The sequence below is a fragment of the Nakamurella lactea DSM 19367 genome, from assembly GCF_000426645.1.
Classification (GTDB): Bacteria; Actinomycetota; Actinomycetes; order Mycobacteriales; family Nakamurellaceae; genus Nakamurella; species Nakamurella lactea.
The window spans coordinates 272672-388014 of record NZ_KE384549.1 but is presented as its reverse complement, the minus strand read 5'-3'; the positions used below and the strand labels follow the sequence as shown (position 1 = coordinate 388014).

Here is a 115343-nt window from a genome sequence, read left to right as displayed (position 1 = left end):
AGACCAGGGTGGTCGCCCTGGTCACCGGGGAGGACGACATCATCGCCGAAGTGATAGCGCCGCGGATCCCCGGCTACCAGGCGCAGACCCTGATCGGTCTGCAATCCATCCCAGGGGTGGAACGGCTGCGCAGCGATCTCACCCTGCACGTCTACAAGATGACGCACGATTGGAGCAGACAGCTGCTCGACGGCGACGACACCGACATCGACGTCTCCGAACCGCCCCGCTGCGACCCGTCCCATCTCGACGAGCAGGATCGCGCGATCCTCAAGGCGATGGCGGATGACGGTCGGACCAGCTTCCGTACCGTGTCGGATGCGTTGGGCATCAACGAAAGTACCGTCCGTCGGCGCTACGACCGGATGCACCAGCTCGGCTGCTTCCGCGTGCTGACCCTGGTCGCGGCGGCTGCTCTCGGGCTGGAGTCGGAGACGATGCTCACCGTCCGGGTCCGGCCGTCCCAGCTGAATTCGGTGGCCGGCGAATTGCGCCGTCACCGGTCGGTGCGTTACATCGCCGCCACCCTCGACGGCAACGCCCTGTTCTGCGAGGTGATCGCCGCCTCGACCGACGACCTGTTCCGCTTCGTCACCGAGACCCTCTCCTCACTCGAGGGCGTCGAGGGCTGGTCGTCGAACGTCGAGCTGCTCACGGTGAAGCGCGGTTTCGTCCAGACCCCGTGGTGGCGCGCCGAGGCCGGTGCCCTCCTCGGCGAGTGACCCCGTTGCCAGGTTGACGGCGTCGACAGCCGTCATCGCAGGCGTTACCCGGCCACCGGCCGGGGCACGCCGGCGAACGCTCCCGGTCGCAGCCAGCCGGGCAACGCCCGGCGGGCCGCCCGGTCGCCGCTGAGCACTACCGCCCGTGCTCCCAACGCCTGCTGCCATTCCAGGTCACCGCGCCAGATCCGCGTCATGGTCCGCAGCGAGGTGGTCACCGTCACGGTCACGTCGAATCCAGGGTCGTAGTCGCAGATATCGGCATTGTCGCCGGCGACCATCAGCCACCACCTGGCCGCCTGGGACGCAACGTCGTCGAAGACGAACGAGATCACCGTTCGCGAACGGGGCATCGCGTCCAGATCGAGGCGCCGGCGCAGGTCCCACAGCAACAGGTGCGGGTCGAGGTCGCCCTCGCCGAGCTCACCGATCCAGCGAACTCCCCAGGCGCCCAACGATTCCACCACCCCGGCCAGCTCGCGACCACATTGGGTCAATTCGTACTGCACCCGGTTGTCGGCATCCCGCCGCCGCACCACACCCGCCCTGACCAGCGAACGCAGACGCTTGGACAGCAACGCCGGTGACATCTTCGGGACACCGCGCCGGAGCTCGTTGAAGTGGCTGCTGCCGGCGAGCAGCTCCCTGACCACCAGCAGGGTCCAGCGTTCGTCCAACACCTCCATCGCCTTGGCGACGGGACAGAACTGGCCGTAGACGGTCATTGCACACCCTTCCGCTACCCCCAGTACACCCGGAAGAGGGACCGGTGACCAGTACAGATTCAGAACCACCGGCGCTACAGAACCGGCACTGGAGCACCGGGTGGGCTGCGACCCAGGCTGGTAGCACCATCCCCGATCCGTAAAGGACCACGAACATGACGACCACCACAGCCGCTCCCAGCATCCCCACCCTGCAGCAGCAGGCGCCGGTGCTGCTCGGCCACGCGGCGGGCCTGGCCTGCTCCCGAACCATCGCGATGGGGCTCCGGCACGGCCTGATCGCCGCCCTCGCCGAGCATCCGCAGGGACGCACCTCGGACGATCTTGCCGAGAGCCTGTCGCTGGACCCGTTCTTCACCCGGGTCTGGGGGCAGGGCGCGGTGGCCGCCGCGATCTGCGACCGGGACGGCGAGACCTACACGCTGGCACCGCAAATGGCCACCCTGCTGCTGGACCGGACGTCGCCGGCCTTCGTCGGTGGCGTCTTCACGCTGATGGAGCAGCCGGAGATGTTCACCCGGTTCGACACCGAACTTCCTACCGGAGAACGACTCTGGTGGGACCAGTGCAGTCCGGACTGGATCACCGGCGTCGCCGGCACCGGCACGCCGTTCTACACCCGACTGATACCCGGTGGCCTGCAGCAGGTTCCGGACCTGGCAGACCGGCTCGCCGCCGGCTGCCGGGTGGTGGACACCGCCTGCGGCTCCGGGGTCGGGTTGCTCGCGCTCGCCCGGAGCTACCCGAACTGCACGGTGATCGGCATCGACGGCGATCGACACAGCCTCAACGACGCCGGCGCGGCGGTCGCCGCCGCCGGGATCGGCGATGCCGTCACGCTGATCGAGAGCCCGCTGGAGCAGATGACGCTGGACCGGCCGGCTGCTGTGGTGCTCAACAACATCTCGATGCACGAGTGCCGGGACATCGACGCCGTCGCCGAGCGGGTGCTGGGCATGCTGGAACCGGGGGGCATCTTCGTGATCTCCGACTTCCCCTTCCCGGAGACGACCGACGGGCTGCGCAGCACACCCGGCCGGATCATGTCCGGCATCCAGTACTTCGAGGCACAGATCGACGATCAGCTGCTTCCCCGGACCGCCTACGACGCGCTGCTGCAGCGGCACGGGTTCGTCGGCATCGGTCACGTCGAGCTCACCCCGATGCATGCGCTGACCTACGGGCGCCGGGCGTCCTGACCGGCCGACACCGGCGACCTACCCTGCCGTTGGAGGGGCGGTCGACGCCGGCGCCGTACGGGCTGCAACGATCGGCTGATGACCCCGTCATCCCCGTCCGAGCCCGTCACGACACCGGCGTCGCCGCCTCGGCCCCCGATCCCGGCCCCGCAGGGCAGCGGCGTCGTGCAGCACACGGCCTGGTTGGAACGCCGGTTCCCGGAGATCGAGGATCTCGGCGGTGGCACCTTCTCCATTCCAGTGCCGTTCCCGGACAACCCGCTGCGCTACACGCTGAGTTACCTGCTCACCGGTGACGGGGCGGCGGTGGTGGTCGATCCCGGCTGGGATTCGGACGAGGGCGCCGACGCGCTGTTCGCCGGGCTCGCCGAGTGCGGGGTCGACCCGGCCGCCGTGACCGGAATCCTGGTGTCGCACGTGCACCCTGATCACCACGGCCTGTCCGGTCGGCTGGCGGCGGCCTCCGGCGCCTGGATCGGCATGCATGCCGACGACGCGGCGCTACTGGCCGCCGCTGGAGACAGAGCGGCCCGCGGATCCGCCGACGTCCCCTGGCTCACCCGCAACGGTGTCCCGAAGTCGGAGATCGCGGGCCTCACCTACGCGGGCAACACCGACGACGTCTTCTCGACGATGGCCCGTCCGACCCGCGCCCCGGCCGATGGCGAGCTGATCGACCTGCCCGGCCGCCGGGTGCGGGTGGTCTGGACCCCAGGCCACACCCCCGGCCACCTCTGCTTCCACGACGAGGACGCCGACCGGCTGCTCACCGGCGATCACCTGCTGCCCCGGATCAGCCCGAACATCGGCACCCATCCCGGCGACGACGACCCGCCGCTGGCCCGCTACCTTGGGTCGCTGCGCCGGCTGCGGGACTACGACAGCGCGGAGGCGCTGCCGGCGCACGAGTGGCGGTTCGAGGGCATCGCGGCCAGGGCCGAGCAGTTGCTGGCGCACCACCAGGAGCGTTGCGACGAGGTGCTGCGGGTGCTCACCGACGCGCCGAAGTCGGCCTGGGGCACCGCGACCGAGCTCACCTGGTCCCGCGGCTGGTCGGGCATCCACGGCCTGATGCGCCGGTCGGCGCTGGCCGAAACGATCTCGCACCTGGTGTATCTGGTCGGCACCGGCGCCCTGGTCGAGGTGCCGGCCGACACCGACGGCGTCGTCCGGTACGCCGTCAGCGCCTGACCTACCCTCCGGGCAGGTAGCGGGATGTCGGGATCAGGCCAGTTTGCCGCGACCCGCCACCGGGATCATTTCGGTGACGACACCCCCGCGATGCCCGACCAGGTTCTCGTGCAGGTACACCATCGCGTCGCTGTAGGCCGGCACCAGACGCACCCGGTCACCCACCCGCAACGGCGACCCCTCGGTGGCCAGGATGCCGTGTTCGGCCGAGAGCGCCTTGACCGCAACGCCTTCCCGATCCAGCACCAGGGCCGGCTGCATGTTCGCCGGTGTGCCGAGGGCCTTGAACCCGGCGTCGATGATCGCCACTGCGCTCTGCTGCACGCTCACCGTGGTGGCGGTCAGGGTCAGCGCGAACGGCAGGTCGATGTGGCAGGTCTCGGCGTAGAAACGGTCCATCAGACAGCCGCCGCCGGCCTGGCTCTCGTTGAGACCGTCGACGCCGAAGGCACTCTCGAAGGTCGCGGTACCGCCGGAGCTGACGAGCCGTACCTGGTGGCCGGCCGCCCGGATCGCGGTGGCGGCGTCGGTCAGGACCGACAACGCCTGTTCGCACTGGGCGACCTTCTCCGCCGCCGGCCAGATCGTCGGCAGATGCCCCTCGTAGCCCATCACGCCGGCCAGCTCGACGCCGGGGGTTGCCGCGATCTGCTCGGCCAGTGCCACCGCGTCGTCGGAGCTGCGGACCCCGACCCGATGCATGCCGACGTCCACCTCGACCAGCAGCGGGATCACCGTGCCGGCCTGCACCGCCGCGGCCGACGCCCAGCGGACATGCTGTTGATCGTCGACGCAGACCGTCACCGTTGCGGTGCTCTGCAGGTCGGCCGCCCGCCGCCATTTCGCCGGCGAGCCGAGCAGGTTGGCCACCAGGATGTCCGCAATACCGCCCGCGGCCATCACTTCGGCCTCGCCGAGTTTGGCGCAGGTGACGCCGATCGCCCCGAGCTCCAGCTGGCGGCGGGCCAGCACCGGGGACTTGTGGGCCTTGCTGTGCGGCCGCCACTGCAGGCCCCCGTCGGCGAGCTTGCGGTGGATCGTGGCGGCGTTGCTGTCGAACACATCGAGATCGAGCAACGCGACCGGGGTATCGAGCTCGTCGATGCTGCGGCCGACCGGCGACTCCCGGTCATTCGGCGTGTCCGTCATCGGCGTTCTGCCTTTCCAGCGTGCGATGCCCGCCGCGAGCGGGTACCCGCGCGTGCGGGTGCGGCGTAGTCTCGGACCCATTCAACACCGAAGCGAAACCTCGTTTCGCATCGGCCGGACCTCATCCCGAAGGACGACACCATGGCCGGATCACCTGTTGCCCATCTGATCGACGGACGCGAGGTGCTCTCCCAGTCCGGCGCGACCTTCGAATCCGTTGAGCCGGCCACCGGCCAGGTGTTGACCGAGGTCGCCCTCGGCGGCGACGAAGACGTCGACCGCGCGGCCACCTCCGCCGCCGCGGCCTTCGACGACGGCCGCTGGCAGCACCTGCCGGCAGCCGAGCGGGCCGCCCGGATGCGGAAGGTCGCCGACCTGCTGCTGGAGCATGCCGACGAACTGGCCGAAACCGAGGCCAGGGACAGCGGCGCCCCGCTGGCCAAGGCGCAGGGCGACGTGGTCGGCGCGGCCGGTGCCTTCACCTACTTCGCCCAGCTCCCCGAGCACGTCTCCGGGCGCACCTACGCCGCCGACCCCGGGTACCTGCTGTACTCCCGCCGGGTCCCGTACGGCGTGGTCGGTGCCATCGCGCCGTGGAACTTCCCGCTGCTGCTGGCCGCCTGGAAGTCCGCACCGGCGTTGGCCGTCGGCAACTCGGTGGTCCTCAAGATGGCCGAGCAGACACCGTTGTCCACCGCGCTTTTCGGCAAGATCTGTCTGGAGGCCGGGATACCGGACGGGGTACTCAACGTGGTGCACGGTGACGGGGCGACCGGCGCCGCACTGGTCCGTCACCCGTTGGTTCCGAAGATCACTTTCACCGGCAGTACCGAGGTCGGGCGGCAGATCCTGCGGGACTCCGCGCAAGAGATCAAGAGCGTGCACCTGGAACTGGGCGGCAAGTCGCCGAACGTGGTATTCGCCGACGCCGATCTGGAGCAGGCGATCGAGGGCTCGCTGTTCACCTCGTTCTTCAACAGCGGTCAGGTGTGCACCAGCAGCTCCCGGATCCTGGTGCAGGACTCCATCGCCGACCAGTTCCGGGCTGCGTACGTGCAGCGGGCGAGGAACCTGGTGGTCGGCGACCCGATGGAAGCCGGCACCCAGCTCGGGCCGCTGGTCTCCAAGACTCAGCAGGACCGGGTCGCCGGTTTCATCGAGTCCGGCAAGGAGCAGGGAGCAACGGTGCTGGTCGATGGCGGCACCGACCCCGCGCGGCCTGGGTACTTCGTCACCCCAACGGTTTTCGGTGACGTCAACCAGCAGATGCGGATCGCCCGCGAAGAGATCTTCGGCCCGGTCGCCACCATCGTCACCTTCGCCGACGAAGCCGAGGCGGTCCGGTTGGCCAACGACACCGAGTACGGCCTGGCCGCGACCGTGTGGACCACCGACCTCGGCCGGGCGATGCGGATGTCCGAGCAACTGCAGGCCGGCATCATCTGGACCAACTGCCCCAACCACGGACAGTGGAACGTCCCGTACGAGGGCCACAAGGTCAGTGGCCTCGGCGAGGACAAGGGTCTGGAGTGCATCGACACCTTCACCCACCTCAAGACCCACCACGTGAACTTCGGCGGCCACCGCTACCACTGGGCCTGACCGGCGTCAGGGGCGGGCGATCGACAGGATGGCGCGGGCGCGGCGCACCACCGCCGCATCGACGAACCGGCCGTCGGGCAGCGCGAGTGCGCCGCGGCCGAGCTGCTCGCCCTGTTCGGCCGCCGCCACCACCTCGCGGGCCGCCGACACCTCGTCGTCGGTCGGCGTGAAGGCCAGCCTGATCACCGGCAATTGCGCCGGGTGAATCGCGGTCCGGCCGAGAAATCCGAGTTCCCGGCCCTGCCGGCAGGACTCTGCCAACCCGGTCAGGTCCCGAAGATTCGGGTAGACCGACATCGACGGTGACGGCAAACCCGCTGCCGCGGCGGCATTCACCACCCGGCCGCGGGCGTAGCCCAGGCCGGCGTCGCCGACCACGGCCAGGTCGGCCCGCAGGTCGGCCTCGCCGAGGCCGATGGAGGCGACAGCGGGGCTGCAGGTCGCCAGGTCGAAGGCCCGTTCGATGCCAAGGGCGGACTCCACCAGCAGATGCAGCTCGCGCCCTGCCGCCCCGTCGGCGGCCACACCGGCCGCGGCGACGCCGACCACACCGGCCGCGGCGACGCACTCGGCCACCGTCGCTGGGTCCTCACACTTCGGGAGCCGCAGTCCGACCGCGGCCGGAAGGGTGCCGAGCATGGCCAGATCCGCTGCATGCCAGGGGGTGTCGACGGCATTCACCCTGATCTGCAGCGGCCGGTCGGCCGCCCGGGCGAATTCGGAGACGGTACGTCGGGCGGCATCCTTGGCCCCCGGGCTGACGGCGTCCTCGAGATCCAGGATCACCACGTCGGCGGCCGAGGCGAGAGCCTTCTCGATGCGCTCCGGCCGGTCGCCGGGCACGTACAGCCATGTCAGCGGGACCGCGGCCCGCGGCTCACTCACCCGAAGCTCCGGCTCCACCGGACACCTCGGCCCCAGCGGGCCTACCGGCCGCACCGGACCCACCGGCCGCACCGGCCGCACCGGCCGCACCGGAACGGTGCAGCTCGGCAATCTCGGCTGCGCTGTAACCGAGTTCGGTCAGCACCGCGTCGGTGTCGGCACCCGGCTCACGCCCGGTATGACGGGTCGGCGCATCACCGTCGGACAGCCGGAACAACGGGCCCTGCATGGCCATCGCGCCGAAATCGGGGTCCTCGACCGTGCGGATGGTGCCCAGCGCCTGGAACTGCGGATCGGCCACGATGTCCTGCGGGGTGTAGATCGGTGCGACCGCTGCCTGCGCCCGCTCGAACTCCGCGATCACCTCGGCCCGGTCGCGGGCGGCGATCCAGCCGCCGACCGCCGCGTCGAGTTCGTCGGTGTGCTCCGCCCGCCCGCGCCCGGTCGCGAACCACGGCTGCCCGGCCAGCTCCGGCCGGCCGACCAGCGTGACGACGCGCTCGGCGATGCTGTGGGAGCTGGTCGACACGGCCAGCCAGTGGCCGTCGCGACTGCGATAGGTGTTGCGCGGCGCGTTGTTGCCCGATCGGTTGCCCAACCGCGGCTGGGCGGTGCCGAGCAATTGCCAGCGGGAGATCTGTGGCCCGAGCATCGCCATGATCGGCTCGACGATGGCCAGATCCACCACCTGTCCACGGCCGGTCAGCTCCCGCTGGTGCAGGGCCGACATCACCGCGAAGGCCGTTGCCAGCGAGGCGATCCCGTCGGCCAGGCCGAACGGCGGCAGCGTCGGCGGCCCGTCCGGCTCCCCGGTGGCAGCGGCGAATCCACTCATCGCCTCGGCCAGCGTGCCGAATCCGGGCCGGCGGCGGTACGGGCCGAGCTGGCCGAACCCGGTGACCCTGGCCAGCACCAGGCCCGGGTTGTCCGCCGACAGCTGCTGGTAGCCGAGTCCCCAGCTCTCCAGGGTGTCCGGCCGGAAATTCTCGATCACCGCGTCGGCGGATCCACACAGCCGCCGGAACGCATCCGCACCGCCGTCGGTGTGCAGGTCGAGGCTGACGGTGCGCTTGTTGCGGCCCAACGTCTTCCACCAGATGTTGTGCCCGTCCTTCTCCGGGCCGTGGCCACGGGCGGGGTCGGGGCGCCGCGGATCCTCGACCTTGATCACCTCGGCTCCGAGATCGCCGAGGTGCATGGCGGCCATCGGCCCGGCAAACAGCGTCGAGGCGTCCACCACCCGCAGATCGGCGAGCGCACCGCCGGCCGGCTCGGTCATCGCCCGTCACCCCTGCCGGACTCGCCGACGTCACCGAAGCCACCGAACCTGGTGTGCTGCACCGCCTCGCGGGTCCCGACCACCCAGGCGACCCGGAATCCGATGCTGGTCGACCGGCCCAGGCCCTGCCCCGGCAGCAGGTACTTCGCGGCGAACTGCGGTTCCTGCGGCCCGCCGTCGAAGTACCACTGGGAACCGGTCGGCAGGTATGCCGACCCACCCTTGAGCATCACGAAACGGGTCCGACCGTCGGTGTGCTCGCTCTCGGTCAGGTTCCACACCAACGGCTCCCGTCGGTCGAAACCGGGCTGGCCGGCCGCCAGTTGCCACTCGTCCTCGGTCGGCAGCCGACCACCGACCCAGGCCGCGAACGCCCGCGCGTCCGGCAGCGACACCTGACTCACCGGCCGCTCCGGGTCCGCATCCTGCGGCAGCCGGGTCACCCAGTCCGGGACGTGCACCCCGCGCACCGCCGGCGTATATCCGGTCGCCTGCACGAACTCCGCGAACCGCCGCTGGCTGACCTCGCGGCAGGCGACCGCCACGTCCCGGTCCAGCCAGACGTGCCGATCAAGCGTGCGCAGGTCGTGCAGCCTGGGGGGCAACGGCTTCCACTCGTCGACGAACGGTGCGCCGTCGTACATCCCGGTCTCCCGGAAGCGGTATCGGACGGTCAGCGTGTACCTGCCGGCATCGACCGGTACGGTCGGCACCGGAGGCACCGCCGCGGTGACCGCCGGTGGCGGGACCCGTTCGGTGAGCCGGTGGCGGAACTCGCTGGTCGCCGGGGTCGGCGGGGTCGGGTCGAGCCAGCTGGTATCGGCGCCGGGAGCCGGCGACCACAGGCCGCCGATGCCGTGCGCCGGGACCAGCACCTGCGCCTGCTGGTCCAGCACCGGGGCCGGCCGGCCGGTCCACAGGTCGTACGAGGGCACCGTCGGGTCGACCGGCAACGCCACGGTGGCATCGGTGTCGCCCCGGTTCACCAGGCACAGCATCGTCTCGCTGTCGCTGCGGAAGCTGGACCCGAACACGCGGGCGTCCAGCGCCTGCTCGCCCAGGTCGATGAGCGGGGTGAAGACGCCGTCACGCAACAGGTGTCCGAGTGCCCGTTGGGTCGGCGCCATCCGACGGAGCATCTGCGCGTCCCGGTCGTTCCAGCCGACCCAGACGCCGAACACCACTTCCCAGACCATCATTCCGATGCCGTTGAACCAGGCCGACTGCATCTCCACCGCGTGGCTGCGGTGCCAGCGGCGCACATGGTGCATCATGTGCCGGCGCTCGAAGTAGTGCGCCCGCACCACCCCCGGCACGGGCGAGTCGGCGAACCACTGGGCCCAGGACAGCGGGTGGTCGACCATCCTGGTCACCGAGACCCGCGATTCGCCTTCGACCGCCACTCCTGCCTTCGCCCACTTCAGGCCGGCCAGCAGTTCGCCACGGCCTTCCCGCAGGGTGTCCAGGAAGACCCCGTCGAACCTCAGGTCGGCCACCATGTCCGAGAGCCGCTCCATGTCCGAGCGCGACTCGCCGTTCGTGCCCACCTCCGCCGCCGGCCGCGGCCCCGCGTTGTGCCGGCGGGTGCTGACGTCCCACGGGTTGTAGTCGACGAACACCCGGATGCCGGCCCGGTGGAACTCATCGACCACCTCCGCCAGCCCATCGACGTCCAGGTAGTAGTCCCACTGGTTGCGGTCGTCGATGCCGATCACCGGGTAGGCGTGCCAGAGCACCACGGCATCGAACCCGCCGAACCGCCGGCGGGCGTCGGCGATCAGCCGGTCCGGGGTGAATTTCCCGGTGGTCCAGTCGAACAGCAGCTCGTCCCACAGCCAAACCTGCGATACCACGAAACACTCGGCCGCCCACTGCATGTCAGGCCGCCGGTAGATGGCGTCGTCGTAGCTGAATCTGGCGGCCGCCTCCCGCCGCCAGCGGGCTATCTGCCGACGCCAGCGACCCCACAGCGCGGGGTCGTCCGGGGCCGCGAGGATCTTCCCGTCATCCAGCACGCTCAGGTCGGCGTCCGGTTCCAGCGGTACCTGTTGCGGACGGTCCAGCGGGCGCGGGATCAACGGGTTGAACGCCTCGTCGATCGAGGAGTACACGCCGACACCGCGCTCGTCGCGGGCACCACCGAGGGTGAATCCGGTAGCGGCAGCCGTCTCCGCCCTGCTCACGCTCATGCTCTCTCCCCGCTCGTCCCTCGCGGGTTGACCTCGTTCTGTGCCGATGGTTCGTTCGCAAGCTCACTCACGATGTCGACTCCCGGATGATGAGTTCCGGTTCGACCTGTTCGGTGCGCGTCGGTGCACCGGGCGCCGCGATCCGGCCGAGCAGCAGCCGCGCGGCCAGCCGGCCGCGCTCCCGTGCCTTCAGCGAGACGCTGGTCAGTGAGGGCGAGAAGATCCGGGCGAACTGGATGTCGTCGATGCCGGCCACTGCCAGACCCGACGGTATCCGCCGGCCGGCGCTCTTGGCCGCCCGCATCACCCCGAGAGCGAGCAGGTCGTTCGCCGCCAGCACGGCATCCGGCCGGCGCCGGCCGGTCAGGCCGGCCAGTTCCAGCCAGGCCTGCTCGCCGGCGGTGACGGTGAACCCCTGCGCCTGCACCACCGGCCCCGCGCAGCCGAACTCGCTGCCCGCCAGGCGGAATGCGTTGAGCCGGGCGGAGCCGGGTGCGGTGTCGGGCGGCCCGCCGACGAAGGCGATCCGGCGGCGTCCGGTGTCGACCAGGTGCTCGTAGGCCTGCCGGACGCCGAGCCCGGAGTCGATCCGGACGGTGTCCAACGGGGCGCCGGCATCCAGCGAGCCGACCACCACCGTGGGCACGGCTGCGTCGACCAAGGCCTGGATCAGCTCCGGTGTGCGACGCAGTGGGCTGATGATCAGGCCGTCGGCGTAGCCACGGGACAACTCATCGATGAGCGCCATCAGATCCGCCGGATTGTGTCCGGTGGAGGCGACCGACAGGCGGCTACCGGATCCGGCCATCCCGTCCTCGACGCCGCTGAGCATCTCGGTGTAGACCGGGTTGCCGACATCGTCGACGGCGAAGGCGATCTGCAACGATCGACCCATCCGCAGGGACCGGCCGGTGGCGTCCGGCACGTATCCCAGCTCGGCCGCAGCGGCCAGCACCCGCTCGGTGCTGGACGGCCGGGCGAGCTTGCCGTTCAGCACCCGGGAGACGGTGGCGATCGAGACGTGCGCCCGCTCGGCGACCTGAACCACCGTGGGGCGGCGGGCGGTCATCGCACCGTCACCACCGGGGATGACGAGACCCGTTCGGCGACGGCCAGCGTTCGCGCCGTCAGCTCCGAGAAGGTCGCTCCGTCGCACCCTGGAATCGAGCTGGACACCCGCCCGCGCAACGGATCCGTCCAGTACGGGTGGATGCCGGCGGCGCCGGTCACCGCTCCCATCACCGCGCCGACGGTGGCCCCGTTCGAGTCGGTGTCCCACCCGCCGGTGACGGTCAGACAGATCGCCTGGTCGAAGCTGCCGCGGCCGGCCGTCAGCGCATAGGCGACCAGGGCCGAGTTGTTCAGCGCGTGCACCCAGTGCAGGCCGGCGAACTCCGCCTCCAACGCGGCGTACGCCTCGGCGGGCGGAATGCCGGCGGCGCCGAGTCGACGGCCGAGGGCGATCGCCGCCGCCATCCGGCTGGCCGGCGGCACGACCGAGGCCCCGACGTCCAACACCCGCTCAACCGCGGCGGCATCGGACCCGTCGACCGCAACCGCCGCAGCAGCCATCGCCCCGACGAACATCGCGCCGTACAGGCCGTTGCGGGTGTGGCTGACGCTGGCGTCCCGCCAGGCCCATTCGGCCGCCCGCAGCGGGTTGCCCGGGTTCACCCAGCCGTAGAGGTCGGTGCGGATCTGGGCCCCGATCCACTCCCGGAACGGGTTGCCGACGGTGGCGGTGCGCGGCGGTTCGATGCCGGACAACAGGTTCCGGTAGGCGATCCGCTCGGCGGTGAAGGCCCGACCGGCCGGCAGGTCCAACAGCCAGCCGGTGGCCACGTCGCCGGCGTCGAAGTCGGCACCGTGGTGTTCCAGGGTCCGCAGCGCCATCAACGTGTAGTTGATGTCGTCATCCTCAGGAGTGCCGTCGATGTTCTCCTCGAGGCTGGTCGGCCTGCTGGCCCGGTTCCACGGCCACCGCTGGGCGACCAGCGGATCCAGCCCGACGGCGGTGAAGTAGCGGCGCAGCGGCCAGCGGCCGGTGGACCGCAAGATCTCCTCGATCCCGGCCCGCGGGACCTTCTCCACCGGCTTGCCCAGTACGCAGCCGACCGCCCGGCCCAGCCACGCGCCCTTGATCCGGTCGGGCTGTATCGTTTGGTTCGGCCGGCCGCGCTCGACTGCGGCCACGAAGGGGACTCCTTCGTCGCCGCCTTCGTGTCCTCGCTTCGCTGTGCCGGGCGAACGGGGCGTAGCGCGGTTGTCCCGGCCGAGCGGTGGCATGGTGGCCAGGATCCCGGGCCAGTCGCTGGGTTCATCGAGCGCGGTCGAATCGGGCAGCCGCGCCAGCTCGTCCAGTAGCCGTCCGGCGAGCGCCCGCTCGGCCGGTCCGGCCGGTTCCGGCGAGACCCCGCCGACCGGTGGATCAACCGAATACCCTGCAGTACTCCAGGTCTGACGAACCGCGGCGACGTCCTTGCCCTCCTGCGTCGACTGCAACAGTTCGTGCCGGAGCAGATCCTCCGGCTGGACCCAGGTCACCCGCTTCACGCCGAGGTCACCTCGGCGGGGCTCGTTCCGGCCGGCTCGGTCGCAGTCGCGGTCAGCGCGGCAAAGGCCTTGGCCCGCCGGGCGAACGCCGCCGCGTCGGCGGCCTGGATCTCGCGGGCCACCGCGGCCATCGTCAGCCCGCCGGCGTGCAGATCCAGCCTCGAGTTGGTGGCCACCGCCTCCGCCCAGTCGGCCGGCACCGCGGCCTCGCCACCGAGCGCGCCGGCGATGGCCCCGCCCATGGTGGCGATCGAGTCCGAGTCGCGGCCGTAGTTGGTGGCCCCGAGAATGCTGCCGCGCACGTCACCGCCGGTCACCGCCAGGAAGCCGAGCGCCACCGGCAGCTCCTCGATGGCCCGCAACCGGCTGGGCCGTCGCGAATCCTGGGCCGGTTCGCGATACAGCTCGCCGACCGAGTCGAACGGCGTGATCGCCTGCCGCAGCACCGGAATGGCGCCCAGCCAGTCGCCGTCGTCAACCCCGTCGGCGGCCGCAAGCACGGCTTCGATCGCATCCCGGGTACCGTCCCGCGCCAGCCCGAGCACGGCGTCGAAGACGCCGTCGAGATCGATGCCGGGCGTCAGCGCGGCGGCGACGGCGGCGGCGAACACCGCCGCCGCCTCCCGCCCGTAGCTGGACTGGTGGGCACCGGCCACGTCGGCCGCCTCGGCGTAGGCACCGGCCGGATCGCCCGCGTTCGCGATCCCGACCGGTGCCATGTACATCGCCGCGCCGCAGTTCACCACGTTGCCGACGCCGGCCTCCCGCGGGTCGACGTGCCCGTAGTGAAGCCTGGTCACCAACCACTTCTCGGCCAGGAACACCCGCAGGATCGGCACCGCCTCCCGCTCCAGCTCGGGGATCCAGGTGAGCTGGTTCATCATCAGCGGCACCAGATCGTCGGCCAGGTCGAACGGCGTCAGATGACGCCGCCGCTTGTCGTAGACCTGGACCAACAGGTTCGTCATCAACGTGTCGTCGGTGACGTGCCCGTCGCCCTTGAAGTACGGCGACATCGGCTTCGCGGTGCGCCAGTCCGTCATGAAGTAGTCGACGATTCCTTCGACCGGACCGTCGTACCGCTCGCGGATCTCCTCGGCGCTGCGGCCTTCCGTCGCCCCGCCGATGGCGTCGCCGACGGCGGCCGCCATCAGGGTGCCGATGGCCTTGTCCTGCAGTGAATTCATGGTGATTCGGTGTCCTTGCGGTGTCGCTGTTGATGTCTGGTCGGCCGGCCGTTCGGGAACGGCTCAGCCGCCGACGGTGGCCCAGCCGTCGCCCAACGCCTTGGCCAACCCGGCTGCGTCCAACTTGCCGGCCAGGAACTGCTGGTACGACGGATTGGCGATCTTCGACTTCCAGTCCGGGAATTTCTCCGCCTTGTTCCACGGCGCGTCGACCAACTGGTCGGCCGAGGCCAGGATCGCCGGCCAGCCGTTCTTGTCGCCCATGTCCTTCTTGACGATCTCGGCGGCCGACTTGGTCACCGGGATCAGCGCGTCGCCCTCGGCGATCTTGGCCAGGTTCTCGGCCTTCATGAAGTAGGCGATGAAGTCGGCGGCCTGCTGCGGGTGCTTGCTCTGCTTGGCGACGCTGAGCGTCTGCGGGTTCGACGCCTGGTGCTGGCTGGTGCCCTTGAGCAGCGGCAGCATCGTCCAGGTGAAGCCGGACGGCGCCTTTCCGTCGATCTGGGTGGCCACATAGTTGCCGGCCATCACCATCGCGTACTTTCCGCCGAAGAAGCCGGGCAGCACATCGCTGCCGGACAGCGAGATCGAATCCTTGCCCATGGATCCGTCCGCCAGCATCGCGGCGATCCGGTTCGGCACCTGCATCTCGTTGTCGCCGACCTTGATCGTCGGATTCTTCTCGTCACCGGAGAAGAAGGTGCCGTCGAACGCCAGCCCGGACGACATGATGCCGGCGGCCGGCGACTTCAGGCCCCAGGCGAAGCCGGTGACGTCGCCGCTGGTCAGCTTCTTGGCGTTGGTCGCCAGGTCGTCCCAGGTCCACGGCGCGTCGGCGGCCGGCACCTCGATGCCGGCGGCCTTCAGCAGATCCGTGTTGGCGAACACGCAGTACACCTGGGCGATCGTCGGCACCCCGGTGATCACGCCGCCGTAGGTCACCGACTTCCAGACCGATTCCGGCACATCGGATTTCAGCTCGGCCGGCAGCAGCGGCCCGAGATCGGCGAGGTAGCCCTGCTGGCTGAAACCGGCGATGTCGGCGGATTCGTCGTGGATGATGTCCGGCGCGGAGTTACCGGCGAACTGGGTCACCAACTTGTCGTGCACCGACTCGGCGTCGACCTTCTGGTACTGCACCTGGATGTCCGGGTTCGCCTTGTTCCAGGAATCGACGATGGCCTGGGTGGCCGCCACCGTCGGGTCCTGGAAGGCATAGCTGGAGAAGGTCAGGTTGATCTTCTCGCCGGCCGCCGGTGAGCCGGCGGCCGATGTGCTGGTGTCACCTCCGCCGCTGTTGCTGACGCAGGCGGTGAGCAGGACGGCACACAGGGCGGTGCCGACGACTGCGATTGAGCGCTTCACGTTTGTTCCTCTCGAGTTCGGGATGACGGGGCTGCGGTGGTGATCGTGCGTTCAGCTGCGGCTGCCGGCCGGGCTCAGCCCTTGACAGAACCGGACATCAGGCCGGCCACCAGCTTTCGTTGGATGATGCCGAAGATCAGCAGGCTCGGCAGGGTGGTGATGAGGGCGGTGGCGGCCAGCGGGCCGAGGTTGACCGAGCCCTCGCTGCCGACGTATCTGGCCAACAGCAACGGCGCCGTCTGTTTCGCCGGATCGGTGATGATCACCAGCGCGAAGAAGAACTCGTTCCAGGCCGAGATGAAGGCGAACATCGAGGTCGCCACGATGCCCGGCATCAATAACGGGAAAACGATCTTGCGCAGGGTGGCGAACCGGGAGGCGCCGTCGGTGGCGGCCGCCTCCTCCAGTTCGCGCGGGATCGCGGTGACGTATCCCTGCAGCATCCACAGGGTGAAGGGCAGCGCCCACACCACGTAGATGAGCACCAGACCGACCAGGGTGTTGAGTAGCCCCAGGTTCCGCAGCACGATGAAAACCGGGATGACGATCAGCACGAACGGGAACACCTGGCTGACCAGGATCCAGCCGATCGACACGGTGCGCACGATGCTGCGCCCCCTGGCCAGGGCGTAGGCGGCCGGCAACGCGATCAAGGTGGTGATGATCGCCGTTGCCACCGCGACCACCAGCGAGTTCTTCAGTGACGACCAGACCTCGGTGTTGTCCAGCGCGGTGCGGAAGCTGTCCAGCGACCAGTGCCGCGGGAACAGCGTCGGGTGCAAGGTGATCAGTTCCTGCTGGGACTTGAACGCGGTGGAGAACAGCCAGAGCAGCGGAAAGCCGAGGAACACCACGTAGCAGGCCAGCGCGACGTACTGGCCGACCCTGGTGAGCGGGCGGGTGCGCATCAGTTCGCCTCCCGCATCTGCCGCCACAGGTACACACCGAGGATGGCCATGATCACCACCACCATCGCGTTGCCCAACGCGGCCGCGTAGCCGAACTCGCCGCTGCCGAAGGCACTCTGGTAGGCGAACAACATCGGCAGCATGGTGCTGCGGCCGGGCCCGCCCTCGGTGAGCACGTAGACCAGGCCGAACGAGTTGAAGTTCCAGACGAAGTCCAGCGAGGTGATCGCGATGATCACCGGTTTGAGGGCCGGCAGGGTGACGGTGCGGAACCGTTGCCAGGCACCGGCTCCGTCCAGCGCGGCCGCCTCGTGCAGGTCCATCGAGGTGTTCTGCAGGCCGGCCAGCAGCGCGATGGTGGTCTGTGGCATGCCGGCCCAGACCCCCACGACGATCACCGCCGGCAGCGCCAGGTTGAAGCTGCCCAGCCAGTTGATGTTGGTGTCGATCAGCCCGATGCCGCGCAGGAAGGCGTTCAGGATGCCGGCGTCCGGCAGGTAGATCAGCTTCCACAGGATCGCCACGATCACCGACGGCATCGCCCACGGGATCAGCGCCAGCGGGCGGATCAGCCACTGGAACCGCAAGCCTGCGTTCAACAGCAGGGCCAGGCCCAGGCTGAGCAGGAACTGCAGGACGGTGACGCTGAAGGCCCAGATCAGCCCGATCTTGAACGAGTCCCAGAAGAACACGTCGTGGAACAGCCGCTGGTAGTTGTCGACCCCGTTGAAGGCGAACGGGACCTGGTACCCGGCGCGCGCATCGGTGAACCCGAGCCAGATGCCGTTCAGCAACGGGTAGACGCTGAACGCGATCACCGGGATCAGGCTGGGCAGCAACAGCCACCACATCGGCCGCTGGTTGCTCGAGGCGCGTTTGGCCTTCGGCCTCGCGGTCGGCGGAGCCGGCGCAGTCGTCACTGCCATCCGTGCTCCCGTTCGCCGTCGAATCGAGTCGGTCCGCCACCGGCGACCGAACTGTAAACGTTTACAGTTTGCCGATCATGCCGCCAGTCCCGGACCGCTGTCAAGACCTTCTCCGGAACTGCCCGGCTCTGCCCCGGAACCGCCCGGCCCCGCCCCGGAACCGCCCGGCCCCGCCCCGGGAACCGCCCGGCTCTGCCCGGGAACCGCCCGGCTCCACACGATCGGTGCGACAATCCCCGGATGAGCAACGGCGCCTACTCCGACGCGTACCGACGCAGCCTGTCCGATCCGGAGGGGTTCTGGCTCGACGCGGCGCTGGACATCGACTGGGTGCGGCCACCGGCGGCGGCGCTGGACGCGAGCAGTCCGCCGTTCTACCGCTGGTTCCCCGATGCCACCCTCAACACCTGCTTCAACGCGCTGGACCGGCACGTTGCCGCCGGCCGCGGCGACCAACCGGCGCTGATCCACGACAGCCCGGTGACCGGGACGGTCACCAGCTACAGCTACCGCGAGCTGCTGGACCTGGTGCGGCGGGCGGCCGGGATGCTCGCCGCCCAGGGCGTCGGCCGCGGCGACCGGGTGGTGATCTACCTACCGATGATTCCGGAGGCAGTCATCACCATGCTGGCCTGTGCCCGGATCGGCGCCGTGCACTCGGTGGTGTTCGGCGGCTTCGCTCCCGCCGAACTCGCCGCCCGGATCGACGATGCACAACCGACCGCGCTGGTGACGACGACCTGCGGCATCGAGCGCGATCGGGTGATCGAGTACAAGCCGATGGTCGACGCGGCGCTCGCGCGCTCCCGGCACCAGCCGTCGTCGGTGATCGTGGTGGCCAGACCGCAGGCGACCGCCATCCTCGGAGACCGCGATATCGACTGGGCCACCGCACTTCCGGCCGAGGGCGAGGGTGTCATCGACTGCGTGCCGGTGGCTGCCACCGACCCGCTCTACATCCTGTACACGTCCGGCACCACCGGACGCCCCAAGGGCATCGTCCGGGACAACGGCGGGCATGCGGTGGCGCTGCGCTGGTCGATGACCAACATCTTCGGCATGCAGCCTGGCGACGTCTGGTTCACCGCCTCCGACGTCGGCTGGGTGGTCGGCCACTCCTACATCGTCTACGCCCCCCTGCTCACCGGCTGCACCACAGTGCTCTACGAGGGCAAACCCATTGGTACGCCGGATGCCTCCGCCTTCTGGCGGGTGGTGGACGAACACCGGGTGGCGGGCATGTTCACCGCGCCGACCGCAATCCGGGCGATCAAACGGGACGACCCGGACGGCGCCCTACTGGCCGGGCGCGACCTGTCCAGCCTGCGGACACTGTTCCTGGCCGGCGAGCGGCTCGACCCGGACACCTGGCAGTGGGCCACCGACCTGCTGGGCGTCCCGGTGATCGACAACTGGTGGCAGACCGAGACCGGCTGGCCGATCGCCGCCAATCCAGTGGGCCTGCAGACCTTCGACATCAAACCCGGATCGGCGACCATGCCCGTCCCCGGCTATGCCGTCCGGGTGCTGGACGAGCGGGGCAACCCGGCGGCGCCGGGCACCGAGGGCGCGGTCTGCATCGAACTTCCGTTGCCGCCTGGCACCCTGCCGACGCTCTGGGGTGACGACGACCGCTACGTCGCGTCCTACCTGTCCGCCTTCCCCGGCTACTACTCCTCCGGTGACGGCGGACATCTGGACGCCGACGGATATCTGTGGATCATGGGCCGCACCGACGATGTGCTCAACGTCGCCGGGCACCGGCTCTCAACGGGCGCGCTGGAGGCCGCCCTGGCCGGGCACCCGTTGGTCGCCGAGTGCGCCGTGATCGGCGTCGCCGACCAGCTCAAGGGGCAGGTGCCGCGCGGCCTGGTGGTCCTCAAGTCCGGGGCTTCCGATCTGGACGAGGCGGCCGTCGAACGGCTGCGCGCGGAACTGGTGCAGCGGGTCCGGGACGAGGTGGGCGCGGTCGCCTCGCTCCGCCGGATCGACATCGTTGCCGGCCTGCCGAAGACCAGATCCGGCAAGATCCTGCGCCGGACCATGCGTCAGATCGCCGACGGCGTCGACGCTCCGGTGCCCGGAACCATCGAGGACACCGCGGTGCTGGACGCCATCTCCCGGATCCTGGTGGACCCCGTGCCCTGACCCCGAGGTAGCGGAAAGTTGGTCAGGTAGCGCAATCCTCACCGCGTGTCGCTGCAACGTTCCGCTACGTCCTCGGGGCACCTCTCGGCAGGTAGCGGAAAGCTGGCTAGGTACCGCGTGTCTCGCGGCGTGTCGCTCCAACTTTGCGCTACCTGCATGGGGGGAGATGCCCGACGTCGACTCAGCCGATGATGTCCTGCGGCCGGACCGGCACCCGGGTCAGATCGTGACCGCAGGCCGCCCGGATCGCCGCCAGCACCGCCGGCCCGGACGAGACGGTCGGCGCCTCTCCGACCCCCCGCAATCCGAAGGGGGCGTGCGGGTCCGGGTTTTCCAGCACCTGGATCGGCATCGGCGGGGTGTCCAGGATGGTCGGGATCAGGTAGTCGGTGAACGACGGGTTGACGATCTTGCCGTCCACCACCTGGATCTCCTCCATCAGCGCCAACCCCATGCCCTGGGTGCTGCCGCCCTGGATCTGCCCGAGCACCGCGTCCGGGTTCATCGCCCGCCCCACGTCCTGCGCGCAGGCCAGCTCGATCACCTTCACCAGACCGAGTTCGACGTCGACGTCCACCACCGCGCGGTGGGCCGAGAAGCTGTACTGCACATGCGCATCGCCCTGCCCGGTCTCCGGATCGATCGGGTAGGTGCGGCGATGCCGCCACTCGTCGGTCCGCTCCACCGCCTGGTCGCCGAGCAGCTCGGCCAGGTCGATCAGTGCCGCGCCGTCGGCGTCGACGACGGCTCCGTCGCGCAACCCCACCGGCGTACCGGGCAGGTCCGGCAGGGCCGCGGTCAGCTCCAGGACCCTCGCCCTGACCAGCGCGCAGACGTGCTGCACCGCACCGCCGGTGACGTAGGTCTGACGGGACGCCGAGGTGGAGCCGGCGGATCCCACCGTCGTATCGGCCGGGTGCACCAGCACCGTGTCCACCCCGAGTTCGGTGCGGCAGATCTGTTGCTGCACGGTGACCAGGCCCTGCCCGACCTCCGCGGCGGCCGTGTGCACCGTGACAATCGGTGTCCCGCCGGCGACCTCCAGGCGCACCCGGGCGGTGGAATGGTCGTCGAAGCCCTCGGAGAACGCGACGTTCTTGTACGCCACCGCATAGCCGACGCCGCGGCGCACCCCCTCGCCGTGCGTGGTGTTGCCGACCCCGCCGGGCAGCTGCCGCAGGTCGACCGGGCCGGCGGTCGGCGGTGCCGGTGGCTGCGGCAGGTCCCGGACCCGGCCGATCAGTTCGGCGACCGGGGCGGCACTGTCCACCAGCTGGCCGGTCGGCACCCTCGAACCTTCCGACATGGCGTTGCGGATCCGCAGCGCCACCGGGTCCATCTGCAGCGCGTCGGCCAGCTTGTCCATCATCGCCTCGTAGGCGAAAGCCGCTTGTACCGCACCGAAACCCCGCATCGCGCCGCACGGCGGGTTGGTCGTGTAGACCCCGTAGCAGTCGACGTGCACGTTCGGGATGTCGTAGGGGCCGAGCCCCATGGTGGCGGCGTTCGCGACCACGGCCCCGGTACTGGAGGCATAGGCACCGCCGTCCAGGCAGATCTCACCGCGGGCGTAGACCAGCGCGCCGGAGGAGTCTGCGCCGTACTCGTACTGCAGCCAGGCGGGGTGGCGGTGGACGTGCCCGAAGAACGATTCCTCCCTGCTGTACACCATTTTGATCGGCTTGCCGGTGTGCAGCGCCAATAGGCAACCATGCACGTGCATCGACAGGTCCTCCCGACCGCCGAACGCGCCACCGACCCCGGCCAGCGTCAGCCGCACCCGGTCGGGCGTCAGCCCGAGCGCGGTGCAGACCTGCTGTTGGTCGACATGCAGCCACTGGGTGGCTACGTGCAGATCGACGCCGCCCTCGCCGTCCGGAATCGCCAGCCCGGATTCCGGGCCGAGAAACGCCTGGTCCTGCATCCCGACCCGGTACTCGCCACGCACCACCACGTCGGCCACCGGCGCCGGGTCACCCTTACGGATCTTCACCCGCCGGACCAGGTTCCCGCCCGGGTGCAGCGGCGCCGCATCCAGCGCGGTCCGCGGATCGCTGACCGGCGAGAGCACCTGATAGTCAACGACAATGCGGCCGGCGGCGCGGCGGGCAATCTCCGGATGATCGGCCGCCACCAGCGCCACCGGCTCACCCTGGTACCGGACCACACTCTCGGCCAGCACCGGCTGGTCGGCGTGCTCAAGGCCCACCAGGTTCCGTCCGGGCACGTCGGCATGGGTCAGCACGGCGTGCACGCCGGGGGTGGCCAGCGCGGCCGAGATATCGATCGAGCCGATCACGGCGTGCGGGTGCGGGCTGCGCAGCGTCACGCCCCAGAGCATGCCGTCCATCCACAGGTCGCTGCCGTAGGCGAACTGTCCGGTCACCTTCAGCACCCCGTCCGGCCGGGCCGGGCTGCTACCGACGCCGCGCGCCGTTCCGGTGCCGACCTGTTCGGTGATCGCCGGGCCGGTCACCGTTGGTCACCCGGCTTCGGCCCGGCAGCGTTTCGCCCATGCCCGCCGGAAGCGTCCGCGGCGAGCCGGCCGGCGGCGAGCCGAACCGCGTCCAGGATCTTCTCGTACCCGGTGCAGCGGCACAGGTTTCCGGCCAACGACTCGCGGACCTGCTCGTCCGTCGGCGCCGGCAGCCGAGCCAGCAGGTCGTGGGTGGCGACCAGCAGACCGGGGGTGCAGAAGCCGCACTGCACCGCGCCGGCGTCCAGGAACGCCTGCTGGATCGGGTGCAGCGCGGCCGGCTCCGTCATCCGATCCGTCAGCCCCTCGACGGTCACCACCTGCCGACCGGCGGCCTGTCCGGCCGCGACCAGGCAGGCACACACGGTGACCCCGTCCAGATAGACGGTGCAGGACCCGCATTCACCTTGCTCGCAGGCATTTTTCGAGCCCGGCAGGCCGAGTCGCTCACGCAGCAGGTACAACAGGCTCTCGCCCTCCCAGACGTCATCGGCCAGCAGCGGTTCGCCGTTGACGGTCAACTCGACACGCATCTCAGCCCACCGATCCGCTGCGATAGTCGGTCCAGGCCCACTGCAGGCAGCGGCGGGCCAGCACGCCGAGCGCGCGCCGACGGTAGTCGGCGGTGCCGCGCACGTCGTCGATCGGCGCGGCGGCAGCCGTCACCCGCCGGGCGAATTCCGTCAGCAGCGATTCTGCGAGCACATCCCTGCTGTGCCACAGGTTCCCGTCCTGCAACGCGGCGTTGACGAAGGTCTCCGCTGCGGCCGCGCGGCGCGGCGTCGGCGCCGCCGAGCCGATGCCGGTGCGCACCTGCGCCGACCCGGGATGCAGTGCCAGGCCGAAGGAACAGACCGCGATCACCATCGCATTGCGGGTACCGACCTTGCTGAACTGCTGTGGCCCGGTCGCCGCACCGATCCACACCGCGGTGATCAGCTCGTCCGGTGCGCCGGCGTGCCGCTTCACGCCGAGGAAGAAGTCGTCGATCGGCACCCGGCGGACGCCTCGGACCGACGTCAGCTCCACCTCGGCCGCGGCGGCCAGCAGCGCCGGGTGTGCATCACCGGCCGGCGACGCCGCACCGAGGTTTCCGCCGATGCTGCCTCGGTTGCGGATCTGCGGCGAACCGACCGTGCGGGAGGCCATCGCCAGCCCCGGCAGGACGCCGGAGAGCTCGGCGATCACCCGGCTGTAGCTGACCGCGGCGCCGAGCCGGATCCGGTCGCCGTCGCGGTCCCATTCGCGAAGTTCGGGAACCCGCCCGAGGTCCAACAGCAGTTCCGGCCGGCGCCGGTCGAAGTTCAACTCCACCATCACGTCGGTGCCGCCCATGATCGGCACCGCGTCGGGATGGGCCGCCTTCGCGGCCACTGCGTCGCCGAGATCGGCGGGAGCGAGAAACTCCATGCTGCACCGTCCCACACTTTCACCGGGCTGAACAGAATTCTGCCGTCGGCGCGGCGGCCGCCCGCGCGGCACCGACGTACCGTTGAGGCGGCGAGAACCGATGACAGCGACCTACGAGTTCGTGCGGAGCGCCGGGCTGCTGCCCGGCGTCTTCAGTACGACCGGGTACGCCGCCGCCGGTGCGATCCAGGGGGTGCACCGTGGGTTGCCCTCCCCGTCGCTGACCTTCATCTTCAGCCTCGACGACCCGATCGTCACCGCCGTCAGCCCGGAGCAGTTACCCACCGGACGGGCCGGCCGGAACCTGATCATCACCGGTGGGCTGCACACCGCACCCGCCTACGTCAGCCAGCCGCCGGCGCAGAGTGGTATCCAGTTGGCCGTGCACCCGCTGGCCGCCCGCGCACTGTTCGGCGTGCCGGCCACCGAGCTCGGGTTCCCGGTGACCGACGGCGAGGACGTGCTCGGCGCAGCCGCCGAACACGTGCGCACCCGACTCGCCGAAACCCCGGACTGGGACGGCAGATTCGCTGTGCTGCAGGCCTATCTGCGACGCCGGGTGGACCGGGCCGGTTGTCGCGCCGCGGTGCGCCCCGAGCTCGGCGAGGCCTGGAACTGGCTGGCGCGGCACCGCGGTAACGGTTCGATCGACGGGCTCGCCCGTCATGTGCTGCTGAGCCCGCGGCAGCTGCGGACGCTGTTCACCCGGGAGATCGGCGTCGGGCCGAAGACGGTGAACCGGCTGCTCCGGTTCCAGCAGGTGATCCGGGCGATCGGCCGTCCGGTGGCGTCCGGCGAGCCGGTCGATCTGGCCCGGATCGCCGCCGACTGTGGCTACTTCGACCAGTCTCACCTGACCCGCGCCTTCCGCCAGTTCACCGGCACCAGCCCGACCGGCTGGCTCGCCGAGGAGCGCCGAAATCTCCAAGCCGGCGGGCATCGCAATGGTCAGGATTGACGTCATGAATCAGCCAGCCAGTGAGCCCGCTACCGAACCCGACCAGCCGACCGAGGACGCCGCGGCGCCGGCGCCGACCGTCTGGGGAACGCTGCAGGCGGACGATGCACCCGCGCTGATCGCCTTCCTGGTCGACACCTTCGGGTTCCGACGAACCGCGGTGTACGCCGATGGCGACACGGTGGCCCACGCCCAGCTGGACTGGCCGGAAGGCGGCGGGATCATGCTGGGCAGCCACGCCCCGGAGCGGGCGTGGTCGCGGCAGCCGGGCACCGCCGGCTTCTATGTGGTGACCGATCGTCCCGACCAGCTGTACGCCCGGGTCCAGGCAGCCGGGGCGACGGTGATCCGACCCCTGGAAGATCAGGACTACGGCAGCCGCGAGTTCGCCGTCGCCGATCCGGAGGGCAACCTGTGGTCGTTCGGCACCTACCGCGGGGAGGCGACAGCGAGCGAGCACCGCAGCCCGGAGTGACGAAGGAGCGCAGGGCGAGGAGCGGAACGAGCGCGGAGCCGACCCATCGGCGGGGAGGCGACAGGCTGACTGATCACATGTCGCAGGAGTCGCAGATTCCGGTCCGGGACAACTCGACATTGCAGGTAGGACACCGCGGGGCCTGCTCCATCGACTTGCGCAACTTGCGTTCCTTGTCGAGCGCCGCCTGCAGGGTCGGCGAGAGCATCGGACGCGCGCTGCTCGGCACGCTGTCGCAGTACCGCTGGTAGCACTCCTGGCGCGACTGCGCGGCAAGTTGGTCGCGGCTGTCGTTGTCGGCGGGTGCCGGCAGGCCCTGGGCGGAGACCACCGCGTCGTAGGCCGCGCCCACCCGTCCGTCGGTTTTGTTCACCACCAGGGAGATGAGCGGTGGATCGCCGGCGTCCTGGCAGCGCGCCGCGACCTCGCCGAGCACCGGGTTGATCCATCTCTGCAATACGGGTCCGGCGGGCACCCCGCTCTGCTGCTGGACCTGGATACCGAGATCCTTGGCGGTGATGACGGCGCCGTAGTCGGCCGCCACCGCCTGCAGTACTGCGTGGGCCGCGTCAGCCCAGATCTCGTTGGCCGACCGTTCGGGGGCGATGCTGCCGGTCATGATTTTCTGCTTTCCCGGAGAGCCGTCGGCGCGATGCGCCTACGGCCCGCCGCCCGTCGCGACCAAGTATGTTCGCGACATTCGGTGGAGCGTGGCCGGGCGGAGGCGGTTCCCAGGCCCGGATGAAGATCAGTGAATCTGCCGGTCGCACAGCGGCCGTTCCCCCAGTCTCCACCCCTGCACGCATCGGGACCTACTCGAGCGGAACGGTGCGGCGCCCGCCGGGCGCCGCCGGCGGCCGCAAATCGTCCCGAAGCGGCCGACCTGGGCAGCGACTGCCGCGAGGATGGTGACAGCGTTCGAACCGCGGCTGACGAGCACCGATGCCCGAACCGGGGGCGTTTCCCGGCCATCGGGCCGAGGGCTTCGCTGCCAGGGCGACAGCTTGCCGGAACGGGACCGATCACGCCTCGACGCAGTGGCCAGCAGGAGCCTCCACCAAGACCCCTGCAAGGCCGCGGGCGACAGGTCCAGAAGGATCGATTGTCTGTCTTCGCCAGGCGCCACCGGGGGTTGATCCGCCGATCCGGGGCGGCTGAAAGATAGGCAATCCTGCCGATATCCATCGCCGAGCGTGGCTCGTACGTTCAAGGTCTGGGACCGATGGGCGACATCGGTGAGGTCGCAACACGAATGGAGCTCAGGTGAAGGGCGATGGTGACGCGATCACCGTGCACGGCATGACAGGCGGGTCGACGGAGTTTCGGTTGGCGCATTTTCTCTACCGGTCCGAGAGATCGGCGATGATCTGGCTGGTGGTCCGATTGTGGGTGGGGTGGCAGTGGTTGCAGGCCGGCTGGGAGAAGGCGACCGGAATCGGAACGGCCAATTGGTTCACTCATCCGGATCAATTGCGGGGATTCATCGGCGGTGCCAACTATGCCTGGGAACACCAGGAGGTGACGCACGGCCATCCGCAGGTTCCGTACAAGTGGGTACTGGATGGGTTCAACGGAATGTCCTCGCACGCGCTGTTCTTCGGTCGGGTGGTGACGATCGCCGAGTTGGCGGTGGGGACCGGCCTGATCCTCGGGTGTTTGACCGGTATCGCGGCGGCGGGCGGAGTCGCGCTGAATTTCCTCTACATCGCCGGCGGCTCGGCCGGCACCAACGGGATCCTGATGGTGTTGGGAATTCTGCTGATTCTGGCGTGGCGGGTCGCGGGGCACTACGGACTCGATCGGTTCCTGTTGACCGCGGACGGCCGGTCGAAGGCCCGCGGAATGTTGACCCGCCGCAGGCCGGCAGCCCCGGCTGACCTTCAACACCGGGTCAAGGACGCCGAACCGATCCGGTGACGGGGACAGCGATCGGCCTGGTTACTACCTACCGCAGGCCGCGCTCGACGGCATAGCGGGTGGCGGCGGATCGGGTGTGCAGCTGAAGTTTTCGGTAGATGGCGCGCAGATGGGCGTGCACCGTGCGCCGGCTGACGGTCAGATTGTCGGCGATCTGCGCGTCGGTGAGGCCTCTGGCCACCAGGGCCAGCACCTGAATCTCGCGCTTGGTCAGGGCGGCGTCGGCGGCGCTTCCCTCGGTCGCCTGGGGCGGCGGTGCGCGCAGGACATCGTTGCGGGCGATCCGGGATCCGCGGGACCAGGCGATGCCGAATCGCTGCGCCCCCAATCGCTGCCGCAACGACGCCAACAGCTGTTCGTACGGGGCGCGCAGTAGTCCGGGTGACTTCAAGCCCCCGTCCTTCGCCTGCGCGGTCGCGGCGGCCAGCAACAGCACGGCCTCGTCGGGCCGCTCCGATTCGTACACGGTGGCCAGCGCGAGTACGCAACCGGCAAGAAACGATCGATCACCGGTCTCCGCGACGATCGCGATCGCCGTCGCCAGCTGGGATTCGGCAACGCGGACGTCGCCGCTGCGCTGAGCGAGTAGTCCAAATCCATAGTGAGCTCGGCCGATCAGCCGCGAACTTCGCAACCGCACCGCCATGTCCAGTCCGGACTGCAGCTCTTCCAGCGCTTCGTCGAGTCTGCTCTGGTACGTGTGGACCAGCCCGAGAGTGGTGAGTGCGGTGGCCAGCTGAACCGGATCGGGACGGGCACGCAGCACCTGCACCGCCGCCTCGGCCCGCTCGGCGGACGCCGGCAGATCGCCGTCCCAGAGCCTGCCATCGGCCGAGAACTCCAGCGTTCGCGCCAGTCGGGCCGTGTCGCCGGCCTGCCGCCGAATGCCAATGCTCTCGGCGAATGCCCGCTCCCCGTCGTCGGGACGGCCCCGGGCGCCGGCGACGAGACCCAGGGCATCGCCCAGGTCCGCGACCGCGATCTGGTCGCCGAGCACCTGCGCGATCGGTAAGCCGATCCCCGCCAGCCGTTCCGCCTCGTCCAGTTCCAACCGCAATGCCAACAGCACCGCCGCGACGCCGTAGGCCCTGGCCCGCCGGCGAGATTGCCGTTGTCCGAGTTCCAGACACTGCCGGAGCCAATCGCAGCCCTCCACCAAATCGCCACGGGCCCACCAGAACTGCTCGAGCCCGTTGGCCATCCGCAACGCCGACTGCTCGCAGCCGTTGCCCAGCAGGTACCGCAGAGCGACGCGAATGTTCGGCAGCTGTCGATCGATCGCATCGAGCCACTCGACCGATCGCGGTGCGCCCGGCTGCGATCCGGCCTGCTCGACCACGCTCAGATAGAACTGCGCATGTGCGCGGCTGGTCGGAGCCTGTTCGAGCGCCGCAATCAACTGCTCTTCGGCATATTCACGCCGCACCTCGCTGAGCGCGAACGCCGGCGGGCTACTGGCCTGCCGTTGCAGCAAGTCCTTCTCGACCACGCCGCCAGGGTGTGGAACGCCGGTCCGATGGTGACCCCCGCGGCGGCCGCCGCCGCGGGAATGCTGAAGCCTCCGGTGAACACCGCGACCCGGCGGAACATCGACTGCTCGGCCGGCGCGAGCAGCTGATAGCTGCGATCGATGCTGGACCGCAGCGACCGCTGATGATCCGGCCCGTCTCGGGCTCCTCCGGTCAGGACGGCGAGCCAATGACCCGCTTGCGCCAGCAGCGCCGGTGGTTCCAGGAACTGGACCAACGCTGCGGCCAGCTCGATCGCCAAGGGCAGCCCGTCCAACCGTCGGCAGATCTCCGCGACTGCTGGGGCGTTGTCCGGCTGCAGGATGAACTCCGGCCGATGGGCTTGCGCCCGTTCCACGTACAACTGGACCGCCGTGTACTCGGACAGCTCGGCGATGGACAGCGTCGCACCCACCGGCGGGAAACTCAGCCCCGGAAGGTGAATGACGCGTTCGGCGGTCATGTGCAGCGGCCACCGGTTCGTCACCAGGATGCTGAGCCCCGGGCAATGGTCCAGCAGAGCAGACACGCTCGGCGCGGCCGCGCCGACCAGGTCGAAACCGTCGAGCACCAACAGCTGGCGCCCGGTGAGTTGACCGGCGGCGCGGCTCAGCACGGTTCCATCGCCGCGCGCCCGGTCGTTGTCGGTGACCGCATCGGCGATGGCCGGAAGTAGCCGGCCGACATCGTCAACGCCGCCCAGGTCCACGAAGTGGATCCCGTCGGGAAACCGATCGCTCAGCGGGCGGATAGCCGCCAGGGCGACCCGAGTCTTGCCGACGCCACCGACCCCGGCAAGAGTCAGCAGGGAACCCGATTCCGCGCGCAGCGTCCGTTGGACCTGATCGACCATCGCCCGGCGGCCGAGCAGCGAAGTGCGTTCCAGCCGGTGCATCGACAAGGACTGCCCAGCGGAGGAGGCCACTTGTTGAGTATCCACCGCCTGTCCAACTTGTCTGGTTCGGTCGTCGACCTCCCCGACCTGGCCGCCTTCTACAGTTGCGGTATGCGAGCTCTGGTGTTGACCGGTCCGGAACGGGCCGACATCCAACAGGTCCCCGATCCGGTCGCCGGCCCCGGCGAGGTGACGATCGACGTCAGCCGGGTCGGCATCTGCGGTACCGACGTCGCGTTCTTCCGCGGCACCATGCCCTATCTGGCCACCGGCCAGGCGCGGTACCCGCTGCGGCCGGGGCACGAATGGGTCGGGGTGGTGTCGGCCGTCGGTGCCGGGGTCGACGATTCCTGGCTGGGCCGGCGGGCCACCGGCGACACCATGCTCGGCTGCCGGGCCTGCGATCGATGCGCCCGCGGGTTGCAGCACGTGTGCGCCAACCGGACCGAGGTCGGCGTGCTGGGCGGCAAGGACGGTGCCCTGGCCGAGCAGTTGGTGGTACCGGTCGTCAGCCTGCAGGCGCTGCCTGATTCGGTGGACGATGCCGCCGGCGCCATGGTCGAGCCGTCCGCGAATGCGTTGCGGGCCGTTCAGGACGGCGGCGTCGCCGGTGGTCAGCGGGTCGCGGTGCTCGGGCCCGGCACCCTCGGCCTGATGGCGGTGGGCTTCGCCGCCGCCCGCGGCGCGACCGTGCATGCCGTCGGGCGATCGGCCTCGGGGCTGGCGTTGGCGGCCGCCATGGGCGCCGCCTCGACGTCCCGGCTCGCCGACGACCCGCTACCAACCGGCGGGTTCCAGGTCGTGATCGACACCTCGAGCGGCCCGCAGATGCCGCAGCTGGCATTGGATCTGGTCGAACCGGGCGGCACCGTCGTCCTGCTGGGCATTGCCGGCACCGCCGGCCCCATCGACACCCGTCAGGCGGTGACGAACGACGTCACGATCATCGGGAACCTCTCCGGTTCGCCGGCGATGGCCGCTACCGTGGATGCGTTCGCTACCGGCGTCGTCGATCCGCATCCGCTGATCGCCGCCACCGTTCCGCTGGAACGTGCCGCCCAGGTGCTCGCGGGGTGGCGGCCGCCGGATGCCGGCACCGGTCCGAAGATGCACTTCGCCGTCCGGGTGTGACGCCGTTGCCTCGCGATCGTCAGCGCCGGACCGCGGCCAGCGGATCGCGGCCGATGAAGCCGAGCAGCCGGGTCTGCACATCGGCCCCGTCCGGGACGGTGACCGCCGGACCGTACTGGCCGCTGGAGCGGATCACCGCCTCCATCTGCTGCATGCCGGCCAGCATCTCCGCACACTTGTCGGCGTCCAACGACTCGTCCTGACCGGTCGCCCTGGCCAGGTCCCAGGTGTGCAGGAAGACGTCCGTGGTGTAGAACCGGTCGATCGCCTCGGCCAACGGCAGGTCGCCGGTGTGCGGGTTGCTGAACATCGCCGTCGCGGTCCGCGGATCGTCCAGTACCGACTGCACACCGTCGGAATGCGTGAACCACGCGCCGGCCGGATCGGCGTCGACCGACGGCCCGTCCGGCAGCTCGATCCCGCTGCCGCCCTTGAGGAATGGCGGGAACCACTCCACCAGGTGGCGGACCACGTCTCGGGCCTGCCACTCGGGAACGGGCGACGGGTTGTCCCAGCCGTCGGATCCGACACCCCTGACCCGCTCACCGAAGCCGGCCGCAACCCGCCGATGCTCGTCCGCAGGCGTCCGCCCGGTCACAGGCTTGCCAGCAAGGCATCGAGCTGTTCGTAGCCCTCATTGACACCGACGTCCATGCCGCTGGACATCATGCCGTCCCTGGCTTCCATGCTGTTGTACAACGACTCGGTCCTGGCCCGGGTGCGGCCGTCACCGAGATCGTCGAACCAGACCGTCTCCAGCGCAACGGCATCGGGATATCCCTCGTACGTGAAGGTCTGCGTCAGCCGGGTCGGGCGTATCTCGTGGAACGAGCCGAAGAAGGCGGCGACCTCCTCGCCGTTGGCGATGGAGGCGTACCGCCAGCTACCGCCGGTCCGGCAGTCCCAGGCGTCGATACGCATCTCAAGGTCCTTCGGGCCCAGCCACTTCGCCACCAGTTCGGGCTCGGTCCAGGCGCGATACAGCTTGTCCGGACTGGCGTCGAACTCACGGACGATGGTGATCACCGGCAGCGTCGGATGCGCACTGATCTCGGTCTGACGCCTCGTGTCGATACTCATGATGCGGCCCCTTGTTCTCGTTGTGCTGCTGCGGGTTCGGCCGACCCCGGTTGCGGTCGGTCCAATTGGTCGAGGACGGCGTCGAGGCGGGTGAACCGCTCCTCCGCCGCCTGTCGGTAGCGTTCGATCCACTTCGTCATCAGGTCGAAGACCCCGGCCTCCAGATGCACCGGGCGGCGCTGCGCGTCTCGACTGCGGGACACCAGGCCGGCGTCTTCCAGCACCTTGATCTGCTTGGACACCGCCTGCACGGTGACGTCGTACGGCGCGGCCAATTGGTTGACGGTTGCGTCGCCGACGGCCAGCCGCGCCACGATGTCCCGGCGGGTGGGATCCGCCAACGCCGAGAACACCAGGGTCAGTCGATCCTGCGGCATCGGCCCCTCCTGCGTCATCGGCTCCTCCTCAACCTGTCGGTTGAATAACCGTAGACCGCGTCGGTGGCCCTCGTCAACCCCTCGGTTGAATAGTCTTGGATGACGCCGCGGCACCGCCAACCGACACCCGCCGCGCGTGCCTGACGGGCCGTCATGGTGTGGACTGGACCGATGCCGATGACCACTCCATTGCCACCCATCACGCTCACCGGGCAGTTGGTCCGGCTGGAGCCGCTGTCCCGCGATCACACGCCGGGGCTGATCGACGCCCTGAACGACGGGCAGATGTGGGACCGCTGGTACACCTCGATTCCCGAGCCGGCCGCCCTGCCCGCCGAGATCGACCGCCGGCTACAGCTGCAGGACAAGGGCGAACTGCTGCCCTTCACCGCGATCCGGGCCGCCGACGACCAGGTGCTCGGGATGACCACCTACTACGACATCGACCCGGCCGTGCCGCGACTGGAGATCGGCTACACCTGGAACCGGCAGTCCGCGCACGGCACCGGCACCAACGCCGAGTCCAAACTGTTGTTGCTGCAGCACGCCTTCGAGGTACTCGACTGCGAATGCGTCGGCCTGCGCACCCAGTGGACCAACTTTCAGTCGCGAGCCGCGATCGAACGGCTGGGCGCCAAGCAGGACGGGGTACTGCGGGCCAACCGCCGGGTACGCAACGGAGTGCTGCTCGATGCGGTGCTCTATTCGATCCTGCGGTCCGAGTGGCCGGCGGTGCAGGCGAACCTCCAGCACCGTCTGCGCAAACGGCGACCCGCTACCGGCTGAGACCGCTCCTGCCGGCCGTTTGCGACGTCTCGGTGGTCTCCGGTCGCGGAAATCGCCGCTGCCCCCGGCGTTTGCGACGTCTCGGTGGTCTCCGGTCGCGGAAACCGCCGCCGCCCCCGGCGTTTGCGACGTCTCGGTGGTCTCCGGACTGCCGAGGTCGGCGATCCCGGCACCCATGGGACATTCCGATGACGTCCGACCGACGCGGCAGCAAGATCCTCCACGGCGTCGTCTTCCACTGCGTCCTATTCGTCCATTCTCGATTCCGCTGATCGGCGCGCCGTCGGGTGCGTCCCGGTGTGCTCGGGCGCCGCTCGGCCCGCCGGCCCGCGCCGGCGCGGCGACGGCCGGCCACCGCCGCGCAACGGGTGCTCGGTACCGATCAGCGGCCCGAGATGTCGCAGCTTGTCGGGGTTGACGACGGATCGCACGGTCTGCACCGCGCCGTCGACGATGTCGATCGTCAACACGTTCAGCAGTCGACCGTCGGCATCGACGACCAGCGCGCCCGGCTGCCCGTTGACCGGGGCCCGCCGCAATCGCAGCCCGTACTCCCCGGCGAACCGGGCCAGCGACGCCAGCAGCTTCAGCACCCGTGCCCGGCCGTTCACCGGCAGCGGCAGCGACGGGCCGTTGCCCCCACCGTCTCCGTAGGCGACGACATCGGCCGCCAACAGGTCGACCAGCGGGTCCAGCTCACCGTCGGACACCGCGGCGAAGAACCTGTCCGCCAATAGTTCTCGCTCACGCTTGTCGGCGTCGAACCGCGGCCTGCCGTCGTCGATGTGTCGCCTGGCCCTGGTCAGCAATTGGCGGCAGTGCGTCTCGGACTTGCCCAGCGTGTCGGCGATCTGCGGATAGTCGAACTCGAACACCTCACGCAGCAGGAACACCGCCCGCTCGGTCGGCGTCAGCGTCTCGAGCAAGACCAGGAAGGCCATCGACAGCGTGTCGGCCAGCTCGATCCGCTCGAACTCCGGCCGCTCGTCGGTGTCCACCAGCGGCTCTGGCAGCCACGGACCGACGTAGGTCTCCCGCCGGACCCGGGCCGAGCGCAGGTGGTCGATACCCAACCGGGTCACCACCGTCGACAGGAAGTTCTTCAGCGAGCCGATCTCGGTGCCGTTGTCCCGTGCCCGCCGCAAGCGGAGATAGGCGTCCGACACGATGTCCTCGGCGTCGGCGACGCTGCCGGTGAGTTGGTATCCGAGCGAGAACAGCAGCGGTCGCAACGCGACGAACTGGGTGTCACTGTCCGTCTCGTTCCCGTTGCTGTCCGTCATCTCTCGCCTTTCCTACCCCGAGCGGCGTGTCTCCCGCCGCTCAACTACCACTGTGCACCCGCAGCGCCGGCGGCGCTCGTGTCGCCCTCCGGGACGAGACAGCCGCCTCGGCTGCGACAGCCGGCGCCGATCCGGTCGGAGGGATCGCGGCGCCCCGGTTCGTGTCGCAGTCGGCGCGACCACGTCGTCCAGAGGGTTAACGCACTACCTGACACGCCAGGTAGTGGCCAGGAAGGAAGAGGACATGACCCATCGAATCGTCGTGATCGGGGCGGGATATGCCGGGCTGCCCGCGGTCAAGCGGCTGGCGCGGCAACTGCGGCACGAGCAGGTGACCGTCACCCTGGTGAGCGCCTTCGCCGACTTCGTCGAGCGGCCGCGGCTGCATCAGCTGGCCGTCGGCCAACCAATCGCGCACACCCCGCTGGTCGACTATCTGGACCGCAGCAACGTTCTGCTGCTCGTGGCGTCCGTCACCGGCATCGATCCGGCCGCCCGACTGCTGCACACCACCGATCCGTCGGGGCGACGGCACACCGTCGGCTACGACACGCTGGTCTATGCACTGGGCAGCAACATCGAACTGAGCACGGTGCCCGGCGTCGCCGAGCACTGCATCGGCCTGACCGGGGTGGCCGCGGCCCTCGACCTGCGGGCGCGGCTGACGCGGCTGGCCCGGCACGGCGGCAGCGTCGCGGTCGCCGGCGGCGGGCTGACCGGAATCGAGACCGTCGCCGAGATCGCCGAGAGCTACCCGGGTGTGCGCACCAAGCTGGTGACCCGCGGGGTCGCGGGCGGCTGGCTGTCCGCGCAGGCGCGCGGCTACCTGGCCGACGTGTTCGCCCGCCTGGACGTGACGGTGGTCGAGCACGCGACCGTCGAGCACGCCGAAGCCGGGCGCTGGGTGCTAGCGGGGCACCGTTCGGTGCCGTTCGACATCGGGGTCTGGGCCGGCGGATTCACCGTGCCGACGCTGGCCCGCGAGTCCGGGCTGACGGTGCACGACGACGGCCGCGCGGTGGTCGACGAGACGTTCGCGTCCGTCTCGCATCCTGACATCTTCGTCATCGGCGACGCCGCCGCCGTCGCTGGGCCGTGGGGCGAGCAGCTGGCGATGGGGTGCCGCACCGGGGGCTTCACCGGCCTGCCGGCCTCCAACGCCATCGTCGCCAAGCTCACCGGCCGACCGCCGAAGCCGTTCCGCTACCGGTACATCCATGAGTGCATCAGCCTCGGCCGACGTCACGGGTTGGTGCAGTTCATGGATGCCAACGGATTCCCTGTCGATCGGATCCTCACCGGACGGAAGGCGATCCTCTACAAGAACGCGACGCTCAACGGAGCGAAGTTGCTGTTCCGTCATCCAGGGCCGGTGATCCCGCGGCGGCGTCGGCCGCTGAGCCATGAGCTGACCGTCAGACCCGTTCTGGCCGCGGTAGATCCACCAGTTCGATGAGCAGCAACCAGCTCTCGAAAGCATCCCGGTTGCCGTTGTAGTCCATCCGCGGCTTGCCGTCCTTGACGAAGTCGGAGCGGTTGCCCGGATCCGGCTCCAACTCGGCGATCTGCCAGCTGAGGTGGGACAGCAGCATCTCACGATGCTGCGCGGCCAGCGCGTGGTCGCCGTTCTTGTCCTTGAGCGCCTCGACGATCTGCTTCACCCAGTCGCGCAGGTAATCCAACGCCAGGACCTGGCCGGCGAACTTCTCGATGCCCGAGGCCGGATACGGATTGGATGGCGCGCTGGACGGGTCCTTCTTCAGGTGGCTCCAGTCCTCCCACTCGCCGTCCGCCGAAGACTTCGACCGCGAAGCCGAGCCGCCGAACTTACCCGACTGCGTGTTCTTCCCGCCGCTCTTCTCGGACTGGTCGAGCAACCCCGGGGTGTCCGAGACGTCCGACTCCGACGTACCGGTCGGCCGAGACTTTGTGGATTTCACCGACATCACCGGATTGACGATCGACTGGGACGGCAGCGCCTCGCCGGACGGCGGCTGCGTCGGATCGATCTTCGGCTCTGACGGTGCATCGGTCGCCTCACCGACCGGCCCGGAGCCGGAGTCACTGCCCGGCTTGGAAGTCTTCTTCTTGCTGGCATTCGCCTTCTGTCGGGCCGCTTTCGCCTTGTCACGGGTCTCCTGATCGGCGAGCGCGAGGTAGATGATGCGCTTCAGCGCCTGCAGGGTCTGCTCAGGGGTCTTCCCGGCCGTGCTTTCGGCAAGCTTGGGCAGCGTGGTCCCGATCAGCTTCGTCACCACTGCCAGCGCCGTGCCCGCCTCGTGGTACATGACCTCGGTCGGCACACCGCCGCTGCCGATGGTGCCACCGGTCGTCATCGGGAGGGCGCTTCCCTTGAAAGCGCTGGTGGACGAACGGAACGGGGAGAACTGGGTGACGGCGAACAATGCCTCCAGGGCCGCCGTCGGGTGCCGGTTGGGCTCGGCGACCAGGCCGGCCAGCATGATCGCTGTGCCGGCGTCGGCGACCACGTCGTCGGAGGCGATGCAGGTGCGGAACAGACCAGCCAACTGGCCGATGGTGGTGTCGGCCGGATACGGGTCGGTGCGTTCCGCGCCGGTGCGATCGTAGTATCCGATGTATTGATCCAGCGTATCCACGACGAAAATGCCGCCGTGCCACCGGAATTCCTCCCAGACGCGCTCCGGCACCTCGTCAGCCAGCTTCGGCTCCTTGTGCAGCTTGGCCGCCATCTTGACGGCGAGCTTGTCGGCCGCGGCCTTCTTCACCAACAGGTCGGCTCGGCGCGCCTTGGCCCTGGCCACCGCATCACGATAGGCGGCCCGGGCCAGGAACAGCTCGCGGACGCACGACCGCGCGTCTGCTCCCAGTTTCGACTGCGTGGCCTGGGCCGCGGCCAGCTTCGCCCCGGTCGGATCGGCCGGCTGCACCGACGCGTCGAGCATCTCGTTCATATCGGCCAGCTCGGCGGCAATGTCCTCCCAGGCCTTGAACAGCAACAATGTCAGCTCATCGACATTCATCGCCGGAACGGTGCCGCCCAACACCGGCACACCCGGACGCGGGGCGATAATGCGGAAGAAGTGTTCGTCCAGATAATGCCGACAGGTCAGGTAGAACACATCGCCGATCGGGTCATAGATCAGGCGTCCGTTCTGCTCTGCCTCCTTCCACCCCATCGCCGTGTACTCACGCAGCGGCCGGTCGATTCCCTTGACGTTCTTCTTTGCCTGTTTGTTCGGCAACGGCTTGTCCGCGTTGGCCAGGAACCGCTCGAAGAACGGCACCCGCAGGTTGTCACCGGCCACCGCGGAGGTGTCGGGAACCTTCCCGCCACTGTCCTGATGCCACGACCGCGCACCGGTTTTGATCTTGTCCCGCAGCCGTTGCTCGGTGGGCAGCGTCCGGTCGGTGGCCAGCGTCGCTTCGAGTTCGGTCAGCAGGCCCTGCACCCGGCCGATGAACGCCTGCATGCCCGACGGCAACCGGGACAGGTCCACCAGATAGACGCCGTCCTGGCTCAACGTCGAGCCCGTTGCCAGGTGCCTCTCGTATTCGACGGAGGTCATCTCCGGGACGGGCTTGCTCTCGACCGTGCTGGTGCTGCCCTCGGCCTTCTCGCCGTCCTTGTTGGTCCCGCCGTCCTTTCCGCTCTCGCCTTCCTTGCCGGTCTTACCGGTGCCCGTCTGGTCGCCCTTGTCGCCCTTCCCGCGCCGGATGAGCAGGCCGGCCGGATGGGCAGGCCGCTCGGGCCGATCCGCTGCCACGTTGGCACTCCCGGCCATCGCCGAACGCCGCAATTGCTTCATCACCCGATCTGCCGACCGGTCGGCCTCCGCCTCGGCCGGGTCGTCGGCCCGGCCGACGGTGACCGACGCGGCACCTGCTGGCCCGCCGCGTGCCTGTACGACGTGCGAGAGTTCGTGCGCCAACAGCCGTTGACCGCGATCGGCCTGCGGCGCATAGGCACCGGCCCGGAAGTAGATGTCCGCGCCGTGGGCGAACGCCGTTGCCTGGACGGCGCGGGTCAGCGAGTCCGCCTCACCGTCGGCGTGAATACGTACCGCGCTCAGGTCTGACGACAATGCCGCGCCGAATCCGGCCGCGATGGTCGGCGACAGCGGCTCGCCGGCGCCGCGCCGTCGGCGCAACGCCTCGGCCACCCCGCTCGGCGCCGGGCCGCCGCCCAGCGGATCGGATTCGGCATCCGCTCGGCGGATCACCGGATCGATCGCGGACTGGCGCGAGGTCCCTCCGGGCGCTGCCGCCCAGCCGTCCTGGACCGGGGCCACCGGACGTTGCCCCGTCGGGGTGGCCGCCACGCCTCCTTCATGCGCTCGCACGTCCCGGCGGGGTTCTGCCGCTGCGTAGTCAGCCATTGGGTGCCGCAATTCTCGAGGTCAGGATCCTGTCGGAACGCTACTGCCGCCGCCGCTCGGATCGCAATCCCCGTCACTCGAACGGCATGTCGCGCAGTTCGCGGTCCGGAACCTCTCCCCACCACTACTACATGTAGGCGGCGTAACCGAGGCTCCATTGCAGGTCGTCGCCAGGCTTGATGCGGCGGCCGCTGAGGTCTGCCGGTTCGATGCGAATCCAGAGCGAGCGGTCGCCGGGCGCCCACGGCGTCACTCCGGTCGCCCGGGTCCGCTCGATCAGTTCGTCGCGGTCCTCGACCGTCAAAGCCTGCGCCCGGCCGCGCATCAGCACGCTCCAGCCGGACCTGTCCGCCGGATCGAACCCGTCGATCTGAAACGAGACTCTTGTCTGGTCGGCCCGGGCCACCACCGTGCCGGGTTCGGTGCGGACGACGACCGTCTCGCCGTCCATCGCGTAGTTCAGCGGGATGATCAGCGGGTATCCGTCGACAACCACACCGATCCGGCCGATCGTGCCGGCCCCCAGAAGTTGGTGGCATTCCGACGGGGACATCACCCCGAACGTCGATTCGTCCTTGTTGCTCATCGAATCCTCCGGCTCCGCCACGTCCGATACGTTTCCGTTGCGGTGGGGATCGGTCGGGCTCTCTGCTCACCCTAGCCGCGGTCGGCCGCCGAGAGGTTGTCAGCGACCGGCAGCGCCGAGTTGCGTCATCTCAGGATCGGCTCGTTACCAGCCACGCGGCACCGGGACAGTTGAAGCGCACCTGGGCGGCACCGGGGATGCCGGCGTCGTCGAGCGGCAGCGACACCACCTGCGAGCTGTCCCAGCCGGCGATGAACAACTGGTCGTCGGCGATCAGAAGGTGTTGCGGCCATTGCACTCCGGAGTCGACCTCGGCCACCAGTCGAGGCCGTTCGCCCAGCGAGAAGACGCCGATGGTGTCGTGGCCACGATTCGCCAGGTAGCCCACCCCACCGCGGACCGTCAGATCGCCGGGATAGTTGCGCGGAGGCCGCGACCTGGCGACGGATGCCAACCTGGTGCTGGCCAGCGGGGCAGCATCGTCCCGGAACGGGAACACCACCGTCTGCGCCAGTTCGCCACTGACGACCACGGTGCCGTCGTCAGCGATCGCGGCGTGCCGAGGCCCGGTTCCCGCGGGGACGGGCCGGGCATCGATCTCGTCACCGATGCTGGTTCCGTCCGTCCGGAACTGACGGATCAGATCGGAACCAAGGTCGGGAACCAAGAGCCGTTCGCGATGCGCCACCACCTGGTGTGGATGCGGGCCCTGCTGCCGGTCCGGATCCGTCCCACTTCCCGACCCGGTCAGTACGGTCAGTTCCGCCTCTCCGATCGGCTCGCCGGCCTCGTCCAGTCGCCAGGTCGCCAGTGATCCGGATGTGTAGTTCGCCACGATCAGCAACCGCCCGGAGGGATGCACACAGACGTGACAGGGCTCCGCGCCACCGCTGGCGACATCAGTGATCAGCACGGCACCATCCCCGGTCAGTCGCCAGGCATGCATCCGCCCGTCAGTGCCGACTCCGGACGTTCCGTACAGCAGCGGCAGCCGTGGATGAGCGGCGAGGCTGGAGAGCTGCCCGATCGCGGTGACCTTGCGTCCGACCCACTCGGGCCCGTCCCGGTGGAACGTGAACAGTCCGCCGGTCGGGTCCGATGTGTCGCCGCGTCCGGCGACGTACATCGTGGTGGCCTGCGTCACGCCGAGGATCCCAGCAACAACAGCTGCGGGCACCGGGCGCTTCCCGAGCGTGCCAGACTGCGCAGCTCGACACTGAAAGTACTTACTGTCGCGGCCTTTCCACCGACAATGCGCTCAGCGGGCCGACACGAGACTGTAACAATCGGCACCTTGACTCGACCCATGACCACAGCCTACCGTCTCGTGAAACGCCATGTCGGTATTTGGAATGTGAAGCGGACCGGGTCCTCCGGCCACCAACCTGCCGGCTTGAAAGGTTCCCAGGAATGCGCCACCTAAGAACTCGTCATGTCACCCTCACGGTCGCCGCGGTGGCCCTGATCGGAGCGCTCGCCGCGTGCTCGTCGGGCATCAACAGTACGCCGACCACCGGCGCCTCCAGCGCCGCCGGCACGGCGACCAGCGGCAGCGCCGGCACCACGCCGGCCTCATCCGCCGCCGGCGGGGCAACCACGGACGAGACGCTCACCATGGCGATCCCCTCCGACATCTCGAACTTCGACCCGGCAACCAATCAGCTCATTCAGTACATCTACGCCATCCGGAACAATGTCTTCAGCACCCTGGTGAAGTACGACACGAATCTGGGTGTCGAGCCGGATCTGGCCACGCCGAGCGTCAACGACGACAGCACCGAATACACCTTCGCCCTGCGGCCCGGCGCCATCTTCCAGGACGGCACCCCGGTTGACGCAGCTGCCGTCATCGCCTCGCTCAAATCCGTTGCCGCCGGCAAGTCGATCTACTCCACGTACCTGTCCGGGGTGTCGAAGATGACGGCGAAGGACGCCACCACAGTGGTTGTCACCCTGAGCGAGCCGAACGCGGCATTCCTGGACGGCCTGGTCAACATCGCCATTGTGGCGCCGGACTCGGCCAAGACCGTCGGCAAGACGCCAGTCGGCTCGGGGCCGTACGCCTTCGATCACGCCACCGCGAACCGGGAGATCGTGCTCAAACGATTCGACGGGTACTACGGCAACAAGCCCGCCTACGCCACCATCGACATGAAGGTCATCACCGATCCCCAAGTTGCGGTGAACAATCTGTACAGCGGAGCGGTGGACGCCGTCAGCGAAGCACCGACGTCGGTGGTCAAGCAGCTCGATACCGGCAAGGGTGCTGTCGTCGCTCCCCAGGAGTCCAACAGCATTGCGATGTTCGAGTTCAACTCCTCCGGCAAGCTGGCCGACCCACGTATCCGTCAGGCCTTGGCATACGCGCTGAACAAGTCCGCCATTCAGAAGATCGCCTACGGCGGCGACGGAACGATCACGGGGAGCGTCATCCCGTCGGGCCCGTTCGCCGCCAAGGTGGACGGCTACCCGTACGACCTGGACAAGGCGAAGGAACTCTTGGCGGCGGCCGGCGCGAGCGACCTCACCCTGAACCTCACCCTGCCATCGGGTCACCCGGAAGCCACACAGGCGGCGCAGATCTGGCAGAGTGCGCTCGGATCCATCGGGGTCAAGCTGTCCGTCGACGCGCAGGAGACGTCCGTGTGGGTGGACAACTACGTGAAGCGGACCTACGACGTGACCTTCAACTTCTTCAACGAGAGCGGCGACCCGAACTCGTTCTTCAACACGATCATGCTGCCGCACCTGAAAGACGACTACAAGAATCCGACCATGTTGTCGGAGATCGCCGAAGCGCTGACGATCACCGACCAGCAGAAGCGAATCGCGGCGTATGCCACGCTCGCCGAGCAGGTCAACGAGGATCTGCCGATCCTGGTGATCCAGACCCGGCCATTGACGGCGATCACCTCATCGCGGGTTACCGGGTTGCAGCTGAACCCGTTGGGCTGGTTGCTCATCGACAACGCCACACCCGCCGGGTGAGCCGGTGCTGACCGCGATCGCCCAGCGTGTCGGCCGTGCCATCCTGCTCATGTGGTTCGTCACCGTCATCACTTTCCTGACCCTACGGCTGACGCCCGGTGATCCCGCTGAGTTGCTACTCGGTCCGGCGGCAGCGGACCCCGACAGCGCCGCGCTGGTCCAGGAACTGCGGCACACACTCGGCCTCGACCGTTCGGTAGTCGTGCAGTACGGGACGTGGATCGGGCGGCTGCTGCGGGGCGATCTGGGGACGTCCAACCAGAGCGGGACAGCGATCCTGCCGACCGTGCTGGCCGCCGCCTCGCCCACCGTGTGGTTGATCGTGCTGTCTCTGGTGGTGGCGGTGCCGATCTCGGTGCTACTCGGACTCGGCGCCGCCCGGGCACGTTCTCGGTGGGTGGACGCCACCGTCCGGCACCTGAGCAGCCTGGCGATGGCGACCCCGGGCTTCTGGATCGGTCTGCTCTTCATCATCTTCTTCGCGGTGAAGCTCGGCGCGCTGCCGTCCACCGGATACACGTCTCCGCAAGTGTCGTTCGGCGGCTTCCTGGAGCACATGATCCTGCCTGTCGCCACGCTGTCGATCTACCTCATCGGCATTCTCGTGCGCTTCGTGCACCTAGAGGCGACCACCGCCCTCCAATCCGATTTCACCCGCACAGCACGGGCCATGGGGATCTCGCGGGGCCGCACCACCTGGGTCTACACACTGCGTAACGCGGTGCTGCCGATGATCACCGTTGTCGGGGTTCAGATGGGTTCACTGATCGGCGGAGCCGTTCTGGTGGAACAGGTATTCGGCTTGGGTGGCCTCGGTCAGTTGATGCTGCAGGGCGTGCTGAATCGCGACTATCCGACCGTGCAAGGCGCCGTCTTGTTCACCACGGCCGCAGTGGTGCTGGCGACCACTCTGGCCGACGTCATCCGTTCCGTCGTCGACCCGAGGATCCGGTGAACAACATGCCCGCACTTCGGTCCCAGGGGCGCCTGCGCCGGTTGATCCCGACCACCCCGATGCAGGTCGTCGGCGCCGCCCTCGTGGTCCTGGTGGTGATCGCCGCGCTCGCCCCTTCCTGGCTGGCGCCGAGCGATCCGACCCAACTGGATCCCGACAACCTGCTGTCCGCCCCCTCATGGAAGCACCTGCTGGGCACGAACGAACTCGGCCAGGATCTGCTCAGCCTGATCATCTACAGCGTCCAGCTGGAACTCATCGTGGCAGCCGGAAGCACGCTGCTGGCAACAGTTATCGGCATCGCCACCGGTACGCTCGCCAGGCTCGCCCGCCGGCCGGTCGATTCGCTGCTGTCGGGTGCGGCCACCGGCGTGCTGTCGTTCCCACTGATCCTGCTCGGCGTGCTGGTGATCGCCAGCTTCGGCGCCTCGGCGACCTCGTTGTTGATCGTGTTGGCGGTGGCGTTCTGGCCGCAGGTACACCTGCTGGTCAGGGACCAGATCCGCACCGTCAACGATCGGGACTTCGTCACCGCCGCCCGGCTGTTGGGGGTCGGCACCGGCAAAATCGTGCTGCAGCACCTGATCCCGAATTCGTTGCGGCCATTGTTGGTACTCTGCCCGCAACTGATGGCGATCGGCATCCTCACCGAGGCGGGACTGAGCTTCCTGGGACTCGGCGTCCAGCCTCCCGAGGTCAGTTGGGGCACCCTGCTGCTGAGTTCCAAGAACTACTACCAGGATTCACCGTGGTACCCCTTGATCATCGGCATCGTGATCACCGCGACCTCCTTCCTGCTGATGCTGTTGGGTGATCGGTGGGCGCGTCGTGGTTCGCCTGACGGCCGGAGCAGGAAGCGGACCAAGCCATCGCCGCGGCACCCGAACCCACTGCCACAGAACGTATCCGGGGAGGCGACATGAGCGAATCGAAAGTCGAGACGACCCCGCCGAAGCCGCCGCCGCTGCTGGCCGTCGACGGGCTGACGGTGGTCTATCCGGGCACCGGTGGAGGACGGAAGAAGGCCGCACCCGCGGTCCGCGACGTCTCCTTCCAGCTGTCGGCGGGCCGAACCCTCGCGCTGGTCGGCGAATCCGGCTCCGGCAAGACCACCACCGGCCGCGCCTGCCTCGGTCTTGTGCCGGCCACCGGCAGCGTACGGATCCGTGGCCGCGAACTCGTCGGCCTGCGTGGCCGTCGGCTTGCCGAGGCCAGGCAGGGTGCCCAGATGATCTTCCAGGATCCGCTCGGCAGCCTCGACCCCCGCTGGTCGGTGCGACGGATCATCGCCGAAGCCGGCGCGCTCCGTCCCGACGAACCCGTTCCACCGGTCGAGGAGTTGCTCGAAGAGGTGGGGCTGCAGCCGGCGTTGGCGGACCGGCGGCCACCGCAGATGAGTGGCGGCCAGCGACAGCGGGTCGCGATCGCCCGAGCACTGGCCGCGCGACCCGACCTGGTCGTCTGCGACGAACCGACCTCGGCCCTGGACGTGAGCGTTGCGGCACGCGTCATCGACCTGTTGCAGGAGCTGCAGGATCGGCTCGACGCCGGCTACCTGTTCATCTCGCACGATCTGTCCCTGGTGCGCAGCCTGGCCGACAAGGTCGTGGTGATGAAGGACGGCGAGATTGTCGAAGCCGGTGCCACCGAAGAGATCTTCGGTGCGCCGACCATGGTGTACACCAGGACGCTGATCGATGCCGCCATGACCTACAGCCTCGACGGGGCCGCCGGGAGCACACCATGACAGCGCCGGCGCTGCTGCACATCGACCGGCTCTCGGTGACCTTCGCCGGCAGCCCCCGACCCGCAGTCGACAACGTGTCCGTGCAGGTCGCCGCCGGCGAGCGGGTCGGCATCGTCGGTGAGTCCGGGAGCGGCAAGTCCACAACGGCACTGGCCGCGTTGCGGCTGCTCAACGAGACACAGGTGGGCTACGGCAGCGAATCGCGGATCGAGGTCGGCGGCCGGGACATCCTGCGCCTGGCCGAGAGCGAGCTCACCGAGCTGCGTGGCTCGACCGCGAGCATGGTCTTCCAGGACCCCAGCTCCAGTCTGAACCCGGTGTTCAAGGCGGGACATCAGGTGCGCGACGTCATCGCAGCCCACCGGCCGGGAAAGCGGGCCGATCACCGGACAGCAGCTCTCGAAGCCCTGACGGCGGCCGGGATCCCCGACGCAGAGCGGGTGTACGGCTGCTACCCGTTCCAGCTGTCGGGCGGCCTGCGTCAGCGCGTCGTCATCGCGATGGCCATCGCCTGCTCTCCGGCCCTGTTGGTCGCCGACGAGCCGACCTCGGCGCTGGACGCGACGGTGCAGGCGGAGGTGCTGGCCACCTTCGATCGGCTGTGCCGGGAGCGAGGCACCAGTCTGTTGCTGATCAGCCACGACATCGGCGTGGTGGCCCGAATGTGCGAGAGGGTCTATGTGATGAGCCAAGGCGTAGTGGTGGAACATGGGTCTACCGACTCGGTGATCAATCGGCCGGAGCACGAGTACACCCGCACTTTGGTCGCGGCGGCCCGGCATCGCGAAGGCCGGACCCGCCAGACCAGGCTGACGAAATGACAGCCGGACTCGCGGTGGCCATCGTCGGCGCCGGCCGGATGGGCCAGGAGCACGCGGCGGCCCTGACCGCCGCCGGCGACCGGGTTCGTTGGGTGATCGACGCCGATCCGCGATCCGCGGCTGCGCTCGCCGGGGCTCACGGAGCCGAGTCGGGCACCGACCTCGACCGGCTGCTCGCGACGACGACGCCGGACGCCGTCGTCATCGCGACCCCGTCGGAACAGCATCTGTCCCAGGCTTTGCGGTGTGCCCACCTACCGACGCTGCTGGAGAAGCCGCCGTGGCTCGGCGATCAGGACCCGACCCCGTTGGTGGCCGCGTCCCGCGTTGCCGGGCGGCTCGTCGCTGTCGGGATGACGACCAGGTTCGACCCGGCGATCTGTTCCGTCCAGAAAGCGGTCAGCGCCGGCCGCATCGGCCAGGTGCTGTCCATCGATGACACCATCAACTTCGTGCTGGGTGATGAGAGTCTGCCGGCCTGGTACCACCAGCCGCACCATCGCGGCGGCGGCATCGTGCAGACCAACGGCGTACACGCCCTCGACCGGGTCAGCTGGATCCTCGGCGAGCTCCCGCGCCTGGTCACTGCCAGAGCCGGCTCGACCGCCCGAACCGATCCCATCGAGGACAGCGCAACGATCGTCCTGACAACCGACACCGCGAGCGTCACCGTCAACGTGCTGTGGAGCCAATACGAGCCACCACCGACCCGCCTCACGGTCGTCGGTACCCTCGGCACCGCAACCGCTTTCGCCGACGGCTCCTGGCAGGTGACGACGATCGACGGCACCGAACAGGGCGCCGCGGCCCCGGACCGCAACAACTACCTCACGCAATGGCACGCGTTCCGCGCTGCGCTGGCCGATCCGCGGGCACCGTCGACCATCCCCACTGTGTACGACTTGGTCGGACCGATGACGCTGCTCAGCCAGACCATAGCCACCCTGGACATTCGCGGCTGAACCAGCCGGGACGCTGTCGCCTTCGTAGCGAGGCCACGCGACCCTGGATGCCTCGGCAGCGCTCATCACCAGGACACAAACCGTCCGCAACTGGTTCGACGCTGGTCCGATGGACACCGTGGAATCGGGCGCCGTCGAGACACGCATCGACGGCTGGGCCGGACTCGAACCCCGGCGCGGCGCCCGGGGCGTCGTCAACTGCCGTCGGCCAACAGGAAGTCGTTCAGCTGCTCGACCAGATCCGACCAGGCGGGCTCGAACCGGGTGACGATGTGGTTGCCGGTATCCAGCAGCCGCAGTTCGCTGCCCGGAATCAGGGCCGCGAGTTCGAGCGCCTGGGCCATCGGCACCCGCCGGTCCCGCCGCGCGTGCAGGATCAGCGTGGGACAGGCGACGTTGCGAGCGATGTCGGAGACGTCGATGCGGGCGAACGCATCAAGGAACCGGGCGATGTTCGCGGTCGACGTGGTCGCCCGCTGCAGCCGGTTGAAGTCGTCCCAGGCCTCCCGCGGCGCTTCCGGCAGGAACTGCGCCGCGAAGACCTGCCGGTAGCCGGGGTCGTCCCGTTCCCAGGCGATGCGGCCGACCCGTAGATCCAGATCGGCCTCCTCCCGCTCGCTCGGGGTGGCCGCCCTGGCCAGCCGGCCGCGGGCGTAGGCACCGGCCAGCACCAGCCGGCTGACCTTCGTCGGGTGCCGGACGGCATAACTGACGGCGACCGCGCCACCCTGGGAGATCCCCAGCAGCGGAAAGCGCTCCAGCCCGACCGCATCGACCACCATCTCAAGGTCCTCCACCCAGGCGTCGAGACTGAACTCCCGGACGTCCCAGTCCGACAGCCCACAGCCGCGTTCGTCGTACCGGATCAACTGATGCGCCGACGACAGCTCCTCGATCCAATGGGCCCAGATCGGGCTGTCCCATTCCAGGTCGACGTGCGTCAGCCAGTTCGCCGCCTTCACCAGTGGCGGTCCGACACCCGAAGTGGCATAAGCGATCCGGACGTCGTCCGGTGATCGGCAGTACCGGATCTGCTGAGCGGTCCGGTGCCGGACCGGCTGCTGGTCCGGAGCCGGAGGACCGGACTCGGTGACGTCGGCGGCGAACCGGTAACCCACCCCGTGCACGGTCGTGATCAGCTGCTGACGACGGCCGTCGTCACCGACCGCCCGACGGGCGACCTTCAACCTGCTGGTCAACGCCGAGTCACTGACGTATCTGCTGCCCCACACCGCCTCCAGCAGTTCCGGCTTCGACACCACTCGATCACGGTTTTGGACCAGGTACAGCAGCACATCGAAGACCTGTGGCTCGACATGCACCTGCAGCCCCTCGCGGCGCAACTCCCGCCGCGACGGGTCCAGCTCGCAACCCTCGAACGAGTACAGGCGTCCACCCTTCCTATCGCCGCCCGGGTCGATTGTCCGGCCGGTGGTGCCCCCGGGTCAACGGCCGGGGTCCTCGCAGGCTCGGCTGCCGGCCGCCCGAGTCTCCTGGCCTTCTCCATGCCATCTCCATATCTCGCGGGAGGGGGCGGTCATCGTCAGTTCAGACCACCGACGACCACTGGGGTGCCGGGGTCGACGGAGGTGCGAGATGTCAGCAAACGGCCAGGCGGTGGTGATCGGGGCCGGTATCGGCGGGCTGTTGGCCGCCAGAGTGCTCGCGGAGCATTTCGACACGGTCACCGTTGTCGACCGGGACGCGCTGCCCGACGGTCCGACACCGCGTCGCGGCGTCCCGCAGGGTTCGCACGTGCACGCCCTGCAGATGGCCGGCACCAGGATCGTCGGCGAGCTGTTCCCCGGGCTGCGTCGTGAGCTGCTCGACGCGGGCGCCCGTGCGGTGGACAACCTGGAGCGGTTGCACTTCCGCACCGCCGGAATGCTGATCTGCGATCAATCACACCCGGTACCTCCGGTGCTGGCGGTCAGTCGGCCCTTCTTGGAATGGACCGTACGACGGCAACTGGTGGCCCTCACCAACATCCGGGTCATCGACCGGTCCCCGGTCACCGGGCTGCGCAGCGAGCCGGATACCCGGTCCGGCCGCCGGATCACCGGCGTCCAGCTGACCGACATCGACGGTGGCTCACCGCGAACGCTCGATGCCGACCTGGTGCTTGACACTTCCGGCAGAGGGAGCCGAACTCCGATCTGGTTGTCGGACAACGGTTTCGTCGCACCGCCGGAGGAGCGAGTGGTGGTGCGGATCGGCTATGCCAGCCAGCAGATCCGGTTGCCCGCCGGTACCCATCCGCGGGACATCGTGATCGAAGGCCGGACGCCGGCCCGGCCGGTCGGGATGGCGGTCTTCGCCGGCGAGAACAACAGCTGGACCTTCTCGGTGATGACCACCGGCACACCGGCGCCCGCCGACCGCGAGGAGCTGCTGACCGCCGGTCGGGCCATCGCCCCCGACTGGTTGGCCGAGGCCATCGACCGTTCCGAGCCGCTCGGTCCGGTGACCCATCACGGGCACCCGTCGAGCCTCTGGCGTCACTACGAGCGGCTGCGTCGATTCCCGTCCGGTCTGCTGGTGTTGGGCGATGCGACCTGCGCACTGAACCCGGTGTACGGACTGGGGATGACGATCGCCGCGCGCCAGGCGCTGCTGTTGCGGGACCTACTGACGGACGAACAACCGGTGCGGCCACAGCGTTTCCTCGCCGCCGCCGCTCGCCCGGTGGCCGATGCCTGGTGGATGTCCAACGTGGCCGATCTGGCCTTCCCGCAGACCCAGGGACGGCGGACGGCCGGCGTCAGGTACGCGGGCCGCTACCTGCGCCGGGTACTCGGTGCTGCGCATCGGGATCCGGCCGCGGCGCTGCGGTTCCTGCGAGTGGCCGGGCAACTCGACCGCCCGGTCGCCCTGCTCTCCCCGGCGATGCTCGCCGCGGCCCGGCGTCGTCCGACCCCTGGGGGTCCCGCCGTCGGGCGGGTGACGGTGCCAGCGGGCGTCGCCGAGCACAACACCGCGACGACGGAGGTGACGTGATGGACCGCCTGCCCGACGATCATCCGGACATCGTCGACTGCCCCGACTGCGTGCTGCCCGCGGAGGTGCTGTGGCGCGCGGATCTGCCGAGCACCGACGGACCGGTCCCGCACGTGAAGATCCGTTGCCTTGCCCGTCATTGGTTCCTGCTGCCGGTCGCCCAACTCCGCGGACCGCGGCCGGGCCCGGCGCGCTATCAGGGTGCCTGATCCAGGGTCAGTCGTGTGCGGTGCGGGCGCCGAGCAGCTCTCGGATCCTGGCGGTTCGCGCACCGAACTCGGCCGATGCCATGGCCTTCGAGTAGTCGTTGCGATCCGGCAGCTCAACCGGCAACACCTCAAGCACCCGGCCAGGGCGCCGGCTCATCACCAGCACCCGCTCGGACAGGTACACGGCCTCGGCCACCGAATGGGTCACCAGCAAGACCGTCGTCCGGGTCTCCTGCCAGATCCGGTGCAGCTCCGAGTTCATCTGCTCGCGGGTCAGCGCGTCGAGTGCGCCGAAGGGCTCGTCCATCAGCAGCACGGGCGGCTGGTGCAGCAGCGCCCGGCACAGCGAGACCCGTTGCTGCATACCACCGGACAGCTCGTGCGGCATCGCGTCCTCGAACCCGGCGAGCCCGGTCATCTCGATCAGCTCGGCGGTCCGCCTGGCGATCTCGGCCTTCGGCATCCGGCGCATCTCACCCTGCAGCGTGATGTTCCGCCGGACGGTCCGCCATTCCAGCAGCGCCGCCTTCTGGAACACGAAACCGATATCGCTGCGCGGCGAGGTCACCGGTTCACCGCGCAGCGTGATCGATCCCGAGGTCGGTCGGACCAATCCGGCCACCAGCTTGAGCAGGGTGGACTTCCCGCAGCCGGACGGTCCGACGATCGAGACGAACTCCCGCTCCCGCACGTCCACCGTCACGTTGTCCAGCGCAGTGACGTCTGCCCGCTTGGTGCGGAACTGGACGCCGACGCCGTCGATGGACACTGCGCTGGACAACGGCGGCTGCTTCTGCATGATCGCTGGCTCCGGTGCAATAGTGGACTTCAAAACCGCGCTCCCGTCAGGCCTTCGGCGCGAAGGACGAATCCCAGAACTGGTCCGGCGTGCCACCGGGCTTGAGCTGCTTCTGGTCGGTGAATACCTTGATCGTCGACTCCCAGTCCTTCTCCGAGTTCGCACCTGGCGGCAGCGACGTGGTATTCGGGGTCGACAGCGAGGTCTGACCCAACTTCCACTGCTCGGCCAACACCGACTCCTCGGGCAGGTTCGGGCTGACCCCGGCCATCGAGGCGATCGCCGCGTCCGGATCCTTGACCGCCGCGGTAAAGGACTCGCTCACCGCTGCCACCATCGCCCGCACCAGTTCGGGGTCGTCGCTGATCGTGTCGGTCGGCGCCACCAGCCCGGTGCCGAGGTACAACACCCCGAAATCGGCGAACCGCAGATAGCTCATCTCCCGCCCGGTCTTCTGGGCGATGGTCGGCCCCTGGTCGTCGATGAAGCCCAGCAAGGCATCTGCCTGGCCGCTGATCACCGAGGAGATCTTTGCGGACGGGTCGACGTTCACCAGCTGCACGTCATCGGTCGTCATCCCATTGGCCGTCAGGAAGGCGCCGAAGGCGACGGTGAACGGATCGCCGGGGGTGATGGCGATCTTCTTCCCCTTCAGGTCCGAGGGCTTGGTGATGTTCTGGTCCTTGAAGAACTGCACGGCGCTCGGGGTGGTCTGGTAGAACACACCGACGCTCTTGATCGGGACCCCCGCCTGGACCGCACTGAGCACCGCCGGGGTGTCCACCCAGCCGAAGGTGGCCTGCTTCTGGCCGATCGCCTTGGCGACGGTGCCCGATCCCTTGCCCGGCACGATCGTCAGATTGATGCCGTGGTCGGTGAAGATGCCCGTCTTCAGCCCGAGGTACAGCGGCGCGTGCTCGCCGTACGGGTACCAGTTCAGCATCAGCGTGACGTCCTTCGCCGGGCCGGCCGGCGCGCTGCTGCCTGCGGTCGCGTCGGTCGTCGATGCCGCCGTCGACTCCGCCGGTGCCGCGCTCGACGTGTCGGGATCGGCACTGCCGCTCGGCTCCTGACTGGTCGGTGCCGCGGTGGTTCCACCCCCGGCGGCCGGGGTCTCGCTGCTGCCGCAGCCGGCGATGAGCATCGCCGCGGTGGCGACGAGTGCCGCCAGAACACCTCGTTGTGTTCGCTTCATCGGTGGTTCTCCCGTTCGGTTGTGTCAGCAGGGTTGATCGGCGGGGCCGATCGCAGGAACTAGGAAGTCGTCGTCACCGACGCTTCGCGAACCGTGGTGTGCCACGGCATCACCAGCCGCTCGATGAGTTCGACGAGCAGGAACAACACCACGCCGAGCGCGGACAGCACGATCAGCGCGGCGAACAGCAGCGCGGTGTTGACGTTGCCGTTCGCCTCCAGGATCACGTTGCCCAGCCCCTTGTTCGACCCGACGAACTCACCGACGACGGCACCGGTGACGGCCAGCGTGACCGCGACCTTGAGCCCGGAGAACAGATGTGGCAATGAGGCGGGGAAGCGGAACCTGAGGAACTTCTGTATCGGTCCGGCACCCATGGTCGAGGCCAGGTCGAGCATTTCCGGGTCGATCGACCGGAGTCCGACATAGCCGGACACCACGACCGGGAAGAACGCGATCAGCAGCGCGATCAGGATCTTCGGGGTGAGGCCGAACCCGAGCCAGACCACGAACAGCGGAGCCAGTGCGATCTTCGGTACCACCTGTGCCAGCACCAACAGCGGATACGCCGTCTTCTCCACCGTTCGCGAGTAGACCATGGCGACCGCGGCGAGCAGGCCGAAGACCACCGAGAGCACGAAGGCCGCCAGGGTCTCGTAGGCGGTGACGACAGTGTTGTCCCACAGGTAGCCGGGGTTCTCGACGATGGTTCGCCAGGTCTCCTGCGGTGACGGCACCAGGTACGGTGGTGCCAGCTCGATCGCGGTGATCAGCCACCAGATGAACAGCAGGAACAACAGGGCCAGCAACGGGCGCCAGCCGTCCGATGCCCAGCGGGCCAGCACGGTACCGATACTGCGGCGCCGACCTCGGACCGCGGTGACGCCGTCCTGGTCGCGCCCTGTCGCCGTCTCTCCATCGGAGATCAGGTGCGTCATTGCAGATCACCTACGATTCGGGAAGCGCTTTCAGGCGTTGGTTCACCGTAGGCAATCGAGCTCACAGGTGTCAAGGGTGTCGAGCTCCCGAACGGTCTTTCCGCAGTTGCCGACGGACTGGTACAGCACACCCGGTGCGGCGTGGTCATAATGATGCCGACGAGTGTCGAGGCGAAGCGGTCCCGGCTGAGGGTCGACCACACCGGTGGGTGCGGGCACGGGTCAGGAGGTGGGCGATGACAGGCGGATCGTATGTCCGGCTGGAGGATGTCGCGCGACACGCGGGCGTCTCGCTGGCGACGGCATCGCGGGTGTTGCAGGGATCCTCCCATCGCGGCCGACCCGAGTACCGCGCCAAGGTGATGGCGTCCGCAGCAGAGCTGGGATACATCCCCAATCCCCATGCCAGGGCGCTGGCCGCCAACACCTCGGACACCATCGGGCTGGTGATCCACGACGTGCGGGATCCGTATTTCGCCCTGATCGCCGGCGGCGCCATTGACGTGGCCACGGCCCGCGGCCAGTTCGTCACCATGGCCTGCACCTACCGCGACCCGGAGCTGGAGGCCAGATACATCGCCAATCTGCGGGCGCAGCGGGTCCGGGCAATCATCCTGGCCGGCAGCGCCTTCGTCGACGCGGCCACCAGCAAGGCAATGACCACGGAGCTCGAGTCCTACTACAACGCCGGCGGGTCGGTCGTGTCGATCACCAGGCACCGCCTCCCCGGAGATTGCCTGGTGGTCGGAAATCGTTCCGGCGCAGCCGATCTGGCCCGTCGACTGGTCGATCTCGGGCACACCTCGTTCGCCCTGCTGGCCGGCACCACCCGGCTGGTCACCATTCGCGACCGGGTCGCCGGGTTCAAGAAAGGGCTGGCCGAATCGGGCATCGAGGTCGACCCAGCATTCGAGGTCAGCGGCACCTTCGACCACGACGGCGGACTGCGGGCGACGCAACAACTGCTGGCCTCCGGCCGGCTGCCCACCTGCATCTTCGCCTCCAACGACGTGATGGCACTGGGAGCGCTTACCGCACTGCGCCGGGCCGGCGTCGACGTTCCGGGCGAGGTATCGGTGGCCGGCTTCGGCGACGTGGTGATGGCCAGGGACTTCGTGCCGACGCTGAGCACCGTGCACCTGCCGCTGGAGGAGATGGGTGCGCACGCGATGGAGCTCGCACTGCGCGACGAGCGCGGGTCATCGCCGCGCAAGGTCACCATCAACGGTGAGGTGGTACTCAGGGAGAGCACCGGCCCGGCCGCGTCCCGGCGCCGGCGCTGACCTGGTCACGAACCCGCGGCACCGGACTCGAAGACCCGGACGAATCGCTGCTTCACCAGCTCCAACACCTGCACCGGATCGGTGGCCCAGACCTGTTCGTTGAAGATCTCCACCTCGATCGGCCCGTCGTAGCCCGCGGCGGAGACGGCCGCCGTGATCGGCGGGAAGTCGATCACCCCGTCGCCGGGAACGCCCCGTCCGTACACCGGGTGCGGTAGCGGCACCAGCCAGTCGCAGACCTGGTAGCTGATCACCCGCTCCCCGGCCGCACCGATCGTCTCCAGGATGCCCGGATCCCACCAGACGTTGAACGAATCCACCGCCACCCCAACGTCTTCGGCCGGGAACTCGGCGGCGATGTCCAGCGCCTGGCGCAGCGTGACCACCACCGAACGCTCTCCGCAGAACAGCGGATGCAGCGGTTCGACGGCCAGCCGCACTCCCGCGGCGTGCGCCCGCGGCGCGAGCTCGGCGATGCCGTCCAGCACGGCGGCGCGAGCACCGGCCAGGTCGCGACTCTCCGGCGGGACGCCGCCGCAGACCAGATAGAGCACGTCCGCGCCGATGGCGGCTGTGAGTTCGATGGACTCGAAGTTTTCCTGCTGCGCCTTCCGGCGGGCGGTCGCCGTCTCGCCGGTGAAGAACCCGGCCCGACACACACTGGATACCTGCATGTCGTTGTCCGCCAACAATTGCCGGGTCCTCGGCACCCCGGTCTCCGCCACCCGGTCGAGCCAGAGCCCGACCCGATGGATACCGGCGGCCGCGCACCCGTTGACCGTCTGCTCCAGATTCCAGGACTTGACGGTGATCTGATTGATGCTCAGTCGGTCCAGCCGGGCGTCGCTCACGTTCGGTCCTCTCTCATGGTTGGCACCGGGTCAGGGTTGGTCGATACCGGCCAGCGTCAGCACCGGCCGCATGCGGGCGACCGCCAAATCCTGGTCCACCAAGAGGCCGGCCTCATCGGCAAGCCGGAACACCTCGGCCAGGTGCAGAATGGACCTGGCGCTCTCCTGGCCCGCGATCATCCGGAAGTGCCGCTGTCGGCCGGTCAGGTAGGCCAGGAACACGATGCCCGTCTTGTAGTGGTAGGTCGGTGCCTCGAACAGCGTGCGGGACAACGTCACCGTCGGGGCCAGCAGCGCATCGAAGCGCTCGCCGTCGCCGCTGTCCAGCGCGGCGAACGCGGCGGCCGCCACCGGCGCGATCGCGTCGAAGATGCCCAACAAGGCGTCGCTGTGGCCGTGCTCGTCCCCCCGGATCAGCTCCGGATAGTGGAAGTCGTCGCCGGTGTACAGCCGGACGCCGGGCGGCAGCCGGCGGCGCAGGGCCAGCTCGGCGTCGACGTCGAGCAACGAGATCTTCACCCCGTCGACCTTCTCCGCGTTGTCCTCGATGATCCGGACCAGCGAGTCCGTCGCGCCCTTGACCGTCGCGCTCCCCCAGTAACCGGCCAGCGCCGGATCGAACGCCGGACCCAACCAGTGCAGGATCGCCGGTCTGTGCAGCCGCTGCAGCACATGCGAGTAGACATCGTGGTAATCGCCGGGTCCGGCCGCCGCAACCGCCAGCTGCCGACTGGCCATCAGCACCACCTGACCGCCGCCGCCCTCGATCAATTCGCACTGCGCGAGGTAGGCGTCGGTGATCTGCCGCAGCGAGATGCCCCCGGTTGCCAGGGCATCGGTGGCAGCGCCGCAGGCGATCGCGGCGCCGCGGTCCGCGGCCGCCGCCAGCGATCGACGGATCAGCTCGGCGACCGCCGCCGGTGGCAGCCCCATCCCGCGCTGCGCCGTGTCCATCGCATCGGCGACACCGAAGCCCAGGTCCCACAGGTGGTGCCGGAAGGCCAACGTCGCGTCCCAGTCGACCGTCAGCCACGGTTCGGTGCTCAGCGGATCGGCCACCACGTGTGCCGCCGCGAAGACCTTCCGGCTCTGCGGCGGTGCGGCGTTGGTGAGCGCCGACGGCGGGTCCGGTCGCAGCGAATAGGTCCGGGTCCCGCGGCCGCCGATCGGCAGGATCAGCTGCGCAGCCATCAGGGTGTCGGCAGGGTGAGTTCGGGGATGTCGACCCAGCGACGTTCCGCCGACGACTGCAGCGCGAGTTCGGCCAGCTGCACGCCCTTGGCACCCTCCAGCAGGGTCCAGCGGAACGGCTCGTCGGCGACGACGTGCCGCAGGAACATCTCCCACTCGACCCGGAACGCGTTCGGGAACTCGGTGTTGTCCGGCACCTGCGACCAGCCGGCCCGGAAGTCGATCGGATTCGGCACGTCCGGATTCCACACCGGCATCGGGGTGTTCGCCCGGCTCTGCACCCGGCAGTCGCGCAGTCCGACGATCGCACTGCCCAACGTGCCGTCCAGCTGCCACTCGCCGATCTCGTCCCGATACGGCCGGGTCGCCCAGGAGGTGGTGAACTGGGCCAGCACCCCGTTGTCGAAGGAGAACATGCCGTAGGCGGCATCCTCACCGGTCGCCCGGTACGGCTCGCCGCGTTCGTCCCAGCGCTGCGGGATGTGCGTCTCGTGATGGCACAGCACGGATTTCACCGGGCCGATGATGTTGTCCAGCAGGTACCGCCAGTGCGGGTACATGTCCAGCACCACGCCCCCGCCGTCCTCGGCGCGATAGTTCCAGGACGGCCGGTTGATCGGCTGCCAGTCGCCTTCGAACACCCAGTAGCCGAAGTTGAGCCGGAAGCTGAGCAGCTCGCCGAAGAACCCCCCGTCGATCAGCCGCTTGAGCTTCACCATCCCGGGCAGGAAGAGCTTGTCCTGCACCACGCCGTTCTTCACCCCGGCGTCGGTGGCCAGCCTGGCCAGCTCCAGCGCGCCGGCCAGGTCGGTGGCCGTCGGCTTCTCACAGTAGATGGCCTTGCCGGCCGCGATCGCCTTGCTGACGTTGCCGACCCGCTGATCGGTCGACGTGGAGTCGAAGAAGACCGTGTCCGCCTCGTTCTCCAGCGCCCGGTCCAGATCCGTTGTCCACCGCTCGACGTGGTACTCGTCGGCCAGCGCCCGCAGCTTGCTCTCGTTGCGGCCGACCAGGATCGGATCGGGCACGATCACCCGACCGTCCCCGAGGTCGATGCCGCCGGAGTCCCGGATGGCCGCGATCGAACGGGCCAGATGTTGCCGGGTGCCCATCCGCCCGGTGATGCCGTTCATGATGATGCCGACCGGGATCTGCTCCATGGCGCGGTACCTTTCGCAGCTGAACTGGAAGCGCTTTCAGTATTCCTATCGCGGCGCCGCGCCCGGTGTCAAGGGTTTGCGGGCCGGAGTCAGTGCCGGACGTCCGCCAGCAGCCGACGGGCAGTACCGCCGACCAGCGCCGCCCGGTCGGCCGCCGCAAGCGCGGGGAGCGCGTCGACAGACGCCAGCGGGTCAGGGCAACCGGTCTCGAACGGATAGTCACTGCCGAGCAGTACCCGGCCGGGGCCGGCGAACTCCAACAACCAGCCAAGACTGCGCGTCGAATGGGTGAGCGAGTCGAAGTACAACCGGTCCAGCCCGGCCGTGACGGTGGCGCCGCGCCCCGGACGGCCGTCGAGTTCGGCCATCGCCGCGAGCCGGCCGGCCAGATACGGCAGCACTCCGCCGCCGTGCACCGCACACAGCCGCAGCTCCGGCAACCGGTCCAGCAAGCCGTCGAGCAGCAACCGGCCGACGGCGACGGCCGTCTCGGCCGGGTTCCCGACGATGTCGCCCAGCCGATCCGATTGGGCGCCGCCGAACGGCCGGAACGGATGCAGCAGCACAACAGCCCGGCGCGCGGACGCGGCCTGCCAGAACGGTTCCAGCGAGGCGTCGTCCAGCCGCAGGCCGGGCAGCGAGGTGGCGATCTCCACGCCGGCCAGGCCAAGGTCGAGGCAGCGGTGCAACTCGGCGACGGCGCCGTCCGGGTCGGTCAGCGGGACCATGCCAAGGCCCTCGAACCGGCCGGCCGAGTCGGCGACCTCCGCCGCCAACGATTCGTTGATGGCGGCGGCGTACCACCGGCCAGCCTGTCCGCTCATCCCGACCGGCGTCAGCTCCATCCACGGCGAGAGCAGCTGGCAGCCGATGCCGGCCCGGTCCATCGCCACCGTCCGCCGGTCGGCGCCTTCGCCGTTGGCCGTCAGCAGCGCCGGCGGGATCGGCGGGCTGACCCGGCCGGCGACCGACACCGCGATGCCGGCATCCATCTGGAGCACCTCGACCTCCCGGCGCCGACCGGCGGCGCGCAGCGCCGCAAGCGCCAGGCCCGGCACCGCATGAGCGTGCACGTCGATCGGTACCGGCCCGGCAGGGATCGGCCGCTCGGCGCCGGACCGTTGGGCATCGGGAGCCGGATTCCTTGCGCTGTGCACCATGGTGTGACACTGTAGCTCTCATTCTGGAAGCGCTTTCTAAAGACGGAGGCTTTCCGTGGTGACCAGCTCTTCAGCCGCCACCCGGGCGACGCACCCGAGCCCGGCCGCGCTGGCCGACCGGGTGGTCCTGGTGACCGGCGCCGGCCGCGGCATCGGCCGTTCGATCGCCGTCGCCGCCGCCCAGGCCGGCGCGCACGTGGCGATCGGCCGCCATCGACAACCCGACGACGTCGACGAGACGGTGGAGACCATCCGGTCGCTCGGTCGCGAGGTGGACGTATTCGTCGCCGACGTCTCGCAGGCCTCCGAGGTTCGCGACCTGGTGGCTCGGGCGCATCGCCGGTTCGGCCGGATCGACGGGCTGGTGAACAACGCCGGGATCATGCCGTCCACGCCGTTCCTGGAGATCTCCGACGAGGAATGGGATCTGGTGATGCGCACCGACCTGTACTCGATGTTCTGGGCCAGCAAGGCGGTGATCCCGCTGATGCTGCCGGCCGGCGGCGGCTCGATCGTCAACATCGCCTCACGCCTCGGTCAGATCGGCTGGGCCGACGTCGCGCACTACGCCTCGGCCAAGGCCGGCGTGATTGCACTGTCCAAGTCGATCTCCCGGGCCTTCGGCCAGCAGGGGATCCGGGCCAACACGGTTGCCCCCGGCGTCACCAACACCGCGATGGGGCGGTCGGTGATGGACGGCGAGGTCGGACGCAAGCGGATGGCCGAGCTGCCGCTGGGCCGGTTCGGCGAGCCCGAAGAGGTTGCCGCAGCGGTGATCTTCCTGCTGTCCGATGCCGCCGCCCTGTTCTTGGGTCAGACCCTGAGCCCGAACAGCGGCGGGCTGATGCCGTGAGGTGGTCGTCATGCAACTACTGGAGGTAGCAGCGGCGGTCCGGTTGCTGCGGAACGCCGACACGGTGTGGTTCGGCGGCTCCGGCGCCGGGCATGCCGTCCCGCAAAGGTTCATCGACGAGCTGGCCGCCGAGTTCGCCGCGCACGGCAGTCCACGCGATCTCACCACGGTGCGGGTGGTGGGGATCGGCGACTTCGGCGACCGCGGATTCTCCCAACTGGCGTTGCCGGGACTGGCCAGACGGACCATCGGCAGCAATATCGGCAACGAGCCAGCGCTGGGGGAGCTGGTGGCGGCCAACAAGATCGAGTCGTACTCGTTCCCGCAGGGGGTGCTCTCGGCGTTGTGCCGGGAGATCGCGGCCGGCCGCCCCGGTCTGCTCACCCACGTGGGTCTGGGTACCTACGTCGATCCACGGCAGACCGGTGGGCGGCAGAACGACATCACCACCGAGGAACTGGTCCAGGTGGTCGAGCTGGCCGGCAGCCAGTGGTTGTTCTTCCCCCGGCTGCCGGTCGACGTCGCGGTGATCCGGGCCAGCACCGCCGACGAGGACGGCAACCTGAGCATGGAGCGCGAAGCGGTGCAGGCCGAATCGTTGGCGATGGCGATGGCCGCGCACAACAGCGGCGGCATCGTCATCGCCCAGGTCGGCCGGCTGGCCGCGTCGGGATCGCTGCGGCCGCAGGACGTCCGCGTCCCGGGAGCGCTGGTCGATTACGTGTTCGTCGACCCGGACCAGCGACAGACCTACGCCACCGAGTACTCGCCGTTCTATGCCGGTGCGCTGCGTGCGCCGGCGGCCGGCGCGGCACCGGTGCCGCTGACGGTGCGCAAGGTGATCGCCCGCCGCTCGCTGTTGGAGTTCCGGCCCGGCGACATCTGCAACCTCGGCTTCGGCATCAGCCAGGAGATCGGCGCGCTGGCCGCCGAGGAAGGCGTGGCGGACCGGCTGACGCTGACCGTCGAGCAGGGGATCTTCGGTGGGGTACCGGCTTCCGGCGGTGATGGTGGCGCCGGCGTCAACTTTCAGGCGATGATCGACCAGCCCTACATGTTCGACTTCTACGACGGTGGCGGACTCGACATCGCCAGCCTGTCGTTCGCCGAAGTGGACGCCAACGGCAACGTGAACGTGCACGCGTTCACCGGGCGGGTCCGCGGACCCGGCGGCTTCCTGAACATCAGTGCCCGGACCGGTCGGATCTGCTTTGTCGGAGCGTTCACCGCCGGAGGGCTGGACATCGGGCTCGACGACGGAACGCTGCAGATCAGGCAGGAGGGCCGAATGCCCAAGTTCGTCCCGCAGGTGCGGGAGATCAGCTTCAACGGACAGCTCGCCCGGCAACGCGGACAGCAGGTGCGGTACGTGACCGAACGGGCGGTCTTCGCCCTCGACGACGGCGGACTGACCCTGATCGAGATCGCCGACGGCGTCGACCTGGAACGCGACGTACTGGCCCACATGGGCTTTCGGCCGCACATCGCCGATGATCTGCGGCCGATGGACCCGCGGATCTTCCGGCCGGGGACGATGGGGCTGGCCGCGGAGTTCGTCCCCGGACCCGAACCGGCCGGTCACCGATCGGCCGACCTCGGCCCCGTCGACGGCGGGGGCCGACGATGAGCACCCTGATCGGTCTGCAGGTCGGCCGGCGCACCGAGATCGAGCTGCGCAACCCGCCGATGAACCTGGTCAGTCGCGAGCTGACCGTGCAGTTGCGCGCCGCCCTCACCGAGATCGCCCGCTCCCCCGACGTACGCGCTGTCATCGTCCACGGCCAGGGCGAGCGCGCCTTCTGCGCGGGGTCGGACGTCAAGGAGTTCGAGCAGCTGCACGGCCGGGTCGCCGAACAGAAGCTGTTGCTGGAGAAGCTGGTTTACCGGCAGCTGGCTCGGCTGCCGGTGCCGACCATCGCGGCGATCGAGGGACATGCCCTCGGCGGCGGACTCGAGCTGGCGCTGTGCTGCGACCTGCGGGTGGCCGGTTCCGGCGCCACCCTCGGCGTGCCCGAGCTCACCCTCGGCGTTACCCCCGGAAGCGGTGGTACCCAACGGCTCCCCCGGGTCGTCGGCCCTGCCAGGGCGAAGGAGCTGATCCTGCTCGGCGAGCTGATCGACGCCACCGCCGCCGAGCGGATCGGGCTGGTGAACCGGGTGGTGCCGGCCGGTGGAGCGTTGGCCGAGGCCAGACGGATGGCCGATCTGATCGCCACCCGCGGGCCGGTCGCGGTCCGCGCCGCGAAGAAGCTGGTCGATCTTGCTGCCGATCACAGCGTTGACGACGGGCTGGCCCTGGAGTTGGACGCCTCGGAAGCGGTGTTCGCCAGTCAGGACATGCTCGAAGGAGCCACCGCGTTCCTGCAGAAGCGGCCGGCGGAGTTCCACGGGCGTTGACAGGTGCCGGATCGTCCGGCTCAGCGAGGAGAACCCCGCATGAACCAGGTATTCCTGTTCGGCAATCCGTTGCGCCGACAGCACTCCGCCGTGATGCACAACGCCGCGTTCGATGCGTTCGACGTCGACGCCAGGTACGCGCTGGCGGAGGTCTCCGAGGACGAACTGCGCGCGTTGGTCCCCTGTGCCCGGAACCGACACTGGCTGGGATTTCAGATCACCGCCCCGTACAAGCAGACGGTGATGACGCTGTTGGACGAGGTGCAGGAGTCGGCTCGGCAGATCGGCGCGGTGAACAGCGTCGAGGTGACCGCCGGTGGACGACTGGTCGGCTTCAACACCGACACCACTGGCTTCGTCACCGCAGTGCGGCGCGAGCTGGGCATCGAGATCGCCGGCCGGCGGGTGGTGGTGGCCGGCACCGGCGGCGCCGCCCGGGCGGTGGTTCACGGGCTGTTGCGGGAGCACGCGGCTGCCGTCACCGTGGTGAGTCGGGACGCACGGAGCGGGATCGCGTTGGCGGCCGACTTCGCTGAGCTCGGGTCGATCGAGCCGATGTCACTTGACGACGAGCGGCTCGTCGACCGGCTCGCCGCCGCCGAGCTGTTCGTCAATGCAACGTCGGTCGGCATGCTCAGCCCCGGCCCGGTGATTCCGGTCGATCGGTTGTCCCCCACCGCCGGTGTGTTCGATCTCGTGTACGTCCCCAGGGAGACCGAACTGGTCAGGCAGGCCCGCGCCGCCGGGCTGACGGTCGCCAACGGAGCCGAGATGCTCATCGCCCAGGCCGCCGAGGCGTTCGTCCGCTGGACCGGCCGGCCGGACCCGAGCCAGGTGATGCGGAAGGCGGTCCGACCACTGCTCGACGACCCGGCGGCGGTGCCCTGACGCTCAGGCGTTCGACCCGGCATTGTCAGCCTCGACGGCCGGCGGGGCCGGCCCGTGTGGGCCGGCCCCGCCGGATCGTGGTGCAGGTTGGGTCAGGACAGGAACAGCGAGTTGAACAACAACTTGTAGGTGCCGTGGGCCTGTGCCCGGTGTTGCACGCTCATGCCGAGCAGAACCACGTCGCCCTTGCCCTGCGGGACACGGACCACGTCGGGTTGTCCGGCGATCAGGTCCTCGCCGAGCAACCAGCCGCTACGCAGCACGTCCGTCTTGGCGTACTTGACCGGAGTCTGGGATCCGGCCGGTGCCGCGTCGGTGAGCTGGAACGCCGGGCTGGTCGACGAGTAGATGTCAGCCTTGGCCGGCATTCCCCAGGTCAGCGGGTTGTTGACGTTGACCGTCGCGGAGACCACTGAACCCGGCGAGTAGTAGGCGCTCGAGGACACCCCGGCGGTCAGGTCCTTGACCGGCAGGCCGAAGGCCTTGATCGGCAGTTCGGCCGCGTCGTTGACGGTGATCAGCTTGCCGCCGTTGTCGACGAACGCCTTGAGATTGGCGACGCCGGCCTCGGTCATCCCGCCGGTGTAGGCGGCCGGGTAGGTGCCGGCCTTGATCCCGTTCAACATCGAGGAGTAGCTGGAGTCCGGCAGCACGATCACGTCGAACTTGCTGTTCAGATCACCGGCCCGCAACTGCTTGTCCTTGAGTGACTTGTACGGGAGCTTGAAATCCTCCAGCACGTAACGGGTCCAGCCCTCATCGGAATTGCCGCGGGCGCTCTGGTAGAGGCCGACCCGGGGCTGCGTGACGGCCACGGACTTCGCAGGGGCGGTGTCCACCCCGGCGACCGTCAGGCCCAGCTTCTTGGCCTGCGCCTTGACCCGGTTCTCGGCGCCCGAGCGGACCTGGACCAGGAAGGTACCGGCCGGCCATTCGCCGGCACTGGTCTCGATCGCGGCCTTGCTGCGGGTCACGGTTTCACCGGCCTTGAGCAGCGCGGTGACGGCGGTGAAGGCATCGTTCTGCCGCGGGTCGATGGCGAATGCGTACCCCGGCGTGCCGGTCGGCATCGTCGAGGTGGGCACCGACGCGACGTCGACCGGCGTCGAGTTCACCAGGAACGCCTGGTTCACCTTGTCCATGGTGACGCCCATCTGCATCGGCAGCGTCCAGCCGGCCATGTCGTACGGGCGCTCCGGCGATCCGTCGGGGTTACGACGGTCCGGGTAGATCTGCGGGTTCAGCAGATCGACCACGTTGGCCCGGTACGGCTGGGCCTCGCGGATGATGAAACTGCCTGCCGGGTAGGTCTTCCCACCGACGCTGAACGCGGACTTGGCCTGCTCGACCTCGACCTGGCCCTGCCGCAGCACGTTGATCATCTTGGTGGCGGTCGCGAAATCAGCCTGATCGGCCGGGATCACGTAAGCGGTGTTCCCGCCGGCCTTGATCGCCGCATCGCCCATCCGCCAGCTGCCGAGCAGCCAGTTCTCACGGTCGACGTCGGCCGTGTGCAGGTACGCCCACGCGGTGCTCTCGATGTAGGCGCAGCTGTCGGACAGGTGCCACCATCCGCCCTGGTACGGGCTCGGGTAGAACGCCGACGGCTCGGAAGTCGAAACTCCTTGGTAGGGGAACGTCTTCGGGAACTTCGTCGGATCCTCGTACTTCGGGGTCGCCGAGGCGTGCGCGGTCTCGGTGAGGATGCCGATCTGGTTGTGGAAGGCCGGCACCGACCGCAGGCCGCCGTTCCACCACTGGTCGTACTGCTGACGGGAGATCGCGCCGACCTTGCCCTCACGGTCCAGCCGCTGGGTCATCTGGTCGCCCACCGCGTTGATCCCGCGGATCACCTCGGCCGGGATGTTCGGGTTACTCGGATCCTTGAACGGCGGGACGAAGATCCGGGCCGGGTAGGCAGCCGTCTGGTGCGTGTTGTACACCAGCTGTGGGTACCAGCTCTTGAACAGCACGTCGCCCTGGTTCTTGGTCTCCTGCAGGTTGAACATGAACCAGTCGCGGTTGTCGTCGTGCCCGGAGTACTTCTGGTACAGACCCGGGTAGCTGGTGTCGGCGAACTTGGTGTTGATGTACTTCATGTACCAGTCGGAGATGTGCTCGGTGCCGTCCGGGTTGACGTTCGGCACGAACAGCGTGATCACGTTCTGCCGGATCGACTTCGCCTCGTCGCTCTCACTGGTCAGCAGGTCGTAGGCCAGCTGCGGGGCGGTCTGGGTCGGGGCCACCTCGGTGGAGTGGATGCCGAAGTCGATCCAGGCGATCGCCTTGCCTCCGGCGGCCAGGTCGGTGGCCTGCTGCTCGGTGAGTCCCTTTGCCTGGGAAAGCCTTTCGGAGATCTGCCGATACTTCTCGAGATTCTCGGGGGTCAGGTTCTCCGGGGCGGAGATCAGCCCCATGTACTGGTCGCGGCCTTCGGAGGTCTTACCGATATTGACCATCTTCATCCGGGACGAGGCATTGTCCAGCTGCTGGAAGTAGTTCGTCAGCTCGGTGTAGTTGGACAGCTTGTAATCCGTGCACGGCTTCCAACCCAGGACCGATTCCGGCGTCGGAACGCCGGCCTCGGGCGGGTCGGGGGTCGGTGCTGCGGCGCCGAGCAGCTCGACGCCAACCGGCGACCTGGCACCGGCCCCGGTGGGCATGGCGGCCAGCAACGCCACTGCCGTAGGAACGGCCACCAGGAGATTTCGTGTTCGTCGTTTCATCATCTTGCTCCAGCAGGTAGTCGGGAACCTTCAGGGGGTAGGGATTCCGCGGTGGACGATGAGGCAATCCATCGATCAGTTACTCGCAGCCAGTGCCTCCTCGGGGGTGAGTCGCGAAGCGGTGGACAGCGCACTCCGCGATCGGGGTTGCCCGGCGCTGTCGGGCAGGACCGGGTCGGCCGGTCTGGTGGTGTGCCAGTCGGTGACGGCCTGGTAGGCGGCCACCACCTCGAGCAGGCGGTCCTCTTCGTAGGGGGCGCCGCCGAGAATGGTGCCAACGGGTGTCCCGACCGGGCCGGTCGTGCCGTCGGAGGCGAACCCGATCGGGAAGCCGATCTCCGGCAGGCCGAGGATGTCGAAGGCGACCGGCCCGGTCTGCAGCACGACATCGGCCTGCGTCAGCATGCCGTCCAGCACCTCACGGAGCAGGTGATTCTTGGCCCGCTGCCCGGTGATCCACTCGTCCCCGGACAGCAGCACCCCCTGCAGCCAGCTCAACAGCGACACACCGAACAGTTGCGGATCGCTCTTCAGGTAGTCGAGGAACGGCTCGGTGCGTTCGCTGAGCCGGATCGCGTTGAAGGTGCCGGTGAGCAGGTCCCAGTCGTCCGGATAGCCGACCTCGACCAGCTCGGCATCGCCGATCGACGACAGTTGGTCGAGGAAGGCGCTGCGGATCGCGAGCGCGGGGCCGGTCACCGACAGGTAGTCCGGCGGCACACCGATCTTCGTCCGCCGCCGCAGCACGGTCCGCCCCTTCCGGCGCACCGGCAAGGCCGAGGTGATCAGCGCCGGGACATCGGGCAGGCCGAGGGTGCGGGGATCGGCGGCGTCCGGGCCGGCCATCACGGTCAGCATGATCGCCGCGTCGAGAGCGTCCCTGGCCAGCGGGCCGGAATGATCCCTGGTGTAGGACAACGGGATCACCCCGTGGACAGAGGTCCGTCCCATGGTCGGCTTGAGTCCGGTGAGATTCTGCTGGTTCGATGGCAGCACGATGCTGCCGCCGGTCTGGGTTCCGATCGATGACGTCGCCATCCGCCCGGCCACCGCCGTCGCCGGCCCGGTCGACGAACCGCCGGGGTCGACCGACGGGTCCGCCGGGGTCCACGCGTTCACCGTGGTGATCTCGCCGTTCGGCTTCGTTGCCCTGGTGGTCGCCAGCGGCCCCATCTGCCCCTTGCCCAGCATGATTCCACCGGCCGCCGCCAGCCGGGCGACCGAGGTGGCGTCGAAGTCAGGGACGAAGTCCTGGAAGATGAACGAGTTCGCGGTGGTGGGCACCCCGGCGGTGAAGTAGTTGTCCTTGATGCACAGGCCCACCCCGGACAGCGCCGGTCGGTGTTCGCGAGGCAGCCGATCGATCGCCCTGGCGCGGGATCGGGCCGCCGCCGCGGTCACCGAGTTGAAGGCCAGGTAGGTGTCGTCGAACCGGGAGATCCGGTCGAGTTGCGCCTCGATCAGCTCGGCGGCCGTCAGCCGGCGATTCCGGATGAGCGTGACCGCCTCCGCAATTGTGGCCTCGGTCGGGTCGTTGCGGGCGGCGTTGCGGACCGACACGTCCGGGATGCGCAGAGGCCGGCGGGACACCGGCTTGGGCGCGTTTGCCGCAGCCGCACCGGCGCCCGGACCAGGCGCTGCCGCGGCGACCGCCGGCTCGCCGAGCAGGCCGAGGGAGGCAGCGGCCGCGCCGGCCAGAAAGATTCGGCGGTTGACTGCGCGGCTCACTTCCGTACCGCCGGCGAAGTCCAGGCCTCGGTGATCGACGGATACTCCAGCGGCGGCGCGAGTTGCTGGGACGCCGCGACCGGATCGATCGCCGCGTCCGCCGATTCCGGGCGCCAACCGTTGATCTGCGGGAGCGTGCGGCGGGCGAACGAACGAAGGGAGGCCAGCGCCTGGACGGCCGTCGGCGACCCGGTCGCCGGATCTCGCTCGAGTGGCAGCAGCGACAGGTCGATACCCGAAAGCGCCAGCCGCGCCGAAATGTACGAATCCAGTTCTGCATCTGTCAGCGTGGGAAGAACCATGCTCGTGCCTCTCCGAAACTGAGCAATACCGAGTCGTTGCCGACAACGACCAGGACCGTTGTTCCGCCAATTCACTCTCCGCTGACGCGGAGATGGAATACCACCTGCGGAAATCTGCGCCTAATTTGAGCTTTCAACACCCGCGTTGAGCTTTCCGACTCTCCGGCAATGCCTACGGACGGTTAGCGCCGGCGCGCAGCGGCGGCGGCCGGAACTCGAACGGCGCAGACCCGCGGCGCGAGTTGGGTGGGGCCGGGTCGGTGCGACAGGTCAGTCGCGGGTGCTGCGGTAGTAGCGCAACGCACCGGGGTGAAGTTCGATCGGCGCCGTGTAGATGGCCCGCCCGATGTCCAGCTTGCCGATCGCCGACACCCTCTGGGCCATCTCGTCACGATGCCGGAACAGACCTTCGGTGAAGCCAAAGACCAGGTCTTCACTCATGTTTCGGGCGACGACCAGGTAGTTCGGCACCGCGATCGTGGTGATCTCCTCGGGAATGCCGTAGGTCCGAGCCGGCACCGTTGCGCTCCGGTAGGACAGTCCCGCGAGGGTCCGCATTCCGGCCGAGAGGCCACCGATGTCGATCAGCCGGATAGGGGTTGTCGCCGCGAGCTCGGTGACGCCGACCGTTGGCAGCCCACCGGACCAGAAGAATGCCTCCAGCCTGCCCTGACTCATCGCCAGGATGCACTCATTGATTCCCAGGTGCAGATTGTCGGCAGGATCGATGGACACAGCGGCGGTCTCCAATATGCGCCCGGCGATCAGTTCCGTCCCTGATCCTGGAGATCCGAGGGAAAGGCGATGCCCGGGAAGATCGGTGACGCTCCGGATTGGAGAATCGGCCGGGACCACCAAATGGATGAAGTCGTCATACAGCCGGGCAACGCCATCGAACGACACGGGTGCCGGGAAGTTTGCCCGGCCGGAAGCGGCATCCAGGGCCGCGTCGGCCGCGACGATCGCCAGATCGGCAGTACCTCGGGCGATTCGCTGCAGGTTGTCGACCGAGCCGGAGGTGGAACGGACTTCGATCGTCACCCCGCCCAGCTCGAACGCGAGGGCATTCGCCACCTCGATTCCGTAGGAGTAATAGACACCTTTGGTGTCGCCGGTCGCCAGGACGATCGGCCTGCTCGACCGCGGGCTGGGTCCGCAACCGGCCAGCAGCAATGCACCGGCACCGGCCAGCAACGTCCGTCTGCTCAAGCCCTCGCCGGGGGTCGACCGTCTCATTCGATCTCATCGTCTCTCGCGGGTAACCGAAGTTCCACCACCAGGCCACCGCCGACCGGCGATGCCATCTCCAGGGTTCCGCCGCAAACCCGGATGAAGGTGCTGGCGATGGCCAACCCCAGCCCGGATCCCGGCTGGTTCTGGTGTTGCGGGCTGCGCCAGAACCGGTCCGTTGCCACCGTCAACTCCCGCTCCGACATCCCCGGTCCATGGTCCCGCACCGACAGGCTCGCGTCATCCGCCTGCCGTGCTGCCGACACGGTGACCGTGCTGCCGGACGGGGCGAACTTCGAGGCGTTGTCCAGGACCGCGTCCAGCGCGAGCTCCACGGCCACGTCATCGGCGTCGGCCCATACCGACTCTGCGCCTGCGACTTCCAGCCGAACGCCCCGCTCGGCGGCCAGCGGCCGGAGCGCCCCGACCCGGTGCAATGCCAATTGAGCGATGTCGACAGGTCCGGTGACGAACTCCGAGTTCTCGCCCCTGGCGAGCATCAGCAGGGCATCGAGCAGCCGGGCCATTCGCAGGCCCTCCTCGCGGGCGGCCTCGTAGTGCGGCCGGGACTCGTCGTCGATCGTCATCCCGAGTTCCTCGACCTGCAGGAGCAGGGCGTTCAACGGGTTACGCAATTCGTGCGATGCGTTGGCGACGAATGCGCGCTGGTTCCTGATCGCCGTCTCCACCCTGGCCGCCATGTCGTTGAAGGCGACCACCAGATGTCGTAGCTCGGGCGGGCCGCTGCCCGGTGGCACCCTGGCCTGGATCTGACCGTCCCCAACCGCGGCGAGGGCCGTCGCCAGCACACCGACCGGGCGGATCGCCCATCGGGCGAGCCGATCCGCAACGATCACGGCGGCCGCGATGGTCAGCGCCACGCCGAGCGCCAGCAGCGACCACCTCCAAACGATCGCGCGACCCAATGCCGTGGTGTCCGACACGGTCACCACCGCCCCGATCACGTCGCTGCGGAAGCTGACCGGGGCGGACACGATCAACGGACGGGCGTCCCAGGGCCAGCGAAATCCGGCGGGCTCGCTGTGCTTGCCGGACAGTGCGGCCGCGACACTGTCGCCGACCCGCGCCTCGTCGAGGGTGATATTGCCGTTGCCCAGCCACATCTGACCGTCCTGCTTCACCACGGCGGCGCCGATCCGGTAGACCTCGCCGTATCGGTCGAGCTCGCTCTGCATGCCGGAAACCTCAGAGGACGCCACTGCCGCCGCGACGTCCGACCGGAAGCGGTTGACGTCGTCGAGCTGCTTCAGATACGCCTGCTGCGCCGTCGAGGCAGCGAAGTTGTGGGCGATCACCGCCCCGAGGGTGAGCAGAATGCAGGCGATGGGAGCGATCAGCAGCGCAACGATGCGGGTGCGCACCGTTACTCGGCCGTCAGCGCGTACCCGATGCCACGCACGGTCTCGATCAGCCCGGCGACGCCGACCTTGTTGCGCAGCGAGGCGATGTGCACCTCGAGACTGCGCCCCATGCCGTGCCAACTGGTCTGCCATACCTCGCTGATCAGCTGCTCCCGACGGAGCGCGATTCCCGGGTGCCTGGCCAGCGCGGCGAACAGGTCGAATTCCTTCCTGGTGAGCATGACGAGTCGCTCATCCACCCACAGCTTGCGCGCCGCGCGGTCCAGCCGGACGGTGCCGATCTGCACATACCGGTCCGACGGCCGGTCGGCGGTGTGGCTGATGTGCCGCCGACCCACCGCCTCGATGCGGGCGATGAGTTCGCGGAGGTCGAACGGCTTGACCAGGTAGTCGTCGGCTCCGAGTCCCAGCAGGTGCACCATCGATCCCATTTCCGAGCGTGCGGTCACGACGATGATCGGCACGTCCATCCGGCGGCGCAGCCGGATGCACACCTCGTTTCCGTCCATGTCCGGAAGGCCGAGGTCGAGCAGCACCATGTCGACGGAGCCGTCGCAGCGATCCAGCGCCTCGGTGCCGTTGTCCGCACCGGTGACCTCGTAGCCGTGTCGGCGCAGGACAGACCTCATGGTGCCGGCCACCCGGAGGTCATCTTCGACCACCATCACATGCATCTGCAGGTCTTCCTTACCTTCGCGGCCATGCCGCATGGCATCGGCAGCGGCCCGCCCGCGCCCTCCGCAAGCGACCGTAACCGCTTGCGGCACACACGTTATCACGAGGGTTCACCCGCTCGGGCGTCACCCGGTCGGGCGGGCAAACGGGTGACGGGACCACACCGGCCGGTCACCCTCCGATGCTGCCGCCGGCCCGCCATGACGTCATTCCTCAGAAGCCGATCAAGGATTGCGCAGGGCGGATGGCGATCCGAGGGACATCTGCCAGGCTCGCACCACTATCAGAGATAGTCGCCGACGTCCGCCATCGACGTCGGCGGCCAGCTCCTGCCGGGAAGGACCAGCAGCCAGTGCTCGCGAAGGATTTCCTGGGCAAGATCCTGACCCACTAGTACGACCACCCGGGCCGGGAGATCCCCGGCCCCGCCATCCGAAAGGAATGACGGACATGAAACTCCGACAGTTGGGCATCACCGTGGCACTCGCCGCGGTCGCCGCGTTGACCCTGGGCGCCTGCGGCAGCGACAAAGCCGCCGACACCAGCACCCCCGCCGCCGGCAGCGAAACGTCAGCCGCCGCCGACACCTCAGCGGCCGACACCTCCGCCGCCGGTGGGGACTCCTCCGCCGCGGACACCTCAGCCGCCGGCGGCGGCGACGCCGCCGCCTCACAGCTGCTGACCAACGCCAAGGCCGGGAAACTGACCATCGGCGTCAAATTCGACCAACCCGGCCTGGGCCAGAAGAACCCCGACGGATCCTTCTCCGGCTTCGACATCGACGTCGCCCGCTACGTCGCCAAAGAACTCGGCGTCGACGAAGCCAAGATCAACTTCGTCGAAACCAAATCCGCCGAACGCGAAGACAAGATCGCCAAGGGCGAAGTCGACTACATCGTCGGCACCTACTCCATCACCGACACCCGCAAAGAAAAAGTCAACTTCGCCGGCCCCTACTTCCTGGCCCACCAAGACCTACTGGTCAAAGCCGACAACACCGACATCACCGGCCCCGAAACGCTGAACGGCAAAATCCTCTGCTCCGTCACCGGCTCCACCTCGGCGCAGAAGGTCAAGGACCAGTTCGCCACCGAAGTCGCCCTGCAAGAATTCGGCACCTACTCCGAATGCGCCGCCCAGGTCAAAGCCGGCGTCGTCGACGCCCTCACCACCGACGACGTCATCCTGGCCGGCTACGCCGCCCAGGACCCCGGCGTGTTCCGCCTCGTCGGCAAGGGCTTCTCCGACGAGAACTACGGCATCGGCCTGAAAAAGGGCGACACCACCGGAGAAGACGCCATCAACACCGCCCTGAAGAAAATGGTCTCCGACGGCTCCTGGAAAGCCTCCCTGGAAAAGAACGTCGGCCCCTCCGGCTACACCATCCCCGACCCCCCGGAAAACCTGACCTCCTGACCAACGCCACGGCCGGGCGGACGTCGACGACGCCCACCCGGCCGTTTCGGCCCTTTCCCTGCGGGAGCAGCCAGTGGATTTCAGCTTCCTGTCCAACCCTGATTACCCGATCCTCAAGGCCTTCTGGGGCAACATCCAGCTGACCTTCTGGTCGGCGATCGGGGCGCTGATCCTTGGCACCGTGTTGGCCGGCATGCGGGTCAGCCCGGTGCCGTTGATGCGCGGGTTCTCCACGGTGTACGTGAACATCGTCCGGAACACCCCGCTGACGCTGATCATCATCATGATGTCGCAGGTGCTGTACACCCAGCTCGGGCTGAAACTTGCCTCCCGCGGGGCCGGCGCGCAGGGCGCCATCGACTTCCTCTACAACCAGAACTTCCGGCTGGCGGTGCTCGGCTTCATCCTCTACACCTCGACGTTCGTCAGCGAGGCGATCCGGTCCGGCATCAACACCGTGCCGGCCGGCCAGGCCGAGGCCGCCCGCGCGATCGGGATGAAGTTCACCCAGGTTCTGGGAATCGTCGTACTGCCGCAAGCCTTCCGGGCGGTGATCGCCCCGCTGGCCAGCGTGCTGATCGCACTGATCAAGAACACCACGGTGGCCGCGGCCATCTTCTCCGCGGAGATCGCCGGTCTGATGGCCACCATGATGGAGAACGAAGCGGACAAGTTCGTCGCCATCTTCATCATCATCGCCGCCGGGTTCATCATCCTGACCCTGCCGGTCGGCATCCTGCTCGGCCGGGTCGCGCAGAAGGTGGCGGTGAAGCGATGAGCAGCAATCTGGCTGTCCTCTACGACATCCCCGGCCCGAAGGCTCGGCGCCGCAACCTGATCCTCACCATCGTCTTTCTGATCCTGCTCGCCGCGGGTCTCTGGTGGGTCTACGCCAAACTCGACGCCAAGGGGCAGTTCGACTGGAAACTCTGGAAGCCGATCTTCCAGGCCAACACCTGGACCACCTATCTGTTGCCCGGTCTGTGGAACACCATCAAGGCGGCGCTCATCTCGGTGGTCATCGCGCTGCCGATCGGCGCCCTGCTCGGCGTCGCCCGGCTGTCCGACCACCGCTGGGTCCGCTGGGTCGCCTCGGTGATCGTCGAGTTCTTCCGGGCCATCCCGGTGATCATCCTGATGGTCTTCGCCTACACCCTGTGGTTCACCGTCTTCGGCTCGTCCAGCCCGCTGGCCTCGGTGGTGATCGGCCTGGTGCTCTACAACGGCTCGGTGCTGGCCGAGGTGTTCCGGGCCGGGATCCAGTCGCTGCCCAAGGGCCAGACCGAGGCATCGATGGCGATCGGACTGAGCAAGTCCCAGATGATGGGCCAGATCCTGCTCCCCCAGGCGCTCACCGCGATGCTCCCGGCGGTAGTCAGCCAGCTCGTCGTCATCCTCAAGGACACCGCCCTCGGCGGCCTGCTGCTGATGGGCTACAACGAGCTGCGGCGCGCGGCCAACACCGCCGGCACCAACCTCAAGGACCAGCTGCAGATGTACGTGCTGATCGCGGTGGTCTACATCGTGCTCAACCTGCTGCTGACCAGCACGGCATCACTGCTGGAGAAGCGGTTGCGCCGGGGCAAGCGGGGTCCGCGGGAGCTGGCCGTGATGATGACCGGCGCCGAGGCCGGTGGTGGCCCGTCCATGGTGGTCACCGACGAACAGGGCAACCAGACGATCGCCTGATCGGCTGGGCCGCGTTCATCGGCCGGAGCGCACCGCCTCCAGCGCCCGTCGGGTCTCCCGGTGCTCGGCCAGCACCCGCTGCACCGGCTGCAGGATGCGCTGCTCGGCGAGACTCGCGAGCCCGCGATCCAGGAGCGCCGCCACCCGGTCCCGACGGCGGCGGGCGCCGACCGCGATCGCCGGCCGCAGCAGCAGGGCCAGCGCCAGCCCGACCACCGCGCCGCCGAGCAGCAGCAGGGTCGGCCAGGGCAGCGGGCCGAGGTACGGCGTGTTCGGCGGCGGCACGTGCAGCCAGCCGAGCACGGCGAGCACCAGCAGCCAGACCAGACCGGCCGTCGCGGCGGCGGCCAGCAGCCACTGGATGGCGCCGATCACCCGCCACCACGCGGGTTTCCGCATGCCCAGATCCGCCTCGCCGACCACCCGGTCGAGGCCGTCCGCCAGGTCGACCTGCGGTGGCCGGGCAGCGTCCTCGACCGCGGCGGCCCAGCGCGGAGGCAGACCGGCCGACGCTGCGTCGCCGAGCCGGCGGGTGGCCAGGTCCAGCTGGGTCAGCGCGGCCGGGGTCGGTGGTGGCAGGGAGGTCCTGGCCACGGTGTCCGCGGCATCGGCGCGGCCGCCCGCGCGGCCGATCCGCAGCCGGCGCAACGGGTCCGGCCGGAACCGCCGCAACCAGCGGGTGAACGGCCAGCCGACGGCGCCGGACGCGTCCCGCCGGTAGCCTGCCTCGACCGCGGCCAGCACGGTTGGCACTCCGGCGGCCGCGGCCATCGCCGCGGCCAGGCCGCCGTCGCGGTGCACCGTCGCCGGGTCGATTTCGCCCGTGCCGATGTCCGCCGACAACTCGACCGCCACCGCGTCCAGATCCGCCGACAGCCGCTCGGCGGCCGCACTGCGCCGACCGACCGCCTGCGCCAGCGCACCTCTCAGGGTTTCGATGCCCTGCCCGGTGACGACCGACGTCGGCAGCACCTGCACGGCGTCCAGTCCGTCAGCCCGCAGCAGCCTGGTCAGGTCCGCGGCCGCGGCTCGCAGCTGCTCGGGCGTCAGCCGGTCGGCCTGGTTCAGCACCACGATGGTGACGGCATCGTGCCCGGCCAGCCGGGACAGGTATCGCCGGTGCAGGGCGGCGTCGGCGTATTTCTGCGGATCGGTCACCCAGACGAAGACGTCGACCAGTTCGATCAACCGGTCGGATTCGGCGCGGTGCGCCGTCTCGGTGGAGTCGTGGTCCGGGAGGTCGAGCAACACCAGCTTGTCCAGCGACGCCTGCTGCCCGGTGGCCGCGATCAGCTGCCGCCGGGGCACCGCCAGCCAATTCAGCAGCGCCGACGGTTCGGCCGCCTCCGGGTCCGCTTCCCAGATCGCGGCCGTCGCCGTCGAGGTGGTCGGCCGGCGCACCCCGACCTGGGACACCGCCGAGCCGCAGATCGCGTTGAACAGGCTGGATTTGCCACTGCCGGTGGCACCGGCCAGGGCCGCAACGGTGTTGTCACCGGCCAGCGTCAGCCGCTGGGACAGCTTGCCGATCAACTCGTCGGCGCGCCGCGCCGACACCTCCCCCAGCCGCGGGCCGCCCACCTGCAGCACCTGCTGCAGCGCCGTCACCCTGGCAGCCAGATCCGGCCCGCCCCTGCGCTTTCCGCTCCTGCCGCGGCCGAAGATGTTCAACGGCTCATCGCCACCGCTGCGGCCAGCCGATCGAGGTCGGCCGGCGTCGGGCCGTCGGCCGGTCCGGCCAGCACCGCATCGAAGCGGGCCCGGTCGGCGTCCAGCAGCTGCCGCCCGCGATCGACCAGGTCCTTACGGGCCTGGCTGACCAGGGCGCGCACGGCCTGGTCGCCGAAGGCGGCCTCGAGTACCCGCTGGGCGAGAACCGCTGTCCCACCGGCAATCCCGACCTCCGCGCCGGTCAGCCCGGCGGTCTGGGAGAACGTCACCAGCATCAGCAGCACGCCGGTACCGTTCACCCCGTACGACAGCACCCTGGCCCCGGTGCGCTTGCCCTTGCCCTCGGTGCGGACCAGTTCCAGCACCCCGGCCTGCCAGTCCCGGACCGCCCTTGAGACCCGGTCCGTCAGCCCCGGCACCGTGCCGAGGAGTTCCGGATGGCCGGCGAGCAGCGCCGGCCCGCCGGCCCGGCTCCGCCACCGCCGCAGCACCTCGTCGGCGGCCAGTTCGACCTGACCGGCTATCAACTGCTCGACGCCGGACTGCAGCGCGCCCGCAACCTGTTCTTCCGGGCGGGGTTTGCCGGTGACGGTCGACACCATCCGGTCCCGAACCCGGCCGATCCGCGACTCCAGTTTCCGCATGAACTCACCGGTGCCGAGGAATTCCTGCCACCGGGCCAGCACCTCGCTGCGCAGCAACGAACCGTCCGCCAGACCCTCAGTGATCCGGCCGGCAGCATCGGCGTACACCTCGTCAATCTGCTGACCGAGTTCGGCGATGGCCCGGCGCTGATCGTTGGCCGCCGCGGCCAGCGCCTGCACCCGTCCCAGCATGGCCTGGATCGCGCCGGTCAGGGTCTGGCGCACGACCGCCTGCCGGGCGGCCGCGTCGTGGGCCAAGCCACCGAGCCAGCCCTTCAACGGCTGCACCACCGGCGGCGGCAGCAACCCGGCACCATCGACCGCGACCTCGGGGATGACGAACAACGGCGAACTGCCGAGGCCGTTCTGCTGCAGCATCCACTGCAGATGCCCGGCGATGTCGTCGGTCGCCTGCGGCGGCACCCGATCCAGCACGATCGCCACGGCGGCTTGCCGGGCGGCCGCACCGGCCAGGAAGTCCCACGGCACGGCGTCGGCGTAGCGGGCCGCGGTGGTGACGAACACCCAGAGGTCGGCGGCCGCGAGCAGCTGAGTGGCCAGTGCCCGGTTGCTGCCGACCACACTGTCGATGTCGGGGGCGTCCAGAATGGCCAGCCCGGCCGGCACCGCGTCGGTGCCGATCAGCTGCAGCGATCGGATCGGCTCGTCCGGGGCGAGGGTCACCGGCCCCGTGGACCTGGCCAGGGACGGCAGGATCCGTTGGTCGGTGAAGTACCCGGCATCGGCCGGATGGTGCACCAGGACCGGTGCCCTGGTGGTCGGCCGGATCACTCCCGAGCGGCTGGCCGGAAAGCCGAGCAGGGAATTGACCAGAGTGGATTTGCCGGCGCCGGTGGAGCCGCCGACCACCGCCAGCAGCGGCGCGTCCACTGCCAGCAGCCGAGGCAGAACGTAGTCGTCGAGCTGGGCCACCATGGCCTGCCGGTCGGCCCGCGCCCCCTCGACGCCGGGCACGTCCAGCTCCAGTCGGAGGTCCGTCAGACCACGACGAAGCTGCCGAAGGGAGCCGAGCAGCGTCGGCGGCCCTTGGCGTCGTTCACCGGATTGCTCACTGGGCGTCATCGACCGCCAGCCTGCCGGTCCGCTGCGCTGTCCGCCACCCGGGGGGTCATCCCCCAGGTGGCGGGCGGTTGTCCGTGACCCGCGTGGCGGAGCGGTTGTCCGGACAGGTGTGCGCTGCCTGCGGTGTTCGCACCGATGGGTGCTGATGGTGGTGCCGAGCACCGTCGACCGGGCACCGGCGTGACCGGGCGTCGAGGATCTGTCCGGACGAACCAGCCACGCTCGGTCAATCCGGCTACTCCGGGAATCCGCCGACGGGCCGCTCACCTCTTGCAGGTCAGCAGTCCCGTTGGTCACCGCGCCGACCGTCGGCGGCGGTACGCACCATTCCCGGAGGACACATGCCCGCACGTTCGGTTCTCACCCTCACCGGGGCGATCGTCGCCGCGGTGGTGGGCTTCAGCGTCACCACCGTCTCCGCGGCCGCTCCCCCGCCGACCCTGCCGCCTGGGCCGCAGACGGTGAGTGCAGTGCCGCTGGCCGCCCCGGGCAACCAGCCCTCGCACGAGGACGTTTACGTCCCGATCACCCCCTGCCGGATCGTCGATACCCGCAAGGCCGTCGGGAAGTTCAACAGCACCACGACGCGCAACTACTACGTCACCGGCACCTTCGGCTTCGCCCCACAGGGCGGCAAGACCGGCGGCTGCGGCATCCCCAAGGGCGCCACCGCGATCGCTGCCACGCTGACCGCCATCACCCCCACCCACGCCGGCTACTTCCGCGCCTGGCCCAACGGCCTGGCCGAACCGGGGGCGACCCTGCTGAACTACAGCACGGTCAACATCGGCACCGGGGCGAACGTCAGCCTGTCGACCACCGCCGGACAACCGCTGCGGGTGAAGAACTACGGCGGTCCGTCCCATCTGGTGATCGACGTGAGCGGCTACTACGTCAAGCAACTCGGGGTGCTGATCACCTTCGACGGCAGTCTCTATTCCGGAAGCTCCCGGGCGATCTCGTCGAGCCGGTTGGGTGTCGGGGTCTATCTGGTCCAGTTCGACCGCGACGTCAAGTACTGCAGCGCAACTGCCTCGGTCTACGTTGCGGACCAATACGCCTCGACCACTACCTACTACGGCTCGTCATCCGACACGGTGCAGATCCGGGTGTTCAACGCGGCAGCTGTTCCGGCCGACCAGTCCTTCTATCTGAACGTCCTGTGCTGATCGCAGCGAACAGCACCAGGACCAGCGCAGTACGGAGCATTGCCCCTGCGCTGTCACGACAACGGGGTGGCGGTGCCGGGAGCAGCCGGCATCGCCACCCCGATGTCGACCCTCACCCCGGTTCGCGCCGAGGTGTCAGATCAGGCTGGCCGCGAGGACGCCGCCGAGATCCTGGCAGGCAGCTCGATCCGCCGCGGTGGGCGACCCGATCACCCGGACCGGCTCCGCCACCTGCTGCCAGCCGAGGCCGGTGACGATCCGGTGCACGGCGGTCAGCGCACCGTCGACATCGTTGTTGCCGTGCACGTACAGCCCGTACGGGCGGCCGCGGGTCGCTTCCAGGCACGGGTAGTAGACGGTGTCGAAGAAGTGCTTCAGTGCACCGGACATGTAGCCAAGGTTCGCCGGGGTACCGAGCAGGTATCCGTCCGCCTGCAGGACGTCGACCGCAGTGGCGGTCAATGCCGGCCGGCAGCGCACCTCGACGGCGGCCAGCTCGGGATCGCCGGCGCCGCGGCGGACGGCCTGCAGCAGTTCGTCCAGCGCGGGTGACGTGGTGTGGTGCACCACCAGCAGCCGGGGCATGGCTCAGCGGAGCCCCTGCTGCTCGTCCCTCGCGCAGGTCGCCCGCCCTGCATCATGATTCGCACCGCTGCGCTCGCTCACCGCGCCACCTCGGTGGCCCGCGACTCACGGATCACCGTGACCCGCACCTGGCCGGGATAGGTCAGTTCTTCCTCGATCTGCTTGGCCACCTCGCGGGCCAACAGGTGCGCCTCCAGGTCGTCGACCACATCGGGCTTGACCATCACCCGCAGCTCCCGGCCGGCCTGCATCGCGAACACCTTTTCCACGCCCTTCTTGGTGGCCGCGATCGACTCGATCCGCTCCAACCGCTGCACGTAGGCCTCCAACGATTCGCGGCGGGCGCCGGGACGCCCGCCGGAGCAGGCATCCGCGGCCTGGGTGAGGACGGCCTCGACGGTACTCGGCGGCACCTCGTCGTGGTGTGCCTCGATGCAGTGCGCAACGTCTTCCGACTCGCCGTACCGCCGGGCCAACTCGGCGCCGACCGCCGCGTGCGACCCCTGCGCTTCGTGGGTCAGCGCCTTGCCGATGTCGTGCAGGAAGGCACCGCGGGCGGCGACCGTCGGGTCGATCCCCAGCTCGGCGGCCATCGACCGGGCGATGTGCGCGGTCTCCACCAGGTGCCCGAGCACGTTCTGGCCGTAGCTGGTGCGGTACTTCAGGTGCCCGAGCAGGGTGACCAGCTCGGGGTGCAGATCGGAGATGCCGACGTCCAGCATCGCGTCCTCGGCGGCCCTGGCACACCGCGCCTCGACCTCGTCGAAGCTCCGCTCGTAGGCCTCCTCGATGCGGTGCGGATGGATCCGCCCATCCTCGATCAGCATCTCCAGGGTGACCCGGCCGATCTCCCGGCGGACCGGATCGAAGCAGGACAACAGCACGGCTTCCGGGGTGTCGTCGATGATGACGTTGACCCCGGTCACGGTCTCGAAGGTGCGGATGTTGCGGCCCTCGCGACCGATGATCCTGCCCTTCACCTCGTCCGCCGGCAGATGCACCACCGAGACGACGGTCTGTGCCGTCTGGTCGGATGCCACTCGCTGAATGGCGTCCGCGACGATGGCCCTGGCCCGCTGTTTGGCCGTGGATTCGGCCTCCGACTCGATCCGCCGCACCAACATCGCCGCATCCCGGCGGACGACCTCCTCCTGCTTGCCGAGCAATTCCGCCCTGGCTGCCTCGGCCGTCAGCCCGGAGACCCGGACCAGCTCCGCCTCCAGCAGTACGGCCTGCTCGTCCAGTCCCCTGGACCGCTCGGCCACCTGTTCGCCGAGGGTGGCGAGCTGCTCGGCCTCCAGCCGCAGCGCATCCTCCTTGCCCGCCACCTTCGCCCAGGCACGACTGACCTCGGCCTCGTCCGCGCGAACCCGTTCGCGATCCGCCGCCAGCCGCCGCTGGTCCTCGGCGAGCGCGTCCGTTGACGCCGCGATCCGCTGTTGGGCAGCCTGCAGGTCGACGCGTTCGGCGGCCAGTGCCGTCGCGGACTCCGCCGCCAGCCGCGCCTTGTCGCGCGCAATCATTCTCCGCTGACGATCGATGTCGGCCCGGGCATCGCCGAACGACGCCTCGGCTTCCTGACGACCCTCGGCCCTGGCCCGCTCCACCGCCCGCCCGGCGGCGTCGGCTTCGGCCCGCGCCGCTCTCGCAGCCTCTTGGGCCTGCTCGAGTTCCGCGGTCCGGGCGGCCAACAGCTGTCTGCCGGCAGCCAGCTCCTCGTCCGCCGCCGCCGACCGGGCTAATGCTTGGGGGCTGTCCTGCTCGCCGTCGTCGGCATGCCTGCCGGCGGGCTCTGCCCGAGCGGTCAGCGCCTTGTCCAGCAGCGCCGTGAGGCGCGCTTCGTCGAGCGCCGGCCGTTCCGGTGCGGTTGTCCGGGACCTGGTCTGCAGCAGAACGACCACCAACAGGATGACGACCGCGACGGCCAGGATGACGACGAGGGTTTCGGTCACCGGTAGCTCCCTCCTCGTCGGTCCGACTCGGAAACCGAGCGGACTATCTCAGGAGGTCGGTGGTACACCAGCTACGCCTGCCGGGCTGTCTGCGCCGGCGAGGCGGTCCTGCACCCGAAACTCCGGGCCGAGGCGACCGTGGCGGCCGCTGCGTGGCCGCGGACCGTTGGTCCGCGATCGTGACACTCCTGTGACTTCGAGACTAGGGATGACACGTCAAGGGGTCAAGACGACTGACCGTCGCCGCCGCCCTGGCCGGCACCGGACAACGCGTCGTCGACCACTTTGCTCGCCAGCGAGGGCGAGTACCCACGGCGGGCGAGCAGCCCGAGCAGCCGGCGCCGGGCGGCCTGCGGACCGGCCGCCAAGGCCGTCCCGAGCCGCTTGCCGACGAGTTCGGCCGCCCTGCGCTCCTCGTCGTCGCCGTCGATGCCCGCGACGGCCTGGTCGATGTCCTCCGCCGCCACCCCCTTGCGGTGCAGCTCCATCCGCAGCGCCTGGCGGCCGAGCCCGCGATCGCGGTGCTTGGCCCGGACGAACATCTCGGCGTAGGCGCGGTCGTCGATCAACCTCAGTTGCTCGAATCGGTCGAGCACCACGCTCGCGATGTCGTCCGGAATGTCCTTGGACCGGAGCTTGCGTTCCAGGGTGGCCCGGGATCTGGGGCCGGCCGCGAGTTGCCGCAGCACCACCTCCCGGGCCTTGCTCGACGCCTCGCCGTCGGGAACGGTGACGGCCGGAGACTCCGGTTCCGACCCGACGGCGGCGAGCTCGGCAACGAGCGCCGCGAGCGCCGCCGACGGGTCGGCGTCCCTGGGAGGGGCCCCGTCGCGCGGGGCGGATGGGGACGACATGGTGGTGATCCGGGTCTACCGCCGGATCAGAAGTCGACCGGCGCCGGCGCCGGCTCGGTGTCGACGTCGAGCCGGGCACCGACGCCCAGCTTCTCCTTGATGCGCTTGTCGAGCTCGTCGGCCATGTCCGGGTTCTCCTTGAGGAACGTTCGGACGTTTTCCTTGCCCTGGCCCAGCTGCTCGCCCTCGTAGGTGTACCAGGCGCCGGCCTTGCGGACGAAGCCCTGCTCGACGCCGACGTCGATCAGCGACCCCTCGCGGGAGATGCCGCTGCCGTAGATGATGTCGAACTCGGCCTGCTTGAACGGCGGGGCCACCTTGTTCTTGACGACCTTGACCCTTGTCCGGTTGCCGATCACGTCGGTGCCGTCCTTGAGCGCCTCGATCCGCCGGATGTCCAGCCGGACAGAGGCGTAGAACTTGAGCGCCTTGCCGCCGGTGGTGGTCTCCGGCGAACCGAACATCACGCCGATCTTCTCTCGCAGCTGGTTGATGAAGATCATCGTGGTGTTGGTGTTGGACAGCGCGCCGGCGATCTTCCGGAGCGCCTGCGACATCAGCCTGGCCTGCAGACCGACGTGGCTGTCGCCCATCTCGCCTTCGATCTCGGCCCGGGGCACCAACGCGGCCACCGAGTCGACGACCACCAGATCGATGGCACCCGAGCGGATCAACATGTCCGCGATCTCCAGTGCCTGCTCGCCGGTGTCCGGCTGGGAGACCAGCAATGCATCGGTGTCAACGCCCAGCGCCTTCGCGTACTCGGGGTCGAGCGCATGCTCGGCGTCGATGAAGGCGGCGATCCCGCCGGCCGCCTGGACGCTGGCCACCGCATGCAGGGTGACAGTGGTCTTGCCGGAGGATTCCGGGCCGTAGATCTCGATGATCCGGCCGCGGGGAAGACCGCCGATCCCGAGTGCCACATCCAGCGCGATCGATCCGGTCGGGATCACCTCGATCGGCGCCCGGCCCTCGTCGCCCAGCCGCATCACCGAGCCCTTGCCGAACTGCTTCTCGATCTGCGCTAGCGCGATCCCCAGTGCCTTCTCGCGATCCGGTGCCGTCATGGCTGACTGCCTTTCCTGTGTGAGTGCCGGCGGTGCCGGTCGATGCCTGATCCGTAGGTCGGATGGTGCTGTTCCGCGGTGATTCGGTGTTGTCGCCGACAGTAGGACCGGGCACCGACAACGGACTGCATCGCTCGCTGTGTTGTGGAAGAAACGTGCTGTGTGGACAGTTCGCCGGCTCGGCGGACACGTCAAACTCTAGCCGTACAGGTGTTCGATGCAAGTTTCCCGGTGGGCGTGTCGCCACGTTCCGGGGTGCCGTCAGTCCGGCAGCCCGTGGCGCATCGCGGCCGGCACCTCGAAGTCGATGCAGACCTGCGCCCAGACGCTTTTCGGGCTGATGCCGGCGTCCAGCGCCTGGTCGGCGGTCCGTCCGCCGAGTTCGGCGAACACGTGGTCCTTGGCGACCGAAGGGGCCCGCAGCGGCCCGAACTGGGCGGCCATCAGGGCACGGAACTCGGTCATGCGCACGGCCAGAGCCTACCGATCGGTGGTGACGGCCGGACCGGCGATCCACCGCAGCCGGTCATCGGTTGATCGGCAGCAACGAGCTCTTCCAGAAGGTGTCCATCGCCATCGTCAGCGACTCGCCCTCCACCGTGGCCCCGGCCGCGCCCTGGCCGGTGGCGTAGACCACCACCGGCATGTCGTCGAAGGTCCAGGTGACGGTGGCCGTCCGGCCGTCGTCGGACAGCGAACTGACCGCGGTCCCACGCCGGCCGGCCCGTTCCCACGGCACCTTCTTTCCCGATTTCGCCAGCGCCGCGAACACCTGCTCGCTCTTGGCGGTGTCGGAGAACTGCAGATAGATCACCGTCGCGGTCATCAGTGAAGGGGTGAACCCGCAGCCCGCGACCACGCTCGGGGCGACGTCCTCACCCAGATCCTTGAGGTTGTCCAGGCTCGCGCCGGTGAAGCAGGTCGGCTTCAGCGACGGCGCGTTACCGGCCAGCATCAGCAGGCACGGGGACATGTTGTTGGCGTCCAGCGGAGCGTCAACGCACTTCGTCGGATCATCCGGCCGCACCGTCGACTCGTTGACGCTGGTCGTGGTCCCGGCCGACGTCGAGCTCCCGCCGGTGGCGGTGCCGGTGTTGGTGTCGGTCGCGTCGACGCCGGTGTCCGCGAGCACCTTCGTGCAGGCCTGCTCGGTCAGGGCAAGCCCGCTCTGCTCCTCGAAATAGCTGCGGAGTTCGGCCTCAGGGATCAGGCTGCCGGCCCCCGGCGGCCGCAGCATGCCCAACAACGGGCGCCCGGTGTCTTCCCAGAGCAGCATCGGCTCGCCGTCGTCGGTGGAGGTGCCGAACACAAATGCGCCCCGCGACTCGGTCCCGATGTAGCTGCCGCAGGTCTTCGGCGTCAGCTGCGGCTCGGCCCCGAGCATCGCCTCCCAGAGGACATCGCGGCTGCCGCCGCTGGTGTTCTGGAACAGGATCGCCAGCTTTGTCTTGTCCTGGCTGAAGCAGGCCGTCCACACCGTTGCGAGCGTCGTGAACGCCTGTGCCTCCTCCTCGGTGATCCCCAGCTTCTTCGGGTCGATCGTGCACTCGGCCCCGGTCACCAAGCCGCCGGCGAACGATGCCATGCACGGCGTCAGCCCCTGGTCGTTCACCGTGTCGACCTTGCACTTGGTGGGGTCGACCTTGTCCGATGACACCGTGGTCGTGGACGCACCGGTCGTGGACGCACCGGTCGTTGATCCGCCCGTCGACGATGTCGGGCTGGTGCCGGATCTGGAGCCGGTGCCCTGGGTCGACGTGTCGGTCCCCGGCCCAGCCTCGGGCGTTCCGCGGGTGGTCAGCACGACGATCACCGTGGCCGCGATGATCGCCACCACCGCGGCGGCGATCGCAATCACCGCACCGCGGCGGGACTTGCGCCGCGGTGGCGCCGCACCCCGGCCGGGTCCGGCGCCGGCCGACGACCCGTTCGGGCCGCTCGGCCCGCCCGACCCGCCAGGTCCGCCAGGTCCGCCAGGTCCGTTCGGTCCGTTCGGTTCGTTCGGGCGGGAACGGTCCGGCCCGCCCGGCGCCCAGTGCTGTTGCACCGTCCGGGACGGCTCCGAAGGGAACGGCACCGCCGGTGACGGTCCAGACGGCACCGCGGCTGACGGGCCGGCGGCCGACGTACCCGACTGCGCTGACGGCCCTGACTGCCCCGACTGCCCCGACTGCCCCGACAGCCCCGACTGCCCCGACTGCCCCGACAGCACAGCAACCGACGGGCCCGAAGTGGCACCGATCGGCGGAGCGGCCGCTGCCGGTTGCTGCTGCACCGACGCCCACAGCGCGGCGCCCAGCGCGACGGTGGCCTCCGGTTGGTCCAGGGTGGTCGGAACCACCCCGATGCGTTCGCCGATCTCGGTGGCCACCAACGGGATCCGGCTGGATCCGCCGACCAGGTAGATCCCGGCCAGCTGCCGCGGCGTCACCCCGGCACGGTCGATGGTGCGAGCCAGCACGTCGACGGTGCGGATCACCATCGGCCGGATCAATCCCTCGAACTCGTTCCGGGAGATCAGCGCGTCGCTGAACGGCTGCGGCAGCGGCACCTCGGCCTGTGAGTACCGGGACAGCGTCTCCTTGGCCGACCGGACGTCCTCGGCGATCGCCCTGGCCGCCCGCCGATCGGCCGAGCTCTGCGGCCGCAGCAGGTTCCGCCACTCGTTCGGCCCGGCGGCCGAGCTGGTGCGGCCGAGGTGGTCGAGCACCGCCTGGTCGAAATCCACGCCGCCGACATCGATCAGGCCGTCGTCCGCGGCCACCGCGTACCGTCCGTCGGCGGTGGTCACCACCGCGCAGTCGAAGGTGCCGCCGCCGAGGTCGTAGACGGCCAGCGGCCGGCCACCGACGGACGCCCCCGCCGCCCGCTCGCCGGCGTCCTGCAGGGAGCCGAAATGCACTGCGGCGGCGACCGGTTCGGGCACCAGCGTCACCCGCTCGGCCAGGCCGGCCCGCCGGGCCGCCGAGGTCAGTGCCGCGCGTCTGGTCGAACCCCATCGGGCGGGATGACTGAGCACGGCCACATCGGGCGACCGGCCGTCCAGCTGTCGCTGCGCCTCTTCGGCAACCCGGCGCAGCACTGCCGCGATGGCGTCTTCGACGGGCACCACGGCGCTGCCCAGCAGCATCTCGCCGTCGTCGATCCGGCGTTTCGGGTTCGGCTCGAACCGCTCCGGGGCCAGTCGGGCGCGACGCTCGGCGTCGCGTCCGACGGTCAGGCCGCCGTCGTCGGTGAGGAACACGGCTGACGGCAGCCAGCTCGAGCCGTCGATCGACAGGATCCGCGGCGCCCGGCCCGGGACCGCCAGCGCCGCAACCGTGTTCGAGGTACCGAAATCGACCCCGATCACCACCGGTCCGGTCGCCCTGGTCATCGCCGTACCCCCGAGGAGAATGCCCTGCCAGGGCCCTTCGCCGTCATCTGATCTCCACTGGCTCAGTCCTGCCCTCTCACTCCGGACCGTCGGGCGAGATCCTCACCGTTCGCAGTGTGTCACGCCGGTGGCGCAGAGGGCGGCGAAACCCGGACAAACGGCGCCGGCCGGAGCGGGTGTGCTCCGGCCGGCGCCGACGTGATGTGGGACTGCGGGTGGGACTGCGTGTTGAGCTGCGTCAGTTCTGCTGGTTCGGCTGCTGCTGCGGCGCCGCCTGCTTGGTCACGTCGGGCGTTGCCGGGGTCGTCGACTGGTCGATCGCCCTGGTCTGCTGCGCGGCGAGTTCCGGGTGCAACTGCTGCCTGAGCTGTTCCAGGCGCGACGAGCCGGCCATGTCCAACGTCGACTTCTGCACCTCGATCATCCGGCCCTCGACGGAGTTCTCGGCCAGTTCGGCGGAGCCCAGCGCGTTCGCGTACCGGCGCTCGATCTTGTCCCTGACCTCGTCCAGGGTCGGCGTGTTCCCCGGCGCGCCGATGCTCTGCATGCTCTGCATCGACGAGGAGATCTGTTCCTGCATCTTCGCCTGGTCCAGCTGGGAGAGCAGCTTGGTGCGCTCGGCCAGCTTGGTCTGCAGCTGCATGGCGTTGTTCTCGACGGCCTTCTTCGCCTGTCCCGCCGCCTGCAGGGCCTGATCGTGCATGCCCTTGAGGTCTTCCATCTGCTGCTCGGCGGCGACCAGCTGGGTGGCGAAGGCGGTGGCGGTCTGCTCGTACTCGGTGGCCTTGGCCGAGTCGCCCTTGGCCCTGGCCTCGTCGGCCAGCACCAGCGCCTGGCGGGCGGACGCCTGCAACCGCTCGACGTCGCCCATCTGGCGGGTCAGCTTCATCTCCAACTGCCGCTGGTTGCCGATCACGGCGGCGGCCTGCTGGCTCAGCGCCGCGTGCTGCCGCTGAGCATCCTCGATGGCCTGCTGGATCTGCACCTTCGGGTCCGCGTACTCGTCCACCTTCGACGAGAACAACGCCATCAGGTACTTCCAAGCCTTGACGAACGGGTTGGCCATATCGGTTCGGATCCTCTCGCGCGAACCGCCCCGGGCAGGGCGGTGTCTGCTCCATCGTGTCAGGTACTCGGCACAGCTTCCACCCCGTAACCGCATCCTGGGGGATCTTCAGGGCATTTCCTCGGGCGACGAGGGGCTGCTCAGGGATCTCCCTGACGCGGTACCGGGGATCGGTCACCGGGTGTGGTCGTCGTCGGCCGCACGGCGCACCGCATCGTTACAGTGAACACTTCGAGCACCGGATCTGCGTTCTCGGGTCGGGTCATTCACCCGATCGGCTCGACACCGGCAACCGATCGCTGCGGCGATGACCGCATCCGCGGTCTGCCGACCGCACGGCAACGATCGTCACAGGAGGGTTCGATGGGTCGGCATATCGCCGAGGGACGCAAGCGCGGCATCGCCGGTTGGCCGATCCTGGTGCTGTCGGTGATCGTCGTGCTGGTGGCCGGCACCATCGCCTACTTCGCACTGCTCCGCAACCACGACGCCGCGGACACCGGTGAGTGCACCGGTAGCGCCACCCTTCCGCTGCTCGCTTCCTCGGGCGCCTCGCCGGCAGCCAGGGCGCTCAGCGACGCCTTCAACGCCACCCTGCCGGTTGCCCGCTCCACCTGCCTGACCACCAGCGTCACCAGCCTGCCGGGGCCGACCGCGGCGGCCGCCCTGATCGACCACTGGCAGGGCAGGTCCGAACCCGCTCCTGGGGTGTGGCTGACCGACGACGGCAGCACACTGCTGGACGTCGATGCGCAGGCGTCAGATCTGACCGCCGGCCGCGACGCCGACCCGCTGGCCACCTCACCGGTGGTACTGGCGATGCGCGACGCCGACGCCGCGCGGGCAACCGGACTCAGCTGGCAGAAGCTGCCGTCCGAACTCGGATCGGGCGGGTCGGCGCGCAGTGCCGACGGCAAGCCGATTCCACTACGGCTCAGCGATCCGCGGACCAACCGGGCGACCGGGTACGCCGCGGAGTCGATGCTGGGTTCCGACGGAGCGGCCGTCACCGTCGCGAAGGTCGAGCGCGGCGCTGCCGAGCTCCGGTCGCTACGCACCGCCGGCACCGATCAACCCACCACCGGCGACGCCCTCGATCAGCTCGCCGGCGGCAACTCGCCCGGCGCCGTCCCGGTGACCGAAGCGGACCTCGCGGCGTTCAACACCGGCAACGACTCGGCACTCGCCGCCGTTTATCCGAGCGGGCCGACGGCCGGCGATCAGCTGTTCGCGGTGGCACTGTCCGCCGACTGGGTGACCCCGACCGTGCGGGACGCGGCCAGCCAGTTCACCGCGTTCACCAGGAGCCCGCAGGGCACAGCGGTACTGACGGCCGCGCATTTCCGGGTGCCCGGGGCGAAGTCTTCCGCCGGCAGCGGCGTCCGGAGCAGCACACCGGTCACCCCGCTGCCGCCGGCCGACGCCGGAGTCAGCGCCGCCGTCGCGGCGGCGCTCGGGTTCCCGGGCAGCATGCCTACGGTGCCGGGCGATGGCGCCACCGGCAGCCCGCCCGCGGTCAGCTCGTCAACCACCGGCGCCGCGACGCCCTCGGTGTCCACCGGGGCCGGTGCCGGGATCATCGCGCCGCCGACCGGTTCTGCCACCGCAACCCCGCGCACCACAACACCCAAGAGCACGTCGACACCGAGGAGCACGGTGGCCACCACGACCACCGCGGTCAAGCCGACCACCTCGAGCGGCTCCCGGCCACCGGCCACCACCCGCACCAGTTCGGTGCATACCACCCCACCGGCAACGCCCAGCGCCAATGTCACCCTGCTGGTCGACACCGCGGCCAGCTGGGCGGCGGTGATCGACGGCAAGACCCGGATCCAGTGGTTGCAGCAGGGGCTGACGGACGTACTGGGCAACGCGGGCAACGTCGGGATCGGCCTGTGGGAGACCTCGTCGACCGCGGGTGACGCCGGTTACGCGCAGCTGGTCACCACCGGTCCGCTGACCGGCGCGGTCGACGGCGGGATCCGGAAATCGGCTCTGCAGCAGGCAATCGGGCAGCTGACCGCCGACGGCGCGAAGCGCTACTACGCCGCCACCCCTGCGGTGATGACCGAAGCGGCCACGACCGCAACGGCTACCCTGCCCGGCCGGGTGGTGTTGGTGACCGACGGCGCCGATCAGACCCCGAACACCCCGCGGGCGTCGGTGATCGCCGCCATCTCCGCCATCGCCGACGCCAACCCGAGCCTGCGGCTGGACGTCATCGGGGTCGGCGACGCCGCGCCCGGCGACGCCCTCGGCGAGCTGGCGGCCGCCGGCAACGGCAGCTACCAGCACGTCAACACCGCGGACCTGCCGGCAGCGCTGGTCGCGGCCGTCCAGCCCTGAGTAGCCGGCCGGCCGGCTGCTCAGAACGGGTCGGGACAGAACGGCTCGCGATGCCAGCCGAAGGCGGCCGAAGCAGCCGCTACCGCATCGGCGGTGTGCTCGGCGACCCGGCCCGCTCGATGCAGATCGGTCAGCCGGACGCCACCGAGGTAAACGGCACCCAGCTCCAGGATCGACAGCGACAGATCAGGCTCCGACCTCGACCTGGTGACCTCGGCATGGTCGGTACCGGCCCGCAGCCGGAACTTGCCGTTGTTGGCCGGCAGCAACGCATCCGCCACCTCGATCACCAGGTCGATCTCGGTCAGATAGCGGCGGGCCCGTAACGCCGCCGTCAGGTCGACGATCCGCAGGTACAGGCTGTCGGTGATCTCGGTGCGGACGGCCCTGGCATCGGTCACCAGATGCCGCAGCGGTTCGTCAACGGGTGCGTTGCGCATGCGGAACGTTCTGGCCAGGTCGAGGTCGAGCAGATATCGCCAGAGGCCGGCAACCGCGCCGGGATCGTCGGCGCGTACCTCGTTGATGCGTACTTCGCCGATCGGGCCCGTCTCGTCCGAATCTTCCTTGAACCGATAGTAGGCGAACCCGTCGACGTCACCGGAATCGCTGTAGTGCAGCACATATCGCAGCTCGGAGGCTCCGCCGCGGCTGAACTCGAAATCGAAGAGGTAGGCGTCCCACCACACATCGGTGCGGTTGAGCCCACCCGGCCGATCTGCCCGACCAGCTTCGTGCAGGGCCCTGGCGACCGAGAGGAACTGCTCCCGGTCCACTTCGTCGACCGAGCCGGTCGGCTGCACCCCCGGCAGGAACTGCAGCCGCTGGTTCTCACCGTTCAACCGGGCCCTGGAAACCGCAGGGGCGTAGCCGAACCGGCCGTAGATCAACGACTCCGTCGCCCAGAGCGCGGCCAGCGGCTCGCCACGCCGGGCAACGTCCTCGAGCTGGTGCTTCATCATCGCGGTGAGCAGACCGCGGCGGCGGAACGGAGGCGAAACGGTGACCACCGACACCGCGGCCACCGGCAGATCGGCGCCACCCGGCACGCTGATCGACCGGCTGAACGCACAACAGGTGGAGACCCATCGCGCGCCGTCGGTGAATCCGAACGTCCGGCCGTTCTCCAGCAAGCCACGATCGAATTCGACGATCTCCGGCCGGTCCTCCTCCTGGAAGCCTCGGGAAACCGCTGCGTGGTAGGCCTGGTACGTCCGATCGGTGACGTACTTCAGCTTCGGTTCGACCAGGTGCGGCGGTGTCGGCCGCTTCGTGCCGGCCTTCCTGCCGCCGGTGCGGGTGGGCTTGCTGCTCTTGCTGGATGCCATCGGTCCATTGGACCGGATCGGCACCGCTGCCCGCCACCTGATTGGTTTCCGCCATCACGACACCACCGACCATGCCACCGACGGCAGGATCAGGCCTGCACGCTCCGCAGCAGGTCGGTGAACTCGACCGGGTGCTCGAAGCCGTCGGCGCTCCCCCACCGGTGCGGTCGGGCCCGGTCGGCGTGATCGGTGCCGGACACCGCGGGCACCGGAGCCAGCAGCGCAGCGAGTTCCGTTGCGGCGCGGTCGATCCGGTCGTTCAGACTGGGACCGCCGGCGGCGGCCGAGCCCCAGTCCTCGGACGCGGCGAACACCGCGGTCGGCACCGTGGTCGCGCCAAGGTAGGCGAATAGCGGCCGCAACGCGTGCTCAAGGACCAGGCTGTGCCGCGCGGTGCCGGCGGTCGCTGCCAGCAGTACCGGCTTGCCGCGCAGCAGATCGGGTTCCAGCACGTCGAAGAACATCTTGAACAGGCCCGAGTACGACGCGGCGAAGACCGGGCTGACGACGATCAGCGCGTCGGCGGCGCGGACCGCCTCGATCGCCGCCTCCAGGGCGCCGCTGGGGAACCCGGTCAACAGGTTGTCGGCCAGCGGGTGCGCGAGCTCGCGTACTTCGATGACGTCGACCCGCACCCCGCCCTGCGTGTCGTCACCGTCCGGCGATCCGGTGGACAGCCGGCCGACCACCCGGTCGGTCAGCCGATCCGCGAGCAGGCGGGTGGAGGACGGGTTGCTCAGCCCGGCGCTCAGCACGGCAATCCTGGTCATACCGTCAGCTCCTGTGCGTTCGCTTCGTTCTTCGCCGACTGCGCGGCCAGCAGGCTCGCGTGGGTCGGCCCTGCGGGCACGTGCGCCGGCCGCAGTGCGGCGAACTCCTTGCGCAGCACCGGGACCACTTCCTCGCCGAGCAGGTCGAGCTGTTCCAGCACGGTCTTCAACGGGAGTCCGGCGTGGTCCATCAGGAACAGCTGACGCTGGTAGTCCCCGGCATAGTCGCGGAAGCTCAGCGTGCGCTCGATCACCTGCTGCGGGCTGCCGACGGTGAGCGGGGTCTGCCGGGAGAAGTCCTCAAGGCTCGGGCCGCCGCCGTAGACCGGGGCGTGGTCGAAGTACGGCCGGAACTCGTTGACGGCGTCCTGCGAGTTCTTCCGGATGAACGCCTGTCCGCCGAGGCCGACGATCGCCTGGTCCGCGTCGCCGTGTCCGTAGTGCTCGAACCTGTTGCGGTACAGCTCGATCATCTGCCGGGTGTGGCTCATCGGCCAGAAGATGTTGTTGTGGAAGAAGCCGTCGCCGTAGTAGGCGGCCTGTTCGGCGATCTCCGGGCTGCGGATGGAGCCGTGCCAGACGAACGGCGCGACGCCGTCCAACGGCCGCGGAGTGGCGGTGAACGACTGCAGCGGCGAGCGGAACTTGCCCTGCCAGTCGACCACGTCCTCGGTCCACAATCGGCGGAGCAGGTCGTAGTTCTCCAGGGACAGCGGGATGCCGTTGCGGATGTCCTGGCCGAACCAGGGATAGACCGGCCCGGTGTTGCCGCGGCCGAGCATCAGGTCCACCCAGCCGTCGGCGATGTGCTGCAGCATCGCGAAGTCCTCGGCGATCTTCACCGGGTCGTTGGTGGTGATCAGCGTGGTCGCGGTGGACAGGATCAGCTTCTGGGTCTTCGCTGCCAGGTAGCCGAGCATGGTGGTCGGCGAGGACGGCACGAACGGCGGGTTGTGGTGCTCGCCGGTGGCGAACACGTCCAGCCCGACCTCCTCGGCCTTCTCGGCGATGGCGATCATCGCCTTGATCCGCTCGTGCTCGGTCGGCGTGCGACCGGTTGTCGGGTCCGGCGTGACGTCCCCGACCGAGAAGATTCCGAACTGCATGACCGCCTCCGATTTAGTTGATACGTCAAGTATCTTCTGCAACGGTGCGGTCAACGGGTTCATTCCCAGCCGGTGCGATCCCAATGTGCCGGGTCATTGATCATCGGTTGCGGAGCCGTCACCGGGTCTGACGACGTCACCGCCCCCGAGGTCGTCACCGCCTCCGAGGCCGTCATCGGACCGGCGGGAGCCGGCGGCGTCGACGAGCCGGAGCGGAACCGCGTGGCCACCGCGGCGACCAGAGCGGCGGCGATGATCAACCCGACCGCCGTCACCGGCAGCAGTCCGACGATCACCGCCTTGCCCCGCGGGTGGTTCAGGCTGAAGTAGGCGCAGATGGCCGCCGCTCCGGAGGCGAAGGCCGTCGCCATCCCGGCGATCACCGCCGGCGCCTCCCAGCGCTGTGCCAGGGCGTCGCCGATCGCACCGACGGCCGAGACCGCCGCGACGATCCCCACCACCAACAGCACCGGGGTGACGGTCAACAGGAAACCGCGGTAGCCGGCGTAGGCCCGGTCCGAGTTGGTCACCAGGAACAGCACCAGCAGGCCCAGCGCCACGGCGCAGACGCCGAGGTACCCGATCCGCGCGCGGTGCGGCGACAGTGCCAGCGCCCCACCGGCCAGCAGGCTGCAGACACCGGCGGCCACCGCAACGGCTGGCATCTCGACCAACACCTCGACCGACGGCGCCAACAGCACGCTGAACACGCCGATCAGCAGGCCGATGCCGGCCGCCGCGACGACAGTCCGCAGCCCGCCCACCGCCGAGACGACGACCCCGATCGCCAGGAAGGCCAGGCCGAGGTAGAGGTAGTTCTCGTCGATGCTCCCGCTCCGGACCCGCTCGATGCTCGGCTGCCACAGGATCGGCAGCATCTGGCCGGCGGCCACCAGGCAACCGGCGGCCGTCACCCGCCAGCTCGGGCCGCCGGATGCCGGCCGGTCGGACCCGGTGGCCCGGGCGCCGTGCACGATCGCGACGAGGGCACCGGCCGCGGCGATCGCCAGGAAGATCAGGGCCAGCGTCCGGACCAGCTCGGCGCCTGCGCCGCCGATCAGGGCCGTCTCGCCGGCGGCGCTGGCGATCACCACCGGACCGACCAGCTGCACCACCAGGGCCAGCCCGATCAGGCAGGCGGCCGGCGACCGCATCCCCCGTTGCCAGCTCACCGTCGCCGCAGCCAGCACGCCGATGAGGGTGAATGCCGGAGCGCCCGCTCCCAGGATCAGCACCAGCTGGAGCAGGTCGGGATGGTAGGTGCCGGAGGTCAGCTGCAGGATCGCCATCGGCGCGGCGCACACGGCGCCGGCCAGCAGCAACCACGGCGCCGACCTGCGCGGCGCGAGCTGGAAGGCCAGCAGGCCGATGATCGGCGCCAGCAACGGCAGGTAGCTGACCAGGTCGTCGGAGCCGGTGGCCGCCGCGCCGCGGCGGATCATCGACACCGAGAACGTCGACCCGGTGAGCTTGAGCAGGAGCAGCCCGAGGCTCGCGGCGGCGCACCACAGCAGAACGGTGGTATCGCGGCGATCGGCGGCGACCGTGAGATCGCCCTGGCTGAGTGTGGTGGGCATTTCTGTCCTCGTCGTCCCAGTCGTCGGTGGTCGCTGCGCACCGGGCGTTCGGCCGGCTGGTGTCACAGAGAGTCGCGGTAAATTTCCAGTGGTTACTGAACGTCACTGCGACGCGCACAGTTTCACCGCGGTTCCCGACTCCCAACGCCCGCGCCCGCGCCGCCGCCTACCGCCGCGGTCGGGTCGGTCGGCGATCTAGTCTGACGACGTGCCGACCGATCCCTACGCCGTCGCCGCGGCCGCAGCGGGACGGATCGCCGCGCTGACCGGCCGGGACACCCACGACGCGCTGGTCGTCCTCGGATCCGGATGGGGTCCGGCGGCCATGTCGTTCGGCGAGCCGATCGCCGCGTTCCCGATGATCGAGGTCCCCGGATTCCTGGCCCCGGTCGCCGAGGGCCATGCCGGGCTCATCTACTCGGTCGACGGGGTCAGGGCGGACGGCGAGTCGGTGCACACCCTGATCTACTCGGGGCGCACGCACCTGTACGAGGGCCACGGCACCGACCCCGTCGTGCACGGGATCCGCACCGCAGCCGCCGCCGGTGTCCGGTTGGCGATCCTGGCGAACGCGAACGGTGCGCTGCGGCCGGACTGGCAGCTCGGGCAGCCGGTGCTGATCGGCGACCATCTCAACCTGACCGCGCGATCGCCGCTGGTCGGGCCCCGGTTCGTCGACCTGACCGACACCTGGTCGGCCCGACTGCGTGGCATCGCCCGCGACCTCGACCCGTCGCTGGCCGAAGGCGTCTACGCGATGCTGCCCGGACCGCACTACGAGACCTGGGCCGAGGCGACGGCCGTCCGCCGCGCGGGCGCGGACATGCTCGGCATGTCGACCGTGCTGGAGGCGATCGCCGCCCGGGAATCCGGGATCGAACTGCTCGGCCTCTCGACGGTGACCGCGATCGAGGGCCAGCCGAGCGGCATCGATCCGGCCGAGGTGGTGAACATCGCCGAGCGCACCGCCGACCGGCTGGGGCCGCTGCTGACCGGAATCATCGGCCGGGCGGCGTGACGCGGCGCCGCCGGTGGGGCACGATACCGCCATGAGCGACCCCAATGTGAGTGAGCTGAAGCGGCTGGGCGTCGAGACCACCGGCATCGAGATCATCGACGAGGCTGAGCGCACCGCGAAGCCGTCGGACCTGTTCTGGCCGTGGTTCGCCGCCAACGTCTCGGTGTTCGGGATGAGCTACGGCGCCTTCGTGCTCGGCTTCGGCATCTCGTTCTGGCAGGCCATCGGAGTCTCGGTGGTCGGCATCGTGCTGTCGTTCCTGGTCTGCGGCGTGGTCGCGGTCGCCGGCAAGCGCGGCTCGGCGCCGACGATGATCCTGAGCCGGGCCGCCTTCGGCGTCACCGGCCAGAAGGTGCCCGGCGTCGTCTCCTGGCTGACGTCGATCGGCTGGGAGACCTTCCTGGCCATTCTGGCAGTGCAGGCCACCGCGACGGTGTTCGACCAACTCGGGTGGAGCAACGGGGCGGCGACGAAGATCATCGCCACCCTGGTGGTCGCGGCGCTGATCGTCACCGCGTCGGTGGCCGGCTACCACCTGATCATGCGGCTGCAGTCGGTCCTGACCTGGCTGACCGGCATCGTCACCGTCATCTACATCGTGCTGACCGCCAAGGAGATCGACTTCTCCACGGTGCTGGCGATCCCGAACGGATCCGCGGCGGCGGTGATCGGCGCACTGGTGATGGTGATGACCGGGTTCGGACTCGGCTGGGTGAACATCGCCGCCGACTGGTCGCGCTATCAGAAGCGCACCGCCTCCGGCGCAAAGGTGGTGTTCTGGAACACTTTCGGCGGGGCGATCGCACCGCTGCTGCTGGTCGCCTTCGGGCTGGCGTTAGCCGGCTCGTCGCAGCAGCTGGCCAAAGGCGTGCAGGACGACCCCATCGGCACGCTGGCCAAGGCACTGCCGACCTGGTTCCTGATCCCGTTCCTGATCGCCGCGGTGCTGGCACTCGTCAGCGGCGCGGTACTCGGGATCTACAGCTCGGGGCTGACGCTGTTGTCCCTCGGGGTGCGGATCCCGCGGCCGTCCGCGGCGCTGATCGACGGCGTCATCCTGACCGCCGGGACCATCTACGTGGTGTTCTTCGCAGAGAGCTTCATCGGGCCGTTCCAGAGCTTCCTGATCACCCTCGGTGTCCCGATCGCCTCCTGGGCGGGCATCATGATGGCCGACATCGCCTTGCGGCGCAAGGACTATGACGACGAGGCACTGTTCGATGCCCGCGGCCGGTACGGCTCCTACGACTGGATCTCCATCGGCACCATGGTCGTCACCTCGGCGATCGGCTGGGGCCTGGTGATCAACAACTTCGCCCAGGACGCGTCCTGGAACAACTGGCAGGGCTACCTGCTCGGGCCGCTGGGCCTCGGCGGCCGGGACGGCACCTGGGCCTACGCCAACCTCGGCGTGCTGATCGCCCTGGTGCTCTCGTTCCTGGTCGCCTACTTCGCCCGCCGGCCCGCCGTGGCCCGCCAGGAAACCACCTGACCGGCGCTTATCATCTTCGCAGCCGCTTGCGAAGCCGTTGACTCACGCCACTCTCGTCACAAAACGGCCCACTTCAAAAGCGCCTGCGATGTTGATAAGCGCCGGCGCAGGTCAGTCCTCGTACGCCTCCGGAGCCGGGCAGGAGCAGATCAGGTTGCGGTCGCCGTAGGCACCGTCGATCCGGCCGACCGGCGGGAAGTACTTGTGCGCCGGGGTGACGCCGGCCGGGAAGACCGCCTCGGCGCGGCTGTACGGGTGCTCCCACTCCCCCGCCAGCACTGCGGCGGTGTGCGGGGAGTTGTGCAGCGGGTTGTCCTGCGCCGGCCAGTCACCGGCAGCCACCCGGTCGATCTCCGCCTTGATCGCGATCATCGCGTCGCAGAACCGGTCCAGTTCGACCAGGTCCTCACTCTCGGTCGGCTCGACCATCAGCGTGCCGGCCACCGGGAAACTCATCGTCGGGGCGTGGAAACCGTAGTCGGCCAACCGCTTCGCCACATCGTCGACGGTGACGCCGGTGGCCGCGGTGATCGGCCGCAGATCCAGGATGCACTCGTGCGCGACGAAGCCGCTCGCCCCGGTGTAGAGCACCGGGTAGTGCTCGTCGAGCCGGCGGGCGATGTAGTTGGCGGAGGCGACGGCGGTCAGGGTGGCCCGGCGCAGCCCGTCGGCACCCATCATCCGGATGTACGCCCAGCTGATCGGCAGAATCGACGCGCTGCCCCACGGCGCCGCGGAGATGGCGCCCACCCCACCGTCCTCCGGCGCGGTGACGCCGAGGTCGGCCAGCGGATGGCCGGGCAGGAACGGCGCCAGGTGCTCGCGCACCGCCACCGGCCCGACCCCTGGGCCGCCGCCACCGTGCGGGATGCAGAACGTCTTGTGCAGGTTCAGGTGTGAGACGTCGCCGCCGAAGGTGCCCGGCCTGGCCAGCCCGACCAGCGCGTTCAGGTTCGCTCCGTCGACGTAGACCTGCCCACCGGCGGCGTGCACCAAATCGGCCAGCTCGGTGATGGTGTCCTCGTACACGCCGTGGGTGGACGGGTAGGTCACCATGATCGCCGCCAGGTTGTCGGCATGCAGATCGATCTTGGCCCGCAAATCCGCCATGTCGATGTTGCCGGCGTCCGCCCCGTCCGCGGCCGTACCCACCACCACCACCTTCATCCCGGCCATCACCGCCGACGCCGCGTTGGTGCCGTGCGCGGAGGCCGGGATCAGGCAGACGGTGCGGTGCTCTTCGCCGCGGCTGCGGTGGTAGGCGCGGATCGCCAGCAGGCCGGACAGCTCACCCTGCGATCCGGCATTCGGCTGCAGTGAAACCCTGGCGTAGCCGGTGATCTCGACCAGCCAGGCTTCCAGCTGCTCGATCAGCTCGAGCATCCCGGCCGCGTCTTCGAGCGGCGCGAACGGGTGCAGCCCGGCGAACTCCGGCCAGGTCACGGCCTGCATCTCGGTGGTGGCGTTCAGCTTCATCGTGCAGCTGCCGAGCGGAATCATCGAGCGGTCCAGCGCCAGGTCCATGTCCGAGAGCCGGCGCAGGTAGCGGAGCATCGCGGTCTCGCTGCGGTGGGCGTGGAACACCGGGTGGGTGAGGAACGGGGTGTCCCGCGGTGTCGCGATCGAGGACGAGCCGTAGCCGACGAACGTTCCCTGCCCGGCGTCGATCACCCCGAACGCCGTCATCACGGCGGCGAGTTGGTCACCGGTAGTGGCCTCCGAAACGGAGATCTGCACCGCGTCGTCGCCGTCCTGCCACAGGTTGATCCCGCCGGCCCTGGCCGCGGCGACCACCGCGGCGGCCCGGCCGGGGACGACCGCCCGCACCGTGTCGAAGAAGCTCTCGTGCTCGATCGTCACTCCGCCCTGGCGCAAGGCAGCCGCCAATAGCGTCGCCTGCTCGTGCACCCGGGTCGCGATCGACGTCAGCCCCTCCGGGCCGTGGTAGACGGCGTACATCGAGGCCATCACGGCCAGCAGCACCTGCGCAGTGCAGATGTTGCTGGTGGCCTTCTCGCGGCGGATGTGCTGCTCGCGGGTCTGCAGCGCCAGCCGGTACGCGGGGTTGCCGTTGGCATCGTGGCTGACGCCGACCAGCCGGCCCGGCAGCTGCCGCTGCACGTCCGAACGGACCGCCATGAAACCGGCGTGCGGGCCACCGAAACCCAGCGGCACGCCGAATCGTTGGGACGATCCGACCGCGACATCGGCGCCGATCTCGCCGGGTGCGCGCAGCAGGGTCAGCGCCAGCAGATCGGTGGCCACCGCGACCTTCGCCTCGCGCTGGTGTGCATCGGCGATCAGCTCCTGGTGGTCGCGGACCGCGCCGGAGGCACCCGGGTAGCTCAGCAGCAAGCCGAAGAAGTCGCCGACCGGCAGCCCCTGGGACAGATCGGCCACCAGCACCTCGATGCCCAGAGGTTCGGCGCGGGTGCGGATCACCGCGACGGTCTGCGGCAGGGTGTCCGCGTCCACAACGAACCGCTGCGACTTCGACCGCGCCGTGCGCTTGATCAGCGTCATCGCCTCGGCCGCCGCGGTCGCCTCGTCCAGCATCGAGGCATTCGCGATGTCCATCCCGGTCAGGTCGGCGACCGCGGTCTGGAAGTTCAGCAACGCCTCCAGCCGGCCCTGGCTGATCTCCGGCTGGTACGGCGTGTAGGCGGTGTACCAGGCCGGGTTCTCCAGCACGTTCCGCTGGATCACGCCGGGCACCAGGGTGTCGTGGTAGCCCATCCCGATCATCTGCACCATCGGGGTGTTCTTCGCGGCGAACGCCCGCAGCTCGGCCAGCGCGCCGGCCTCGGTGGCGGCCGGCGGCAGGTCGAGCTCACCCGTCATCCGGATGGTGGCCGGCACCGCGGCGTCGGCCAGCGCGCCCAGATCGGCGGTGCCGAGGGCGTCCAGGATGGCGGCCAGCCCGGTCGAGTCCGGGCCGATGTGCCGGTCGGCGAACACCGTCGGGTCGATCGGCGCGGCGCCGCCCAGCGGAAAGTGGCGGGCCTCGGCGGCGAGCTCGGTTTCGGAGCCGGGCAGGTGATCGGTGCCGGTGGAAGGCTGCTGCGACATGAAAATCTCGTCTCCGACCGGCGCGGGCGCCGGAACTTGTCGATGAACTCTGGTCCGGGAACAGCGGCGGCCACGGGTGGCCGGAAGAACGCCCACCGGCTGGCCGGTACGCGCTCTCCCCCTCTGTCATGGCTGCCTGAGAGCTTCACGGCATACAGCCGTTTGCCCCTTCGGCGAGCCGGCACGCCCATGCGGACGCCGACTGCTTTCCAGAGGTGCCTCGTCCCGGCGGTTCGCTGGCCTGAGAGTTTGGTGGGGAGCTCTTGCTCCTTCGGCGCCGCGCCCGGTCACCATCGACCGGATGACGGCTCTCCCGCCGGGGGTCATCGACAGCGCCAACGGTACCAGCGCCACCCGCTCCGGGTTCGCCCCGTTCGTGCGGCAGGATTCTGGTCATGACGACCGCCGTTCCCAGTCCCACACCGCAGCTGCAGTCCTTCATCGACACCCTGCCCAAAGCCGAACTGCACGTCCACCACGTCGGCTCGGCGTCAGCCAGGATCGTCGCCGAGCTGGCCGAGCGACACCCGGGAGTGGTGCCCAGCGATCCGGCGAAACTGGCCGAGTTCTACCGTTTCACCGACTTCGACCACTTCATCGCGCTCTACCTGGCGACGGTGGCGCTGATCCGCACCCCCGAGGACATCCGGCTACTGACCTATGAGGTGGCCACGGACATGGCCGCGCAGAACATCCGGTACGCCGAGCTGACCTGTACCCCACACACCTCCGTGCGGGCCGGGGTGCCGATCGAGGGCTACGTCGAGGCGATCGAGGATGCCAGGGTAGCCGCCGAGCGCGACCACGGGATCGTGCTGCGCTGGATCTTCGACATCCCCGGCGAGCTCGGCGAGAACTCGGCCGACCAGACGCTGCGGATGGCGCTGGACCACGGGCCCGACGCGCTGATCGGGTTCGGCCTCGGCGGCCCCGAGGTGGGCACCTCGCGGCCGAAGTTCAAGCCGGCCTTCGACCTGGCCAGGGCGGCCGGCCTGCACTCGGTGCCGCACGCCGGCGAGACGACAGGGCCGCAGACGATCTGGGACGCGTTGGAGTCGCTCGGCGCCGAGCGGATCGGTCACGGCACCTCGGCGACCCAGGACCCGGCCCTGCTGGAATACCTTGCACAGCACCGGATCCCGCTGGAGGTCTGCCCGACTTCGAACATCGCCACCCGGGCGGTTGCCAGCTACGCCGAGCACCCGCTCCGGGCGATGGTCGACGCCGGCGTCCTGGTCACCATCAACTCCGACGACCCGCCGATGTTCGGCACCACGCTGAACCGCGAGTACGGCATCGCCGCTGCGCTGCTCGACCTGGACGCGGCCGGGGTGGCGGCGCTGGCCGGCAACGCCGTCGGCGCATCGTTCCTTCCCGAGGCCGGCAAACGTGAGCTGATGGCGGCGATCCAGGCGAGGCTGACGGAGCACCTCGCCGAGCACGGCCCGGCTACGCCGAACGGCTGAATCTGCGACTGCCGCTCACTTTTGTGAGCAGTGCTCTTGTTTCGTGCGCGCCAAGGGTCCAGACTGAGCTCATGACGAACACCGCACCGCGCCCGACCCGTAGCCCCGCCGGAGCCCGCGAAGCCGGGGTGCCCGGCACCCCGCTGGAGTGGGCGGTCGGCACCGCGGCCTTCGCGGTCGAGGTGGCGCTCGCCGTCACCGTCGCGGTGGCCGCCTACCGATCGGTCGACGGCGGCGCGCTCGGCTGGCTGGCCGCGGTCGTCGCGCTCGCTGCATTGGTCGCGGTCTGGGGTCGCTGGATGTCGCCGAAGGCGCCGCGGCGGCTGCCGCGGCCGGGCCGGCTGGTGCTCGGCCCGGTGCTGACGGTGATCGCGGCGGCGGCGATCCTCGCCGTCGGCTCCCCGGCCTGGGGCCTCACACTCGGGGTGGCCGGGGTGGCCGTCACCCTGGTCGCGCAGTCGATGCAGGACCGCTGACCGATTGACCCGCACTCCGCCCTCGTCCGCCGGCACAGCGATACGAGGACACGAACCCTGCGACGACGGAGTTACCCGACCGGCCACCTCACGTTCGCCGGCACAGCGATGCGAGGACACGAACCCGCGACGACGGCGTTAGCCGACCGGGCACCTCACGTTCGCCGGCACAGCGATGCGAGGACACGAACCCTGCGACGAAGGAGTCACCCGACCGGCCACCTCACGTTCGCCGGCACAGCGATGCGAGGACACGAACCCGCGACGAAGGAGCGGGATCGTGACCGCCAGCGAGCGCGGCCGGCGAACCAATCAACACAGCGCGGCCGGCGAACCAATCAACACAGCGCGGCCGGCGAACCAATCAATTCAGCTGTTCCGCCGGGCCAGCACCAGGTGCTGGTGCCCGCGCCGCGGGTCGACCCGGACCGAGATGCCGGCCTGCCGGGCCGCCAACAGACCGCAGCCGACGCTGGCCAGCCCGCAGATGGCACCGGTGATCAGCAGTGCCACGTGGGCGCCCCAGTGCTCGGTGATCCAGCCGACGGTCAGCGAGCCGATCGGCGTCGAGCCCATCATCACCAGGAAGTAGAGGCTCATCACCCGGCCGCGCAGCGACGGGTCGGTGGCCAGCTGCACGGACGAATTGGCCATCGTGTTGAAGCTGACCCCGGCCAGCCCGGTCAGTGCCAGCAGCGGCAGGAAGGTGACCAGCCATGGGACCACCCCGAGCACCATCAGCGCCGCGCCGAACACCCCGGCCATCGCGAACAGCATGCTCATCGACGCGGTGGCCCGCCGGGCGGCGATGAGGGCGCCCAGCAGCGAGCCGACCGCCATCGTCGAATTGAGCCAGCCGTACAAGCCCGGTCCGCCGTGGAAGATGACCCCGGCATAGGCCGTCAGGATGATCGGGAAGTTGAACCCGAAGCAGCCGATGAAGAAGACCAGCGCGATGGTCCACAGCAGCTGCGGCCGGGCCGCGACGTACTTGAGCCCCTCGCGCAGCTGACCGCGTCCGCGGGCGGCGCGCTCGAGCGGCTGGAATTCGGCCGGCCGCATCAGCAGCAGGCCGCCGATCACCGCGACGAACGACGCCCCGTTCACCGCGAAGGCCCAGCCCGGGCCGACCGCCGCGATCAGCAGACCGGCGATCGCCGGGCCGGTGAGCCTGGCGAGTTGGAAGTTGCCGGTGTTCAGCGACACCGCGTTGCGCATCAGGCCCTGCGGCACCATCACCCCGACGAAGGTCTGCCTGGCCGGGTTGTCGATCACCGTCACCAGCCCGAGACCGAGCGCCACCAGGTAGATGTAGTTGACCTGCACCACACCGGTCAGGGTGATCACCGCGAGGGTCGTCGCCAGCAACCCGAGGATGACCTGGGTGATCAGCAGCAGCCGGCGCTGCGGGTAGCGATCGGCGATCAGCCCGCCGAGCAGGCCGAAGAACAGCATCGGGCCGAACTGCAGTGCCGTGGTGACGCCGACCGCGAACGACGAGCCGGTGAGCGAGAAGACCAGCCAGTCCTGCGCGATCCGCTGCATCCAGGTGCCGTTGTTCGAGATCAGCGCGCCCAGGAAGTACAGCCGGTAGTTGCGGACTCGCAGCGATGCGAACGTCTTGGTCCGTTCCGGGGTGGCCGCCTTCCGTTGCCCGGGTGCCGGGGCATCGCCAGGACCGGCGGGCCCCGGTGCGGTCAGCCGTTCGGTCACGGCAGTTCCGTCATTCGCTGCAGCACCGGGACCACGGACCGCAGGGCAGCCTGTTCGTCCGGTGCGAGTTGATCGATGTGCCGGACCAGCCAGCTGTTGCGTTGCTCCCTGGTCGCCTCGATGTAGGCGACGCCGGCGTCGGTGGCCGACATCAGGGTCTGACGTCCGTCGTTCGGGTGCGGTGCCCGGCTCAGGTAGCCGCCGGCCTCCAGCGCCTCGACGATCCTGGTCATGCTCGGCGGCTGGACGTGCTCGGCCTTGGCCAGCTGCCCGGGGGCGATCGGCCCGTCCCGGTTCACCCTGACCAGCACCGAGAAGGCGGTCGCCGACAGCTCGTTGCCGAGCGTGGTGTTCCGCAGCCGGCGGGCCAGCACCATCAGCGACGACCTGAGCATCGCGACCTCGTCGGGGCTCAGGGGTGAATTCACGATACTTAGTTTAGCTCATTAGTTTGGCTAACGATTTGCGGCGCTCGGCCCGGTCGGAGCGCTCGGCCCGGCCGGCCGAAAGTCGGCCCGGACAGCCGAAATCCGGCCCGGCGCCAATGGCGCAGGCCGGATCGGTGCGGTTCTGGAGGCTGTCCGTCAGCCGACGTTGCGCGACTGCCGGCGCGCGGACAGCTCGTCCCGCGGCGGGCTGACGACGGTGTCGCCGTCCAGCCGCTCGGCGGGGAACTCGGCCAGTGTTCCGGTGATCTCGCGCATGGTGCCGCTCACCGCGATGCCGAAAACGCCCTGTCCGCCCTGCAGCAGATCGACGATCTCCTCCGGCGAGGTGCACTCGTAGACGGTGGTGCCGTCCGAGAACAGCGTCACCCCCGCCAGGTCGTCGACCCCGCGGGCCCGCAGATGGTCGACGGCCACCCGGATGTTCTGCAGCGAGACGCCGGTGTCCAGCAGCCGCTTGACCACCTTGAGCACCAGGATGTCCTTGAACGAATACAGCCGCTGCGAGCCGGACCCCTTGGCCCCGCGGACCGTCGGGATCACCAGGTCGGTCCTGGCCCAGTAGTCGAGTTGCCGGTAGGTGATGCCGGCGGCCTGGCACGCGGTCGGACCGCGGTAGCCGACGTGCTCGTCCGGTACGGCGTCGTTCGGAAAGAGCGCACCCTGGCCCGAAGAACCTGACTCGAGCATTGCCGCCCTCTTTCTGCTGGACCTGCTGGACCGAATCACACGAGCGTGACTTCCTCTGAACGGTAGGCCGCGAGCCGTCCGCGGGTCAATCATCGACCCGGCGTGTCTCAACCTGAACTTGAGGCTTAGCCGGCGGCGTCCCCGGGGGTGCCCGTGGATCCGGTCAGCTGGGCCCGGAGTCCTCGGGGCCGAAATCGTCGGGCGACACCGAGTCCAGGAATTCCCGGAACGCCTGTACCTCCTCGTCCGGGTCGACGTCGGGATCCATCGCCTCCTCGTCCATCGGCGCGACCACCTCGTCGACATCGTCGAGCACGATCCCCGCCTGGTCGAGCAGCTCGTCGGCGACGAACACCGGGCAGTCGATCCGCACGGCCAGCGCCACCGCGTCCGACGGTCGGGCCGATAGCGAGGTGCCGTCGTCGAAGGCGAGTTCGCCGTAGAACGTGCCCTCACGGAAATCGACCACCCGCACCTGTTCCACGCTGCGGCCGAGCGCGCTGATCACCTGCCCGAGCAGATCATGGGTCAACGGCCGGGCCGGCCGCATGCCTTGCAGGTGCATGGCGATGGCGGTGGCTTCCACGGTGCCGATCACGATCGGCAGGCTGCGCGGACCGTCTTTCTCGGTGAGGACGAGAATCGGCTGCTGCGACGGCATCTCGATCCGGACGCCGACAATACGCATCTCGATCATCTGGCCTCCGCACCCACGCCCGGGTCCGTCCCGATCACCGTTCCGGACACCACATCTGGTCTCGATCCGACGGTACACGCGAGATCGTCGCCACGGACAGCACCGAACGGCGCGCGGCGCCGGTCAGCCACCGAGCTCGCGGCGCAGGCCCGCCTTGACCAGCAGGGAATGCAGCCGCAGCAGCACCGCGGCCAGGTTGGCCGCCGCCGCCCCGGCCCGCTCCTTGGCGTCAGGGTCCTTCTGTCTCGCCTGGGCCGAGACCAGCTGGGTGACCAGCCCGGTCTCGCGTTCGGCGGCGGTCCGGAACGGCCGCAGGTGACGCGGTTCCAGCCCGGCCTGCAGCAGCTCGGCCGCGGTCCTGGCGATCAGCGCACTGTCCGCGTCGTACCAGCCGCCGGCGCCAGGACCGATCAGCCCGAAACCCTCCAGCTCCCGCAGTTGCTCGGTGCTCAGCGATGAGTCGGCGAGCAGTTCGATCCTGGTCATCCGCACCACCGTTGACGGAACGAAGTCCGCCGGGCTGGGGCCGTCGGTGGACGCCAGGGACCGCGGCAGCCGGGGCGCCGGGGTGCCCGGCTCGAGGCCGCGATCGATCGCGTCGAGCTGGTCCTTGATCACCCGCAGCGGCAGGTAGTGATCGCGCTGGGCGGCCAGCACGTATCGCAGCCGTTCGACATCGCCCGTGGAGAACTGCCGGTAACCGGCCGGTGTCCGCTCCGGCTCGACCAGACCCTCGGTCTCCAGGAACCTGATCTTCGAAATGCTGACGTCCGGGAAGTCGGGCTTCAGTTTGGCGAGAACGGCACCGATGCTCAACGACGGCCCGGCGGGCATCCCCGCTGCTGTCATGACGCCGGATGACCCGTGACGTCCTGTGCCGTGTCCGATTCCACGGGACCTGCGTCGTCACCGGCGGTGAGGAACACCAACCGGAACTTGCCGATCTGCACTTCGTCCCCGTTGGCCAGCGTGGTGGTCTCGATCGGTTCGCGGTTGACGTAGGTGCCGTTGAGCGATCCGACGTCGCTCACCTCGAAGCCGTCGCCGACCTGCCGGAACTCCGCGTGCCGCCGCGACACGGTGACGTCGTCGAGGAAGATCTCGCTCTCGGGATGCCGACCGGCGCTCACCAGCTGCTTGTCCAGTTGGAATCGCGAACCGGCGTTGGGGCCGCGCTTCACCACCAGCAGGGCGGTTCCCGGGCGCAGCGCCTCCAGGCCGGTCAGGGTCTGCTCCCCCGGCTTCTCCAGCTCACCGTTCGGCACCGCCTGGAACACCGACGTGGTAGCGGCAGCCGATTCGTCCGTCTGCGCGCGCTCCTGCTCGGTCACCCGTCGCTCCCTTCATCTGCCAGGGCTCAAGTACTTCGGCGGGGAGTACCCCGCCGACCCGTGCCGAACGACCGACCCGGTGGCCGCGCCCGACACTGCGTGGCTTCGACCGTACCGTGCCGCGCCGCCCGGCGACACCGCCACCGCGGCAGCCGTGGCCCGATCCCCACCGCCCGGCGGGCCGATCGTGTCGATACCGTCGTTCGGTGAGCTCATCGACGGACACCGGTGTCACCGATCCCCGCCCGGCCAGGATCGGCGTGCAGATCGCCCCCCAACACGCCGAGTACCGGGAGCTGCGGGACACCTGCGTCGCACTGGAGCGGGCCGGGGTCGATGTGGTGCTCAACTGGGACCACTTCTTTCCGCTCGCCGGCGATCCGGACGGCGCTCACTTCGAGTGCTGGACGATCCTGGCGGCCTGGGCCGAGGCGACCGAACGGGTCGAGCTCGGCCCGCTGGTGAGTTGCAATTCCTACCGGAACCCGCAGCTGCTGGCCGACATGGTGCGCACCGTCGACCACATCGCGAACGGCCGGGTGATCCTGGGCATCGGCTCCGGCTGGGCCGAACGGGACTACCTCGAGTACGGGTACCAGTTCGGCACCGCCGGCGGCCGGCTGGACGCGTTGGCCCGGGATCTCCCATTGATCGAGCAGCGGTGGTCCCGGCTCCGCCCGCCGCCGGTCCGGAAGATCCCGGTGCTGATCGGCGGCGGGGGCGAGCGCAAGACCCTGCGGATCGTCGCCAGGCACGCCGACATCTGGCACGGCTACGGGACACCCGAGGTGATCGCCGACAAGCATCGGGTGCTGGACAGCCGGTGCGCCGAGATCGGGCGGGACCCGCGACAGATCGAACGCAGCGCCGGGGTGGCCTTCACTCCCGGTCGGCTCACCGAGCGGGTCGACGACTACGCGGCGAATGCGCAGCGGCTCTTCGACGTCGGCACCCGGCTGATCACCACCGCGCTCCAGCAGCCGCCGTACGACTTCGGCCGGGTCAGGGACCTGGTCGCCTGGCGGGACGAGGTGAACGCCTCGGCTACTGCTCGCCGGTGACGGCGGCGTAGCCCGCGGCGTCCAGCAGTCCGTCGACCTCCGACGGATCGTCGAGCTGGATCTCGATCATCCAGCCGTCACCGTAGGGATCGGAGTTCACCGTCTCCGGGGTCGCGTCCAACGCGTCGTTGCGCGTGGTGACGGTGCCGGCCACCGGGGCCAGAATGTCCGACACCGACTTGGTCGATTCGACCTCGCCGATCGTGTCGCCCGCGGACACCGTGCTGCCCAGGTCGGGCAGCTGGACGTACACGATGTCTCCCAACGAGTTCTGCGCGAAGTCGGTGATCCCGACCCGCACCGTCCCCTCGCCGGTTGGTCGAACCCACTCGTGGTCCGAGCTGTAGCGCAGGTCCTCTGGGATCACGGTGACTGCCCTTTCTCGCAATGATTTTCGGCTGGATGACGCCGAACGGTGTGACGGCGTGCGCCGGGCGAACGGATCACCCGGTCGGGCGAGCGTATTGCGGCGTACGCACCGGCCGCAAGGCGTCGACGACCACCGTGTTCGACTGGGTCACCTCGATCCGCGCCCCGGTGCGTTTGACCGAATCGACGACGCCGCCGGGAATGGCCATCGCCGCCGCCAGGGTGGGCGGGTCCCCGATCGCCACAATGAGGATCGGCCGGGTCACCGGCGTGCCGTCCAACAGGATCTGGCTGCGGTCGCCGGTGAACGCCGAGTCCATCCCGATCCGGATCCCGTCGATCTGCTGCGCCTCGGCTCCGGCGTTGCGCAACTCCTGCACGGCATCCAGCAGCACCTCGGGCTCGACCGATTTCGCCGGGTCGGCAATGGTGATCCTGATCCCAGGACCGTGGGCGGCGACGGTGCCGGCCAGAATGCCCAGTTGCTCCGCCTGACGCTGCGCCTCGGCCAGCGCCTGGCCGGACGACGCACCGCCGACCCGCAGCCGGGCCAGCGTGCTCTGCAGCGCCACCACCTCGGAATTCAGGTCGTCCTCGCGCTGCTGGAGCCCATCCAGGATCTGTACGAGGTCGTCCGGTCGCATCGCCGCCAGGCTGTCGCCGGCCGCGGTCCGGCGAACCTGGGTGGCGATACCGAATCCGAGCAATGCGCACAACAACAGGATGACGCCGGCCACCAGCGGACCGCCCAGGTGATTGCCGCCGTCGGTCTGCTCGTCGGAACGGCGGTGCGACCCGTGTTCCACCGGACGGTCCCCGTCCGGTCCGTCATCCCCGCGGTCGTCGCTCACGCCTTGAACACCCACCGCCGGATCGCGGCGACGTTGGCGAAGATGCGGATCCCGAGTACCACCACCACCGCCGTCGACAGTTGCGCGCCGACCCCCAGCTGGTCGCCGAGGAACACGATGAACGCCGCCACCAGGACGTTCGCGATGAACGACACGACGAACACCTTGGCGTCGAAGATCTTCTCCAGCCAGGCCCTTGCCCCGCCGAACAACGCGTCCAGCGCGGCGATCACCGCGATCGGCAGATAGGGCGCCATCCAGTCCGGGATGGTCGGCGACAGGATGAGCCCGGCGACGATCCCGACCACCACAGCGATAAAGGCGTACATCGTCAGCTCCGTTCCTTCTCGGTCGACAGCGTCCTCATCGGGTGGGCCCGGTTGCCGGGGCTGAGGCGGTCGCGGTGCCGGTGCCCGGCTCGGCATACCGCCAGTCCAGTGCAGGGGCCGCCGGCAACGACAGCGACGCGACGTCACTCACTTCGAAGGTGATGCCGTAGTTGGCCGCGAACCCGGCGAACCGGCCGTAGCCGGAGGTCTCGGCGAACGCGACATGCATGCTGTTCAGCGGGCCGATCGCGTCGATGGTGATCGGCCAGAACGTCGGCTTGTTGTCGACCAGAATGGTGCCGCCGGCCTGCCGGATGGCGCTGGTCGCCCTGAGCCGCACGCCGCCGACCGTGACCGCCTCCGCCCCGGCCACCCAGAGCCCGTTGACCAGAAGTTGCACGTCCCGGTCCAGGATCACGTTGCTGCCGTCGGCCCGGTCGATCAGCACTCGCAGACCGGGGCCTTGCACCGGCGTCATCGCCGCCTCGGCCTGCAGGTCGGCGACACTCTGCAGGGCGCCGCCGGCGCCCAGCTCCTGCTGCCGGACCCGGATCTGATCGGCCAGCGAGGATGCGGTGGCCTCCAGTGCCACCGCCCGCTGTTGAGCCCGGTCGACGTCGGCCAGCATGCCGGCCCTGGCCCTGGCCGCGCTCGGTTCGTTGATCTGGTTGGACCGCACCGCCACGCCGACCGCGAGCCCGGCCAGCACCATCGCGACCACCACCCAGGAGACAGCGATCGCCCGGCCACGGGTACGCGTGGTGCCGTGCCGGCGGCGGGCGGCCTCCGCGTAGCCGGGGTCGAGCGCGTCCCGGCCGAGACCGGCGAGCCAGGACATGCCGAACCGGCGGTCCGGTTCGCCGTCCGCAGGCCGGCGGTCCGGTTCGCCGTCCGCAGGCCGGCGGTCCGGCTCACCGTCCGAGGGCCGGCGGTCAGCCACCGGCGATCCGCGTCGGACGTCGTTCGGGCGGCAGCACGGGCGTGTGCCGCAGCACCCACCACACCTGGGACAGGTAGAGCGCACCGGCCCACAGGTACAGGCCCATCCCCCAGACCGTGAACGCGTACCCGAACGGCTTGGCGACCTGCTGGATCCACAGGTCGCCCTGGGCCAGCAGCAACAACGGGAAGGCGTAGAGCAGACAGAAGGTGGCGGCCTTGCCCAGGTAGTGCACGGTCAGCGGCGGATAGCCGTGTCGGCGCAGCAGCGGGATGCACAGGCCGAGCAGCAGGTCCCTGGCGATCAGGATGGCCGCCGCCCACCACGGAATGATCCCGCGGATCACGAAGGCGATCAGCGTGGCGAAGATGTAGAGCCGGTCGGCCGCCGGGTCGAGCAGCTCACCGAGCTTGCTGTACTGGCCGAGCAGCCTGGCCAGCTTGCCATCGGCCCAGTCGGTGATCGCGCTGACGATCAGCACCACCAGCGCCCAGCCGTCGGCCTTCGGGCCGAGCAGCAGCCACAGGAACAACGGCACGCCGAGCAATCGCAGCACCGACAGCGCATTCGGGATCGTCCAGATCCGGTCGACCCCGGTACGTCGTCCGCCCGCATCGGGGGTGGCCGGTCCCGCGCGGTCCGTCATTGCGTCCTTGCTCCCCTGTTCGGCGCTCCCCGCACTCCCTGACGGGCCCAGCCGAGTCTAGGCGGATCGAACCGATAGATACTCAGGCCATGCCAGGTCAGCCGCGAATTCCGTCAGCCAGGTTCGGGCGGTGGCTGGCAACGGATCTGCTCGAGATCGTCGACCTGGTCGCCGATCCCGGCCGGCTGGACACCGGCGGTTGGTGGGCGGTCGCCGGCACCTTCGAGGGGCGGATCACCGGCTACCGGTTCGGCACCGTCACCGACGCCGTCCGCACCCTGCCGCCGACGCCGTGGGCGGGTCCGGATGCCACCAGCTGGTCCAGCTCGCTGGATCGGGCCGCGTATCTGGCGGGGGTCGACAGGATCCGCGAGCACATCGCGGCCGGCAGCGTCTATCAGGTGAACCTCTGCCGGATGCTGTCGGCGCCGCTGCCGGGACCCGCCGACCCCGCCGGGTTGGCAGCCATCCTTCGGACCGGCAACCCGGCCCCGTACGCCGGGATGCTGGACGCCGGCGACGACTGGATCGTCAGCGCCTCACCCGAGCTGTTCCTGCGCCGTGACGGGGACCGGGTGTTCTCCTCGCCGATCAAGGGCACCGCGCCGACGCCGGACACCTTTGCCCACAAGGATTCTGCCGAGAACATCATGATCACCGACCTGGTCCGCAACGACCTGGGCCGGATCGCTCTGCCCGGATCGGTGGTGGTGACCGAGCTGCTGGCCACCCAGCAGCACCCGGGTCTGGCGCATCTGGTCTCCACCGTGCGGGCCGACCTGCGTCCCGGCACCGGCTGGGGCGAGGTGTTCGCCGCGACGTTCCCGCCGGGGTCGGTCAGCGGGGCACCGAAGATCCGTGCCCTGCAAGTGATCTCGGAGCTCGAGCCAACACCCAGGGGGGTCTATTGCGGTGCCTTCGGCTATGTCGACGCCGATCGGCGGACGGCCCGGCTGGCGGTCGGCATCCGCACCTTCACCGGAGATGGCGAGCGCATCCATTTCGGCACCGGGGCCGGCATCACCTGGGCGTCGGACGCCGAGGCCGAATGGGCCGAAACCGAACTGAAGGCGGACCGGCTGATCGCGCTGGCCTGCGGCTGACGATAGATTCGCTGTTCATGAGTGCAGATGGCTTGGCGCGCGCCGCATCCGTCATGCGGGACGGTGACGTGCCGGAGGCGGCGATCGCGGTCTTCCAGGACTTCTACCGGCGACTGGAATCCGGCGATACCGGGATGCTCGCCGAGGCCGACATCGAGCCGCTGGTCGAGGTGCCCCGGGTCGCCGACCAGGACGTCTCGGAGCAGGAGATGGCCGCGGCGCTGGACGTCACGGCGATCATCAAGCTGAACGGCGGGCTCGGCACCTCGATGGGCATGCACCAGGCGAAGTCGTTGCTGCCGGTCCGCGGCGACGCCAGTTTCCTGGAGATCATCGTCCGGCAGGTGCTGGGCCTGCGGGCGCGGTTCTCCGCGCGCCTGCCGCTGATCCTGATGAACAGCTTCAGCACCCGGGAGGATACCCTGGCCGCCCTGGCCCCATTCGGTGATCTGGCGGTGGACGGTCTGCCGCTGGACTTCCTGCAGAACCGCGAGCCCAAGTTGCGGGCGGACGATCTGACGCCGGTCAGCTGGCCGGCCGACCCGAGCCTGCAGTGGTGCCCGCCGGGGCATGGCGACCTGTACACGGCACTGCAGACCTCCGGAGTGCTGCAATCGCTGCTGGACAACGGTTTTCGTTACGCGAGCGTCTCGAACTCGGACAATCTCGGGGCGGCTCCGGACGCCCGGATGGCCGGCTGGTTCGCCGGCAGCGGAGCGCCGTACGCGGCCGAGGTCTGCCGGCGGACGGCCGCGGACGTGAAGGGCGGCTACCTGGTGGTGCGCAAATCCGACGGCGCCCTGGTACTGCGGGAGACCGCCCAGACGCCGCCGGAGGACGCCGCGGCGGCGGCCGACATCGACCGGCATCGGTACTTCCACACCAACAACCTGTGGTTCGACCTGCGGGCCCTGGACGCGGTGCTGCGCGAGCGGCACGGTGTGCTCGGCCTGCCGCTGATCCGGAACACCAAGACCGTCGACCCGACCGATCCGGCCTCCACCGAGGTGATCCAGATCGAGTCGGCGATGGGCGCGGCGATCGAGGTGTTCGACGGGGCGAGGGCGATCGAGGTCGAACGGACCCGGTTCCTGCCGGTGAAGACCACCAACGACCTGCTGCTGGTGCGCTCGGATGCCTACGCACTTGACGACGACCACCGGCTGCTCCCCCAGGTCGACCCGGCACCCCGGATCGCTCTCGACGACCGCTTCTACAAGCTGATCGACGACTTCGACCGCCGGTTCCCGGCCGGGCCGCCGTCGCTGGTCTCGGCCACCTCCCTTCGGGTACAGGGCGACTGGACGTTCGCCGGCGACGTCACCGTGGTCGGTGAGGCGGTCCTGGCCGACGACGGGTCGCCGGCAACGGTGCCGGCCGGGTCCGTCATCGGCGGCTGACGCCGAAGCCCCGGCCCGGCCGTCAGCCCGTCACCCAACCCGCCGCCTCGGAGGGTTCCTCCCCGGCCCGACCGTCAGTCGGGCAGGCCCGCGCCTCGCAGGTGCTCGAAGATCAGGTTGGTCTCGGTCAGCGCGACCTCGCCGTGGCCGGACAGCTGCTCGACCACGAAGTCGCGCAGCGCACCAGCGTCGGCAACGGCCACGTGCACCAGGAAGTCATCGGCACCGGCCAGGAAGAACACACTGCGAACCTCCGGACGAGTCCGGATCCGGTCGGCGAAGTCCACCAGATGATCCCGCGAGCCCGCCTGGACCCGGACCGCGATCATCGCCTGCAACGGCCGTCCCACCGCCGCCGGGTCGACATCGGCATGCACTCCGCGGATGACGCCGGACTCCCGCAGCGCCCGGATTCTGGCCAGGCAGGTCGACGGTGCGATGCCGACCTTCTCAGCGATCGCGTTGTTCGGCCGCCGCCCGTCAGCGGCCAGTTCGGCCAGGATCGCCTGGTCGATCGGATCGGGTGCCGTCGGCGGACCGGGCGACCGAACATTCTGCGGACGGGCGGCTGGCGCGGGCACCGAGACTGAATCTCTGCCTGTCATGCAGCGAATCTATCCAATTTTGTTCAGGAATCTGTACCCACACAGACGCAAACTTCATACTGATCCGATGCGCATCGGTGTCCCCAGTGAAGTCAAGAACCACGAGTATCGCGTCGCCATCACCCCGGCCGGGGTGCACCAGCTGGTCGGCTCCGGGCATACCGTCACCGTGCAGAACGGGGCCGGCGAGGGATCCTCGATCTCCGATGCCGAATACGTCGCAGCCGGCGCCGAACTCCTCGACGATCCGGACCGGCTGTGGGCGGATGCGGACCTGGTGGTCAAGGTCAAGGAGCCGATCGCCGCCGAGTACCACCGGCTCCGTGAAGGCCTGGTGCTCTTCACCTATCTGCACCTGGCTGCCGACCGACCGCTCACCGACCGGCTGCTCGAGGCCGGAACCACCGCGATCGCCTACGAGACCGTCCAGCAGGCGGATCGCTCGCTGCCGTTGCTGGCGCCGATGAGCGAGATCGCCGGCCGGCTCGCACCGCAGGTCGGCGCCTACCACCTGATGCGCAACGAGGGCGGCCGCGGGGTACTGCTGGGCGGAGTGCCGGGGGTCGCCAACGGCCGGGTGGTGATCTTGGGCGGTGGGGTATCCGGTCGGCACGCGGCCGAGATCGCCCTCGGGCTGCACGCCGAGGTGACGGTGCTGGATCTGTCGTTGCCGGTCCTGCGTCAGGTCGACGCACAGTTCGCCGGAGCAGTGAAAACCATTGCATCGTCAGCCTTCTCGATCGCCGAGCAGGTGCGACATGCCGATCTGGTGATCGGCGCCGTGCTGGTACCCGGCGCGAAGGCGCCGAAGCTGGTGAGCAACGAGTTGGTGTCGCAGATGCGGCCGGGTTCGGTGCTGGTCGACATCGCCGTCGACCAGGGCGGTTGTTTCCAGGACACCAGGCCGACGACGCACGCCGACCCGACCTTTACGGTTCACGGCTCGGTGTTCTACTGCGTGGCGAACATGCCGGGCGCCGTTCCGCGATCCTCGACCTTCGGGCTGACGAACGCCACCCTGCCCTACGTCGAGGCGCTGGCCGCCGCCGGCTGGCGCGATGCGTTGGCCGCGGATCCGGCGCTGCAGGCCGGGTTGCACACGGTTGGCGGCAAGCTGACCAACGCCGCGGTCGGCGCCGCCCACGGCATCGGCACCGTGCAGCCGGGCACCGCACTCGCCGGCTGAGCACCACGGCGGCAAGTCACCCGAACCTGCCCGCGGTGCGTCGGCGACCCG

101 protein-coding genes and 1 riboswitch (1 of these 102 cut by a window edge) are annotated in these 115343 nt (G+C 69.4%); of the genes, 37 read left to right on the top strand and 64 right to left on the bottom strand.

Annotated elements, in window-relative coordinates; all coding sequences use genetic code 11:
* Positions 1–722, top strand: partial view of an Lrp/AsnC family transcriptional regulator gene (locus K340_RS0122650; RefSeq protein ID WP_211229588.1) — the 3' portion only. Its footprint begins 274 nt before the window's first position; 722 of the gene's 996 nt are visible here — the last part of the coding sequence; the start codon falls outside the window, past its left edge; its stop codon occupies positions 720–722.
* 44 nt (positions 723–766) lie between these two features.
* Here the strand turns inward: K340_RS0122650 and K340_RS0122645 are convergent, their stop codons facing one another.
* Positions 767–1447, bottom strand: a complete 681-nt coding sequence (locus K340_RS0122645; RefSeq protein WP_029138371.1) for a winged helix-turn-helix transcriptional regulator — start codon at positions 1445–1447, stop codon at positions 767–769.
* A gap of 155 nt (positions 1448–1602) precedes the next feature.
* On the opposite strand from K340_RS0122645, the gene K340_RS0122640 reads away from it, so the two are divergent.
* The gene (locus tag K340_RS0122640; protein WP_029138370.1) at positions 1603–2646 is read left to right on the top strand and encodes a class I SAM-dependent methyltransferase; all 1044 of its coding nucleotides are present in this window, start codon (positions 1603–1605) and stop codon (positions 2644–2646) included.
* 78 nt (positions 2647–2724) lie between these two features.
* Complete coding sequence (locus K340_RS32540; protein ID WP_084614783.1) at positions 2725–3837, top strand: MBL fold metallo-hydrolase; 1113 nt, start codon at positions 2725–2727, stop codon at positions 3835–3837.
* A 33-nt stretch (positions 3838–3870) separates the two neighbouring features.
* Here the strand turns inward: K340_RS32540 and K340_RS0122630 are convergent, their stop codons facing one another.
* Positions 3871–4986, bottom strand: coding sequence for an alanine racemase (locus K340_RS0122630; protein WP_029138369.1), 1116 nt, complete (start codon positions 4984–4986; stop codon positions 3871–3873).
* 141 nt (positions 4987–5127) lie between these two features.
* On the opposite strand from K340_RS0122630, the gene K340_RS0122625 reads away from it, so the two are divergent.
* Positions 5128–6588 (top strand): aldehyde dehydrogenase family protein, encoded by a 1461-nt coding sequence (locus K340_RS0122625; RefSeq protein ID WP_029138368.1) that lies wholly within the window; start codon positions 5128–5130, stop codon positions 6586–6588.
* 6 nt (positions 6589–6594) lie between these two features.
* Here the strand turns inward: K340_RS0122625 and K340_RS0122620 are convergent, their stop codons facing one another.
* The 9 genes from K340_RS0122620 to K340_RS0122580 form a co-directional block, all read right to left on the bottom strand.
* A complete protein-coding gene (locus K340_RS0122620) occupies positions 6595–7473 on the bottom strand; it encodes an HpcH/HpaI aldolase/citrate lyase family protein (RefSeq protein ID WP_029138367.1) in 879 nt (292 codons plus the stop codon).
* Entirely contained in the window at positions 7466–8752 is a 1287-nt protein-coding gene (locus K340_RS32535; protein ID WP_084614780.1) for a CaiB/BaiF CoA transferase family protein, read from the bottom strand. Before K340_RS32535 ends, K340_RS0122620 begins: the two co-directional genes overlap by 8 nt.
* Positions 8749–10941 (bottom strand): SUMF1/EgtB/PvdO family nonheme iron enzyme, encoded by a 2193-nt coding sequence (locus K340_RS32530; RefSeq protein WP_084614779.1) that lies wholly within the window; start codon positions 10939–10941, stop codon positions 8749–8751. Before K340_RS32530 ends, K340_RS32535 begins: the two co-directional genes overlap by 4 nt.
* A 67-nt stretch (positions 10942–11008) precedes the next feature.
* On the bottom strand, positions 11009–12010 hold the full coding sequence (locus K340_RS0122605; protein WP_029138366.1) for a LacI family DNA-binding transcriptional regulator: 1002 nt from the start codon (positions 12008–12010) through the stop codon (positions 11009–11011).
* A complete protein-coding gene (locus tag K340_RS0122600) occupies positions 12007–13494 on the bottom strand; it encodes an ADP-ribosylglycohydrolase family protein (protein WP_029138365.1) in 1488 nt (495 codons plus the stop codon). Before K340_RS0122600 ends, K340_RS0122605 begins: the two co-directional genes overlap by 4 nt.
* Complete coding sequence (locus K340_RS0122595) at positions 13491–14681, bottom strand: ADP-ribosylglycohydrolase family protein (RefSeq protein WP_029138364.1); 1191 nt, start codon at positions 14679–14681, stop codon at positions 13491–13493. Before K340_RS0122595 ends, K340_RS0122600 begins: the two co-directional genes overlap by 4 nt.
* 63 nt (positions 14682–14744) lie before the next feature.
* On the bottom strand, positions 14745–16046 hold the full coding sequence (locus K340_RS0122590; protein ID WP_051267254.1) for an ABC transporter substrate-binding protein: 1302 nt from the start codon (positions 16044–16046) through the stop codon (positions 14745–14747).
* Positions 16047–16120: 74 nt separating this feature from the next.
* Positions 16121–16954, bottom strand: a complete 834-nt coding sequence (locus K340_RS0122585; RefSeq protein WP_029138362.1) for a carbohydrate ABC transporter permease — start codon at positions 16952–16954, stop codon at positions 16121–16123.
* Positions 16954–17880, bottom strand: coding sequence for a carbohydrate ABC transporter permease (locus K340_RS0122580; protein ID WP_037366167.1), 927 nt, complete (start codon positions 17878–17880; stop codon positions 16954–16956). Before K340_RS0122580 ends, K340_RS0122585 begins: the two co-directional genes overlap by 1 nt.
* Positions 17881–18120: 240 nt before the next feature.
* On the opposite strand from K340_RS0122580, the gene K340_RS0122575 reads away from it, so the two are divergent.
* Entirely contained in the window at positions 18121–20028 is a 1908-nt protein-coding gene (locus tag K340_RS0122575; protein ID WP_029138360.1) for an acetate--CoA ligase, read from the top strand.
* Between the two features lie 181 nt (positions 20029–20209).
* Here K340_RS0122575 and pucD read toward each other — a convergent pair whose 3' ends face one another.
* From pucD to K340_RS0122560, 3 genes are read right to left on the bottom strand one after another with little or no spacing between them, the layout of a single operon-like run.
* Positions 20210–22504: a xanthine dehydrogenase subunit D gene (gene pucD, locus K340_RS0122570; RefSeq protein ID WP_029138359.1), complete on the bottom strand. Its 2295-nt coding sequence runs from the start codon at positions 22502–22504 to the stop codon at positions 20210–20212.
* Positions 22501–23037, bottom strand: coding sequence for a (2Fe-2S)-binding protein (locus K340_RS32525; protein ID WP_051267252.1), 537 nt, complete (start codon positions 23035–23037; stop codon positions 22501–22503). Before K340_RS32525 ends, pucD begins: the two co-directional genes overlap by 4 nt.
* A gap of 1 nt (position 23038) precedes the next feature.
* A complete protein-coding gene (locus tag K340_RS0122560) occupies positions 23039–23914 on the bottom strand; it encodes an FAD binding domain-containing protein (protein WP_029138358.1) in 876 nt (291 codons plus the stop codon).
* A gap of 100 nt (positions 23915–24014) precedes the next feature.
* Between K340_RS0122560 and K340_RS0122555 the strand changes: the two genes are divergently transcribed.
* Both K340_RS0122555 and K340_RS32520 read left to right on the top strand, forming a co-directional pair.
* The gene (locus K340_RS0122555) at positions 24015–24872 is read left to right on the top strand and encodes a helix-turn-helix domain-containing protein (RefSeq protein WP_037366164.1); all 858 of its coding nucleotides are present in this window, start codon (positions 24015–24017) and stop codon (positions 24870–24872) included.
* Positions 24873–24876: 4 nt separating this feature from the next.
* Entirely contained in the window at positions 24877–25347 is a 471-nt protein-coding gene (locus tag K340_RS32520) for a VOC family protein (protein WP_084614777.1), read from the top strand.
* Between the two features lie 73 nt (positions 25348–25420).
* On the opposite strand, the gene K340_RS32515 is transcribed toward K340_RS32520, so the two are convergent.
* The gene (locus tag K340_RS32515; protein ID WP_051267250.1) at positions 25421–25966 is read right to left on the bottom strand and encodes a hypothetical protein; all 546 of its coding nucleotides are present in this window, start codon (positions 25964–25966) and stop codon (positions 25421–25423) included.
* A 644-nt stretch (positions 25967–26610) separates the two neighbouring features.
* Between K340_RS32515 and K340_RS32510 the strand changes: the two genes are divergently transcribed.
* On the top strand, positions 26611–27264 hold the full coding sequence (locus K340_RS32510; protein WP_051267248.1) for a DoxX family protein: 654 nt from the start codon (positions 26611–26613) through the stop codon (positions 27262–27264).
* 28 nt (positions 27265–27292) lie between these two features.
* On the opposite strand, the gene K340_RS0122535 is transcribed toward K340_RS32510, so the two are convergent.
* Complete coding sequence (locus tag K340_RS0122535) at positions 27293–28753, bottom strand: LuxR C-terminal-related transcriptional regulator (protein ID WP_029138356.1); 1461 nt, start codon at positions 28751–28753, stop codon at positions 27293–27295.
* Positions 28660–29697: an ATP-binding protein gene (locus tag K340_RS0122530; RefSeq protein ID WP_029138355.1), complete on the bottom strand. Its 1038-nt coding sequence runs from the start codon at positions 29695–29697 to the stop codon at positions 28660–28662. The genes K340_RS0122535 and K340_RS0122530 overlap by 94 nt, the downstream gene beginning before the upstream one ends.
* Positions 29698–29778: 81 nt before the next feature.
* Here K340_RS0122530 and K340_RS0122525 point away from each other — a divergent pair, with 81 nt between their 5' ends.
* A complete protein-coding gene (locus K340_RS0122525) occupies positions 29779–30798 on the top strand; it encodes a zinc-dependent alcohol dehydrogenase (RefSeq protein WP_029138354.1) in 1020 nt (339 codons plus the stop codon).
* Between the two features lie 19 nt (positions 30799–30817).
* On the opposite strand, the gene K340_RS36465 is transcribed toward K340_RS0122525, so the two are convergent.
* Genes K340_RS36465 through K340_RS32505 form a run of 3 tightly spaced genes read right to left on the bottom strand, consistent with a single transcriptional unit; the run spans position 30818 to position 32255 of the window.
* The gene (locus K340_RS36465) at positions 30818–31396 is read right to left on the bottom strand and encodes a TIGR03086 family metal-binding protein (protein WP_029138353.1); all 579 of its coding nucleotides are present in this window, start codon (positions 31394–31396) and stop codon (positions 30818–30820) included.
* Complete coding sequence (locus K340_RS36460) at positions 31393–31878, bottom strand: SRPBCC family protein (protein WP_029138352.1); 486 nt, start codon at positions 31876–31878, stop codon at positions 31393–31395. Before K340_RS36460 ends, K340_RS36465 begins: the two co-directional genes overlap by 4 nt.
* Positions 31875–32255 carry an ArsR/SmtB family transcription factor gene (locus K340_RS32505; protein ID WP_154674448.1) on the bottom strand — a complete coding sequence of 127 codons (381 nt, stop codon included), beginning with the start codon at positions 32253–32255 and terminating at the stop codon, positions 31875–31877. Before K340_RS32505 ends, K340_RS36460 begins: the two co-directional genes overlap by 4 nt.
* Before the next feature lie 171 nt (positions 32256–32426).
* On the opposite strand from K340_RS32505, the gene K340_RS0122505 reads away from it, so the two are divergent.
* Positions 32427–33041: a GNAT family N-acetyltransferase gene (locus tag K340_RS0122505; RefSeq protein WP_029138351.1), complete on the top strand. Its 615-nt coding sequence runs from the start codon at positions 32427–32429 to the stop codon at positions 33039–33041.
* Positions 33042–33286: 245 nt separating this feature from the next.
* Here the strand turns inward: K340_RS0122505 and K340_RS32500 are convergent, their stop codons facing one another.
* Positions 33287–34324, bottom strand: a complete 1038-nt coding sequence (locus K340_RS32500; RefSeq protein WP_084614775.1) for an RNA polymerase sigma-70 factor — start codon at positions 34322–34324, stop codon at positions 33287–33289.
* Positions 34325–34568: 244 nt separating this feature from the next.
* On the opposite strand from K340_RS32500, the gene K340_RS0122495 reads away from it, so the two are divergent.
* Positions 34569–35780 (top strand): NAD(P)/FAD-dependent oxidoreductase, encoded by a 1212-nt coding sequence (locus K340_RS0122495; RefSeq protein ID WP_029138350.1) that lies wholly within the window; start codon positions 34569–34571, stop codon positions 35778–35780.
* On the opposite strand, the gene K340_RS34710 is transcribed toward K340_RS0122495, so the two are convergent.
* From K340_RS34710 to K340_RS32485, 3 genes are all read right to left on the bottom strand, one after another.
* On the bottom strand, positions 35740–38625 hold the full coding sequence (locus K340_RS34710) for an eCIS core domain-containing protein (protein WP_161632165.1): 2886 nt from the start codon (positions 38623–38625) through the stop codon (positions 35740–35742). The genes K340_RS0122495 and K340_RS34710 overlap by 41 nt on opposite strands.
* Before the next feature lie 184 nt (positions 38626–38809).
* A complete protein-coding gene (locus K340_RS32490) occupies positions 38810–39268 on the bottom strand; it encodes a pyridoxamine 5'-phosphate oxidase family protein (RefSeq protein ID WP_154674429.1) in 459 nt (152 codons plus the stop codon).
* A gap of 130 nt (positions 39269–39398) precedes the next feature.
* On the bottom strand, positions 39399–40412 hold the full coding sequence (locus K340_RS32485; RefSeq protein ID WP_051267241.1) for a lactonase family protein: 1014 nt from the start codon (positions 40410–40412) through the stop codon (positions 39399–39401).
* 266 nt (positions 40413–40678) lie between these two features.
* Between K340_RS32485 and K340_RS0122470 the strand changes: the two genes are divergently transcribed.
* The 6 genes from K340_RS0122470 to K340_RS0122445 are packed head-to-tail and all read left to right on the top strand — an operon-like array spanning position 40679 to position 46741.
* Positions 40679–42256, top strand: a complete 1578-nt coding sequence (locus K340_RS0122470) for an ABC transporter substrate-binding protein (RefSeq protein WP_154674428.1) — start codon at positions 40679–40681, stop codon at positions 42254–42256.
* Between the two features lie 4 nt (positions 42257–42260).
* Positions 42261–43211: an ABC transporter permease gene (locus K340_RS0122465; protein ID WP_029138347.1), complete on the top strand. Its 951-nt coding sequence runs from the start codon at positions 42261–42263 to the stop codon at positions 43209–43211.
* Between the two features lie 5 nt (positions 43212–43216).
* Positions 43217–44134: an ABC transporter permease gene (locus K340_RS0122460; protein WP_154674427.1), complete on the top strand. Its 918-nt coding sequence runs from the start codon at positions 43217–43219 to the stop codon at positions 44132–44134.
* Positions 44131–44958 carry an ATP-binding cassette domain-containing protein gene (locus tag K340_RS32480; protein ID WP_051267240.1) on the top strand — a complete coding sequence of 276 codons (828 nt, stop codon included), beginning with the start codon at positions 44131–44133 and terminating at the stop codon, positions 44956–44958. Before K340_RS0122460 ends, K340_RS32480 begins: the two co-directional genes overlap by 4 nt.
* Positions 44955–45779 carry an ABC transporter ATP-binding protein gene (locus K340_RS32475; RefSeq protein ID WP_051267238.1) on the top strand — a complete coding sequence of 275 codons (825 nt, stop codon included), beginning with the start codon at positions 44955–44957 and terminating at the stop codon, positions 45777–45779. The genes K340_RS32480 and K340_RS32475 overlap by 4 nt, the downstream gene beginning before the upstream one ends.
* Positions 45776–46741: a Gfo/Idh/MocA family protein gene (locus tag K340_RS0122445; RefSeq protein ID WP_029138345.1), complete on the top strand. Its 966-nt coding sequence runs from the start codon at positions 45776–45778 to the stop codon at positions 46739–46741. Before K340_RS32475 ends, K340_RS0122445 begins: the two co-directional genes overlap by 4 nt.
* Before the next feature lie 194 nt (positions 46742–46935).
* Here the strand turns inward: K340_RS0122445 and K340_RS0122440 are convergent, their stop codons facing one another.
* Positions 46936–48063 (bottom strand): alpha/beta fold hydrolase, encoded by a 1128-nt coding sequence (locus K340_RS0122440; protein WP_211229586.1) that lies wholly within the window; start codon positions 48061–48063, stop codon positions 46936–46938.
* Between the two features lie 274 nt (positions 48064–48337).
* Here K340_RS0122440 and K340_RS32470 point away from each other — a divergent pair, with 274 nt between their 5' ends.
* Both K340_RS32470 and K340_RS0122430 read left to right on the top strand, forming a co-directional pair.
* Positions 48338–49738, top strand: a complete 1401-nt coding sequence (locus K340_RS32470; protein WP_051267236.1) for an FAD-dependent oxidoreductase — start codon at positions 48338–48340, stop codon at positions 49736–49738.
* Positions 49738–49947, top strand: coding sequence for a hypothetical protein (locus K340_RS0122430; RefSeq protein ID WP_029138343.1), 210 nt, complete (start codon positions 49738–49740; stop codon positions 49945–49947). The genes K340_RS32470 and K340_RS0122430 overlap by 1 nt, the downstream gene beginning before the upstream one ends.
* 7 nt (positions 49948–49954) lie before the next feature.
* Here K340_RS0122430 and K340_RS0122425 read toward each other — a convergent pair whose 3' ends face one another.
* From K340_RS0122425 to K340_RS0122415, 3 genes are read right to left on the bottom strand one after another with little or no spacing between them, the layout of a single operon-like run.
* Positions 49955–50746 (bottom strand): ABC transporter ATP-binding protein, encoded by a 792-nt coding sequence (locus tag K340_RS0122425; protein ID WP_037366155.1) that lies wholly within the window; start codon positions 50744–50746, stop codon positions 49955–49957.
* A gap of 46 nt (positions 50747–50792) precedes the next feature.
* Complete coding sequence (locus K340_RS32465) at positions 50793–51941, bottom strand: ABC transporter substrate-binding protein (protein WP_029138341.1); 1149 nt, start codon at positions 51939–51941, stop codon at positions 50793–50795.
* Positions 51942–52000: 59 nt separating this feature from the next.
* A complete protein-coding gene (locus K340_RS0122415) occupies positions 52001–52879 on the bottom strand; it encodes an ABC transporter permease (protein ID WP_029138340.1) in 879 nt (292 codons plus the stop codon).
* Positions 52880–53115: 236 nt separating this feature from the next.
* Between K340_RS0122415 and K340_RS0122410 the strand changes: the two genes are divergently transcribed.
* Positions 53116–54162, top strand: coding sequence for a LacI family DNA-binding transcriptional regulator (locus K340_RS0122410; protein ID WP_029138339.1), 1047 nt, complete (start codon positions 53116–53118; stop codon positions 54160–54162).
* Positions 54163–54167: 5 nt separating this feature from the next.
* Here the strand turns inward: K340_RS0122410 and K340_RS0122405 are convergent, their stop codons facing one another.
* From K340_RS0122405 to K340_RS0122390, 4 genes are all read right to left on the bottom strand, one after another.
* Entirely contained in the window at positions 54168–55013 is an 846-nt protein-coding gene (locus K340_RS0122405) for a sugar phosphate isomerase/epimerase family protein (protein ID WP_029138338.1), read from the bottom strand.
* Between the two features lie 30 nt (positions 55014–55043).
* A complete protein-coding gene (locus K340_RS0122400; protein ID WP_029138337.1) occupies positions 55044–56204 on the bottom strand; it encodes a dihydrodipicolinate synthase family protein in 1161 nt (386 codons plus the stop codon).
* Entirely contained in the window at positions 56204–57364 is a 1161-nt protein-coding gene (locus K340_RS0122395) for a Gfo/Idh/MocA family protein (RefSeq protein WP_029138336.1), read from the bottom strand. Before K340_RS0122395 ends, K340_RS0122400 begins: the two co-directional genes overlap by 1 nt.
* Positions 57365–57453: 89 nt before the next feature.
* Positions 57454–58524 carry an amidohydrolase family protein gene (locus tag K340_RS0122390; protein WP_051267234.1) on the bottom strand — a complete coding sequence of 357 codons (1071 nt, stop codon included), beginning with the start codon at positions 58522–58524 and terminating at the stop codon, positions 57454–57456.
* Between the two features lie 58 nt (positions 58525–58582).
* Between K340_RS0122390 and K340_RS0122385 the strand changes: the two genes are divergently transcribed.
* From K340_RS0122385 to aroE, 4 genes are read left to right on the top strand one after another with little or no spacing between them, the layout of a single operon-like run.
* The gene (locus K340_RS0122385; protein WP_161632164.1) at positions 58583–59377 is read left to right on the top strand and encodes an SDR family NAD(P)-dependent oxidoreductase; all 795 of its coding nucleotides are present in this window, start codon (positions 58583–58585) and stop codon (positions 59375–59377) included.
* A 10-nt stretch (positions 59378–59387) separates the two neighbouring features.
* Positions 59388–61004, top strand: a complete 1617-nt coding sequence (locus tag K340_RS32460) for an acyl CoA:acetate/3-ketoacid CoA transferase (protein ID WP_084614846.1) — start codon at positions 59388–59390, stop codon at positions 61002–61004.
* Positions 61001–61774: an enoyl-CoA hydratase/isomerase family protein gene (locus tag K340_RS0122375; protein WP_029138333.1), complete on the top strand. Its 774-nt coding sequence runs from the start codon at positions 61001–61003 to the stop codon at positions 61772–61774. Before K340_RS32460 ends, K340_RS0122375 begins: the two co-directional genes overlap by 4 nt.
* Positions 61775–61813: 39 nt before the next feature.
* Complete coding sequence (aroE, locus tag K340_RS0122370; protein WP_029138332.1) at positions 61814–62662, top strand: shikimate dehydrogenase; 849 nt, start codon at positions 61814–61816, stop codon at positions 62660–62662.
* Positions 62663–62754: 92 nt separating this feature from the next.
* Here aroE and K340_RS32455 read toward each other — a convergent pair whose 3' ends face one another.
* From K340_RS32455 to K340_RS0122340, 6 genes are all read right to left on the bottom strand, one after another.
* Positions 62755–65388 carry a M14 family metallopeptidase gene (locus K340_RS32455; protein WP_161632163.1) on the bottom strand — a complete coding sequence of 878 codons (2634 nt, stop codon included), beginning with the start codon at positions 65386–65388 and terminating at the stop codon, positions 62755–62757.
* Positions 65389–65463: 75 nt separating this feature from the next.
* Positions 65464–67116: an amidase gene (locus tag K340_RS32450; protein ID WP_211229585.1), complete on the bottom strand. Its 1653-nt coding sequence runs from the start codon at positions 67114–67116 to the stop codon at positions 65464–65466.
* On the bottom strand, positions 67113–67418 hold the full coding sequence (locus K340_RS0122355) for a hypothetical protein (protein WP_029138331.1): 306 nt from the start codon (positions 67416–67418) through the stop codon (positions 67113–67115). Before K340_RS0122355 ends, K340_RS32450 begins: the two co-directional genes overlap by 4 nt.
* Positions 67419–67688: 270 nt before the next feature.
* On the bottom strand, positions 67689–68654 hold the full coding sequence (locus tag K340_RS0122350; RefSeq protein ID WP_029138330.1) for a TAXI family TRAP transporter solute-binding subunit: 966 nt from the start codon (positions 68652–68654) through the stop codon (positions 67689–67691).
* Complete coding sequence (locus K340_RS0122345; RefSeq protein WP_029138329.1) at positions 68651–70030, bottom strand: sensor histidine kinase; 1380 nt, start codon at positions 70028–70030, stop codon at positions 68651–68653. Before K340_RS0122345 ends, K340_RS0122350 begins: the two co-directional genes overlap by 4 nt.
* 2 nt (positions 70031–70032) lie before the next feature.
* Complete coding sequence (locus tag K340_RS0122340; RefSeq protein ID WP_029138328.1) at positions 70033–70704, bottom strand: response regulator transcription factor; 672 nt, start codon at positions 70702–70704, stop codon at positions 70033–70035.
* A gap of 451 nt (positions 70705–71155) precedes the next feature.
* On the opposite strand from K340_RS0122340, the gene K340_RS32445 reads away from it, so the two are divergent.
* From K340_RS32445 to K340_RS32440, 3 genes are all read left to right on the top strand, one after another.
* Positions 71156–72121, top strand: coding sequence for a glutamate ABC transporter substrate-binding protein (locus tag K340_RS32445; RefSeq protein WP_037366390.1), 966 nt, complete (start codon positions 71156–71158; stop codon positions 72119–72121).
* 73 nt (positions 72122–72194) lie between these two features.
* The gene (locus tag K340_RS0122325; RefSeq protein ID WP_051267226.1) at positions 72195–72899 is read left to right on the top strand and encodes an amino acid ABC transporter permease; all 705 of its coding nucleotides are present in this window, start codon (positions 72195–72197) and stop codon (positions 72897–72899) included.
* Positions 72896–73810, top strand: a complete 915-nt coding sequence (locus K340_RS32440) for an amino acid ABC transporter permease (protein WP_051267224.1) — start codon at positions 72896–72898, stop codon at positions 73808–73810. Before K340_RS0122325 ends, K340_RS32440 begins: the two co-directional genes overlap by 4 nt.
* Before the next feature lie 15 nt (positions 73811–73825).
* On the opposite strand, the gene K340_RS0122315 is transcribed toward K340_RS32440, so the two are convergent.
* A complete protein-coding gene (locus K340_RS0122315) occupies positions 73826–75481 on the bottom strand; it encodes a GTPase (protein WP_029138326.1) in 1656 nt (551 codons plus the stop codon).
* Positions 75478–77208 (bottom strand): dynamin family protein, encoded by a 1731-nt coding sequence (locus tag K340_RS0122310; RefSeq protein ID WP_029138325.1) that lies wholly within the window; start codon positions 77206–77208, stop codon positions 75478–75480. Before K340_RS0122310 ends, K340_RS0122315 begins: the two co-directional genes overlap by 4 nt.
* A gap of 341 nt (positions 77209–77549) precedes the next feature.
* On the opposite strand from K340_RS0122310, the gene K340_RS0122305 reads away from it, so the two are divergent.
* The gene (locus tag K340_RS0122305; RefSeq protein ID WP_029138324.1) at positions 77550–78377 is read left to right on the top strand and encodes a hypothetical protein; all 828 of its coding nucleotides are present in this window, start codon (positions 77550–77552) and stop codon (positions 78375–78377) included.
* Between the two features lie 135 nt (positions 78378–78512).
* Here K340_RS0122305 and K340_RS0122300 read toward each other — a convergent pair whose 3' ends face one another.
* From K340_RS0122300 to K340_RS0122270, 7 genes are all read right to left on the bottom strand, one after another.
* A complete protein-coding gene (locus K340_RS0122300; RefSeq protein WP_029138323.1) occupies positions 78513–78962 on the bottom strand; it encodes a flavodoxin family protein in 450 nt (149 codons plus the stop codon).
* 77 nt (positions 78963–79039) lie between these two features.
* Positions 79040–80914 (bottom strand): ribonuclease Y, encoded by a 1875-nt coding sequence (gene rny / locus K340_RS0122295; RefSeq protein WP_029138322.1) that lies wholly within the window; start codon positions 80912–80914, stop codon positions 79040–79042.
* Positions 80915–81138: 224 nt separating this feature from the next.
* Positions 81139–81768 (bottom strand): regulatory protein RecX, encoded by a 630-nt coding sequence (locus tag K340_RS0122290; protein WP_029138321.1) that lies wholly within the window; start codon positions 81766–81768, stop codon positions 81139–81141.
* 26 nt (positions 81769–81794) lie between these two features.
* Complete coding sequence (recA, locus tag K340_RS0122285) at positions 81795–82835, bottom strand: recombinase RecA (RefSeq protein ID WP_029138320.1); 1041 nt, start codon at positions 82833–82835, stop codon at positions 81795–81797.
* Positions 82836–83096: 261 nt separating this feature from the next.
* Positions 83097–83306 carry a DUF3046 domain-containing protein gene (locus K340_RS0122280; protein ID WP_029138319.1) on the bottom strand — a complete coding sequence of 70 codons (210 nt, stop codon included), beginning with the start codon at positions 83304–83306 and terminating at the stop codon, positions 83097–83099.
* Positions 83307–83361: 55 nt separating this feature from the next.
* Complete coding sequence (locus tag K340_RS34705; RefSeq protein WP_051267221.1) at positions 83362–86211, bottom strand: Hsp70 family protein; 2850 nt, start codon at positions 86209–86211, stop codon at positions 83362–83364.
* A 238-nt stretch (positions 86212–86449) separates the two neighbouring features.
* Positions 86450–87277 carry a PspA/IM30 family protein gene (locus K340_RS0122270; RefSeq protein WP_029138318.1) on the bottom strand — a complete coding sequence of 276 codons (828 nt, stop codon included), beginning with the start codon at positions 87275–87277 and terminating at the stop codon, positions 86450–86452.
* Positions 87278–87640: 363 nt separating this feature from the next.
* Between K340_RS0122270 and K340_RS0122265 the strand changes: the two genes are divergently transcribed.
* Positions 87641–89623: a substrate-binding domain-containing protein gene (locus K340_RS0122265; RefSeq protein WP_154674426.1), complete on the top strand. Its 1983-nt coding sequence runs from the start codon at positions 87641–87643 to the stop codon at positions 89621–89623.
* A gap of 20 nt (positions 89624–89643) precedes the next feature.
* Here the strand turns inward: K340_RS0122265 and K340_RS0122260 are convergent, their stop codons facing one another.
* The 4 genes from K340_RS0122260 to K340_RS0122245 all read right to left on the bottom strand — a co-directional run bounded on the left by K340_RS0122260 (position 89644) and on the right by K340_RS0122245 (position 94404).
* On the bottom strand, positions 89644–90951 hold the full coding sequence (locus K340_RS0122260; RefSeq protein ID WP_051267219.1) for a GNAT family N-acetyltransferase: 1308 nt from the start codon (positions 90949–90951) through the stop codon (positions 89644–89646).
* A gap of 89 nt (positions 90952–91040) precedes the next feature.
* Positions 91041–91721, bottom strand: a complete 681-nt coding sequence (locus K340_RS32430; protein ID WP_037366151.1) for an FMN reductase — start codon at positions 91719–91721, stop codon at positions 91041–91043.
* Entirely contained in the window at positions 91718–92827 is a 1110-nt protein-coding gene (locus K340_RS0122250; protein WP_029138315.1) for an LLM class flavin-dependent oxidoreductase, read from the bottom strand. The genes K340_RS32430 and K340_RS0122250 overlap by 4 nt, the downstream gene beginning before the upstream one ends.
* A 59-nt stretch (positions 92828–92886) precedes the next feature.
* Positions 92887–94404, bottom strand: a complete 1518-nt coding sequence (locus K340_RS0122245) for a hypothetical protein (RefSeq protein WP_029138314.1) — start codon at positions 94402–94404, stop codon at positions 92887–92889.
* A gap of 208 nt (positions 94405–94612) precedes the next feature.
* On the opposite strand from K340_RS0122245, the gene K340_RS0122240 reads away from it, so the two are divergent.
* Complete coding sequence (locus K340_RS0122240; RefSeq protein WP_029138313.1) at positions 94613–95422, top strand: purine-nucleoside phosphorylase; 810 nt, start codon at positions 94613–94615, stop codon at positions 95420–95422.
* Between the two features lie 31 nt (positions 95423–95453).
* Positions 95454–96914, top strand: a complete 1461-nt coding sequence (locus K340_RS0122235) for a purine-cytosine permease family protein (RefSeq protein WP_037366149.1) — start codon at positions 95454–95456, stop codon at positions 96912–96914.
* Between the two features lie 111 nt (positions 96915–97025).
* On the opposite strand, the gene gcvP is transcribed toward K340_RS0122235, so the two are convergent.
* Complete coding sequence (gene gcvP / locus K340_RS0122230) at positions 97026–99983, bottom strand: aminomethyl-transferring glycine dehydrogenase (protein ID WP_084614767.1); 2958 nt, start codon at positions 99981–99983, stop codon at positions 97026–97028.
* 219 nt (positions 99984–100202) lie between these two features.
* Positions 100203–100309: riboswitch (glycine riboswitch) on the bottom strand.
* A gap of 69 nt (positions 100310–100378) precedes the next feature.
* Here gcvP and K340_RS0122225 point away from each other — a divergent pair.
* A complete protein-coding gene (locus K340_RS0122225) occupies positions 100379–101449 on the top strand; it encodes an adenosine deaminase (protein WP_037366147.1) in 1071 nt (356 codons plus the stop codon).
* A 71-nt stretch (positions 101450–101520) separates the two neighbouring features.
* A complete protein-coding gene (locus tag K340_RS32425) occupies positions 101521–101925 on the top strand; it encodes a DUF2568 domain-containing protein (RefSeq protein WP_084614765.1) in 405 nt (134 codons plus the stop codon).
* A 369-nt stretch (positions 101926–102294) separates the two neighbouring features.
* On the opposite strand, the gene K340_RS32420 is transcribed toward K340_RS32425, so the two are convergent.
* The 6 genes from K340_RS32420 to K340_RS0122190 all read right to left on the bottom strand — a co-directional run bounded on the left by K340_RS32420 (position 102295) and on the right by K340_RS0122190 (position 106802).
* Complete coding sequence (locus tag K340_RS32420) at positions 102295–103638, bottom strand: MFS transporter (RefSeq protein ID WP_245599681.1); 1344 nt, start codon at positions 103636–103638, stop codon at positions 102295–102297.
* The gene (locus K340_RS0122210) at positions 103635–104066 is read right to left on the bottom strand and encodes a MarR family winged helix-turn-helix transcriptional regulator (RefSeq protein ID WP_051267216.1); all 432 of its coding nucleotides are present in this window, start codon (positions 104064–104066) and stop codon (positions 103635–103637) included. Before K340_RS0122210 ends, K340_RS32420 begins: the two co-directional genes overlap by 4 nt.
* 156 nt (positions 104067–104222) lie before the next feature.
* Positions 104223–104774 carry a MerR family transcriptional regulator gene (locus K340_RS0122205; protein WP_029138308.1) on the bottom strand — a complete coding sequence of 184 codons (552 nt, stop codon included), beginning with the start codon at positions 104772–104774 and terminating at the stop codon, positions 104223–104225.
* A gap of 163 nt (positions 104775–104937) precedes the next feature.
* Complete coding sequence (locus tag K340_RS0122200; RefSeq protein WP_029138307.1) at positions 104938–105471, bottom strand: bifunctional nuclease family protein; 534 nt, start codon at positions 105469–105471, stop codon at positions 104938–104940.
* 123 nt (positions 105472–105594) lie between these two features.
* Positions 105595–106320, bottom strand: a complete 726-nt coding sequence (ftsR, locus tag K340_RS0122195) for a transcriptional regulator FtsR (protein ID WP_029138306.1) — start codon at positions 106318–106320, stop codon at positions 105595–105597.
* A complete protein-coding gene (locus tag K340_RS0122190) occupies positions 106317–106802 on the bottom strand; it encodes an FHA domain-containing protein (protein WP_029138305.1) in 486 nt (161 codons plus the stop codon). The genes ftsR and K340_RS0122190 overlap by 4 nt, the downstream gene beginning before the upstream one ends.
* Before the next feature lie 206 nt (positions 106803–107008).
* Between K340_RS0122190 and K340_RS0122180 the strand changes: the two genes are divergently transcribed.
* Positions 107009–107863, top strand: a complete 855-nt coding sequence (locus K340_RS0122180) for an LLM class F420-dependent oxidoreductase (protein WP_051267214.1) — start codon at positions 107009–107011, stop codon at positions 107861–107863.
* Here the strand turns inward: K340_RS0122180 and gcvH are convergent.
* The 5 genes from gcvH to K340_RS0122155 all read right to left on the bottom strand — a co-directional run bounded on the left by gcvH (position 107847) and on the right by K340_RS0122155 (position 110998).
* Positions 107847–108230 carry a glycine cleavage system protein GcvH gene (gene gcvH / locus K340_RS0122175; protein WP_029138302.1) on the bottom strand — a complete coding sequence of 128 codons (384 nt, stop codon included), beginning with the start codon at positions 108228–108230 and terminating at the stop codon, positions 107847–107849. The genes K340_RS0122180 and gcvH overlap by 17 nt on opposite strands.
* 76 nt (positions 108231–108306) lie before the next feature.
* The gene (locus tag K340_RS0122170; RefSeq protein WP_029138301.1) at positions 108307–109083 is read right to left on the bottom strand and encodes a DUF881 domain-containing protein; all 777 of its coding nucleotides are present in this window, start codon (positions 109081–109083) and stop codon (positions 108307–108309) included.
* Positions 109080–109412, bottom strand: coding sequence for a small basic family protein (locus K340_RS0122165; protein WP_029138300.1), 333 nt, complete (start codon positions 109410–109412; stop codon positions 109080–109082). The genes K340_RS0122170 and K340_RS0122165 overlap by 4 nt, the downstream gene beginning before the upstream one ends.
* A 34-nt stretch (positions 109413–109446) precedes the next feature.
* Positions 109447–110352, bottom strand: coding sequence for a DUF881 domain-containing protein (locus tag K340_RS34700; protein ID WP_051267212.1), 906 nt, complete (start codon positions 110350–110352; stop codon positions 109447–109449).
* Positions 110345–110998 (bottom strand): CDP-alcohol phosphatidyltransferase family protein, encoded by a 654-nt coding sequence (locus K340_RS0122155; protein ID WP_029138299.1) that lies wholly within the window; start codon positions 110996–110998, stop codon positions 110345–110347. Before K340_RS0122155 ends, K340_RS34700 begins: the two co-directional genes overlap by 8 nt.
* Positions 110999–111087: 89 nt before the next feature.
* On the opposite strand from K340_RS0122155, the gene K340_RS0122150 reads away from it, so the two are divergent.
* Together K340_RS0122150 and K340_RS0122145 are read left to right on the top strand one after the other, a co-directional pair.
* Positions 111088–112101, top strand: coding sequence for a chorismate-binding protein (locus K340_RS0122150; protein WP_029138298.1), 1014 nt, complete (start codon positions 111088–111090; stop codon positions 112099–112101).
* 17 nt (positions 112102–112118) lie between these two features.
* A complete protein-coding gene (locus K340_RS0122145) occupies positions 112119–113501 on the top strand; it encodes a UTP--glucose-1-phosphate uridylyltransferase (RefSeq protein WP_029138297.1) in 1383 nt (460 codons plus the stop codon).
* Between the two features lie 74 nt (positions 113502–113575).
* Here K340_RS0122145 and K340_RS0122140 read toward each other — a convergent pair whose 3' ends face one another.
* Positions 113576–114106, bottom strand: coding sequence for an Lrp/AsnC family transcriptional regulator (locus K340_RS0122140; protein ID WP_029138296.1), 531 nt, complete (start codon positions 114104–114106; stop codon positions 113576–113578).
* A gap of 67 nt (positions 114107–114173) precedes the next feature.
* On the opposite strand from K340_RS0122140, the gene ald reads away from it, so the two are divergent.
* Positions 114174–115292: an alanine dehydrogenase gene (gene ald, locus K340_RS0122135; protein WP_029138295.1), complete on the top strand. Its 1119-nt coding sequence runs from the start codon at positions 114174–114176 to the stop codon at positions 115290–115292.
* The last annotated feature ends 51 nt before the right edge of the window (positions 115293–115343 follow it).

Coding starts and splice junctions, on each gene's coding strand:
- K340_RS0122645 (WP_029138371.1), bottom strand. CDS start 1,447: ATGACCGTCTACGGCCAGTTCTGTCCCGTCGCCAAGGCGATGGAGGTG.
- K340_RS0122640 (WP_029138370.1), top strand. CDS start 1,603: ATGACGACCACCACAGCCGCTCCCAGCATCCCCACCCTGCAGCAGCAG.
- K340_RS32540 (WP_084614783.1), top strand. CDS start 2,725: ATGACCCCGTCATCCCCGTCCGAGCCCGTCACGACACCGGCGTCGCCG.
- K340_RS0122630 (WP_029138369.1), bottom strand. CDS start 4,986: ATGACGGACACGCCGAATGACCGGGAGTCGCCGGTCGGCCGCAGCATC.
- K340_RS0122625 (WP_029138368.1), top strand. CDS start 5,128: ATGGCCGGATCACCTGTTGCCCATCTGATCGACGGACGCGAGGTGCTC.
- K340_RS32535 (WP_084614780.1), bottom strand. CDS start 8,752: ATGACCGAGCCGGCCGGCGGTGCGCTCGCCGATCTGCGGGTGGTGGAC.
- K340_RS32530 (WP_084614779.1), bottom strand. CDS start 10,941: ATGAGCGTGAGCAGGGCGGAGACGGCTGCCGCTACCGGATTCACCCTC.
- K340_RS0122605 (WP_029138366.1), bottom strand. CDS start 12,010: ATGACCGCCCGCCGCCCCACGGTGGTTCAGGTCGCCGAGCGGGCGCAC.
- K340_RS0122595 (WP_029138364.1), bottom strand. CDS start 14,681: ATGAATTCACTGCAGGACAAGGCCATCGGCACCCTGATGGCGGCCGCC.
- K340_RS0122585 (WP_029138362.1), bottom strand. CDS start 16,954: ATGCGCACCCGCCCGCTCACCAGGGTCGGCCAGTACGTCGCGCTGGCC.
- K340_RS0122580 (WP_037366167.1), bottom strand. CDS start 17,880: ATGGCAGTGACGACTGCGCCGGCTCCGCCGACCGCGAGGCCGAAGGCC.
- K340_RS0122575 (WP_029138360.1), top strand. CDS start 18,121: ATGAGCAACGGCGCCTACTCCGACGCGTACCGACGCAGCCTGTCCGAT.
- K340_RS32525 (WP_051267252.1), bottom strand. CDS start 23,037: ATGCGTGTCGAGTTGACCGTCAACGGCGAACCGCTGCTGGCCGATGAC.
- K340_RS0122560 (WP_029138358.1), bottom strand. CDS start 23,914: ATGGAGTTTCTCGCTCCCGCCGATCTCGGCGACGCAGTGGCCGCGAAG.
- K340_RS0122555 (WP_037366164.1), top strand. CDS start 24,015: ATGACAGCGACCTACGAGTTCGTGCGGAGCGCCGGGCTGCTGCCCGGC.
- K340_RS32520 (WP_084614777.1), top strand. CDS start 24,877: ATGAATCAGCCAGCCAGTGAGCCCGCTACCGAACCCGACCAGCCGACC.
- K340_RS32515 (WP_051267250.1), bottom strand. CDS start 25,966: ATGACCGGCAGCATCGCCCCCGAACGGTCGGCCAACGAGATCTGGGCT.
- K340_RS0122525 (WP_029138354.1), top strand. CDS start 29,779: ATGCGAGCTCTGGTGTTGACCGGTCCGGAACGGGCCGACATCCAACAG.
- K340_RS36460 (WP_029138352.1), bottom strand. CDS start 31,878: ATGAGTATCGACACGAGGCGTCAGACCGAGATCAGTGCGCATCCGACG.
- K340_RS32505 (WP_154674448.1), bottom strand. CDS start 32,255: ATGCCGCAGGATCGACTGACCCTGGTGTTCTCGGCGTTGGCGGATCCC.
- K340_RS0122505 (WP_029138351.1), top strand. CDS start 32,427: ATGCCGATGACCACTCCATTGCCACCCATCACGCTCACCGGGCAGTTG.
- K340_RS32500 (WP_084614775.1), bottom strand. CDS start 34,324: ATGACGGACAGCAACGGGAACGAGACGGACAGTGACACCCAGTTCGTC.
- K340_RS0122495 (WP_029138350.1), top strand. CDS start 34,569: ATGACCCATCGAATCGTCGTGATCGGGGCGGGATATGCCGGGCTGCCC.
- K340_RS32490 (WP_154674429.1), bottom strand. CDS start 39,268: ATGAGCAACAAGGACGAATCGACGTTCGGGGTGATGTCCCCGTCGGAA.
- K340_RS0122470 (WP_154674428.1), top strand. CDS start 40,679: ATGCGCCACCTAAGAACTCGTCATGTCACCCTCACGGTCGCCGCGGTG.
- K340_RS0122460 (WP_154674427.1), top strand. CDS start 43,217: ATGCCCGCACTTCGGTCCCAGGGGCGCCTGCGCCGGTTGATCCCGACC.
- K340_RS32480 (WP_051267240.1), top strand. CDS start 44,131: ATGAGCGAATCGAAAGTCGAGACGACCCCGCCGAAGCCGCCGCCGCTG.
- K340_RS32475 (WP_051267238.1), top strand. CDS start 44,955: ATGACAGCGCCGGCGCTGCTGCACATCGACCGGCTCTCGGTGACCTTC.
- K340_RS0122445 (WP_029138345.1), top strand. CDS start 45,776: ATGACAGCCGGACTCGCGGTGGCCATCGTCGGCGCCGGCCGGATGGGC.
- K340_RS32470 (WP_051267236.1), top strand. CDS start 48,338: ATGTCAGCAAACGGCCAGGCGGTGGTGATCGGGGCCGGTATCGGCGGG.
- K340_RS0122430 (WP_029138343.1), top strand. CDS start 49,738: ATGGACCGCCTGCCCGACGATCATCCGGACATCGTCGACTGCCCCGAC.
- K340_RS0122425 (WP_037366155.1), bottom strand. CDS start 50,746: ATGCAGAAGCAGCCGCCGTTGTCCAGCGCAGTGTCCATCGACGGCGTC.
- K340_RS32465 (WP_029138341.1), bottom strand. CDS start 51,941: ATGAAGCGAACACAACGAGGTGTTCTGGCGGCACTCGTCGCCACCGCG.
- K340_RS0122415 (WP_029138340.1), bottom strand. CDS start 52,879: ATGACGCACCTGATCTCCGATGGAGAGACGGCGACAGGGCGCGACCAG.
- K340_RS0122410 (WP_029138339.1), top strand. CDS start 53,116: ATGACAGGCGGATCGTATGTCCGGCTGGAGGATGTCGCGCGACACGCG.
- K340_RS0122400 (WP_029138337.1), bottom strand. CDS start 56,204: ATGGCTGCGCAGCTGATCCTGCCGATCGGCGGCCGCGGGACCCGGACC.
- K340_RS0122395 (WP_029138336.1), bottom strand. CDS start 57,364: ATGGAGCAGATCCCGGTCGGCATCATCATGAACGGCATCACCGGGCGG.
- K340_RS0122390 (WP_051267234.1), bottom strand. CDS start 58,524: ATGGTGCACAGCGCAAGGAATCCGGCTCCCGATGCCCAACGGTCCGGC.
- K340_RS32460 (WP_084614846.1), top strand. CDS start 59,388: ATGCAACTACTGGAGGTAGCAGCGGCGGTCCGGTTGCTGCGGAACGCC.
- K340_RS0122375 (WP_029138333.1), top strand. CDS start 61,001: ATGAGCACCCTGATCGGTCTGCAGGTCGGCCGGCGCACCGAGATCGAG.
- aroE (WP_029138332.1), top strand. CDS start 61,814: ATGAACCAGGTATTCCTGTTCGGCAATCCGTTGCGCCGACAGCACTCC.
- K340_RS32455 (WP_161632163.1), bottom strand. CDS start 65,388: ATGAAACGACGAACACGAAATCTCCTGGTGGCCGTTCCTACGGCAGTG.
- K340_RS0122355 (WP_029138331.1), bottom strand. CDS start 67,418: ATGGTTCTTCCCACGCTGACAGATGCAGAACTGGATTCGTACATTTCG.
- K340_RS0122350 (WP_029138330.1), bottom strand. CDS start 68,654: ATGAGACGGTCGACCCCCGGCGAGGGCTTGAGCAGACGGACGTTGCTG.
- K340_RS0122340 (WP_029138328.1), bottom strand. CDS start 70,704: ATGCATGTGATGGTGGTCGAAGATGACCTCCGGGTGGCCGGCACCATG.
- K340_RS32445 (WP_037366390.1), top strand. CDS start 71,156: ATGAAACTCCGACAGTTGGGCATCACCGTGGCACTCGCCGCGGTCGCC.
- K340_RS32440 (WP_051267224.1), top strand. CDS start 72,896: ATGAGCAGCAATCTGGCTGTCCTCTACGACATCCCCGGCCCGAAGGCT.
- K340_RS0122310 (WP_029138325.1), bottom strand. CDS start 77,208: ATGACGCCCAGTGAGCAATCCGGTGAACGACGCCAAGGGCCGCCGACG.
- K340_RS0122305 (WP_029138324.1), top strand. CDS start 77,550: ATGCCCGCACGTTCGGTTCTCACCCTCACCGGGGCGATCGTCGCCGCG.
- K340_RS0122300 (WP_029138323.1), bottom strand. CDS start 78,962: ATGCCCCGGCTGCTGGTGGTGCACCACACCACGTCACCCGCGCTGGAC.
- K340_RS0122290 (WP_029138321.1), bottom strand. CDS start 81,768: ATGTCGTCCCCATCCGCCCCGCGCGACGGGGCCCCTCCCAGGGACGCC.
- recA (WP_029138320.1), bottom strand. CDS start 82,835: ATGACGGCACCGGATCGCGAGAAGGCACTGGGGATCGCGCTAGCGCAG.
- K340_RS34705 (WP_051267221.1), bottom strand. CDS start 86,211: ATGACCAGGGCGACCGGACCGGTGGTGATCGGGGTCGATTTCGGTACC.
- K340_RS0122270 (WP_029138318.1), bottom strand. CDS start 87,277: ATGGCCAACCCGTTCGTCAAGGCTTGGAAGTACCTGATGGCGTTGTTC.
- K340_RS0122265 (WP_154674426.1), top strand. CDS start 87,641: ATGGGTCGGCATATCGCCGAGGGACGCAAGCGCGGCATCGCCGGTTGG.
- K340_RS0122260 (WP_051267219.1), bottom strand. CDS start 90,951: ATGGCATCCAGCAAGAGCAGCAAGCCCACCCGCACCGGCGGCAGGAAG.
- K340_RS32430 (WP_037366151.1), bottom strand. CDS start 91,721: ATGACCAGGATTGCCGTGCTGAGCGCCGGGCTGAGCAACCCGTCCTCC.
- K340_RS0122250 (WP_029138315.1), bottom strand. CDS start 92,827: ATGCAGTTCGGAATCTTCTCGGTCGGGGACGTCACGCCGGACCCGACA.
- K340_RS0122245 (WP_029138314.1), bottom strand. CDS start 94,404: ATGCCCACCACACTCAGCCAGGGCGATCTCACGGTCGCCGCCGATCGC.
- K340_RS0122235 (WP_037366149.1), top strand. CDS start 95,454: ATGAGCGACCCCAATGTGAGTGAGCTGAAGCGGCTGGGCGTCGAGACC.
- gcvP (WP_084614767.1), bottom strand. CDS start 99,983: ATGTCGCAGCAGCCTTCCACCGGCACCGATCACCTGCCCGGCTCCGAA.
- K340_RS0122225 (WP_037366147.1), top strand. CDS start 100,379: ATGACGACCGCCGTTCCCAGTCCCACACCGCAGCTGCAGTCCTTCATC.
- K340_RS32425 (WP_084614765.1), top strand. CDS start 101,521: ATGACGAACACCGCACCGCGCCCGACCCGTAGCCCCGCCGGAGCCCGC.
- K340_RS0122205 (WP_029138308.1), bottom strand. CDS start 104,774: ATGCTCGAGTCAGGTTCTTCGGGCCAGGGTGCGCTCTTTCCGAACGAC.
- K340_RS0122200 (WP_029138307.1), bottom strand. CDS start 105,471: ATGATCGAGATGCGTATTGTCGGCGTCCGGATCGAGATGCCGTCGCAG.
- ftsR (WP_029138306.1), bottom strand. CDS start 106,320: ATGACAGCAGCGGGGATGCCCGCCGGGCCGTCGTTGAGCATCGGTGCC.
- K340_RS0122165 (WP_029138300.1), bottom strand. CDS start 109,412: ATGTACGCCTTTATCGCTGTGGTGGTCGGGATCGTCGCCGGGCTCATC.
- K340_RS0122155 (WP_029138299.1), bottom strand. CDS start 110,998: ATGACGGACCGCGCGGGACCGGCCACCCCCGATGCGGGCGGACGACGT.
- K340_RS0122150 (WP_029138298.1), top strand. CDS start 111,088: ATGCCAGGTCAGCCGCGAATTCCGTCAGCCAGGTTCGGGCGGTGGCTG.
- K340_RS0122145 (WP_029138297.1), top strand. CDS start 112,119: ATGAGTGCAGATGGCTTGGCGCGCGCCGCATCCGTCATGCGGGACGGT.
- K340_RS0122140 (WP_029138296.1), bottom strand. CDS start 114,106: ATGACAGGCAGAGATTCAGTCTCGGTGCCCGCGCCAGCCGCCCGTCCG.
- ald (WP_029138295.1), top strand. CDS start 114,174: ATGCGCATCGGTGTCCCCAGTGAAGTCAAGAACCACGAGTATCGCGTC.